This window comes from Daejeonella sp. H1SJ63 (genome assembly GCF_029360775.1).
In the GTDB taxonomy this organism is placed as follows: Bacteria; Bacteroidota; Bacteroidia; order Sphingobacteriales; family Sphingobacteriaceae; genus Daejeonella.
The window spans coordinates 57672-158696 of the sequence record NZ_JARKMZ010000007.1 but is presented as its reverse complement, the minus strand read 5'-3'; the positions used below and the strand labels follow the sequence as shown (position 1 = coordinate 158696).

Annotated in this window: 76 protein-coding genes, 2 tRNA genes and 1 riboswitch (1 of these 79 cut by a window edge); of the genes, 38 read left to right on the top strand and 40 right to left on the bottom strand. The window is 40.7% G+C overall.

Translation table 11 applies throughout. From position 1 onward, the window contains the following. The 7 genes from P2W72_RS03180 to P2W72_RS03150 all read right to left on the bottom strand — a co-directional run. Positions 1 to 441 (bottom strand): methylenetetrahydrofolate reductase (locus P2W72_RS03180; protein ID WP_276359437.1); only part of this gene is annotated, 441 nt, incomplete at its 3' end. A gap of 65 nt (positions 442 to 506) precedes the next feature. Further along, positions 507 to 893, bottom strand: coding sequence for a four helix bundle protein (locus P2W72_RS03175; protein WP_276359436.1), 387 nt, complete (start codon positions 891 to 893; stop codon positions 507 to 509). A gap of 21 nt (positions 894 to 914) precedes the next feature. Beyond that, positions 915 to 4586, bottom strand: a complete 3672-nt coding sequence (gene metH / locus P2W72_RS03170; RefSeq protein WP_276359435.1) for a methionine synthase — start codon at positions 4584 to 4586, stop codon at positions 915 to 917. A 141-nt stretch (positions 4587 to 4727) separates the two neighbouring features. Then, a riboswitch (SAM riboswitch) is annotated at positions 4728 to 4829 on the bottom strand. A gap of 255 nt (positions 4830 to 5084) precedes the next feature. Next, complete coding sequence (locus P2W72_RS03165) at positions 5085 to 5825, bottom strand: Bax inhibitor-1/YccA family protein (protein WP_276359434.1); 741 nt, start codon at positions 5823 to 5825, stop codon at positions 5085 to 5087. Between the two features lie 94 nt (positions 5826 to 5919). Next, positions 5920 to 6486 carry a hypothetical protein gene (locus P2W72_RS03160; protein WP_276359433.1) on the bottom strand — a complete coding sequence of 189 codons (567 nt, stop codon included), beginning with the start codon at positions 6484 to 6486 and terminating at the stop codon, positions 5920 to 5922. Positions 6487 to 6488: 2 nt separating this feature from the next. Then, on the bottom strand, positions 6489 to 7301 hold the full coding sequence (gene murQ, locus P2W72_RS03155; RefSeq protein ID WP_276359432.1) for an N-acetylmuramic acid 6-phosphate etherase: 813 nt from the start codon (positions 7299 to 7301) through the stop codon (positions 6489 to 6491). A 118-nt stretch (positions 7302 to 7419) separates the two neighbouring features. After that, a complete protein-coding gene (locus tag P2W72_RS03150; protein ID WP_276359431.1) occupies positions 7420 to 9627 on the bottom strand; it encodes a TonB-dependent receptor in 2208 nt (735 codons plus the stop codon). 149 nt (positions 9628 to 9776) lie between these two features. Between P2W72_RS03150 and P2W72_RS03145 the strand changes: the two genes are divergently transcribed. Beyond that, entirely contained in the window at positions 9777 to 11402 is a 1626-nt protein-coding gene (locus P2W72_RS03145) for a S41 family peptidase (RefSeq protein WP_276359430.1), read from the top strand. Here P2W72_RS03145 and P2W72_RS03140 read toward each other — a convergent pair. From P2W72_RS03140 to era, 3 genes are all read right to left on the bottom strand, one after another. Then, a complete protein-coding gene (locus P2W72_RS03140; RefSeq protein WP_276359429.1) occupies positions 11399 to 11596 on the bottom strand; it encodes a hypothetical protein in 198 nt (65 codons plus the stop codon). The genes P2W72_RS03145 and P2W72_RS03140 overlap by 4 nt on opposite strands. A gap of 11 nt (positions 11597 to 11607) precedes the next feature. Next, complete coding sequence (gene der / locus P2W72_RS03135) at positions 11608 to 12909, bottom strand: ribosome biogenesis GTPase Der (RefSeq protein ID WP_276359428.1); 1302 nt, start codon at positions 12907 to 12909, stop codon at positions 11608 to 11610. A 161-nt stretch (positions 12910 to 13070) separates the two neighbouring features. Further along, positions 13071 to 13949, bottom strand: a complete 879-nt coding sequence (era, locus tag P2W72_RS03130; RefSeq protein ID WP_276359427.1) for a GTPase Era — start codon at positions 13947 to 13949, stop codon at positions 13071 to 13073. A 107-nt stretch (positions 13950 to 14056) separates the two neighbouring features. Between era and P2W72_RS03125 the strand changes: the two genes are divergently transcribed. The 6 genes from P2W72_RS03125 to P2W72_RS03100 all read left to right on the top strand — a co-directional run bounded on the left by P2W72_RS03125 (position 14057) and on the right by P2W72_RS03100 (position 22100). Continuing rightward, positions 14057 to 14129 (top strand) — tRNA-Met (locus tag P2W72_RS03125). Between the two features lie 111 nt (positions 14130 to 14240). Beyond that, positions 14241 to 14312: transfer RNA gene (locus P2W72_RS03120), tRNA-Glu, on the top strand. A 376-nt stretch (positions 14313 to 14688) separates the two neighbouring features. Beyond that, a complete protein-coding gene (locus P2W72_RS03115; protein ID WP_276359426.1) occupies positions 14689 to 15282 on the top strand; it encodes an RNA polymerase sigma-70 factor in 594 nt (197 codons plus the stop codon). Between the two features lie 235 nt (positions 15283 to 15517). After that, the gene (locus tag P2W72_RS03110; RefSeq protein ID WP_276359425.1) at positions 15518 to 16750 is read left to right on the top strand and encodes a FecR domain-containing protein; all 1233 of its coding nucleotides are present in this window, start codon (positions 15518 to 15520) and stop codon (positions 16748 to 16750) included. A 271-nt stretch (positions 16751 to 17021) separates the two neighbouring features. Continuing rightward, positions 17022 to 20333 (top strand): TonB-dependent receptor, encoded by a 3312-nt coding sequence (locus P2W72_RS03105; protein ID WP_276359424.1) that lies wholly within the window; start codon positions 17022 to 17024, stop codon positions 20331 to 20333. Between the two features lie 54 nt (positions 20334 to 20387). Next, a complete protein-coding gene (locus P2W72_RS03100) occupies positions 20388 to 22100 on the top strand; it encodes a RagB/SusD family nutrient uptake outer membrane protein (protein WP_276359423.1) in 1713 nt (570 codons plus the stop codon). Between the two features lie 421 nt (positions 22101 to 22521). Here the strand turns inward: P2W72_RS03100 and P2W72_RS03095 are convergent, their stop codons facing one another. Beyond that, the gene (locus tag P2W72_RS03095) at positions 22522 to 24033 is read right to left on the bottom strand and encodes a hypothetical protein (protein WP_276359422.1); all 1512 of its coding nucleotides are present in this window, start codon (positions 24031 to 24033) and stop codon (positions 22522 to 22524) included. Between the two features lie 368 nt (positions 24034 to 24401). Between P2W72_RS03095 and P2W72_RS03090 the strand changes: the two genes are divergently transcribed. The 4 genes from P2W72_RS03090 to P2W72_RS03075 all read left to right on the top strand — a co-directional run bounded on the left by P2W72_RS03090 (position 24402) and on the right by P2W72_RS03075 (position 31022). Continuing rightward, positions 24402 to 24947, top strand: a complete 546-nt coding sequence (locus tag P2W72_RS03090) for a glycosyl hydrolase family 28-related protein (RefSeq protein ID WP_276359421.1) — start codon at positions 24402 to 24404, stop codon at positions 24945 to 24947. A 63-nt stretch (positions 24948 to 25010) separates the two neighbouring features. Beyond that, entirely contained in the window at positions 25011 to 28082 is a 3072-nt protein-coding gene (locus P2W72_RS03085) for a c-type cytochrome (RefSeq protein ID WP_276359420.1), read from the top strand. Positions 28083 to 28133: 51 nt separating this feature from the next. Beyond that, the gene (locus P2W72_RS03080; RefSeq protein ID WP_276359419.1) at positions 28134 to 29102 is read left to right on the top strand and encodes a sugar phosphate isomerase/epimerase family protein; all 969 of its coding nucleotides are present in this window, start codon (positions 28134 to 28136) and stop codon (positions 29100 to 29102) included. A 435-nt stretch (positions 29103 to 29537) separates the two neighbouring features. Beyond that, positions 29538 to 31022, top strand: coding sequence for a PAS domain S-box protein (locus P2W72_RS03075; protein ID WP_276359418.1), 1485 nt, complete (start codon positions 29538 to 29540; stop codon positions 31020 to 31022). An 87-nt stretch (positions 31023 to 31109) separates the two neighbouring features. On the opposite strand, the gene P2W72_RS03070 is transcribed toward P2W72_RS03075, so the two are convergent. After that, the gene (locus tag P2W72_RS03070) at positions 31110 to 31301 is read right to left on the bottom strand and encodes a hypothetical protein (protein WP_276359417.1); all 192 of its coding nucleotides are present in this window, start codon (positions 31299 to 31301) and stop codon (positions 31110 to 31112) included. 240 nt (positions 31302 to 31541) lie between these two features. On the opposite strand from P2W72_RS03070, the gene P2W72_RS03065 reads away from it, so the two are divergent. Further along, a complete protein-coding gene (locus P2W72_RS03065) occupies positions 31542 to 33989 on the top strand; it encodes a TonB-dependent receptor family protein (protein ID WP_276359416.1) in 2448 nt (815 codons plus the stop codon). 56 nt (positions 33990 to 34045) lie between these two features. On the opposite strand, the gene P2W72_RS03060 is transcribed toward P2W72_RS03065, so the two are convergent. From P2W72_RS03060 to P2W72_RS03045, 4 genes are all read right to left on the bottom strand, one after another. After that, on the bottom strand, positions 34046 to 34963 hold the full coding sequence (locus tag P2W72_RS03060; protein ID WP_276359415.1) for a hypothetical protein: 918 nt from the start codon (positions 34961 to 34963) through the stop codon (positions 34046 to 34048). Positions 34964 to 35096: 133 nt separating this feature from the next. Continuing rightward, a complete protein-coding gene (locus P2W72_RS03055; RefSeq protein ID WP_276359414.1) occupies positions 35097 to 35393 on the bottom strand; it encodes a Dabb family protein in 297 nt (98 codons plus the stop codon). A gap of 144 nt (positions 35394 to 35537) precedes the next feature. Then, positions 35538 to 36122 (bottom strand): hypothetical protein, encoded by a 585-nt coding sequence (locus P2W72_RS03050; RefSeq protein WP_276359413.1) that lies wholly within the window; start codon positions 36120 to 36122, stop codon positions 35538 to 35540. A 279-nt stretch (positions 36123 to 36401) separates the two neighbouring features. Continuing rightward, positions 36402 to 38300, bottom strand: coding sequence for a PQQ-dependent sugar dehydrogenase (locus P2W72_RS03045; RefSeq protein WP_276359412.1), 1899 nt, complete (start codon positions 38298 to 38300; stop codon positions 36402 to 36404). Between the two features lie 345 nt (positions 38301 to 38645). Here P2W72_RS03045 and P2W72_RS03040 point away from each other — a divergent pair, with 345 nt between their 5' ends. Further along, the gene (locus P2W72_RS03040; protein WP_276359411.1) at positions 38646 to 39950 is read left to right on the top strand and encodes an MFS transporter; all 1305 of its coding nucleotides are present in this window, start codon (positions 38646 to 38648) and stop codon (positions 39948 to 39950) included. Between the two features lie 246 nt (positions 39951 to 40196). Here the strand turns inward: P2W72_RS03040 and P2W72_RS03035 are convergent, their stop codons facing one another. After that, the gene (locus P2W72_RS03035) at positions 40197 to 41444 is read right to left on the bottom strand and encodes a selenocysteine synthase (RefSeq protein ID WP_276359410.1); all 1248 of its coding nucleotides are present in this window, start codon (positions 41442 to 41444) and stop codon (positions 40197 to 40199) included. A 220-nt stretch (positions 41445 to 41664) separates the two neighbouring features. Between P2W72_RS03035 and P2W72_RS03030 the strand changes: the two genes are divergently transcribed. Beyond that, the gene (locus P2W72_RS03030; protein WP_276359409.1) at positions 41665 to 41889 is read left to right on the top strand and encodes a helix-turn-helix transcriptional regulator; all 225 of its coding nucleotides are present in this window, start codon (positions 41665 to 41667) and stop codon (positions 41887 to 41889) included. Beyond that, entirely contained in the window at positions 41886 to 42593 is a 708-nt protein-coding gene (locus tag P2W72_RS03025) for an HNH endonuclease signature motif containing protein (protein WP_276359408.1), read from the top strand. The genes P2W72_RS03030 and P2W72_RS03025 overlap by 4 nt, the downstream gene beginning before the upstream one ends. A 13-nt stretch (positions 42594 to 42606) precedes the next feature. Here P2W72_RS03025 and P2W72_RS03020 read toward each other — a convergent pair whose 3' ends face one another. Both P2W72_RS03020 and P2W72_RS03015 read right to left on the bottom strand, forming a co-directional pair. Continuing rightward, positions 42607 to 43059, bottom strand: a complete 453-nt coding sequence (locus P2W72_RS03020) for a (deoxy)nucleoside triphosphate pyrophosphohydrolase (RefSeq protein ID WP_276359407.1) — start codon at positions 43057 to 43059, stop codon at positions 42607 to 42609. A 191-nt stretch (positions 43060 to 43250) separates the two neighbouring features. Continuing rightward, entirely contained in the window at positions 43251 to 44114 is an 864-nt protein-coding gene (locus tag P2W72_RS03015) for an SMP-30/gluconolactonase/LRE family protein (RefSeq protein ID WP_276359406.1), read from the bottom strand. 238 nt (positions 44115 to 44352) lie between these two features. Between P2W72_RS03015 and proB the strand changes: the two genes are divergently transcribed. The 6 genes from proB to P2W72_RS02985 all read left to right on the top strand — a co-directional run bounded on the left by proB (position 44353) and on the right by P2W72_RS02985 (position 52417). Then, positions 44353 to 45387 carry a glutamate 5-kinase gene (gene proB, locus P2W72_RS03010; protein ID WP_276359405.1) on the top strand — a complete coding sequence of 345 codons (1035 nt, stop codon included), beginning with the start codon at positions 44353 to 44355 and terminating at the stop codon, positions 45385 to 45387. A gap of 9 nt (positions 45388 to 45396) precedes the next feature. Next, a complete protein-coding gene (locus tag P2W72_RS03005; protein WP_276359404.1) occupies positions 45397 to 46644 on the top strand; it encodes a glutamate-5-semialdehyde dehydrogenase in 1248 nt (415 codons plus the stop codon). Positions 46645 to 46689: 45 nt separating this feature from the next. Beyond that, a complete protein-coding gene (locus P2W72_RS03000; RefSeq protein WP_276359403.1) occupies positions 46690 to 48186 on the top strand; it encodes an ATP-binding cassette domain-containing protein in 1497 nt (498 codons plus the stop codon). Between the two features lie 230 nt (positions 48187 to 48416). After that, positions 48417 to 49808, top strand: coding sequence for an MFS transporter (locus P2W72_RS02995; RefSeq protein WP_276359401.1), 1392 nt, complete (start codon positions 48417 to 48419; stop codon positions 49806 to 49808). A gap of 23 nt (positions 49809 to 49831) precedes the next feature. Continuing rightward, entirely contained in the window at positions 49832 to 52195 is a 2364-nt protein-coding gene (locus P2W72_RS02990) for a hypothetical protein (protein WP_276359400.1), read from the top strand. 51 nt (positions 52196 to 52246) lie between these two features. Next, positions 52247 to 52417: a hypothetical protein gene (locus tag P2W72_RS02985; protein WP_276359399.1), complete on the top strand. Its 171-nt coding sequence runs from the start codon at positions 52247 to 52249 to the stop codon at positions 52415 to 52417. Positions 52418 to 52438: 21 nt separating this feature from the next. Here P2W72_RS02985 and P2W72_RS02980 read toward each other — a convergent pair whose 3' ends face one another. Beyond that, complete coding sequence (locus P2W72_RS02980) at positions 52439 to 53548, bottom strand: amidohydrolase family protein (protein WP_276359398.1); 1110 nt, start codon at positions 53546 to 53548, stop codon at positions 52439 to 52441. A 137-nt stretch (positions 53549 to 53685) separates the two neighbouring features. Then, positions 53686 to 54510 (bottom strand): ion transporter, encoded by an 825-nt coding sequence (locus tag P2W72_RS02975; protein ID WP_276359397.1) that lies wholly within the window; start codon positions 54508 to 54510, stop codon positions 53686 to 53688. Positions 54511 to 54896: 386 nt separating this feature from the next. Here P2W72_RS02975 and P2W72_RS02970 point away from each other — a divergent pair, with 386 nt between their 5' ends. Continuing rightward, on the top strand, positions 54897 to 55661 hold the full coding sequence (locus P2W72_RS02970; protein ID WP_276359396.1) for a PPC domain-containing protein: 765 nt from the start codon (positions 54897 to 54899) through the stop codon (positions 55659 to 55661). 73 nt (positions 55662 to 55734) lie between these two features. Here the strand turns inward: P2W72_RS02970 and P2W72_RS02965 are convergent, their stop codons facing one another. The 16 genes from P2W72_RS02965 to P2W72_RS02890 all read right to left on the bottom strand — a co-directional run bounded on the left by P2W72_RS02965 (position 55735) and on the right by P2W72_RS02890 (position 80562). After that, a complete protein-coding gene (locus tag P2W72_RS02965; protein ID WP_276359395.1) occupies positions 55735 to 56973 on the bottom strand; it encodes an amidohydrolase/deacetylase family metallohydrolase in 1239 nt (412 codons plus the stop codon). 57 nt (positions 56974 to 57030) lie between these two features. Next, positions 57031 to 58446, bottom strand: a complete 1416-nt coding sequence (locus tag P2W72_RS02960) for a PQQ-dependent sugar dehydrogenase (RefSeq protein WP_276359394.1) — start codon at positions 58444 to 58446, stop codon at positions 57031 to 57033. A gap of 74 nt (positions 58447 to 58520) precedes the next feature. After that, positions 58521 to 59651: a DUF5009 domain-containing protein gene (locus P2W72_RS02955; RefSeq protein WP_276359393.1), complete on the bottom strand. Its 1131-nt coding sequence runs from the start codon at positions 59649 to 59651 to the stop codon at positions 58521 to 58523. A 265-nt stretch (positions 59652 to 59916) separates the two neighbouring features. Next, a complete protein-coding gene (locus tag P2W72_RS02950) occupies positions 59917 to 62127 on the bottom strand; it encodes a PQQ-binding-like beta-propeller repeat protein (protein WP_276359392.1) in 2211 nt (736 codons plus the stop codon). 53 nt (positions 62128 to 62180) lie between these two features. Beyond that, positions 62181 to 63113, bottom strand: coding sequence for a DUF4380 domain-containing protein (locus tag P2W72_RS02945; RefSeq protein ID WP_276359391.1), 933 nt, complete (start codon positions 63111 to 63113; stop codon positions 62181 to 62183). A 41-nt stretch (positions 63114 to 63154) separates the two neighbouring features. Beyond that, positions 63155 to 65317 carry a PQQ-binding-like beta-propeller repeat protein gene (locus P2W72_RS02940; RefSeq protein WP_276359390.1) on the bottom strand — a complete coding sequence of 721 codons (2163 nt, stop codon included), beginning with the start codon at positions 65315 to 65317 and terminating at the stop codon, positions 63155 to 63157. Between the two features lie 62 nt (positions 65318 to 65379). Beyond that, a complete protein-coding gene (locus P2W72_RS02935; protein ID WP_276359389.1) occupies positions 65380 to 66345 on the bottom strand; it encodes an amidohydrolase family protein in 966 nt (321 codons plus the stop codon). 408 nt (positions 66346 to 66753) lie between these two features. After that, positions 66754 to 67875: a lactonase family protein gene (locus tag P2W72_RS02930; RefSeq protein WP_276359388.1), complete on the bottom strand. Its 1122-nt coding sequence runs from the start codon at positions 67873 to 67875 to the stop codon at positions 66754 to 66756. Positions 67876 to 68088: 213 nt separating this feature from the next. Next, positions 68089 to 69882: a c-type cytochrome gene (locus P2W72_RS02925; protein WP_276359387.1), complete on the bottom strand. Its 1794-nt coding sequence runs from the start codon at positions 69880 to 69882 to the stop codon at positions 68089 to 68091. 375 nt (positions 69883 to 70257) lie between these two features. Next, complete coding sequence (locus tag P2W72_RS02920; protein ID WP_276359386.1) at positions 70258 to 71817, bottom strand: SusD/RagB family nutrient-binding outer membrane lipoprotein; 1560 nt, start codon at positions 71815 to 71817, stop codon at positions 70258 to 70260. 44 nt (positions 71818 to 71861) lie between these two features. Beyond that, entirely contained in the window at positions 71862 to 75143 is a 3282-nt protein-coding gene (locus P2W72_RS02915) for a SusC/RagA family TonB-linked outer membrane protein (protein WP_276359385.1), read from the bottom strand. 359 nt (positions 75144 to 75502) lie between these two features. Beyond that, positions 75503 to 76654, bottom strand: a complete 1152-nt coding sequence (locus P2W72_RS02910) for a FecR family protein (protein WP_276359384.1) — start codon at positions 76652 to 76654, stop codon at positions 75503 to 75505. A 114-nt stretch (positions 76655 to 76768) separates the two neighbouring features. Continuing rightward, positions 76769 to 77320 carry an RNA polymerase sigma-70 factor gene (locus P2W72_RS02905; protein ID WP_276359383.1) on the bottom strand — a complete coding sequence of 184 codons (552 nt, stop codon included), beginning with the start codon at positions 77318 to 77320 and terminating at the stop codon, positions 76769 to 76771. 206 nt (positions 77321 to 77526) lie between these two features. Then, positions 77527 to 79188 (bottom strand): alkaline phosphatase PafA, encoded by a 1662-nt coding sequence (gene pafA, locus P2W72_RS02900; RefSeq protein WP_276359382.1) that lies wholly within the window; start codon positions 79186 to 79188, stop codon positions 77527 to 77529. Positions 79189 to 79329: 141 nt separating this feature from the next. Further along, positions 79330 to 79707, bottom strand: coding sequence for a polymer-forming cytoskeletal protein (locus P2W72_RS02895; RefSeq protein WP_276359381.1), 378 nt, complete (start codon positions 79705 to 79707; stop codon positions 79330 to 79332). A 3-nt stretch (positions 79708 to 79710) separates the two neighbouring features. After that, positions 79711 to 80562 (bottom strand): M23 family metallopeptidase, encoded by an 852-nt coding sequence (locus tag P2W72_RS02890; protein WP_276359380.1) that lies wholly within the window; start codon positions 80560 to 80562, stop codon positions 79711 to 79713. Between the two features lie 275 nt (positions 80563 to 80837). Between P2W72_RS02890 and P2W72_RS02885 the strand changes: the two genes are divergently transcribed. From P2W72_RS02885 to P2W72_RS02870, 4 genes are all read left to right on the top strand, one after another. Further along, on the top strand, positions 80838 to 81854 hold the full coding sequence (locus P2W72_RS02885) for a hypothetical protein (protein ID WP_276359379.1): 1017 nt from the start codon (positions 80838 to 80840) through the stop codon (positions 81852 to 81854). Next, a complete protein-coding gene (locus tag P2W72_RS02880; RefSeq protein ID WP_276359378.1) occupies positions 81851 to 82483 on the top strand; it encodes a polymer-forming cytoskeletal protein in 633 nt (210 codons plus the stop codon). Before P2W72_RS02885 ends, P2W72_RS02880 begins: the two co-directional genes overlap by 4 nt. A gap of 110 nt (positions 82484 to 82593) precedes the next feature. After that, entirely contained in the window at positions 82594 to 83601 is a 1008-nt protein-coding gene (locus tag P2W72_RS02875) for an LLM class flavin-dependent oxidoreductase (protein ID WP_276359377.1), read from the top strand. A 6-nt stretch (positions 83602 to 83607) separates the two neighbouring features. Next, a complete protein-coding gene (locus P2W72_RS02870; RefSeq protein WP_276359376.1) occupies positions 83608 to 84783 on the top strand; it encodes a putative sensor domain DACNV-containing protein in 1176 nt (391 codons plus the stop codon). An 80-nt stretch (positions 84784 to 84863) separates the two neighbouring features. Here P2W72_RS02870 and P2W72_RS02865 read toward each other — a convergent pair whose 3' ends face one another. Genes P2W72_RS02865 through P2W72_RS02855 form a run of 3 tightly spaced genes read right to left on the bottom strand, consistent with a single transcriptional unit; the run spans position 84864 to position 87376 of the window. Then, positions 84864 to 85901, bottom strand: coding sequence for an agmatine deiminase family protein (locus P2W72_RS02865; protein ID WP_276359375.1), 1038 nt, complete (start codon positions 85899 to 85901; stop codon positions 84864 to 84866). 1 nt (position 85902) lies between these two features. After that, positions 85903 to 86790: a carbon-nitrogen hydrolase gene (locus P2W72_RS02860; RefSeq protein ID WP_276359374.1), complete on the bottom strand. Its 888-nt coding sequence runs from the start codon at positions 86788 to 86790 to the stop codon at positions 85903 to 85905. Positions 86791 to 86833: 43 nt separating this feature from the next. After that, the gene (locus P2W72_RS02855; protein ID WP_276359373.1) at positions 86834 to 87376 is read right to left on the bottom strand and encodes a hypothetical protein; all 543 of its coding nucleotides are present in this window, start codon (positions 87374 to 87376) and stop codon (positions 86834 to 86836) included. A 98-nt stretch (positions 87377 to 87474) separates the two neighbouring features. Between P2W72_RS02855 and P2W72_RS02850 the strand changes: the two genes are divergently transcribed. The 12 genes from P2W72_RS02850 to P2W72_RS02795 form a co-directional block, all read left to right on the top strand. Next, positions 87475 to 88296, top strand: a complete 822-nt coding sequence (locus P2W72_RS02850; protein ID WP_276359372.1) for an MBL fold metallo-hydrolase — start codon at positions 87475 to 87477, stop codon at positions 88294 to 88296. 67 nt (positions 88297 to 88363) lie between these two features. Beyond that, positions 88364 to 88738: a transmembrane 220 family protein gene (locus P2W72_RS02845; protein ID WP_276359371.1), complete on the top strand. Its 375-nt coding sequence runs from the start codon at positions 88364 to 88366 to the stop codon at positions 88736 to 88738. Between the two features lie 112 nt (positions 88739 to 88850). Then, complete coding sequence (locus P2W72_RS02840) at positions 88851 to 89720, top strand: EboA domain-containing protein (RefSeq protein WP_276359370.1); 870 nt, start codon at positions 88851 to 88853, stop codon at positions 89718 to 89720. Positions 89721 to 89740: 20 nt separating this feature from the next. After that, positions 89741 to 90724, top strand: a complete 984-nt coding sequence (locus tag P2W72_RS02835; protein ID WP_276359369.1) for a TatD family hydrolase — start codon at positions 89741 to 89743, stop codon at positions 90722 to 90724. Positions 90725 to 90728: 4 nt separating this feature from the next. Next, positions 90729 to 91610, top strand: coding sequence for a UbiA-like protein EboC (gene eboC, locus P2W72_RS02830; RefSeq protein ID WP_276359368.1), 882 nt, complete (start codon positions 90729 to 90731; stop codon positions 91608 to 91610). A gap of 57 nt (positions 91611 to 91667) precedes the next feature. After that, the gene (locus P2W72_RS02825; RefSeq protein ID WP_276359367.1) at positions 91668 to 92798 is read left to right on the top strand and encodes a 3-dehydroquinate synthase; all 1131 of its coding nucleotides are present in this window, start codon (positions 91668 to 91670) and stop codon (positions 92796 to 92798) included. Next, on the top strand, positions 92795 to 94003 hold the full coding sequence (gene eboE / locus P2W72_RS02820; RefSeq protein ID WP_276359366.1) for a metabolite traffic protein EboE: 1209 nt from the start codon (positions 92795 to 92797) through the stop codon (positions 94001 to 94003). The genes P2W72_RS02825 and eboE overlap by 4 nt, the downstream gene beginning before the upstream one ends. Before the next feature lie 8 nt (positions 94004 to 94011). Beyond that, positions 94012 to 95364 carry a nucleotide pyrophosphatase/phosphodiesterase family protein gene (locus P2W72_RS02815; RefSeq protein ID WP_276359365.1) on the top strand — a complete coding sequence of 451 codons (1353 nt, stop codon included), beginning with the start codon at positions 94012 to 94014 and terminating at the stop codon, positions 95362 to 95364. A gap of 82 nt (positions 95365 to 95446) precedes the next feature. Continuing rightward, positions 95447 to 96013 (top strand): RNA polymerase sigma-70 factor, encoded by a 567-nt coding sequence (locus tag P2W72_RS02810; RefSeq protein WP_276359364.1) that lies wholly within the window; start codon positions 95447 to 95449, stop codon positions 96011 to 96013. 92 nt (positions 96014 to 96105) lie between these two features. Further along, on the top strand, positions 96106 to 97158 hold the full coding sequence (locus tag P2W72_RS02805; protein WP_276359363.1) for a FecR domain-containing protein: 1053 nt from the start codon (positions 96106 to 96108) through the stop codon (positions 97156 to 97158). A gap of 98 nt (positions 97159 to 97256) precedes the next feature. After that, positions 97257 to 100592 carry a SusC/RagA family TonB-linked outer membrane protein gene (locus P2W72_RS02800; protein ID WP_276359362.1) on the top strand — a complete coding sequence of 1112 codons (3336 nt, stop codon included), beginning with the start codon at positions 97257 to 97259 and terminating at the stop codon, positions 100590 to 100592. A 30-nt stretch (positions 100593 to 100622) separates the two neighbouring features. Beyond that, on the top strand, positions 100623 to 101025 hold the 5' portion of the coding sequence (locus tag P2W72_RS02795) for a RagB/SusD family nutrient uptake outer membrane protein (protein ID WP_276359361.1). It continues 1142 nt past the right edge of the window; the window shows 403 of its 1545 coding nt (coding positions 1-403); the start codon lies at positions 100623 to 100625; its stop codon lies off the right edge, out of view.

Here is a 101025-nt window from a genome sequence, read left to right as displayed (position 1 = left end):
TTCTGTTGCATAGGCATGACCACCGGGAGTAGGAATGAATCCTGAATCTGCATGACGGGCATCACCTCTCAATACCAGTACATTGTCAATTCCAAGAAACTGAAGATCAATTAAGGCATTTTCGGTTTCTTCTTTCGTAAAACCACCGCAGATCAGATGCGGAACTGCATCAACTTTATATCTGTTCATGATGGATGCGCAGATAGCTACTGTACCGGGGCGTTTGCGATAAGATACTTTTTCAAGTAAGCCACTGTCGTGTTGTTTGTAGATATAGTCCTCACGGTGATAAGTTACATCAATAAAGGGAGGCTTGAATTCCATGAGAGGGTCAATGGCATCGTATATACCCTGAATACTTTGCCCTTTTACCGGTGGCAGCAATTCGAATGAGAACAGTGTTCTGCCCTTTGCGTTTTTTATGTGATCAGTGATTTTCATGTTTCTTTAGTAGTTAGTTGATTAGTAGTTAGTTTGTTTGTTAGAGATGAACTACTAAATGACAACTAGTTCTTTTTATTAAGATCCTTTTTTTCGGTATTGTATCTAATGAAGCCATTTAACAATTTTCCTAAATTTTCTATTTTATTTAGGCACACTATTAGCTGATCTTCTGTAATATATGATAAGTCCTTTGAAATATATGGTTGTGTTTCTAATTCATACAATGAACCTCTGGCAATCGAAAGAAATTGAATAGTTTCTTTTTTATGTTGTCGTCCACAACCTTCTGCAATGTTTGACGGCACAGAAACTACGCATCTTCTTATTTGTGAGACTATCCCAAATTGTTCAGATTGAGGAAAAGAAGAAGTTAACTCATACGTAAATGCAGCCAGTGATCTTGAATGTTTCCAAACATCCAATTCAGTATATTTTTGATAAGTACTCATTACTTTCTAATCACTAACCAACTAATAAGCCAAATTCGGGCTCAGCCAACGTTCTGTTTCTTCAACTGTCATTCCTTTACGCACTGCATAATCTTCAATCTGATCTTTCTGAATCTTGCCTAATCCGAAATAGCGTGCCTGCGGATGTGCGAAATAAAATCCGCTTACCGCTGCGGTTGGATACATCGCGAAACTTTCTGTCAGATAAATTCCTGTTGATTTTTCGGCATCCAGTATCTCAAATAAAGTTGCTTTTTCAGTATGGTCAGGGCAGGCAGGGTAACCCGGTGCCGGACGAATACCTCTGTATTTTTCTTTGATCAGTTCTTCATTACTTAAGGCTTCATCATGAGAATATGCCCAGTATTTTTTTCTTACCAGCTCATGCATACGCTCAGCGAAAGCTTCTGCAAGGCGGTCGGCAAGTGCTTTAACCATGATACTGTTGTAATCGTCAAAACCTTTTTCATATTCTGCAACCAGTTCATCACAGCCAATACCTGTTGTTACAGCAAATCCACCCCAGTAATCAGCAATTCCCGATTCTTTAGGTGCTATGAAATCTGATAAAGCATAATAAGGTTCTCCAGCCGCTTTTTCAGCCTGCTGGCGAAGTGTGTGAATGGTTTTATAAACCTGAGTTCTGCTTTCATCAGTGTAGAGTTCAATGTCATCGCCAACTGAGTTTGCAGGCCAGAAACCAATCACTCCATTTGCTCTCAGTGATTTTTCTTTAATGATTTTATCCAGCAGTGCTCTAGCATCATCGTACAATTTTTTAGCCTCTGTACCTACAAATTCATCCTCAAAAATACGGGGATAACTACCTCTTAACTCCCAGGTATGGAAGAAAGGTGTCCAGTCGATATAAGGAACAAGTTCTTCCAATGAAAAATCAGCAAAGGTTTTTGTTCCCAGAAAGGCCGGTTTGGGAGCAACAGAGCCATTAAGATCGATTACAAATTTGCCTGCTCTTGCTTCCTCAATGCTTTTAAAGCGTTTGTCGGATTTTTTGTTTAAATGAGCCTCTCTCGCTTTGGTGTATTCATTGCGGATAGTTGTAATATACTCTTCTCTGTTATCATCACTCATCAGTGTACTGCAAACAGTTACACTTCTTGAGGCATCCAGAACATGTACTGCCGGCCCTGAATAGTTCGGAGCTACTTTAACTGCGGCATGAATACGTGAAGTTGTTGCTCCTCCGATAATAAGGGGAATAGTAAATCCTTCACGTTCCATCTCCTTTGCAAAATGAACCATTTCATCCAATGAAGGAGTGATCAATCCGCTGAGGCCGATAATATCTACATTCTCGGCTTTTGCGGTCTCAATGATCTTTTGTGCCGGAACCATTACTCCAAGGTCGATCACCTCGAAATTGTTGCAGGCCAGAACCACACCTACAATGTTCTTACCGATATCGTGAACATCGCCTTTTACGGTTGCAAGTAATATCTTGCCTGCATTTTTACGCTGATTACTATCGGCATTATCCAGTTTTTCCTGTTCAATGAAAGGAAGCAGGTAGGCAACAGCTTTTTTCATTACCCTCGCAGATTTTACTACCTGTGGGAGGAACATTTTGCCCTGTCCGAACAAATCTCCCACGATACCCATACCATCCATCAGCGGGCCTTCGATTACCTCCAGAGGTTTTGCATATTTCTGACGGGCTTCTTCCACATCATCATCCAGATAATCAATAATGCCTTTTACCAGAGAATGGGAAAGTCTGGATTCCACACTTTCTTTTCGCCATTCCTCATCCTTAACAATAACTTTTCCTTTGGTTTTAATGGTATCCGCAAATTCAACAAGGCGTTCGGTGGCATCCTGGCGGCGATTCAGTAATACATCTTCAACCAGTTCAAGCAGGTCTTTAGGGATTTCTTCGTAAACTTCAAGCATGCCTGCATTTACAATCCCCATGTCCAGTCCGGCTTTAATAGCGTGATAAAGAAATGCAGAATGCATAGCCTCACGCACAGTATTATTACCCCTGAAAGAGAATGAAATATTACTTACTCCTCCGCTTACCTTGGCAAGCGGCAGATTTTGTTTGATCCATCGGGCAGCCTCTATAAAATCTACGGCATAATTATTATGCTCCTCCAGACCGGTTGCCACGGTCAGGATGTTAGGGTCAAAAATGATGTCCTGAGGAGGGAAGTGAACCTCATTAACCAGAATATCATATGAGCGTTTACAAATCTCGATTCTTCTTTCCAGTGAATCTGCCTGTCCGTTCTCGTCAAAAGCCATTACTACAACTGCAGCACCATATTGTCTGATTTTTGCAGCATACTTTTTAAACGGCTCTTCTCCTTCTTTAAGTGAGATGGAGTTGACGATACCCTTGCCCTGAAGGCATTTTAATCCGGTTTCAATCACACTCCATTTTGAGGAGTCGACCATGATGGGCAGTTTGGCAATATCAGGTTCTGAAGCGATCAGGTTTAAGAATTTAACCATAGCTGCTTCAGAATCAAGCATTCCTTCATCCATGTTCACATCAATGATCTGTGCACCACCTTCTACCTGCTGACGGGCAACAGAAAGGGCTTCTTCAAAATTACCGTTCAGAATAAGTTTTGAGAATTTGGGAGATCCGGTGATATTGGTACGTTCACCAATATTTACAAAATTGGTTTCCGGGGTCAGGGTTACAGGCTCCAGTCCGCTGAGACGCAAGTACGGTTCAGGCACCGGCGGAACTCTTGGCGGAAACTTTGCAGCTTTTTCAGCAATACATTTGATATGCTCAGGAGTTGTCCCGCAACATCCACCCACCACATTCACAAAGCCGCTTTGCATGAAATCTTCTACCAGATGGGCGGTTTCATGAGGCAGTTCATCATAAGCTCCGAATTCATTCGGGAGTCCGGCATTAGGATAGGCAGATATATAGCAACCGGCTTTTTGAGAAAGTTCTTCAATATGCGGACGCATGTCTTTTGCACCTAAAGCACAGTTTAATCCTATACTTAAAAGATCTGCGTGATTGAGCGAATTCAGGAAAGCTTCCACGGTTTGGCCGGATAAAGTTCTTCCGCTGGCATCAGTGATGGTTCCTGAGATCATGATTTCGATCTTGCGGCCGATCTCATTCTCATAGTTTTTAGCTGCAAAAAGTGCCGCTTTAGTAATGAGCGTATCAGTAATGGTTTCGAACAGAAGTAAATCTGCGCCTCCATCTACCAGACCTTTAACCTGCTCGTAATATGCATCAACCAATTCATCAAATGTAACTGCGCGGAAGCCCGGGTCGTTTACATCAGGCGACATGGAAGCCATCTTTGTGGTTGGGCCAAGGGCACCGGCAACAAAACGAGGTTTAGAAGGGTTTTTTGTAGTGTATTCTGCAGCAATCTCTTTGGCAATGCGTGCACCTTCATAGCTCATCTCATAGGAAAGATCTTCCATCTGATAATCAGCCATGGAAATTCGCTGGGTACTGAAAGTATTGGTCTCGATGATATCGGCTCCTGCGTCGAGATACTCGGCGTGAATAGCTTTGATAATATCCGGCCGGGTAATATTCAGCAGGTCATTATTGCCTCTTACATCACATGGGTGATCTTTGAATCGTTCTCCTCTGAAATCAGCTTCAGTAAGCTGATAGCGCTGGATCATGGTGCCCATAGCACCATCAATAACAAGTATTCGTTTTTTAAGTTCTTCTCTTATCATTGAGTATAGCGTAATGCGTATAGTATATTGAGATTAAATCTCAGTAAAGTAAGGTTATATCAATTCTGTACTGCATACACAATACTCAAATCTCATTACTTAAACTGGCTTATCTTCGAAAAGTCGGGTATTATTGACCTTTACTTATCTGTTCCCGCACATGCGGGATAGAATGTAGCACCTTGTCAGCACAGGTTGCTAAGACTTCGCAGGGTCTAATCCCTCCGTCTTTCTTAATAAGCAGTGCAAAGGTGCAAGATAATCAGGTGAAAAGCAAATGTAAATCTGTTAACAGTTGTCTGTTGTCAGTTAGCTGAATGGAATAGGTGATAAAGCGTAAGGAGCAAGAGCGACTTATTTAGTAGTTAGTATGTTAGACTGAAGTCTGCTAAATTTCAAATCATCTGCTTTTACTCTGATCAATTGACCGGAGGGTAAAAAATAAGAATATACTGTTTCCTATTACCGGCTGTATTTAATCAGACAACTGATACCGAACTATTTATCCCTTCCACCGAACAATCTGAGCAGCATCAGGAAAAGATTGATGAAATCGAGGTAAAGTGTTAAAGCGCCCATGATAACCATTTTAGGAGCAGAGGCATCGCCATATTCGATTCCTTCTCCGATACGTTTTAGCCTTTGCATATCATAGGCAGTTAAACCAACAAAAATGGCAACTCCAATGAAGCTGATAATATAATCCAGCTGACTGCTTCCAAGGAAGAAGTTAACAATACTGGCAATGATAATTCCGAATAATCCCATGGTTAGGATAGAACCAAATTTTGTCAGATCCTGTCCGGTGGTATACCCTGCTATAGCCATTACTGCAAAAAGTAAAGAGGCAGAAATGAAACAGCCAATAACTGATGCAGACGAATATACAAGCAAAATATAGCTTAGGCTGATACCTGTTGCAGCTGAATAGAGTACAAAAATTAATGCCAGGGCAGGAAATGAAAGACGATTCATTCCGAACGACATCACCAGAACAAAGGCAAGCGGTGCAAACATGGCTATGGTACCTAAAGTTGTTCTGCTGCCATTAATCGGATCGATCAAAAGGCCCAGTAAGGCTGCATCACTTGAAAAGAAGTAGGCGCAGCCGGCTGATAATCCAAGGGCAATGAACATCCACAAAAATACATTAGGTAAAAAGTTTGCTGAGGTAATTGCACCTTCACGCTGAACGATTGGTTCCTGATTGAATTGGTATGCAGTATCTTTTTCTGACATGATAATTAATTTTTCCGAATTTAATAAAAAGGATTTGTTCGGATGTTATGTAAAAGTACGGGTTTGATTTAGCTTTTACCTTTCTGCTTTTATCTTAATTTAATCTTTTGCTTAATTCCGTTTCAACTTGTTTGAATAATTGCACTGGTTTAAGATTTCGCCAGGCCATATCATCAAGATTACCTCCGAAATTTATATAATAGTCAATATTGTTTCTTCTGAATTCACTGATTACATGTTCTCTGAAGTTTATCCCGGCTATCCAGCCATCTTCAATGTCCTGAAACCATTCTTCATAATAGCAGTCGTCTGATGAATGAAAGTTTAAAACATTCTCACCGATCAGAATGAATTTATTAATCCCCTCTATGACCATCAGATCCAGAATTTCACGTTTCAGGTTCATGATATCATTGCCGATCGCATCATTCCATTCGCCGATAAATTCAATGATTGTATAAGCCCTTTCATAGTCAACAAATAATACTTTGAGATAAAGGGTCTGAGAACCAAAAAAGTCCCATTGGGGATGGATCAGGTAATTGTATATCTGCTTATCGAATTCAAATTCGCTGTACTTAGTTTCATAAAACGGCGAAAGCTGATCCTCAGAAGCGACATAATCATCTCTCCAACGATAATATGGTTCTATTTCATGCATCTTTACTCTCCCTGTGGGGCATTGTCTACAGCCTTGCGTACACTGCCGTACTGGTCAAGGAGCTGCTGGGCTCTGCCTGCATCCAGTCCGGTTGCCTGCATAACCATATTTACAGCCCTTCCAACAAGTTTAATGTTTGTTAACTGCATATCCACCATTTTATTGCCTTTTACCCGGCCAAGTTTAACCATTGTTGAGGTACTGATCATATTTAAAACCAGCTTTTGAGCAGTTCCTGATTTCATTCTTGTAGAGCCTGTTACGAATTCAGGACCAACAACTACTTCAATCGGGTGCTTTGCTTCTGCTGCCACCGGACTTCCGGCATTACAAACGATGCAAGCCGTTTCCAATCCATTTTCATTAGCCGTTTTCAGTCCCCCGATAACATAAGGTGTGGTTCCGGATGCAGCAATTCCAACCAAAACATCTTTATCTGAAATGTTAAATGTCTGCAGGTCTTTCCAGGCCTGTTCGCTGTTATCTTCGGCATTTTCTACCGCTCTTCTGATTGCTGTATCACCCCCGGCAATAATTCCTACTACCATGTCAAATGGTACGCCATAGGTTGGCGGGCATTCTGATGCATCGAGTATTCCGAGACGTCCGCTTGTGCCGGCTCCGATATAAAATAAGCGTCCGCCCTTACTCATTTTGTCAACGATTACATTCACAACCTTTTCAATTGCAGGAATAGCTTTCTCAACGGCAAGAGGTACAGTTTTGTCTTCATTATTTATGCCATGAAGCAATTCTGCAACCGACATCTTATCCAGATTTGTATAATTTGAATCCTGTTCAGTAGTTCTTTTCATTTTTATCTTTTACAATCACAAAAATCGGAATATTATTTTTTAGCTGTTCAATTATTTTGCAATAAAAAACCCGCCCTGAATTTTCAGGACGGGCTTAATTTAAGTTGCTCTTGATTTCTTAAAGAAATATTTCAAATCCGGCTGTAATTAACCTTGGTAGCCCCACTCTGATTCCTTCAGGTCTTCTGCTGCTGATATATCTTTGGTCTGTCAGGTTTTTTACCGACAGGTTCAGGCTTGCGTTGGTTTTAGGAATACGGTAATAAGCATTTGCATCAATGATGTATCTGCTGCTGATTTTTCCGGTCCTTCCGTTTGCAGATGCCGCTTCGCTGTTGATCTCATCTGTAAACTGCGAGCCAATATAATTCCCTGAAACCCTGAACCCAAAGCCATTCTGCAAGTTAATGCCTGCCGCATTCCAGACCATCAGATTGGCTGAGTAAGGCAGTTTGTTTTCTTTCACATTTACAATAGTGCCATTTACTGAAATGAAACGGTCATTGTTGTATTCAGAGCTCTGAACGGTAATGCTGCTTTCAAAAGTATAGGAGTTCTTCAGTCCTGACATTTTTCCGAAATCAATCTGAAAACCTGCTTCAATACCTTTGTGCAGGGTCTGTCCGCCATTAACAACACCACTTGCATTTGAATTTCCGGAAGAATTGGAAACAGGGATAATCTGGTTCTTGAAGTCGAGGACAAAGCCGGTTAATTCGGCATTGAAATAATCTTTTAACTTAATTCTGGCACCCAGTTCATAATTGGTGCTCAGTTCAGCATCCAGATTGTATGGTACACCAGTTGCTGTAATTGCATCTTTAATTCTTGGGGGTGCAAATCCTTTATGTACTCCGGCAAACAGATTGATCTGATCGTTGGCAGAGTAATTGATACCTGCACCCGGAATCAAAGCCATGGTATTGTCTTTTGCCAAAATACTGGTGTCCCTGATTACATTGACACCATTGATGCGGTATCTTCCGCGAAGTATTTCCCTTTCGTAATCAAAATTCTCAAGTCTCAATCCGGCATTTACTGAAAGTTTCTTATTCAGGTCGAACCTGTTTTGAGCATAGGCACTGAATGCATAGCCGGTTCGTACTTCTTTATCTCTTAATGTTCCTTCTGCCGTATTTGCATTGCTGCCTGCGATAAATTGCTCATCGGCCTTTTCATATAAATATCTTGCGCCGGTTTCAAGTACGTTTTTAATATTGAACAAATTGTGTTTAACACTCAATCTGGGTTCTACGCCGGCAACCTCAAACTGTCTGTTACGATTACCGGTTGAATTCAGCATATAAACAGCCCCATTACTTACAGTCGGATCTCCCCAAAATACACCGGTCTGGTTAGCTGCAGTTGAGCTGAATGAGAAATCCTGTCTTTGCCAGTCTCTGGTAGTTGTATATGCAAATGCAGTTGTTTTTAAACTGATATTATCATTGAACTCAAACTGGTGTGTAGCACTTGCAGAAAGACGTTTTATTGGAAGATTATCATAGGGCGACATGCGAACAAAATCCTGGTTGCCCTTGTTATACATGGTTTGTGTTAAGCCAATATAGGTTGAGTTTGATTGCTCATCATAGTATCCAAGTTTAAGCCCGATATTTGATTTTGAATTTAATTCGAATCTGATTTTGGCCGAAAGGTCATTCAGTTTAAAATGTGTCGGACCCAGATTATCTGCTCTTTTATGTAAGTAGGAAATCAAAAATCCGGTTTTGCCGATGGTATTGCCATAGGTTCCAAAGCCTGAGAAAAATCCTCCTTTTGCTCCTGAAATTTTGATCCTGGTGATTTCCTGAGACGGAGGATCAGCAGTGAAGAAATTAACTATTCCTCCAATAGTCTGCGGACCGTAAAGAATCTGTCCGCTGCCTTTCAGAATCTCGACTCCCGACATCTTGTCGATCGGGGGCGAGAAGTACATTTCAGGCTCTCCGTAAGGGCCTAAAGCAATTGGCACACCGTCTTCAAGCATCAGAACATTACGGCTTCTGTCAGGATCAAGTCCGCGGATACTGATATTCAGTCGTAATCCGGCACCCTCTTCATCAACCACATTTACTCCGGTAACCTTGCGCAAAACTTCGTTGGCTGTAAGTGGAGCAGTTAATCTGATCTCACGGGAATTCAGCACAGTTGCTGATCCCGGTACTTTACTGATGAGTCCGTCACGTTTTCCAATGATTACGATTTGCGGCATTTCAATGATTGTGCTGTCGGCAAGTCTCAGCCTTTGATCAGCTTTTTTTATCTGAGCAGAGGCATTCTGCATAAGTATGAGGGTAAGGGATAAGACGAAAATTTGCTTCATGTTATTTAGACTAAATTTAAATTGCGTGCAATATTACAACATGATATTTGAAAAATCAAATTATTTAGAATGATTATTGATAATATTTTTGATGATCAATTACTGTGCAGAAGCCATTTTAAATTGAATAAATTTGATCTCTGAATAATATGAGAGCCAAAACCAGGAGAAATATTTTGATTGCCGCCGGATACTCGGCAGTGCTGGCCGCAGGATTAATGCTGGGGCCTAAACTTGTTCGTGAAAACCAGAATTCAAAAAATGGCTCATTTATTTCTTTTGGTAATTCCGGGCGTTCGGCTAAAGTAGAACAGATTATTCAGATCATTAATGAAAATTATGTTGATTCTGTAAAACTTGATACCGTTCAGGATCTTGCTATACAGGAGATATTAAAACATCTGGATCCACATTCGGCTTATTTAGCACCTGAGGATGCTCAGTTGCTCGCAGAGGATCTTGAAGGGAATTTCAACGGTATTGGTATTGAGTACTATATGCTGAATGATACTCTCCTGATTACTTCTGTTAATCCCGGCGGACCGGCATTCAGGGCCGGCATTCAGCATGGCGACAGGATACTGGCAATTAATAAAAAGTCAATTGCCGGCATTCAGATTAATACCAGGAAAGTGATTGAACAGATCAGGGGCAGGCGTGGTTCTTCTGTTGAGCTGCTGGTAAAGCGCGACAGTATTCAAAAAAGATATCTGGTAAAGCGCGACAGGATTCAGGTGAGCAGTATAGATGCGGCTTATTTAATCGCCGATCAGCATGGCTATATCAAGATCAGCAAGTTTGGTTCCCAGACGGATGAAGATTTTCATAGCAGCTTGCTGAAGCTGAAAAAACAGGGTATGAAAAATCTTATTCTTGATCTTCGGGATAACGGAGGTGGTTATATGAGTTCTGCAACTGCGCTGGCGGATGAATTTCTGAAGGATAAGGAACTGATTGTTTATACTGAAGGACTTCATGAAACCCGGACAGATTATTATGCCGGTCCGGCAGGTGAGTTTGAGCAGGGTAAGCTGGTGGTGCTGATTGATGAAAATACGGCTTCGGCCAGCGAGATTGTTGCGGGAGCTGTGCAGGATCTGGAGCGGGGTACGATCATTGGAAGACGGTCTTTTGGCAAGGGTCTGGTGCAGGAGCAGTTTGATTTTGGGGATGGATCAGCCCTGAATTTAACAATTGCCAGGTATTATACAGCCTCAGGCAGGTCAATTCAGAAGTCTTATAAAAAAGGTAATGATGTTTATTTCAATGAGGTAAGCGAGCGGTATAAAAATGGTGAACTGAGCTCTGAAGCCAGAGAAATCAGTGATTCGGTATTTATTAAGAGTAAGACTTATACCACCCGTTCGGGAAAAGTGCTGTATGGGGGAGGAGGAATTATGCCTGATATTTACATTCCCGTTGACACCAGCGCACATACAGAATTGTTTTTCAGCTTATCAGGCAAGGGGGTATTGAATGATATGCTCTATAATTATCTTGTAAAATCTGATCGTAAATACAATAATGCAGAAGAGCTGATTAAAGGGTTTAGTCTGAATGTTAAGGATATAAACATGCTGCGGAAGTTCGCAACCTCAAAAAAGATCGGTTTGAAAGATAATCAGCTTGAGTTCAGTCTGCCGCTGATCAGAATCCAGCTGAGGGCTTTAATGGCAAGGTACTATTTTGGCGATGAGGGCTTTTATAAAGCCCTGAATGCAGGAGACCGGGCTATAGGCCGGTCGCTGGAGGTATTCAGGGCTTCAGCAAATTAATGTGTTTTATGGCTGGAGTCTGCAGAAGCTGAATCTGTTTTCAGAGTATCGGCTTCCAAAGCAGCATTCAGCATGGAATCAGCTGCAGCAGATTCAGCAATTGAATCCAGTTTTACCTGTTCTGCAGGTTCGGTATTGTTGCAGGCATTCAGGGTAAATACTGCTGCAATCAATATAAAGATTGATCTTCTCATAGTTTAATAAACTATTTCTGTCTGAAATATATTTGAATCGGCACACCGGTAAAATCAAAGTTTTCGCGCAATTTATTCTCGAGGAAGCGTTTGTATGGCTCTTTAATGTACTGAGGCAGGTTACAGAAGAAAGCAAACATTGGCGATGATCCGTTGATTTGAGTAATGTATTTGATCTTTACATACTTTCCTTTTACTGCTGGAGGGGGGAAGTTTTCAATGATCGGAAGCATTACGTCATTCAGTTTGGAAGTAGGGACTTTCTTCAGCTTGTTCTCGTAAACATGAGATGCTGCTTCAAGAGATTTATAGATACGCTGCTTTTCAACAACGGAAGTAAATACGATTGGTACATCGGTAAATGGAGCGATCTTATCGTAGATCTGTTCTTCAAATATTCCGGTGGTTTTAGTGTTTTTCTCGATCAGATCCCATTTGTTCACCAGAATCACTATCCCTTTTTTATTTTTTTCAGCAAGGTGGAAGATATTGATATCCTGAGATTCAATTCCTTCCACAGCATCGATCATCAGAATCACCACATCAGCTTCTTCCAGAGCTTTAATTGTACGCATCACCGAGTAAAACTCAATATTTTCCTTAACCTTGGTCTTTTTACGGAGTCCGGCGGTATCGATCAGCATGAATTCGTGGCCAAACTGATTATAATGAATATGTATTGAGTCGCGGGTAGTGCCCGCAATTGGAGTTACGATATTTCGCTCGCGGCCAATCAGGGCGTTGATCAGGGATGATTTACCTACGTTCGGTCTTCCGATGATTGCGTATTTGGGAAGTTGGTCTTCGTTCTCGTCTTCATCTTCAAAATGTTTGATTACTTCATCCAGAAGTTCGCCGGTACCTGAACCCGACATGGAAGAAATAGGATAGATCTCACCCAATCCGAAGCTGTAGAATATACTCGCATCGTTCAGTCGCTGGTTATTATCCACCTTGTTTACCACTACAAATACCGGTTTCTTACTGCGACGCAGAAGTTTGGCAATATCATCGTCAAGATCAGTTACTCCGGTAACCACATCCACCATGAAAAGTATCACTGTAGCTTCCTCAATAGCAATAACTACCTGTTCGCGTATAGCAGCCTCAAACACGTCGTCAGAGTGCGCCACATAACCGCCGGTATCAATTACTGTAAAATGTTTGTCAGTCCACTCAGCGATCCCGTAATGCCTGTCGCGGGTTACTCCACTGAAGTCGTCAACGATTGCTTTACGGGTTTCGGTTAATCTGTTATATAATGTCGACTTTCCTACGTTCGGGCGGCCTACTATTGCGACTATATTACTCATGCTTGTTAGTATTTAGTAGTTAGTAATTAGTATTTAGTACTGCTTACTAATTACTTGGATTTATAATTTTGGGCACTGATTTATAGAATCGGTGCCAATGGGTGTACTTAAGTTACTATTTCTTGTCTCAATACTCAATACTATGTACTCAATACTCAGTATTAATCTTCGTATCCAAAATTCTTCAGGTAATTCTTACGGTTTCTCCAATCGGGGATTACTTTAACGAACATTTCCAGAAATACTTTTTTCTGAAGGAATTCTTCCATGTCTTTACGGGCATAGGTTCCTACTTTTTTTAACATTTCACCAGCCTTGCCGATGATGATATTTTTCTGAGAATCGCGTTCAACGATAATCTCAGAGCTTATCCGGATAATTTTAGGTTCCTCTTTGAAAGCAGTAATAATTACTTCTGTACTATAGGGAATTTCCTTATCATACAGTTTAAATACTTTTTCCCTGATTATTTCTGATACAAAGAAACGCTCATTTTTATCAGTAAGCGCATCTTTTTCATAATAAGCAGGATGTTCAGGCAGATTGTCTAAAATAAACTGCATTACAGCAGGGACATTATGATCATGAAGTGCTGAAACGGCAAAGATTGCTTTCGGGTTTAATTTATCCTGCCAGTAAACGATCTTCTCTTTTACAAGTTCTTCGTTCGATTTATCAATTTTATTGATGATTACTGCTATCGGCGAATTGGTCTTACTTAATTTTTCGATAACATCAGATTCATCATATTTTTCATTAATATCTGTCACAAATAAGACGATATCTGCATCCACCAACGAGCCGTTTACAAAACTCATCATGGATTCCTGCATTCCGTATACCGGTTTGATAACTCCGGGAGTGTCTGAAAAGACAATCTGATAATCAGGTTCGTTCACAATCCCAAGAATCCGGTGGCGCGTAGTTTGTGCCTTTGGAGTAACTATGGATAGTTTTTCGCCAACTAATGCATTCATTAATGTTGATTTTCCAACATTCGGTTTACCTACCAGGCTAACAAATCCGGCTTTATGAGACATGAAAAAAATATTTTAAAATATATTTGCACCACAAAGAAACGAAATATATCTTTGCAGACCAATTTAAAACAACAGAGATCGTTCTTTAAGACTTTAAATTGTCACAGTGCGGGATGGAGCAGTTGGTAGCTCGTCGGGCTCATAACCCGAAGGTCGTCAGTTCGAGTCTGGCTCCCGCTACCGAGGTAGTATCAAGCTAAAGCAAAAAGCGTAAAGCTGAAAGCCGAAGCACGCAAGAAGCATCTTACGGGAAGCTTTTACCTTTTGCCTGATAAGCTTTTAGCTTAAGAAGGCCCGTTCGTCTAGGGGTGAGGACGCCAGATTTTCATTCTGGAAACAGGGGTTCGATTCCCCTACGGGCTACGATTCTTTACCGAAATCCACGAAATTCTCCGGAAATTCGTGGATTTCTTTTTTTTCTCCATACAAGATTCCATACATCTCCATTCAGACAAACCTTTATGTGTATGATCCTGCCGTCTGAGAAATATCTATGTTGGGTCCCCTTATGTCTTATATGATCCGGAGAGACCGGGGTTTAAGTTTTATTTTTCTGAAGGAATAGGGAATAATCGCGTGTTAACCAGGTAGTTAACATGGTGGATTCAAAAGGCTTTCAAACCTCTTTTCAGGGCTTGCTTTCTATTTATATGGACTACGTGTTTGTTAACAATATGTTGTTTATTTTTTTATATATATAAAAAAAATATCTTTACAAGCAGACTATCTAAAATCGACTATGAGTTTTCCTGAACAGTGTAATAGAATATCGGAAGATTTCGAATCGTTACCTCTGAACAAGGGTTGTGAACAATTATTTAAAGCCTATTATTCAAGACTTTGCTACTTTTCCTTTCAATTGATAAGAGATAAAGTAATTGCTGAGGATATTGTTCAGGAGGCCTTTTTTAAATATTGGAACCATAGGGATGAACTGACTTTGCATAATGCTGATGCAGTTAAAAATTTTCTTTACAGTACAGTCCGCAATGCAAGTCTGAATATGATCAGGCACGAAAAAGTAGTGGCCGGCTATTTGGAACTTCAGGATCCGGAACCAATAGAAGATTTTAATATTATTCACTCCATAATCCGCTCTGAAGTTTTAGCTGAATTACATATGGCACTTGAAACACTGCCGGAAAGGTGCCAGCGAATTTCTAAAATGGGTTATTTAGCAGGAATGAAAAACAGTGAAATAGCCGAAAAGTTGGGTGTATCTGTCAATACCGTTAAAACACAAAAAAAACGCGGATTACAATTGTTACGGCTTGTACTAAAACCAGAAGTGTATACCCTTTTCCTGTTCTTATTGAAGCAGCAGAAATTATAAATAGCAGATACTCCATTTAGCTCTCCGGAATACATTATTCTAATCTTTTTTGATTTCCAGATACCTTCCCTTCGTGTATGTACATTTAATGGCGTCTTATTTATGAAGTATAAACTCTGTTCTCCGGAAGATTTTCAGACAAACTGACCCTTTCAGCTACTTGAATTAAAAATAATTTAAATAAAACTTTACTTCGGCTTCACCCATTTAGTCTGGTCAGGTGTCTTTACTAAACATGGCCGGGAACAATCAATATCAAGGGGTTTTTGAAAATGCAGAACTGATAATCAAGCATCTCAAGGGGGAGCTTAATCAGCAGGAGCAGGAATTGCTGACTAAATGGTTGTCTGAGGATGAAAGAAATATCAGTTTTCTGGAAAGTTTAAGAGATGATGGATCTTTTAGAAACGATTCTCAGTTTTTTTCATCGCTTGATGTAAATTCTGCCTGGCAAAAAGTATCAAAACAGACTCATCAAAAGCAAGACACTAAATTTTGGGAGAAGGCTATTAAATGGAAGCAGGTAGCCATTGTCATATTTTTCTTAACTGCGGGCTTATTATTTTATACAGAGTTCAATAAAGAAAAAGAACCTGCGGTTGCTCTGAAGGTCAACCCTTACAGTAAAGATGATGTTTTACCCGGCGGGGATAAAGCCATGCTTGAATTGGCGGATGGCTCTGTAGTGATTTTGGAAAAGGCAAATAATGGGAGTTTGAAGGAACAGGGCGGGGTAAAGATCGTTAAACAAGACGGTAGATTAGTTTACAATGCTGCTCAGGGAAATCCCACTGATAAAATCTCATACAATAAAATTTCCACACCCAAGGGTGGTCAATATCATGTTATTCTTCCGGATGGAAGTAGAGTATGGCTAAATGCTGAATCTACCCTTCGCTTTCCTACTATGTTCACTGGTAATGAACGTCAGGTTGAATTAACCGGTGAGGCCTACTTTGAAGTTGCAAAGTTGGAAGCTCCTTATTCTTCGGTAGAAACGGGAAAAATGATGCCATTTAAAGTGCAAACTAATGGTGTAAACATAGAAGTGCTTGGTACTCACTTTAATGTGATGGCTTATTCCAATGAAAAATCGGTAAACACCACCCTTTTGGAAGGCTCAGTTCGGGTTTCACATCTTACCAGCAACAATTCGCAACTCTTAAAACCTGGTCAGCAAGCGAAAGTTAACGGAGGTATTAAAATAGTAAATGTGGATACTGAAGAAGTTGTTGCCTGGAAAAATGGTTTTTTCCACTTCAATGGTGCAGGTATACAAACTGTAATGGGACAAATTGAGCGTTGGTATGACGTAGAAGTTGATTATGAAGGTGAAATTACTTCAAAACATTTTACCGGAATTATTTCCAGAAGCATCAATGCGTCAAAAGTGCTCGATATGTTAGAGTTAACCGGAGGTGTGAAATTTGAAATAAAGGGTAAAAAGATCAGTGTTAAAAGCAGGTAATAATAGCTCTGAGGCACTCTGGAAATATTTATCAATAATAATGTAAAACTGATATCAAAATATAATTTGTTGATATGCCTTAATAAAAAACCGAAAACGGTGGAGCGTTTTCGGTCATAATAATAAGGCGTAATATAAAGCTGCAACCTAATAATTGAACCTAATAATTAAACCTTAATGCTGTAAAAGTATGAATCTAATTTTTCCTAACAAAGTAATGCCTGGCCTGATAAATAGCCTTAGGTGTTTCAACTCTTTTTCTACTAAAATTATGAAATTAACTATACTTCTGTTAACGTTCGGCTGCTTGCAGGTCAGTGCTGCAGCTTTTTCACAACGGGTTACGCTATCTTACCGTAATGTTCCGTTGGAAAAAATCTTTAAAGAAGTCAGAAAGCAAACCGGATACCTCTTTTTGTATAATAATGAATTGTTGCAGGACGCCGGAAAAGTGAGTATTCAGGTTACTGACGTTCCTTTAGAAAAAGCACTAAAAATATGTTTTGAAGGCCAGGCGGTAACCTACACGTTGCTAGAAAAAACTATTATAGTAAAACCAGCTGAAAAAATAGAAATCAAAGCTGTTAAGCTTGCAGATGGTAAAATTAAAGGGAAAGTGGTTGATAACAAAGGGGTAACATTGCCCGGTGTGACCATTAAACTTGAGGGAGCCGCAACGCAAACCCAAGCTTCAGATCCTAATGGTAACTATAGCTTTTCCAATTTACCATCCGGCACTTATACTATAAGTTATACTTATTTAGGATTTGCCAGGGCTACCAAACAATTAACATTAACTGATGGGCAGGAAGCCGTTATAGATATTGTTCTGATTGAAGACACCAGTAACTTAGATGAGGTTGTAGTAATAGGTTATGGAACTCAGAAAAAGAGTGATGTAACAGGATCGGCCGTAAGGGTATCGATGGAAGATAAGGAACTTCAGTCAAATACGAATCTTTTGCAGGCATTGTCAGGAGCTTCAGCCGGAATAAATGTTCAGGGAGCTGGTTTAGCAGGTGGCGAACCAAGCATTTCTGTAAGGGGACAAACCTCACTTTCTGCAAACGACAAGCCTTTGGTTGTGCTTGATGGTATTATTTACAATGGCTCAATTTCTGATCTTAATATCAGTGACGTTGAGTCGATAGATATTCTGAAAGATGCCAGTTCTGCTGCAGTTTACGGATCAAGATCTGCTAATGGTGTAATGCTTATTACTACTAAAAAAGGTAAATCAGATAAACCTGTTGTTGCATTTAACATGTATAGTGGCTTTCAGGATATGACAAATAATCCGATGAAAGTTATGAATGCAGATCAGTATGCCATAAGATTGGTAGATTATTATTACCAGCAGGATTTGTATAACTGGTACAAGTCGAAACCAACAAGTTCAACCGGAAAACCTGTCAGACCTAATGTTAATGATCGTAATATCGTTGCCGCCAGACTGAGAACACAGGAAGAGAAGGATAATTATCTTGCCGGAAATCAAATCGACTGGGTTGACCAGGTATTACAAAGCGCTCCAATTCAAAATTATAACTTAAGTGTATCGGGAAAAACCGAAAGAAATAATTATTTCGTTTCGGGATCATATACAGGAGAAGATGGGATTCTTAAGAATGATAATTTCAAAAGACTTACGTTGCGTTCCAATATCGAAAGTAAGGTTACTGACTGGTTTACTTTAGGGCTGAATACAGCTTATTCATATCGCGACTTTTCCGGGTTGGAGGCAAGTCTTGGAGACGCCAGATCAGCTAGTCCCTTAGCTAATAATAAGATAGGCTTACCGAACTATGATATGTTCCTTACCGGAGAATTATATATGCCCTATCCTTTGAATAATTTATACGTTAAAAATAATGATATCAGAAACAATCTGTTCCTTGTAGGAAGTGCCAAGGTAACCGTACCATGGGTTAAAGGATTGGGTTACGAATTAAATTATTCGAATACTTACTCTAATCGTAATAACAATACTTTTTTCCCGGTAACAACGCCAAATGGTTCTACAAATCTGGGCCAGGCTATAAAGAACCCTTTCCAGGATAGAAGCTGGATTATTAACAACATTGTCTCTTATGCAAGAACATTTAACAATCATCAGGTAAATGCTACTTTGCTTTACAGCCGTGAAAAAAATTCTTCAGAAAGCTCTATTCTGAATTCACAGGGATTTGCTAATCCTGTTTTAGGATATAACAACATGAGCCTTGGTACCATTGCAACTGTTGGATCAAATGCATCTGAGTCTAATGGACTTTCTTATATGGCTCGTGCCAACTATTCTTATAAAAATCGCTACTTATTAACAGCAACAATCAGAAAAGATGGATTCTCTGGTTTCGGTGCAAATACGAAATTTGCAACCTTCCCTTCAGTTTCTGTAGGTTGGGTAGCTTCAGATGAGCCATTCCTTCAAAATCTGAATGGGGTGTATTTAAAGATGAGAGCATCCTATGGACAGAACGGTAACCAGGGAATTGGAAGTTATTCAAGTTTTTCAAGGATGGCTACCGATGCCTATGTTTATGGAGCTTCTTCAACCGTTTCTATTTATCCAAGTACATTAGGAAACGATGATCTGGGTTGGGAAAAGACATCATCTTTAAATTTTGGATTAGACTATGGATTTTTAAAGAGAAGGATTTCCGGATCGGTTGATATTTATCGGGCTCAAACGACAGATGTATTGGTTAGCAGAGCAATTCCTCCAACAACCGGATATCCAAGTGTCTGGACGAATATTGGAGCAATTGATAATAAAGGTATCGAATTGGGATTGACAACTATTAATCTTGAAGGTCGTTTCAATTGGAAAACCGATTTTGTTTTTTCTCTTAACAGAGATAAAATAACGAAGCTTTACGGTGGTAAAAATGATAATGATATTGGTAACTCCTGGTTTGTAGGACGTCCAATTAGTGCTATTTATGATTATCAGATGAGTGGAGGCCTATGGTCAGAACAGGAATTGTATAGTGGTAAAACTCTGAATAATTGGTATCCTGGTCAGTTTAAATATGTAGATCAGAATAATGATGGAATCATTGATCCAAATTCAGACAGAGCAATTATTGGAAGACGTACTCCTAATTACAGGCTAAGTTTAAGTAATTCTTTATCCTATAAGAACTTCACATTTTCTTTCTTCCTGAACTCAATACAGGGAGGTAATGGATTTTATATGGAGAATAATGCTTCTAATATTAATGCTGCAAGTGCACCTGCGGGCCGCGAATCGGCGGGAATTATAAGAAATAACCTTACAGCAGTACGGCCTTATTGGACACCTGACAATGGAGTGAACAATTCCAGCGGAATTTATAATGCTCCCCCTGTTTGGAGTGGAATTTATGAAAGCAGGAGTTTTGTAAGGTTACAGGACATTTCATTATCGTATAAATTAAATCCGGCCATTCTTAAAAAATTACATATAGGTAGTGGACAGGTATATGTTTCGGGTAAGAATCTTTATACCTGGACCAAATGGTCAGGCTGGGATCCTGAGACAGGTATCAGTGATTCACCGCTTATGCGAAATTTTATTGCGGGTTTCAGGATTTCTATCTAATTGGTGTGCCCGGATTGGCAGTTTAATAATTACAGATTTTAAAATTAAAAATCAATGAAAATTTATAAATATCTAATTAGCAAAAAGTTATTGCTACTTACCGGAGTTTTGGTTCTGACGTTTTCTTCTTGCCGGAAGGAAGTTCTTGATGAAACTCCTCTTGATTTTCTTGCCCCTGAGAATGCATATAGCACTGTTCCGGGGATTAAACAGGGGATTACCGGCTTATATTCAACTGTGCGACAAAACTGGTATTATGGGCCTAATGATGCTGTAACTCAAATGTATGGTATCGGAACTGATTTGTCTTATTTCGGTGAAGACCCGGCCAGTGCACGATTTTTGACTGATTACTCAACTTTTCTAACACCTTCAAATTCTTATACCAGTATTTTTTGGACATGGAACTACCAGTTAGTGCAAAGAGCCAATGTTCTAATTGAAGCTATCGAGTCATCAAATAATTCTATTTGGACTAGTGATGCTCAGAAAAATGCGTATTTAGCGGAAGCAAAGTTCTTTAGGGCATTTGCCTATCGCATTTTGGTTTCATTTTATGGAGATGTTCCTTTGGTTAAAGAGGTGATCAGATCTGCAAAAACTGATTTTGTAAGAAGCCCTAAGTCTGAGGTCTATAAATTAATGGAAGAAGATCTCACTTTTGCAACTTCAAAATTACCTGTTCCGGGTAAAGAAGAGGCACCTGGAAGGATTAATCAGGGAGCAGCCTGGCATATGCTGAGTGAATTATATCTTACCGATGGTAAATATCAGTTATCTGTTGATGCGGCTTCAAAAGTAATAGACGGGTATGGTTATGCCCTGATGACAAAACGTTTTGGAACAAGACTTGGTAAAGATATTTTGGGATCGGGAGATGCATATTTTGATCTTTTTGGGTATGGCAACCAAAACCTTTCAACAAATACCGAAGCTATCTGGGTGATCCAGGTTGAACCGCTTATCACAGGAGGATTATATGCTGAAGGTGAAAGAGCCTTTGGCCCTGCATATTACAGAATGGGTAATACTCCCGACGGTTTCCCTGCATTTCGTGGTGAGCTGGTTAATGGTAAGTATACCGGAATTTCAGACACATTGGGCAGACCAGTGTCATGGATACGTCCTACTAATTATGTTTCATATGATATATGGAGAAGCGACTGGAAAAATGATATCAGGAACGCAGAACATAATATTAAAAGAAACTTTTATTACGATAGTCCTTCATCTAAATATCATAAGAAAAAGATTGATTTCAGTCTTTATCCTGCAGGATCCAGAGATGCCTTGAGAGATACAACCCAGTATATCTATCCATATTTTATGAAGTTTGTAGATCCGTTAAATCACTTTACTGATCCTGCAAGGTCTGGTGGTGGCCAGAATCATAAAGATCTTTATGCAATACGACTTGCAGTTACATTACTTGTACGTGCTGAAGCTTATGTTCGTTTAAATAATCTGACTGCAGCAGCAGCAGATATTAATAAAATCAGAACCAGAGCTAATGCAACTCCGGTTTTACCTGCTGATGTAAATCTGGATTATATTTTGGACGAAAGGGCGAGGGAGCTTTATGGTGAAGAGTGGAGAGCTATAACCTTGCGCCGGATGGGAAAATTTGTGGAAAGGGTTAAGCGTTATAATAATAACCCTAAAGTTCCGGGTTTGAATGTTAAGGATTACAATACTTTATATCCTATTCCTCAATCTCAGATTGATTTAAATATTGGTGCTGTAATAAAGCAGAATCCTGGTTATTAATCCGGATTCTGCTTTTAAAAAGCCAATCAGTGAAACAGCTTAGTGAATAAATAACTTTCTAATTTGACAGGGTGCGCATCTAAGGCATCTATACGAAGCAGAAGTAAACAGGAAAAATATGCGATTATGACAATCGCATATTTTTTTTTAAGATGTTGTAACTATAGCATCTGGCGCTGACAATAAATGGCAATTTAAATCCTGTTTGTCAGGAAGTTCTTTGGTGTGAGCTTAGGGAACATTTTTGTAATAATCTGATTAAGAGCGATTTTTTGGTTTAAAAAGAATTTTTCTGCACTCTTTTTAAGATGAGTCAAATAATTTACTTGATCGGCTCATGACCTATAACTGGCAGTAAGAAAACCGGCCTGATTTTACCTGCGACCTTAAAAAGTTAGAAGAGAGGTGGTACCTGTTTCCCTTAACGTTCTTCCACCGGAATGTGAATAATAGCAAATGAAGTTAATCCAAAACCTCTTCCCAGTCCCTTTGGACGCGAGGCATCAGGTGGAGAACCATTCAGACCAACATATAATTTAGATCCATCATCACTTATCTTTAATCCGTAGGTGCCTCCCGGAGCATAGCTAAATGCATTTACCATTGGCTCTGATAGAAACGCAATAGCTTTTTGTTTTCCGCTGGCTATTTCATACTGAATGACCGGCGTACCTGAAAATCCTGCAGATCCATGGGCTCCGGGTAAATAATAAATATATTTTTCATCCCTCGACAAATCACATACGGTTATGTATTCTCCGTTTTTTAGAAAATTGCTGCCTAAAATCGTCAGTTCATCCTTAGCCGGCGCATATCTGAACAATTGATTACCCATAGTTGTACCATAAATATATCCGGCTTTACTTTCTCTGGTAGAAGAACGGATTCCACCAATGGAAGTGGATTTTGTTGCCTGTATTGAACGGGTTTCAGGGGAATACTTCCATAATTGTGTGGTAGGAATGTTTTTCAGACGATCCGACTGATCCGGAGGTAACATAGAAGTACTGGTGGTGTCTGCCTTTTTTGCTGCCGGATAGTAAACTCCGCCCCTTAATACCATTTGATCAGAAATTTTATTCTGTTTACCGTTAAAGTAAATGTTCCCCTGCTTATCCATCATCATATCCCGGTGATGACTTACAACACCCGGTTCACTTTGAAATATCCATTTCTTTGTTGTCATATCAAAAGCACCAATGGCAACTCCTTTAGGGTCGCCCTCAATTTCCGCATATAAAATATTTCTGAAGCTGTCGTATTTTGTAGTTGCAGTTACCCTGGCTGCAGGGAAATCTGCATAGACAATGGTCTTGCCGCTTGCAGGATTATATTGAAGTAGTTTTCCGCCTGCAATATTGGGCGTCCATTTACTTAACATTTCATCATGACCGGCTTTTGATCCGTCATCCAGGGTACCGGTGAAGTATATTTTCTTGTCACTGCCTTCAATAATATGGGCATGCACTTTTGAAAAATGTACATCATTTACTTTGGCACCATTGCTTTGATTAAGATCTGAAACCTTCTTTAATACGCGCTTAGCAGGATCCCAGCTATAAATATAACTTTCACCCCTGTCTGTTTTCCAGTGGTTCCCGATTCCGGAATACACTCTTCCATCACTGGCTAAACAGATATCTCCCCAGGATGACCAGCCGGTTCCATTAATGGCTGCGTTATTCAATTCGTTGTGGTATACCAGTTCAACTCTTGGGATATGTTTGGCAATCTCCAGTTTAATTTCAGGATTGGTATTCAAAACCTCTTGAATACTTGCCGGAACTTTTAATAAATCCGGACTTTCTAAAACAGCGACTCCGTTTTTATTTGAATTGGGTAAGGCAGGCGGCCAGGCTATTTGTGCCTGACTGTTCAGCGTCCAGCCTATTCCAAGGAACAGGATTACAAATTTTAAGTTTCTTATTTTCATTTGAATATTTTTTTAAGGTTATAAAGCTTGCATGAGGTCATATTCATTTGTTTGCACAGTAAGCTCATGCAGGTTTCATTAGATATGATTGTTTTTTGTTGGACACAGATTATGCTGATATCCTTAAGATTTATCACAGACTATTTTACCTGTAAACCTCTGTTTCCTTCTAATTTAATTATTATTATTCGAAAACTGAACCTGCAGTTTAACATCCTCAGTGCCGGTTCGAGTTGGAAGCTTGCTTGTTTTCATTCCCACTGTATCAGCATCCTGACTTTTTCGTTTAACCTTTTCCTTTAAGGTTAGAATATTCTGCTTTATTCTTTACAAAAAGTATCTTTAATTATCTGATTAAAAGAGTTTCTATGCTTTACACTAAATCCCCCATCCTTAATTTCATTGCTATTTGTTTTTTGCTGTTTCTGATTCCGGTATTTAGTCTGGCGGTGAATGTAAAGGATTTTGGTGCTAAAGGCGATGGAGTAGCGGATGATACCCGGGCAATTAATGCAGCGATCAGGGGCGCGAACGATGGCCAGGTTGAGTTTCCACGTGGTACCTACAGGATTACGAGTACCATTGAAATACAACTATCTGAAAACGGTACAACAGGTCTTGCAGGGCGTGGAGGCAGTGCCGGCATTGTTATGGCGGGCTCAGGTCCTGCTTTCCGTTTTACCGGTTCACATGATAAAGGTTCTGCTCTTCCTTCATCGGTTAACCCAATTACCTGGCAGAAAGAGCGTATGCCTCTGATCGATGCTCTGGAGATTATTGGGGCACATCCGAATGCAGACGGCATAGAACTCAGAAATACCCTGATGCCGGTTTTGCGCGCTTTACTGATCCGGAATGTAAGGAATGGAATACATCTAAGCTCAAGAAACCGGAATGTATTGATTGATGCCTGACAGTTCTTATTTAATTGATTTTCAGGCTGAAAATTTATACTTTACTCATACATTTCTACAAATATGAGTACTAAAAAGTATCTGCCTTATTATTTGTTTATCTTAATTGCAGGAGTATTTGCCTGCAATATCAACAAGGAAACCACTACGCGAACCATAGAGGATGTAGCTGCCAATGAGGACGTAGCACGTTATATGGGCGCATTCAAAGGGTTGGGAGCTTTAACAGATTCTACCCGGCCAACGCAGCCTCAGAAGGCACTGTCGCGCTTCCGCTATCCCGAAGATCTTAGTCTGGATCTGGTTTTATCTGAACCGGAAGTAGTTCAGCCGGTTGAGCTTAGTTTCGACCACCGTGGGCGTCTTTGGGTGGTACAATACCATCAATATCCGTATCCTCAGGGCTTAAAAGTAACCAGTGTCGATAATTTTCTAAGAGTACAATTTGACAAAACACCTGCAGCTCCCCCAATGGGTTTAAACGGAGCGGATAAGATCACCATTTTTGAAGATACTGACGGTAACGGCAAATTCGATAAATCTACAGATGCAATTAAAGGATTGAATATTGCAACCAGTGTAACCCTTGGAAGAGGTAAAATATGGGTGTTGAATCCCCCTTACCTTCTGGCATTTGATGATCCGGATGGCGACGGAATTCCTAAGGGCGATCCGGTGGTGCATCTCAGCGGCTTTGGTTTGGAGGATACTCATGCAGTTGCCAACAGCCTACGCTGGGGCCCCGATGGATGGCTTTATGGAGCTCAGGGGAGTACCACAACAGCCAATGTCAGTTCGGCAGTTTCCAAGAATGTTGCTTTCTCAGGGCAGGTGATCTGGAGATACAATACCGATACCAAGGTGTTTGAAGTGTTTGCAGAAGGAGGAGGCAATACTTTCAATATTGAGTTTGACAGTAAGGGCAGATTGTATTCAGGTAATAATAACGCAGATCGTGGTCCTCAGTTTAAACAGGGAGGCTATTATCCGAGAAGTCTGGGCAAACATGGTCCCTATACTAATGCCTATACTTTCGGAAATCTGGAAAATATGCAACTGGAAGGCGAAAAAGTTAGGTTTACCCATTCGTTGATCAAATATGAGGGAGGTCATTTACCCGACCGTTTTCAGGGAAAGATGATTGCACTTAATCCCCTGCTGAATTTTGTTCAGATGTCAAGGTTTGAAACTAATGGCTCGACTTTTAAAAATATTGATGAACAAAAGTTAATTGAAACTGACGACCATTGGTTTCGTCCGGTGAATATTGTAGCCGGCCCGGATGGAGCAGTTTATATCGCAGACTGGTATGACAGTCGGCTTTCTCATGTCGATCCCCGTGATACATGGCATAAAAGTTCGGGCAGGGTTTACAGGCTTCGTTCCAAAGGTGCAAGTACACGTATGCCGAAATTTGACCTGAGTAAATACTCAAATGATCAGCTAATTGACCTGCTGGGCAATAAGAATAAATGGTTCAGGCAGCAGGCGCTTCAGCAGTTTGCCAATAGAAAAGACAGGTCTGTTGTTCCGAAATTACTCGCTTTGTTACAGTCAGGAAATGCCGGGCTAAGCCTGGAGGCTCTCTGGGCGATTAATCTGAGTGAGGGATTAAGTGATGTAACTACCTCTATCGCTATGGCCCACCCTGATCCTTATGTAAGAGAATGGGCAGTGCGTTTAAAGGGTGATGCAGGATATGTTTCTCCCTTGCTTTCTGCAGAAATTTCAAAGCTGGCAGTCAGGGAGTCTGATGCCGCAGTAAGAGCGCAGCTTGCTTCATCGGCCAAAAGATTAGCTGCGGCTGATGCAATTCCAATTATCAAAAATCTGCTGAAATATCATGAGGATTCTGATGATCCGGATATTCCTCTATTGATCTGGTGGGCGATTGAATCAAAAGCAGAAACGAATCGGGCTGCTGTTCTTTCCATCTTTGAAGACCGGGAGTTATGGAATAGCAAGCTGGTAAAGGATTATATTTTGAAGCGTTTGATGCAAAGGTATATCATGGCCGGAGGTATGGAGAACTACAGGGCAGCCACAAAACTGATGGGGCTTGCTCCGGGTAGGGATGAGGCTAAAATACTGGTGAGCGGAGTACATGAAGGGCTTCGCGGCCGGGATGTGATCGGTCTCTCGCCTGAGCTGGCCAAAGCAATTCAGCCATACCAGTCAGAACTTTTCGGCGGTCCGCTGGCATTGGCTATCCGTCAGGGGAATACCGCTGCTGTTAAGGAAGCATTGGGGATCATTGCTGATGAGAATGCCGATTTGCAGCATCGTTTGTCTTATATCAGGGTCATGGGACAAACAACACAACCGGAGTCTGTTCCTGTTTTATTAAAAATCGTGGAAAGTGCTAAATCTACCGGAGCAATGAAACAGATTGCCCTGCAGGCTCTGCAGCGTTATAATGTTGATGACATAGGTTTAAGAGTTGTGCGGGCTTATCCGCAATTTCGTGCTGATGAGGGAGTCAGGAATGCCGCTCTTGATTTATTGGCTGGTAGGGCAAAATGGGCATATGAATTGCTGAATGCTATTGAAAAAACTAAAAAGATCAGCAAGGCAGACATCTCTGAGCCCCTTGCCCGCAGGCTGAAGCTTTTAAATGATCAGGGGATTGAAAAGGCTGTCGATAGTTTTTGGCCTAATGTTAAGCTGGCTACATCAACTGAAAAGGATGAAGCAATATCGAGATATGCAAAACTGATTAGTTCAGGTAAAGGTGATATAAACAACGGACGTGTTCTTTATATGAAGAATTGCGGAAGCTGTCACCGCCTTTTCAATGAAGGAGGGAATATCGGTCCTGATCTTACGGGATATGAACGAAGTAATGTCAATTATTTTTTATTGAATATCATAGATCCGAATGCTGATATCAGGGAGGGTTATGTTATTCATCGGGTTATGACTACAGATGGAAGGACCCTGGAGGGTAAAATTGCCGCCAGTAATGGTGATGTTCTGACCTTACAATCACTTTCGGGTGAAGAAACTACATTGTCGGCGGTACAGATTAAAGAGATGAAAGCATTGCAAACTTCGATTATGCCTGAGCGTATTCTGAACCCTTTGAATGATCAGGGGATCCGGGATATCTTTGCTTATATTATGAAGAAAAATTGAGTTTTTATTAAGTTTTAAAGCGGAATGAAGCGTAATTAATTTGAATAATTTATGAATACTGAGAAAAATAAACAATCCAGAAGGAAATTTATTAGAGGTTCTGTAATTGCCGGAACTCTTCTTCCCTTTATGCCGACAGATCTTTATTCAGGAATATTAAGTGCTGATGACACTTCCGGCCCCTTAAAGGTTTCTGTTTTTTCCAAGCATCTCCAGTTTCTAAACTATAAAGATATGGCTGATGCGGCAGCCGGAATCGGTTTTGATGGAGTGGATCTTACTGTTCGGCCCAACGGACATGTCTTACCTGAGCGTGTGGAAGTAGATTTGCCAAAAGCCATAGAGGCCATTCATAAGGTTGGTCTGGCTTCAGCAATGATTACGACAGCTGTTCAGGATGCAAATGATCCTGTCGACAGGAAATTACTGGAGACTGCTTCTGCACTTGGGGTTGAGTACTATCGCATGAACTGGCTTAAGTATCCTCAGGGGAAAAGTATTCCTGAAGCGATTGATCAGTTCAAACAGACCCTTAAAGATTTAAGCTTTCTGAATAAAAAGCTGAATATTACCGGATGTTACCAAAACCATTCGGGGAATCTGGCAGGGGCTTCAATATGGGAGCTTTGGGAAATACTGAAAAATGCAGATCAGCAAAATATGGGAGTTCAATATGATATTCGCCATGCTGTGGTGGAAGGAGGCATGTCGTGGAAAAACGGACTCAGTTTAATTCATCCCCATATTAAAATTCTGGCCATAAAAGATTGTGTCTGGACAAAAAGAAATGGAACCTGGATTGTTGAAAATGTTCCTTTGGGAGAAGGAATGGTCGATTTTAAAGCTTATTTTAAGCTTTTGAAGGAATTCAAAATACAGGTCCCTGTATCCCTGCATTATGAATATCCAATGGGTGGAGCTGAACATGGAGCGAGTAGTATTTCAACCAATAAGCAGATTGTTTTTGCTAACATGAAAAGAGATCTTATAAAATTGCAACAGCTTTGGCAGGAGGCTTAACAAGCTGGCCAGTGTTCAAACCCCTTGTTGATATTGTTATCAATACTTGCCGGTTAATCAGCTCCAATATTTTTAATAGAATTAACCCTTAAAAAGTGCTTGCAGGGTTTATATCCTGATTACAAAGGATACGTTAATATCATGCCTGTTTTTTAATTCCTGTCAAACCGCACGACGGGTTAAATCAGATAAACCGGGCAGGGATGAATAATTGTTATGAAAAATTTACAAATTTAAATCCGGATCTATTGATTATCTTATATGTAACTTTGGTTGGGCCGGATTTTTACTTATAGCAAATCAGTGCTGAAAGAATTTCGCAGATATGTTGTGAATGGTTGAAAATTTGACATCATTCAACAAATGAAAAATTAAAACTTAGGATCGATAATGACTCTTCGTGAAAATAGGATAATGCATAGAAATTAACTTAAAATGACTTTGGATTCGAAAATTTATCTTAATGCATTTGAGTGCTCCCCTGATGGCATAATTATTTGTGACCTTAACGCTAAAATTATTCTGACGAATAAAGCGGCATTTTTAATGTTTGGGTATGAATCTGGCGAACTTGAAGGGAAATCCATACAAGATTTAATTCCTCCGCACCTTAGGGATAAACACAAGTTTCATTTCCGAAGTTTTGTTTCTCATCCTTCAGCCAGATCAATGTCTAACAATATGAAGCTGATTGGGTACAGGAAAGATGCATCAAATGTTTCTATAAGCATTGCCCTGAATATTATTCAAAATGATTCTGGCGAAGAATTGATTCTTGCAGTAATCAGGGAAATAACAGAGTTCGTTAGAAAAACCGAAGAGCTTGAGAGGGTATCCATTCAATTAAAGGAAGCTCTTCAATTGAGTGGATTGGGGCACTGGGAGTTTGATATTGCCAATAACAACGTCTTATGGTCGCCTGAAGTGTATGAAATATTTGAACTTGAACAGGGGGCATTCAGCTCAACTAATGAAGGTTTTGAAATGCTGGTGCATGAGGAGGATAGAGAGTTTGTAAAACAATCATACCAAAATTCAATTATAAACCAAATCCCATATAACATTGTTCACAGGTATATTACACCCAAAGGTTCATTGAAATTTTTAAGGGAAAGAGGGAGGCATATTTACGATTCGGAGGGTTTGGTTGTAAAAACAGTTGGAACTGTACAGGATGTTACTGAAGTACAAAAACAAAGACTTTTATTAAACGATTATATTTTAAAATTAGAAGCAAAGAATAAAGAACTTGAGGATTATACTCACATTGCAACCCATGATCTTCAGGAACCGGTAAATAATATCAGAGGAATCATAAGCCTTATGAGGGAGGAGTTAGACAATAATTCACCTACCAGAGAAGAAACTATTTATTTCATTGATCTAATAAAAAAAGCATCAGAAAGATTGTCAACCCTTATCAAAGGGTTAATGGAGACAGCCAGGTTAGGTCAGGTTAATCCTATTTCTGAGGTCGATTGTAATGAGTTACTCCTTGAGGTAATTGAAGGGCTTCAGTTTCAACTTGATCATAATTCTGCTCAAATTATCTATCCTACATTACCCGTATTAAAAGGTTATAGATTTGAGCTGGGGCTTCTTTTTCAAAATTTAATTTCAAATGGTTTGAAATATAGTAAGAAGGGAGTTGCGCCGATAATCAAAATCGACTGCCATAATCAGGGGGCGGATTGGCTATTTACAGTTGAAGACAATGGCATTGGCATAGACCCAATTCATAAGGATAAATTATTCAAAATGTTTCGCAGGTTACATGCACAGGAGGATATTGAAGGTACCGGTATTGGTTTAGTGCAATGTAAGAAAATTGTGGAGCAGCATAATGGGGCGATATGGTTTGAGTCAGAACCCGGAAAAGGGACAGTTTTCTATTTCACTTTACGGAAAAACAAAAGTTAACCTGAGTGCGATGTTTCTTATCTCCTGAAGGTAAGACCAATTACCCGGCATCGGCCAGATTCATTTTGTCGCTATTGTTACCAATATTTAATCCATCAACAATTGCCTGACCGTAAACAGTTCCTTTGATTTTGGATCAACGCTAATCCGAACCGAGTCCATATCTGCATCTCCGAATACCCGCAGACTGGTAAAGTTTAAAATTGTTGACCGTTTATCAGGATTGAGCAATGGCTTGTCGACAATAAAACGATGGGAATCGCCATTGATCCAAAGCACCGGCTTGCCGTATTTTCTGCTTAATTCTGAGAGTTTATTACAGATTTTCTGAAATACAGGGGCAATTTTCCCCCATTGAACATATCTGCCTGTGTAAAGAATACCAAACCTTTTTTGTCTGCAGCACGGCGGTAAACCTATTAAGAATTAAGTTATGGAAATATGGTGGTAACAATGCCGCTATGATTATTAGAGGGTCTTATTATTACTTAATTTCGCAGGCTTAACCAGAACTAAAAAATGAAGAAAAGCTTATTCCTGCTTCTGTTTGTTGTTTCCACTAAATTGTTCGCGCAAAACTCTGTTATTGAGGGAGTTGCTTTTGACAAGGCAGCTGCCGCTCCACTTGAATTTGCCAGTGTTTCCTTGTTTAAATCTGCTGATTCAGTATTGCTTAACGGGCAGATGGCAGATGCATCCGGAAAATTTAAGTTCGAAAAGCTGCAGGCTGGTACTTATTTTATCAAAGTTCAGTTTGTAGGATATACCACTTTGAAATCTTCATTAATTAATCTTTCTGCCGGGCAGAGGTTAAATATCGGCCGTTTGGAGCTTGGTTTAAATCAACAGTTTTTGTCAGAAGTAAAGGTTACCGGTCAGCAATTGCAGAGTCTGAATAAGATCGACAAGCAGGTTTATAAAGCAGCCCAGTTCGAATCAGCAAAGGGTGGGACAGCAATCGATGTAATTAAAAATATGCCATCCATATCGGTTGATGGGATGGGAGAAATCTCTGTCAGGGGATCCAAAGGATTTTTAGTATTAATCAATGGAAAGCCTGTACAAACTGATGCATCGACTATTCTAAGCCAGTTGCCGGCCAACTCAGTAGAAAATATAGAACTGATTACCGCACCTTCTGCCAAATATGATCCGGATGGTAAAGGAGGTATTATCAATATTACCACTAAAAGTGGTGCGGACAACAGCACAGTTTTTGTCAATAATATTCAGGGAGGACTCCCGTCGGTTAGGACTTACGGCAATGCCGAAAAGCAACAGCGATATGGTGCTGACCTGAGTTTTAACTATAAAAAAGATGCATGGGATTTTTCGGCAAGCGCCAATTACCTGCGAAATGATAATGCCGGATTTCGCGACGGAGATGTTTACACCATCATTGGCAATAAGAAAACAAGTTTTCCGTCGAAGGGAGAGCGTAGTTTCGATAAATACAATTATGGAGGACGTTTTAGTCTTACCTTCACTCCATCAGAAAAGCATCAGTTTTCCATTGGTTTTTTTGCCGGACACAAATATCAGGACAGGGTAGCCGATATTTATTATTCAAACCAGAATACTGTGATCAGTACCGGGCAGGTGATTGGCCGCTCTGATTATTTCAATCCCAATCTGCAAAATAAGCAGGGTAATTTCATGCTTGGGAATATTGATTATACCCGTACTTTTTCGAAGAAATCTGCCTTGAACTTTTCTGCTTTATTTGAACATGCCGGTCTTGAGGGCTCAACAAAAAACAGAAATATTGAGATGAATCAGCTTGTGCAGAATACGCTGAGTACTTATAAAAACCCCCTAAATGGATTTAGAAGTAAAATTGATTATAGTATAGCTTTGGGTAAAGGCAAGCTGGAGAGTGGTTATCAGTATCGGTTGGATCAGCAGGACGGACAGTTTATTTATTCGGTTCAGGAAAAAGGCAACACCGGCCTTGTTGTTGCACCGCAGTTTTCAGGTGATGTGAAGGCAAAGAATCAGATTCACTCACTTTATACTCAATATTCAGGTAAAGCTGATCGAATCGAATATGCCGGAGGTTTGAGGTATGAGTATGCCAACCGTGATCTGAATGTGAAGTCGGTAAGCAGTAATGACTATCTTCTGGAGCTTAATAATTTGTTCCCTTCGGTCAATATGCTTTATAGTTTTGAGAAGGAATGGAAATTCAAAGCCGGACTGAGCAGGAGAGTTCAGCGTACTAATAATTTTGAGTTAAATCCTATTCCTGAGCGTGAGCATTCTGAGACTCTTGAAAGAGGAGATGCGAGTCTTTTGCCTGAGTTTATCTATCTGGCTGAAGCCGGATTTACAAAGAGTTTCAGTCAGGGCTCTTTATTTTCAACCTTGTATTATCAGGATATCAAAAATCCTATTCAGCGGGTAAACAGTGTTTATGCCGATACGATCTTAAACCGGGTTTATACGAATGCTGATAAGGCCAGCAGACTGGGGATAGAGATTGGTGCGAACTACAGCCCGGCGAAATGGTCACAACTATATTTGGGAGCCAATATTTACAGAAGTACAATCAGTGGTTCAGTGCTGAATTATACAAATTACCTGAAAAACTCTGATTGGGTATATTCCATCAATGCTAATGTAAACTTTAACCTGGGTTCAGGATTTAGTGTCCAGGGAAATGTGAACTATCTTTCTGCCAGACCTACTGTGCAGGGTAAAGATTCAGGGTTCTTATCTCCGAACAGTTCAGTGAAAAAAACTTTTATGAAAGGCAGAATGACCGCATTGCTTCAATGGCAGAATATGGATCTGGGATTACTGAAAAGTAATGAACAGCGAATCTCTACCTGGGCTCCTGATTTTTATACCACTACGAATTATATTTATGAAGTAGATGTGTTCATGCTGAACCTAAGCTATAACCTGAATAAGATGGCTAAAAAACTTAAGTTGCCGGGAAGTGAGTTTGGAGAGAAGGAGTTTTAAACTCAGCACTTATATCGGCATCGGCCAGATTCATTTTGTCGCTATTGTTACCAATATTAATCCATCAATAATTGCCTGACCGTAAACAGTTCCTTTGATTTTGGGTCAACGCTAATCCGAACCGAGGCCATATCTGCATCTCCGAATACCTGAAGACGGGTAAAGTTTAAAATTGTTGACCGTTTATCAGGATTGAGCAAGGGCTTGTCGACAATAAAACGATGAGAATCGCCATTGACCCAAAGCACCGGCTTGTCGTATTTTCTGCTTAATTCTGAGAGTTTATTACAGATTTCCTGAAATACAGGGGCAATTTTCCCCCCATTGAACATATCTGCCTGTGTAAAGAATACCAAACCTTTTTTGTCTGCAGCACGACGGTAAACCTCATCAATCCAGGCCAGATTGGCCTTCTCGCGTCCCAGAAACTCAGTATTATCACCTCCAGGCCTGAAGTTATTATTGCTGCCTACCAGATGAATAGTTGCAAACTGAACACCTCCATATTCCCAGGAAAGATTTTCAACGTATTCTGAAAATGCAGGGTCTTCAGCTTGCGTATTCAATTCCATTTTTTTCTTACCAAAGCTTTTTGTGTTTGAAAAAAAGAGTTTACGCAGGGTGCTGAGGCGTTCCAGGGGATTATAACTTCCCGCGGCCTCCCGGTTACAGTCGGTCCATTCATTATCTCCAGGAGTGTAGATCAAAGGTTGTGAGAATGTCTCAAAATAGCCATGTATTTTGTTGAAGTACTCGTCGCTGCACAGGGTAGAGCCTGATTTGAAATCGCCAACATGAACGCTGAACGCAGGTTTTTCTTTGTTTACCTGTTTGATCAGGGTCTCAAACCGGGTATAATCAGCAGGTAAACGATAGGGCATATCCCCAAAGGCAATGAATTCAAATTTTTTATTTTGTGCTGATAGGCTTATACTCAGTATTGAGAAAAGCAGAAAGAGGCTGATAATTCTCATGAATCTATTTTATGAAGACTAAAAGTAAAGAGAATTTATGGAGACATTATTATGAAGACCGGTCTTAAAATACAAAAGCCTGCAAAATTACTTGCAGGCTTTTGCAGCGGATGAACCGCATACTTCTTAAATATTAATGAGCATCGTAAATGGTTACCTTATCAAAAAAAGCACGGAACTCATCCAGGAAAGCTTTGTGCAGAGGGTGAACCTGATATACATCATGAGCCGCCAGATCTTCGAAAACCAGCAATAAACTAAATGTATAGCTGGTGTCAACAACTGCGCGTTCAATCGGAGCAGGTGTACCTACATGAAAAAACTTAACAACATCTATAAATTGAAGAGTATCCAAACTTTTGCGGAATGCAGTTTTCTGTTCTTCGGTCATGTCGGCTTTCAGCCAGAATAAAACGTGGTGTGCTATCATTTTTTTATTTTTTTTCAAATATATAAAATGACAGGGCCCGATGGTATAAATTCAATAAATTCAGATGCATGAAAAGAAAAACCGGCTTTGAATGGTGTTTTTAAAAGATTTTAAGCTGTATGTTAAGGAAGTTATCCTGAATCTTTAAAAGATGATCGTACCTTTACCTGTGTATTCATAATTAACAGGTGTATTTACTGTGTACAATAAGGTCATATTCCCTGTTGCTTCAGTAAATCTTCCTGTGCCACCTGTGAAGATATATTCCTGGTACATAAATCCGCTTGCAGCGTCAATTCCTGCACCAGCAAGAGTATAGTAAAGCTTATCTCCATTGGCGGCAGTTCCTACCCCGCCTATAGAACCAATTACTTGTCCCGTAGCCGGATTAATACAAAATGTAGTCACCTGTTTCTGAAGCCCGAGTGCAGTTGAATTTCCTGTTCCCTCTGATCTGAACTGAAGAGTTCCATCTCCGCAACCATTTGGAATGTAGCTGATGCTGCCTGACCCGGTACTTGTAAGCGGACGGCTTACTTTTTTGCCCTTTGTCTGATCAGGTACAGACATCTGCAGGCTTGCTGCATCTTTCGCTTTTAAAAGTAAAGCACCTTGCGCCATTTCAGCATATTTTTTTTGATCATTCTGATTTGCAGTTTCTGAGATCATCTCCTTTTTGCAGGAACCTAATAACACAACCGCTGCCGCGATAATTAAAATTTTTTTCATCCGTTTATTTTTTTGGTTTTTAATGGTGATGAACCTACCTGCGGTAGGCAGGCCTGCCTGCCGCAGGCAGGGCGACCATGGTTTAATAATCATACCCCCTGCGGGTTTTAGCAAAATCATGACGGGTTCATAATTGGAGCTTTGAGAGTATTTATTTGTCAAAAATACTAATTTTTAATTTAAACTATTTTATTTTTCGATAAGAGAAAAATTCAAAAAGAAAAGCCAGTACATGATGCACCGGCTTTTCTTTGTTTATAAATTTTGAGAAAATACTTTCTATTTCTTAACTGTTAGTTTTCTAACATCTGCTACTTCTTTTTCAGTAACAGGCCCTGAATTATTCCCGAAACTTTTCCTTACATACGTCAGTATCTCAGATACCTCTTTATTGTTGAGGAACGAGGCATGTGCAGGCATGGTATCGTTAAAGTTCTGTCCTTTAACCTGAATATTGCCCGTCAGTCCGTTGAGCACCACATTGATCAGAACCGTTTTATCACTGTTCACCCATTCAGATCCGGCAAGTGGAGGGAAGCGGTTTCCATCCCCATTACCATCAGTCTGGTGACAGCCGCGGCAATAAATATTGTATAAAAGTTCGGCATGTACCGGTTTCCCCTTTCTGTCGAGGTTATCGTTCATCTCATCCGGTGTTTTCAGGTAAGAAACAGTATTCTTACGTTTTTCCATCGCGGCAAGCTGTTTGCTGCCGAATGATTTTTTATCACCCTTATACATAATACGCCAGATTTTACCCTTTTCGGTATCGCCAACATATAAGGAACCATCCGGGCCTTCTGCAAGCCCCATTGGTCTGTACTTTGCATCATTTGCTATTGCAACGGTATCTACGCCGGCAAAGCCATCAGCAAATACCTCCCATGGACCAGTAACTTTACCGTTTTTCATCGGAACAAACAGCACCACAAAACCCACCTGAGGGTATGGGATACGGTTGGTAGATCCATGCATGGCGACAAATGCACCATCTTTATAGCGTTCAGGGAATTGATCGCCTTTGTAGAATAATATTTCATTAGGTGCGAAGTGCCCCGGAAAACCAATGACAGGTTTCGGAAGTTTGGCGCCATCACCTTCTTTAATGCCATCGCCGCCATATTCAGGACTGAGGATTTTCTTTTCAAGCATCTGGTCGTAATAATAGTACGGGAATCCGCCATCCATGCCTTCGGTAACTTTGAAAAGTTCATCAGCCGGAAGCATGGCGCTTTTCCACGGACTGTAAAATTCAGGCCATAGCAAACGGAAATCATCCCTGCCATGGTGAACAGCATAAAGAGCGTTTGTTTTCTTATCCCATTCCATGCCAACAATACTTCTCATCCCCGTTGCATACCTTTTACCGTCGCTTTGCTTTTGATTCAGTTTATTTTCATCGAATTTCCAGATCCCTCCGTGATCATCCATATCGGGGCATGGCACTTTACCGGGAGAACCCGGACGCCTGTTTTCAGTCTGGCATGAGTTGGTTCCGATACCCCATGAAACGAACATATTTCCTCTGCCATCAAAAGCAAGAGCCTTTGCCTGATGTTCATGATATGGTGGGGTATCCATTACAACGGTATCCATCTTACTATCCGGCACCAATTGTCCATCTTTCAGCTTATTGCGATAAACCATCATCTCAGAGCTGTAGTAGAGATAGCCATTATGGATCTTCATAGCAGTCCCCCTGTTCCGGTTTTCGTATTTACCCCAGATTTTCATCGTATCCGCTTTGCCATCGCCGTTTAAATCTCTCAGGGCGGCATTGCCATAACCGTCAACTGTCGGAGATCTGAGTTTGACATAAATGTCGCCATTGCTGTTTACTGCAATATGTCTGGCTCCTACATAATTGCCTTTTGGAGCATTGTTTGGGCGGCTCAGCTGGGTGCTTTTTGGAGCGCCCTTGATCTCTGGCGGTGGTGGCTGATAGTAAGCCGTTTTAGGAAGCTGACTGATCTTTAGTGCAACGACCTTGCCTCCGCCAATGCTGTCGGTCACAACCAAAGCTTCAAATCCCCCGGGAAGGATCAGTCCGCCATTATCTTTGTCAGACGGGGGTAGTACATTGTTCCCTGTTTTACATCCGATTCCCGCAAATGTGGCAAGCAAAAAAAAGCAGAATGAAGATATTTTTAAGGTTTTCGATAGGTGATGATTTTTCATGGAATTAAAATAATCTATTATTTTGATTTTTTAAACAGGAAACAGAAAGATTACAGGCGGTAAGGATTTGTCAATGAGGTGATTTGTTAATTATTAAACATTTACAAATGCCCTTGCCTGCTCGATTGCGAGAATGAGCAAATGAGAATTCTGCATTTCATTTTGAGTTATGTCGGCGGGTAAAATCTGTTTTGAAATTATTGTGATCATTGCATGATGAGAGATCTATGGCGAATGAAGGAATCATCCTAAGCTGGTGCATGCGCATCGTCTGTGTCTGAGCTTATTAATTTATGAATTCGTTTTCCCCGAATAAACTCCTATTATTATGAAAAATAAATCGGCTTGCAAACAAGTTTATTAGCTTCAGAAAAGATCTCCCACCGAAGGCTGAAAGCCATATTTGGAGGCTCTATAGGTAATTTGGTAGAGTGGTACGACTGGTATGCATATTCGGCATTCGCACTTTATTTTTCGGCCTCCTTCTTCCCGGAAGGTAATAAAACGGCCCAGCTTCTTAATACTGCAGGCATTTTTGCCCTTGGATTTCTGATGCGCCCCATTGGAGGCTGGATATTTGGAAGGATTGCAGATAAGGTTGGCCGTAAGCAGAGCATGACCCTTTCGGTACTGCTTATGTCGTTCGGTTCCCTGCTCATTGCATTTATTCCGAATTATCAGGCAATTGGTATTATTGCTCCTTTGGTGCTGCTTTTGGCGCGGTTACTCCAGGGACTCAGTGTTGGTGGTGAATATGGGGTATCGGCGACTTATCTGAGCGAAATGGCCAGTAAGAACCGGCGGGGTTTCTATTCCAGTTTTCAGTATGTGACACTTATCGGCGGACAATTATTCGCGCTCGGGATCCAGCTTGTTCTTCAGAAGGTACTTACTGATGCTGAACTGCACGAATGGGGCTGGCGTATCCCTTTTATCATAGGTGCTATTCTTTCTTTAGTTGCGCTATACCTGCGCAGCACGCTGTATGAGACCAGGGCTTTCGAAATACATAAAAATATATCAGATGAGCGTAAAGGTACGATCAGGGAACTGCTAAAACATCCCAAAGCACTGCTGACAGTGGTCGGTTTAACCCTTGGCGGAACCCTTGCCTTTTATACTTATACCACCTATATGCAAAAGTTCCTGGTTAATACGGTGAACCTCAGCAAGGCTGAATCTACCCTGATCTCATTTATCAGCATGCTCATATTTGCTTTGATACAACCCGTTTTCGGGGCACTTTCAGACCGGATAGGCAGAAGGCCTTTGTTAATTGGTTTTGGTGTTCTGGGAACTATCTGTACGGTTCCTCTTCTGACTATCCTGAGCCATACCACTTCACAGTACACTGCTTTTTTCCTGCTGCTTGCCGGATTGTTCATTGTGAGCGGCTATACCAGTATCAATGCCATTGTGAAGGCAGAACTTTTCCCCGCAGAGGTACGCGCACTTGGGGTTGGTCTGCCATACGCCCTGACCGTTGCCATCTTTGGCGGAACAGCGGAATATGTGGCGCTATACCTGAAAGATATTGGCCATGAGTCTTATTTTTACTGGTATATCAGCGGATGTATATTTTTATCGCTGCTGGTGTATGCGGGGATGAGGGATACGAAGGAGACTTCGCTGCTGGAGAAGGATGGGTAGGGATTTGGCTATGAGACGATTTGTCGATTTGTCGATGGGGAGGAGAATTAGTAACCCGATACGGGTTTAGCAAATGGGACTCCGGCCATTAATAGTCCATCATCTCGACGAGCAAAATAATTGTTATTTATGATGAATTTCCGCGAGGAGAGACCTGTTGCAAAGGAGAGGAGGGAAGAGAATTAGCAAATTGGGTATCCCTTTCGTCTGAACTAAAATTTCAGCTTTAACCTTTCAGCTTTCTGCTTAAGAAAGCGCTTTCCCAAACTCCTCTTTCAACCTCCTGGCAACAATTTTATCTTCACCCGGCTGCATCATCCATACAGTAATGGAAACAGAATTGCCTCCTTTTGCACCGGGTTTGGGTGGTGTTGCCTGACCTTTGAATATAGGTAATCCTGAAAATCCGGCTTCAATGGATGGGTTGCCGTTTCGCAGGTTTTCGCGCAGTTCATGGCCTGTTAGTTTGATCCTGGTATCATCCCAGGTGATGCGCAGGGATGGGGTATGATTTCCCAGCGGGTTAACAGTAATAGTTGTGCTGATCCCATCAATTGATTTCACTGCATTTTCGATCAGCGCAATACCTGCTTCCCATTTTTTCCATTCTTTGTTATGATCCATCGCGATCATGTTTTTGATAGCTACATAAGCTCCCAGGATCTCCTCTTTGTTCACTTTATGCCCGCGGCCAATAGTTACTGCCCTTGGAGGTGCACTCAGTCGTGCTGCTTCAATCAGATGCTTTCGGCCCATTAAATAACCGGTGCTCTGAGGCGCCCTGACTGCTTTTCCTCCCGAAAGGAAGACCAGGTCAAAGCCCATATCGTTAAATTTCCAGAGGTTTTCTACCGGTGGTACATCCGCTGCAATATCAATTGAAGTAGGGATATTGTATTTCTTACCCACCTCAATCCACTCTTCATGTTTGATCTTACCGCCATTAACCGCAATGTTTAAGAAGTGCATCATGGCCGTTTTTTCATTGATGGCCTTCTCCAGTTCTTCACGGGTTTCTACAGTAATGATCTTGCAGCCGGTCAGTAAGAAAGCCTGCGTATAGGCATCTTTATGTGCTTTCTGGCAGATTACTTCAGATTTCATGCCATCCAGATTTGGCAGTTGCCCGATTTTTTTCATGTCCGTTCCGGTGAGGACACCTGCCAGCCCCAATGTCATAGCCGAAAACGCACCACTGGTTACCGTAGCGGCTTCAGCATGAGTCATTTTGGCGATTTGTTCACCCACCTTATCCTGCAGTTCATCCAGCATACAAAACTTACCAACCGAACTGTTGATCGCTTTCAAAACCTGATCCTGCATAATACTGCCGGTCATATAGGTTAATGTACCAGCCGCATTAATAAAAGTGCGGATACCCAGTTCCTTATACAGATCTTCTGCCGGGGCAGGTTCTGCCTGTGTTGAAAAGTTACTGATTCCTCCGGCAAGGGGCAGAAGGCTGAGGGATTTGAGGAGTTGGCGGCGTTTCATGGGGGGAGTTGTAGTATTCTATTATGAATATGTTTTTATAGGGGAAAGTTAGGAATTGATTTGGAGATTTAGGAAGATATTAGAATATTTTCTTGAGTGTTATTCTGTTGATTTTAGTTCATTTGAATTGAGTGCCAGTAAAATCTAAAGTCCATTTTGAGAGTTCAAATGACACGTAAAGTCCGTTGACTTAAAGTCTACAATATTACATCTTGCCATAATGAATATTAAGGCGAAAGTAGGTCATCGAATAAAGCAGGTTCGTGCGGAACTTGGACTCACTCAAGAAGCATTAGCTAATAAGGCGGATTTAGATCGTACTTATGTCACTGATGTTGAGAATGGTCGAAGGAATATTTCAATAGTGAATTTAGAAAAGCTCATTCACGCTTTAAATATTAGCATTTCTGATTTTTTTAATTCTTCAACTTTTCTTGATTTATGATTTCTATTCATCCAGGCGATGTCATTTCTCATTCAACAATGGGAGTTGTTGAGGGAGTTAGCCTACAAAAGGGTATGAATTTTAAAATTAAGGGTGGACAATCAATAATTTTAATGTCACAAAGAAAGGGTGCTCCATATGTTGATAAGGTCGAAAATGATGGGCAGATATTAGTTTATGAGGGACATGATGTACCTAAGAATCTGGCAACATATCCAAAGCTGATTGATCAACCTTTAAAATCACCGAAGGGAACTTTAACAGAAAATGGAAAATTCTTTAATGCTGCTCAGAGATATAAAGATGGTGAAGCCTATCCAGAATTAGTAAAGGTTTATGAAAAGATAAAGGATGGCATATGGGTATATAATGGTGTTTTTGAGCTCGTTGATGCTTGGGAAGAGATTGTAGGTAATAGAAAAGTCTTTAAATTTAAACTTCATATAACAGACTTGACAATTGACCAAAAGGAACAAAGGCAACAAGAAGCCAATGATCTAGATCATAATCGAATGATTCCAACAGCTATCAAATTAGAGGTTTGGAAAAGAGATAATGGGAAGTGTGTTACATGTGGAAGTTCTGATAATCTTCATTTTGATCATATATTGCCATTTTCGAAGGGTGGCACTTCTCTAAGTGCGGAGAATATTCAATTGTTATGTGCTAGACATAATTTGCAAAAAAGTGCTAAAATTCAGTAATCGTAAAAAAGCTCTAACAACAGGAGTTCTTATTTGTGAAAGCTATCCTCAAATACTCCTCCACCACCCCCACATCCGCCTCCGCCCAATCCAAATCTAACAAATCCTTAGCATCCAGCCATTTATATTCAGCATGTTCTTTTAAAGCCAGCTCTCCGCCAGTCTGCCGGCAGATAAATGGTATCAGACGGATCAGTTTATCCGGGTATTGATGATCATTCGGACTTAAGCTTCTGGTAATTTCTATCGCAATACTCAGCTCCTCCTTAATCTCCCGGATCAGACACTCTTCAGCTGTTTCGCCATCTTCTATTTTGCCGCCAGGGAACTCCCATTTTAAAGGAAGAGGCATGGTGGCGCTGCGCTGGGTAACGAGGACTTGCTTTCGAACGTTAACGATGATGGCGCAGGTAACATTTATCATTAGTTGACAGTTGATAGTTGACAATTGGGTTGGGTGGTTCATTTGGAATTTTTGAGTTATCTGTTGCCGATTATCAGTGATTTACATATTCATATACAAATTTGTTCTTCAGATTAGTTGTTCATGAATATGGATTGGTTTAGATCAATACCACTTTAGAAGATAAAAAAATGACAATGAACAACGATTTTTCATCATTGTCCATTGTCAACTATCAACTGTCAATTTTCTTACTACTTTACCTCATAAGCAACAACCGTATTCTTAAAGAACGTAGGCACGTAAACGGTTTTTGTAGCCGGATCAAAACCAATATCTGCAGTACTTCTTTTTTCTTTGCGGGTATCCATCAGCAAATGCTTGGTACCATCGGTATTAACATGCCATAAAGCGCCTTCCCAGCAGGAAACAATGAAGTTATTGCCTTCGATGTTCTCAATTCCGTCGATTCCGCCTTCCATTCCATCTGCAATTTTAGCCAGCGATTTATCGGCATTTACCCTGAACATTCCGGTTCCGTCAAGCAGAAACAGTTCATTATTATGGAAAAGAACCCCGTTTGGCTGTGTCAGGTTCTCTGCAATCAGTTCTGCCTTTTCGTTCTCAACCTTGTATAATTTCTTTGCCAGATACTCAGTAACATAAATAACCCCGTTCGGGTCAATACTGATATCATTGAGTCCTGTTGCTCCCTCAATCGGAATAGTCTTTTCAATTTTACCGCCCGCGATATCAATTACCGCAATATTGCCCAGGTCAGCAGCATACAATTTCCCATTGTACAAGCCCATTCCTTTTGGCGCATTCAGTCCGCTTACCCACTCAGCCGCGATCACCTTTCCATCCAGTCCGACTTTGCCAATAGAGCCTTTCCCATCAGCTTCCCATGGATTAGTACCATCCACATTACTCACATATAAAATCTGACCGGCTTTGTCGAACAATACCGATTCAGGGACTTTTAGGCTGCTGTCGCTTTCCCATTTAAGAACCAGTTCAGGGGCCTTTGCAGTATCTGCCTGTTCTGTAGTTTTTTTATCGCTTGATGAATTACATGCTGCCAGAAAAATTGCAGCTATAAAAAGTGCCTGTTTCATGTTTTTTTCAGTTGATTTAGGTTAAAGATATGAAATTCGTATAATTTGAGAACAGAATTTGGAGCTGTAAATAAAAAGGAAATCAGAGCTAATTGACAACTTAAGCCTTCTGATAATGTAGAAACGGCAACCAATTTGATTGCCGTCAGTATAAACAGGTCAAAGTATATCGTAATTCTTACACACTGTCATTCTCACCGGAAAAACTTTTCTTAAATTCGCCGTATATACATTTACTGTGGCTAAACCTATTCTTGTACTGAAATTTGGAACAGCATCAATCACTACACCAAAAGGTGAACTTGATGAGCTTGTAATTCAGGATATTGCCCGTCAGGTGGCATTGATCCATGATTCATATAATCTGGTGATCGTTTCTTCGGGAGCAGTTGCTGCCGGAAAGAGATTTCTGAAAAATTATGGGGCTACGCTGAATGAGAAGAAGGCTGCGGCATCTATTGGGAATCCTTTATTATTAAATACATACGCTAAATATTTTTCTGCTTACGGAATTTCAATTGCGCAAAGTCTGTGTGAGCGTCATCATTTTTCAAATCGTGATCAGTTTCTGCAGCTGAAGCGTACTTATGAAGAGCTCTGGAAAAGTAATATTATTCCAATTGCAAATGAAAATGATGTGGTGAGTAATCTGGAGCTTAAGTTTTCAGATAATGATGAGCTTGCCACACTCATTGCTGTAGGTTTTGGTGCTTCCCAGGTATTGTTCAGTACTTCAGTCCCCGGAGTTCTTGACAGTGAGGGTAAAGTAATTCCCGAGCTGGATACAACTGATAAGAAAGTACTTCAGCTTGCAAATAAGGAGAAGTCGGCTTCCGGCCTGGGGGGAATGACATCCAAGCTTAACTTTGCCCGACTGGCGAACCAGATGGGTATCCGGGTGGTGATTTTTGGTATTCGATCTGAAAATGGCATTATGAATGCACTTGACGGCAAGACCGGAACGCTTTGCCATCCCCAGGAAAGTAATCTTCCAGCCCGTAAGAAATGGCTTGCCAGCGGAAGTTTGGTACGCGGACGTATTCATGTTGATGCAGGTGCCGTCAAAGCACTCCTTAACCGGCATAGTTTGCTTGCCGTAGGAATCAGCAATGTGATGTCTCCCTTTGAGAACGGGGAAATTATAGAGATACTTGATGAGGAAAATAACGTGATCGCAGTTGCAGAAGCGAAAATCGATTCCTCTGTATTAAAAAGTGGTGCAAGTCTGAAGAATCTGGAAGTAGCACATGCTGATCATATAGTTTTATTGTAATTTATTATCATGGAATCGATACAAACCCTGCTTGAACAGGCATCACAGGCAACAACAGCAGTTAAACTGCTTAGCGATGGCGAAAAGCAGGCCCTGTTAAAGGCCCTGGCTGCAAAGCTCAGAGCAAACTCTGAAGCAATCATTATTGAAAATAAGAAAGACCTCGACCGGATGCCGGATACAGATCCGAAGAAGGACAGGCTCCTGCTTAATGCTGCACGTATTGAAGACCTGGCTAAAAGTGTGGAGGATATTGTTGCGCTTCCTGATCCGACGAATCAGCTGCTTTCAGAGAAAACTTTGGCAAACGGACTCCTGGTCAGGAAAATTACTGTTCCTCTGGGTGTTGTAGGTGTGATCTATGAATCGCGTCCAAATGTGACTGTTGATGTGGCTGCATTGTGCATTCGTTCAGGAAATGTTTGCCTGCTGAGGGGTGGTACAGATGCATTTTATACCAATTCTGTTTTAGTGTCATTGATACAGGATGTGCTTGCTTCGTTTGATCTGGATATCAATATTGTTCAGCTTCTTCCGGCAGACCGTAAGTTCATGCCAGAATTGCTGACAGCAACAAAATACGTTGACATTTTGATTCCACGTGGTTCGCAGCAGCTGATCGATTATGTGCGCGAACATGCCTCTGTGCCTGTTATTGAAACCGGCGCAGGAGTTTGCCATACTTATGTGGAGCAGACGGCTGATCTGGACAGTGCTGCAAATATTGTAACTAATGCCAAAGTTTCACGTCCTTCGGTATGCAATTCACTGGATACAGTTCTGGCTGACAGGGCAGTTGTTGCACCTCTGCTGAAGTTGCTTGCTCCAAAACTGGAGGCCTATCATGTTGAAATCTTTGCAGATCCCGAGGCCTATAAAATTTTGAAGGATCTGAAGTATCCTTATCTGCAACAGGCAGTGGAAGCAGATTTTGGGCGGGAATTTTTGGATTTTAAATGTTCGGTAAAAACCGTTGAGAATCTTGATGAAGCCCTGAAACATATCCGCAAATTTTCATCCAAACACTCAGAAGCAATTGTTTCTCAAAATGATGAACTCTGTGAGCGCTTTTTAAATGAGGTTGATGCTGCAGCGGTCTTTACCAATGCTTCCACCCGCTTTACGGATGGGGGAGTCTTCGGGCTTGGAGCAGAGATCGGTATTTCGACCCAGAAGCTTCATGCCCGCGGGCCATTTGCTTTGGAGAAGCTGGTTACTGAGAAGTGGATTGTAAGGGGGCAGGGGCAGACGAGATAACTGAGGCCTGCGAATGAAGCTAGTGAACCGATAATTGCCAGATCTTTGAATAATCTTCTCCTGTCATTTAGTAACGTAAGTATTCGCCAGTATAATACCCTGGTTTTCGAGGGGCTTAATTTCAGCCTCGAAAAAGGTCAGAACTGGGCTCTGGTAGGTAAAAGCGGTTCCGGAAAGAGTACTTTTCTGGATTTTATCATGGGTAAGGCCTCCATGGCCAGAGGAGAAGCCAGTTATCCCTATTTTGATGATCATATTCGTGAACACCATCAGGATGATCCTTTTTTTAACAGGTATAAACTGATGACGCAGGTGTCAGCCCGTCACGAATTCAGGAACCTTTCAAATACATCCGATTTCTATTATCAGCAGCGCTTTAACTCCTGTGATTCTGAAGATGCTGAAACTGTGGAACATTACCTGTCGGCAGTAAAAGTTGTCAGACCTTCTGAAATATGGACTTCTGAAAGGGTAGTTGATCGCCTCAATCTGAGGCCGTTACTTAATAAGGAGCTGATCAAATTGTCTAATGGCGAAACCAAAAGACTGATGCTCGCCGCTGCATTGATCAAAAACCCGGTATTGCTTCTGCTCGATAATCCATTGAACGGACTGGATGTAGCTTCGCGTCGGGATTTTAATGATCTGTTTACTGAAATTGCCGGATCAGGCATCAGCATCCTCATGGCAAGTCCGCCAAATGAAATTCCGGATGCAATTACACATATTGCTATTCTTGATAATGGCAAAATGCTCAGAAAGATTCCCTCGCAGGAGTTTGACCCCGACAGTGTTTTTTTAACAGATTCTAAAGAAATGAACAGGGAGGAGCTAAAACAATTGCTTTCGGTAACCCAAAGGCCTGATTATGATCTTATTGTGGGGATGGAAAATGTCAGGATCAAATATGGCGATAAACTGATTCTTGATCAGGTAAACTGGAAGTTGAAGCGAGGTGAACGCTGGATGCTTTTAGGGCATAATGGTGCCGGCAAGTCTACCCTTCTGAGTCTGATCAATGGAGATAATCCTCAGGCTTTTGCCAATAAGATCATTCTCTTCGACCAGCGTAAAGGAAGCGGTGAGAGCATCTGGGAGATCAAAAAGAAGATCGGGTATGTATCGCCGGAATTGTTTCAGTATTTTCCTTCAGGAAATACCTGTATGCAGGTTATCGAATCCGGTTTTGATGATACATTGGGGCTGTTCCGTGCTTCGGGCCAAAGGCATGCTGAGATATGCATGCGCTGGATGAAGCTTCTTGAGATTGAAGAATATGCCGGAACCATGTTCCGCAATGTACCTGTGAGTGTTCAGCGGATTGTGATGCTCGCAAGGGCTATGGTTAAAAATCCGGTCTTGCTGATTTTGGATGAGCCCTGCCTCGGACTCGATTTTGCACAGCAGGAGCAATTCAAAAGACTTATTGATGAGATCTGTTCAATGAGTAATATGAGTCTGATTTATGTCAGCCATTATCAGCATGAAATGCCATCCTGTGTTAAGCATACCCTGAAACTGGAGCAAGGAAGAGTGGTCTGATTGTCAGTTAACTGTTGTCTGTTTGTCTATGCCTGAATAGCCTTGACCGATTTCAAATATAGCAGTCATTAGTCTCAATGCTATAATCTGCAAGATTATTTTACCGCATTAATCATCACAATAAGTGTATAGGAATGTTCAGGTATCCGATAAATTACTTGCCTGATTTAAGCATAGTATCCAAAAAATTTATAATTTAAGTTAAAATTAAAAGAACTGTAAAAATATAAATGGATTCTCACACTCCCCCAAATGAACTGGCTGCTGCAGAAAGTATTGCGCCGGGAAAAAAGAATAATATTCGGTTAGTAATTATAGCCTCTTCTGTAGGTACACTCATCGAATGGTATGATCTTTTGCTGGCTGTGATCATGGCTAATATACTATCCATGCAGTTATTCCCTGCCGGGGGTAATAATTTCATTGAAACATTAGGAATAGTTGCTACAACCTATCTGATCAGACCTTTCGGATCACTTTTGTTTGGAAATTTCGGGGATAAGATCGGTCGTAAATATACCTTCCTTGTTTCACTCTTATTGATGGGTGGAGCCACATTTTTAATCGGTTGTATTCCAACATTTGAACAGGCTGGATGGGTATCACCAATATTATTTCTGATACTCAGATTAATGCAGGGTTTGGCAATCAGCGGCGAATATTCAGGAGCAGTTATTTACGTTGCTGAACATGCGCCTCAGAATAAGAGAGGTTTTTATACCGGATTCATACAAACAACATCTTCAATTGCTTTGATTCTGGGTCTGGTTGTTGTTTTTTCAACCAAAAGCATCATGAGCGAGGAAAGTTTCAACTCTTTCGGTTGGAGGATTCCTTTCCTTTTCAGTGCGATTTTGGTAATCGCCAGTTATTATATCCGTCGCAGGCTTCATGAAAGTCCGGTTTTTGCCCAGCTGAAAAGTGAAGGTAAGACGAGCAAGGCACCCGTGAAAGAAACATTCAAAACCAAAAAGAATATCGGCCTGATCCTGGGCGCTATCTTTGGAGGTAATGCTGCCCAAAGTGCCATCATGCAAACCAATCAGTTTATTACGCTGTTCTTTCTTCAGCGGACTGTTAAGCTGCCTGATACTACAGCTCTTCTGATCATGGCAACAGGAATTCTTCTTGCCGGGCCATTTTTCCAGATATTCGGGGCACTGAGTGATAAAATAGGCCGTAAAAAAGTGATACTTCCGGGAATGATTCTGGGACTTATTATCATTCCGATTATGTTCTACTTATTCCTTGAATTGGGGAATCCGCAGCGTTTGGATACTATCCAGCATATCGATACACCTACCACCCTGATTTTTATTGGATTGGTATTTATACTAACCATTTCCGGAACCATGGTTTATGGTCCGATGGGTGCTTTCCTGATGGAAATGTTCCCAACGAAGATCAGATACACCAGCATGGGTTTTGTGTACAATGTTGGTAACGGGGCGATTGGGGGATCAACACCGGTCATGACTGAACTCATTCGCGCAAGTGTAGTTATTGGATTCGCTGCCTCTCCGTTTGTTGGTCTGGCTTATCCGCTGGCTCTTATTCTTATCGGAATTGTTGTTAACATTTTCTTTGTGCCGGAGACGTATAAGAATAATCTTTCCGACTAACATCAAACCTATTAAACATATTTATGGAAAAGAAATTAAGCAGGCGTAAGATAATAAGCGGCTTTGGCCTGACCGGTCTTGGTTTGCTTGCGTCTAATGCGCAGGCAGGTCTTACACAATCTGCGACGCTGCTGAAGGAAGGCGAAAGCATACAATTTTATTCAAGTCTTACTGAATTAAAGTCAAGCAGTTCGCTTAAAGCCGGCAATGTGGTTCAAACCGGAGGATATTATCAATCCGGCGACGGTGGGCAGGGCACCTATCTGATCAGAACAGCTGCTGCTGATTTAAGTGCAGACGGAGGTAGTGTAATTACTTTGCAAAAGGGACTTATTGCAGAACTAATTAATATAAGTGTTGTTAATTATAAACTTTTTGGTGCTGTTGGCGATAAGAAAAACGACGATGGGGTTCAGATTAAGGCAGCGCATAATTATGCCAATACCCGGCGTATTCCTGTAATTAACCTGAGTGGTGAATACTGGTTCAGGGAAACAACAGCAATTATAATCAAAACGAATGTTGACTGGGGGCAAAGTGTTTTCCATTTCGATGAGAAATTTAATGGTAAGGAACCCCGGTTTAAGGTTTTAAGTGATGTTGCTCCTTATCCGATAGAGTTGAATGAGTCAGCCCGGCGTTCTTTGATCAGTCAGCTGAAGCCCGGTGCCCAGGTAATTCCGGAGCTTGCACCCTATAAAAATTGTTTAGTTATTGTTGCCGATTCCAATGATATGATTGGTCTAAGAAATCAGAGCACGGGAATCAGTAAGGGTTGGGCCAGGGAAGAGCTTTTCTATGTAGAGGAGCATGGGCGTATTGTTGGAGAAATGGCCTGGACTTTTAAAGATTATACCAGTCTGATGGCTTATCCGGCCAGTGATAGTTACTTAAATATTACCGGCGGAACTTTTTATCTCTCGGGAGATAATGAGGGGAACTATCTGGAAAACGGGATCCGTATTGAGCGCAGCCGTACTCTCTTGTCCAATCAGTGGGTTGGCCTGGAGCCCGGTAAGCAGGATGTGGCTAAAATTCAGCGCAGCGGCTTCTATTCCCTGAAAATGGTTTATGATTTGGTGGTTGAAAATATCAGACTGATCCCATGGGAAAAGGACAGGCCGGGTGTACCAATGGTGCCCCAGGGAACATATGGAATCTCAGGCAATCGCTGGATGAACGTGACCTTCAGGAATATTACAGCAGAGGGTAGTCCGGTGCACTGGGGTGTGTTCGGTACCAATCTTACCAAGAATTTCCGCATTGAGAATTGTATGCTGAACCGTGTTGATGTGCATTTCCATTGCTGGAATCTGTATATCAAAGACAGTAAGGTAGGGCAGCGCGGACTAACACTGACCGGTGGAGGAGATCTTTTTGTTGAGAATACTTTGGTCAATACCAATGCATTCATCTCATTCAGGGCAGATTATGGGGCTAAATGGGATGGTGACATTCGCATAAAGAACTGCAGATTAGTGCCACGTACAGGTGCAACACAGGTTTCGGTATTGCAGTTTGTTACTGCAGATTTTGATTTTAAATATCCTATTGGTTACGGCCGTACACTCAGTGTGCAGGATATGGTGGTTGATTTTATCGGGCAGGAGCAAAGCAAGGCAGTTTGCTGGCTTATGAAGACTTCAGAATGGGTTAATAATGCCGATAAGGTAAAATTGTTCTTCCCTCAGCAAATGGATATCAGCAATGTCAGTGTCCGCGGGCGCAAGCAGGGGCTGCGTTTATTCCAGCTTTACGACTGTTCTAAATATTATATGCAGAAGGAAGGTTCTTATGATGGAGTTAGAATGGAAAGCAATAGCCGCATTCTGGTTCGCAATGTGGACTTGGAAAAATTGAATGCGATTCCGCTTAGCGCTGCAAAAGATAATGTTCACTTCTACATCAATGACTCATCGGGCAGTAAGCGCCCGGATGCATTGTATCCTGATATCAGATTTGAAGGCTGCCGGAACCTGGATATTTATGCCGGAAGAGGAACTGCAAATCTTCGATTTGATAATTGCTCTATAAGCAGAATTGTAAAAGATGCAGCGCCATTTACAGGTCGTTTTGGATTTATGAATACGGAGTTTGTTCCTGAGGTGGATGAAACTCTGAAGCGTATTTATGACCTGGATGCAGAACTGGGTGTTAGCTTTAGCGACTGTACGGTTTATATGCCGGAAAAGGCCGGGGATAGAATGCCTGAATGGCTGACTAAAATCGGTTTTATTCAGATCAATAAGCAGGTTCGCTTCAATCACTCAAATACCCGTCTGGGTAATGATATTATTCAGTATTGCAAGAGTAAATCGATAAAAATCAATCCGGAATTTGTTGGGATGCTGAAAGGACATCATGAACTGGAGCCTGAGAATATCTGAAAAGCAGGATGGCAGATAACAGCTTTTCCAGAAGGAATCTTATCTCAAAAAATGCACTGCCCTGATTTTGCCTTCCGGACTTTCGGCGGAGGAAGAAAAGTTTCACCTCCTGCTACCAAAGTGCTGGAACATTATCATATGCCTCGTTATCTGATGCGGAATATGCTCGCTCTGCAGCGAATTGTTAAAAGAAAAGGTAATCTATCCGGACTGATCGTTTAGAAGATCCGGATAGATTTAATATTAATCTGGAAATTGTGTTTTATCAATTCCCGGAATCAGCCTGATTGCATTTTTATAATATATTTTCTTCAGAACATCATCACTCAGGCCTATACCATACATTTTCCAGTAAGCATGATACTTTTTATGGTATGGAAAATATTCATCTTCTGTTTCCAGCACCCTGAAGTAAGTGCTGTATTCTGAAGGTACCCAGCTATCTTTTCCAAACAGAATCCGGTCCTGATATTTTTCGAAAAATAGTTTCGCTCTTCTTGGCTGCCTTCCCAGCTCAGCTATAATGGCTCCGAATTCAACATTCATATTCGGATAGGTATTGAGTAGTTTTCCCAGCTGATCCAGATTATTGGCATACCAGCCAAAGTGGGCAATGATGAAGTTTGTCTCCGGATGTTTTCTGATCAGATTATGTTGCTGCTGAATAAGCTCCTCCCATGAAAATCCATCCGATTTGCTGCGTTTTCTTCCTGGCTGGGTTAAAAGTTCAAGCCAGCGCTCGTTTTGTTCATTTGCTTCATCCCAGAATTGTTTTGGATCAGCAGTATGGATCAGTACAGGGATTTTTAATTGGGCACATTTTGCCCATACCGGGTCGAGTGCAGGATCATCTACCCTGATCAAATTTCCGGCATTGTCTTTAACAGAAAAGCCCAGATTCTTAAATATTTTTAAGCCCTGAGCACCTGATTTTACATCTTCTTCCAATTGTTGTGCTGCTTTTTGTCCCCAGCCGGTTTCTCCGATTCCTGAAAAAGTCAGGTTTGCAAATACAATTAATCTGTTTGGATCAGCTTGTTTTGCATTTTTTACAGCAAGGGTCAGAAAATCACCGCTTCTTCCGCTCAGGTTGACCATAGTCCTCATATTCAGCTTATCCATCTCTGATAACAGGGCCTTAAGATTTTGTGAAGGCATATTGCCCTGATGGTTGTGAACATCAATGAATGGGAATTTGGCTCTTGTTAAAACATGCTCCGGTACAACCAGTGATGAAGGTGGATTGTAGGTTTCGAAATCAATTCTGCCTTTATCATTTTGCGCCATACTGCACTGACTGAAAAGTAACAGTGCAGCAATATATACGGGTTTGAAGTTTGAAATATTCATCATTTTAATTTCTGTTATGAAAATAGGATAATCCTGTCATAATTTCGAATCAGGAGTTTGATTAGAAACAAATTGTCGATTTTAGCCAATTCCAATTTAAAGCCAAACCTGTTCATGCAGGAAGAAGTTTTTTATGGATGCTAATTGGGGTCATGCAAGAATTTCATGCCACAATGAGCGCAGAAATTTGCGTTCTTTGGGTAGACCGGCGATTGGCATGCAGGGCATTTTTTGCGCGCCTCATCATTGGCCCGGGCCATTTCCACGGTAACAATTCCCGTTGGAACAGCAATGATGCCATATCCGATAATCATCAGAATGCTTGCGAGAAATTGTCCGAGTGGACTTTGCGGAGAAATATCTCCATATCCAACTGTAGTGATTGTTACAATTGCCCAGTAGATACTGACAGGGATATTGGAGAAACCGCTTTCTTCCCCTTCAATAATGTACATCAGAGTGCCAATAATTGTTACTACGGTTATTACACTGGCAATAAAAACAATGATTTTGTGAGAACTTGCCTTCAGTGCATTTTTTAAAATATTCCCCTGATCGAGATAGCGGCTCAGCTTTAAAATTCTGAATATTCTTAACAATCGGAATGCCCGGATAACCATCAGGTATTGTACACCGGCAAAGAAAAAACTGAGATAATTCGGAATAAAGGATATCAGGTCAATTAAGCCATAAAAACTGAAAATGTATTTTAACGGCTTATAACTGCTGTAGACTCTTAATATGTATTCAATGGTAAATAATATGGTAAATATCCATTCAGCAAGGTGTATTTGATTAATGTATTTTTCGCGAAAGCCCGCCACACTTTCCATGAATACAGAAAGTATGCTGAATAGGATGAGCCAGAGAAGGATAAGGTCAAAAAGCCTTCCGGCCCGGGTATCTGATTCGAAGACAATTCGATATACCCTGTTCCTGAATGCATTATTGGTTCTATGAGGCATTGGCTGTATCTTATGTTTAACCTAAGATACTAAACAATTTAATGAGTTAACCGGGGAGCTATTGGAGAGTTGAACCAAATGATTGAGTTTAACTTATGGATTAGTAGCAGCCCGGATTTTGAGGCGGTAATTGTAGATTTCTTGCGATTTGTTTCTTCTATTTATCTGATGATCAAGGTTATATTATGGAGGCTATAATTCTGAATTTGCAAAATACTTGCTTTTTAACCTCCCGGCAAGGCAGCTTAATATTTACTGTAACAGGCTCAGCAGAGTTATTGGAGTACCCAATATAAACTTTCAATATACCAATATCTGAGTATTTTATTTCAGGAACTCCCGTAATAGTTTTGAGTAAAAAAAACATGAAAAATAGATTCTGCTTTATGAATAAGCTTGCAACTTTGATGTTGGCAATTGCTTTAACTACGACTTTTTCGGGATGTAAAAAAGTGTCTGATGCGATTGAAGAAGCATGGGAAGGGTATTGGGCAGGAGTTTTTGATCTGGGTGATGGATGGCAGGTTGAACTAAGCGGAGAGCGGGCTACTTTTGTCACTGCCGGAAGCAGTAAAACCGGAATAAATTCAGGAGATCCATTTGCAATTGGAATGGCTCTTACAGGCAATAATAAATGGAGGGGATATGTGCGTAATAATAACGGATTCGGTTTTTTGGTTTGGGGGAATGCAGAAATTATTGATAATAAACTTAAAATTACGCCTGACGGTTCAGCTTCATATACCATAAATAAAGGGGTTAAAAATACCGGAGGGAGTACTGGAACCGGGGGGGGGGTAGGAAGTAATGCTGAGGTTTTATTTGATCAGAAAGTAAGCGGTGAAAGAGGAGATAAGAAGATATTTAAGATTACGGTGCCTACTGGAGTAAAACAGATGGAAATAAGAACTACAGAATTGGCAGGATCTTATTATTATAATATGGCAGATATGTTTGTCAGGAAAGGAAGTGACCCAGTGGTAGTACTCACTCCAACTTACTCATGGACAGCTGATTGCGGCAGTGTGGAATCGAACAGGGCAGACGAAGCTTGTACATTCACAAATCCGGCCTCCGGGGTGTACCATATTATGCTATACGGGTATAATAGTTCTTTCACCTCCCAGTTGATTGTTAAGATTGTTAAATAACACGCTCTTAAAATTCATTCTGCAATGGCAAACAAAGCAGAATGAATTTTTAAGAGTGGGATTCAGGGTTAAATTAATGATTCTGCCGGCCTCCGTTAAGTACCACAGGATCTGAAATTCCATTCAGATTGTAAACAATTTTACCGGCTCTTATGGTCAATTCACATTCAAGTTTTTTGCTGGCATTGATTTTATATCCGGTATAATCAAACAAGCCGAATTTACCTTCTCTCATGTTGAAGACAGAAATGTCGGCAACAGAGCCTACAGAAAGTGTTCCAAGATCCTCTCTATTTATCTCTTTAGCAGGATTTAAAGTGGTAGCCTTTATTACGGCCGGCAAATCCATTCCCATCGCAATAAATCTCGACATTACTGTTAATAAGTCTTTCATCGCCCCGTTAATAGCCCCCTTGTTCATATCTGTGCTGATAGAGTTTGGAAAAAATCCCTGTTGCAGGGCTGGAATAGCCTGAGAGTAAGCAAAGCTTATGCCGCCAAAGCCTACATCGAATACAATCCCTCTTTTTTGAGCTTCAAAAACAAAAGGTCTTACTTTCTTTGTTTTTGGATCAACAATAGACTCCCTCGACGCACCAAGTTCTGCAAAACAATGAGTGAAGATATCTCCCGGGCGGAGGTGCTTAAAAAAGAGTTCTTCTATGGAATGTGCCGGCGTTGTGCCCCCGAAATCGACCATGACCGGAATATCACCGGCCAGTTTACCTGCCTCAACAGCCCGGTCAACCGGGGTCCATTCAGGTCCGTTATAGTGCGAAGTCTTAACTCCTATGATGTGATCTTTATATCTGCGGGCTACAATCGAAGTTAGTTTTGCATCCATATCGCCAAGATTTTGCTCGTATGCACCTCCTTTGTAACCTTCACCTACTATATTGAGCCAGGCAAGTACACGGGTTTCTGATTTGTCGATAACCTCTTCTTTGAAAGTCTCAAATGATTTCCATCCCGAACTTCCGGCATCAACTGTAGTTGTTATTCCGCTGCGAAATGTAAAGCCGTCAGCCACAGGATCTCCAGGTCTCATGCTGTGAAAATTGTGAGAGTGAATATCGACTAACCCGGGTGTTACATATAAACCTGATGCATTTACTATCTGCTTCGCTGTTTTGGGATCGATGTTCTTTGCAACCTGTACAATCTTATCTCCATTAATGGCAATATCCATTGGCTCATTGATATTATTCTTAGGGTCAATTACATGACCGCCCTTAATCAGAATAGTGTAATTCTGTGCCCGGCTTGAGAAAGTTGTAATGATTAAAAAGAATAACAGGAATATTTTTTTCATTTTTCAGGTATTTGCTTAAATGTAATATGTTAAATCTAATTCTATGCAGTAAAGGATTTATTTCGGCAGACTAATCTTCCATATATTACCGCCTGTAACTCCATATTCAATAACTAATATGTTATTTTTTATCATCACGGCATCGGTTGCTGCATTAAATCCTTCCACTATTCTGGTTGTTTTTACAAAATAATTATCAGTGGTTTTATCGTACGACAAATCCAGATGCAGAAGGTCAGCTCCCTGATCTGTAAATGGCTTCATCAATGCTGATCGGGCACCCAATGAATACCTGATCGTAAAACCATCGGCTCTGAAATCTTTTGAAAGAACTTTTTTTCTGTCAAAAAATAAAGCAAGTGGAGAGCTATGCGGAGTGAAGGTGCTTACAGTTACACCGGTAAGGTCGCCATCCAGTACTTTTCCTGAATGCCCTCTGTACTCATTAGCATCGGGGCCTAAATTTTGTATACCGGGAGAAAATTTAACTCCGGTCGGAATTTTCGGGAAATCAGGATCGTTTCTGAAGTATCTTACAGCCCATGCGTGAGCACTTCTTGGAATGAATGGATCAGTATCAGGATCCGGCTGCCAGTCTGGATATTGCTGAGGATTTTCAATCCCGCCAATTATCCATGGGAATCCATAATGATGACCCTCTCTGACCCAAAACATATCCTCATTATGGTCATAATCAGATGAATTAGATACTGCAAAGAGATTCCCGGCGGCATCAAATGCAAGATCGTAGGCATTGCGGATACCTTCGGCATAAATGTAGCCATCAGCTTTTAACTTTGCTTCATCATCAGGTAATACAAGATCTTTCGAGTCGAATGGAAAACGAAAAATCCGTGAAGTCAATGCTCCGTTTCTGGCATTTGGCCATGCTCCGTTATTGTCCTGTACTTCTCCGTGGTCAGTACGTGCTCCGCTGTTTACATAAATATATTTTCCATCCGGGCTGATCTCCAGTGCATTCCATCCATGATCAAATACTGTGCGGTTAGTGCCATATTCAACCGTATTGAATACCACAGACATCCGGGGTTTTTCATTTGGGTTAAGATCATAGCGAACCATTCTTCCTTTATTCCCCAGTCCGTTATTTACCTTGGTATTGCCTGTCAGGAAAAGTGTATTCTTATAAATTGCCGCTCCCTGCAGACGTGGAATGGCATGGTCTTCAACAGACAGGATTTTTACTGCAACAGGATTTTTATCCTGAATGTTTTTTACCTGATAAACCTCTCCGTCATAACAGGTGAAAAATACATTTCCTGTTGATTCATCGTATAATATCCGGACACTTTTAGGTGCTACGCCCATAACATGCTCCACTTTAATATCAGGCCTCAGAGCTTTTGGCGGAACCAGCGCTTTAGGAGCCCGGGTGTTCTGTGCATACATACCTGAAGCTGACAATAACAAGGCAAGGAGACATATCTTGCCTGAAAAAGAAGGATTAATCATACTGAAAAAATTAAAAATATATACCCAAAAAAAAGGAATACTACTCAAAGCGGATTTTTCTGCCCTTTTATAGTTTAAACCCTTAGAAATACTTTCTTCTTATAAAGAAAATATAAGAAGCCCCATTGTACAAGTACAAAAAATACAGCCTTTACCACCGCATCATACGGTTCACCGGTAAGTTGAAACAGCCAGGTGAAGAAGCCATTATTGGCGTACTCCCAATCAATAAATCGTCCCGAAATATAGATTAAGATTGAATTCATGCCAATTACTTTAAAGAAGAACGCCCAATTTTTATAACCCAGAACATCAATGATATAATAGAATAAGGACAGCAGGATCAGACTGATTCCGCCAACAAGCATCACAAAAGAACTTGACCACAGATTTTTATTTATTGGGAAATCCTGATTCCATATCAGAGCAAAAATAATAAAGATTATACCCGTAGCAGCCATGTAAAGCACTTTTTCTTTCTTGGGTTTAGCACTTTTTTTGAGTAAGCTACCTGTCAGGATACCCAGAAGGGCAGTACTGATGGATGGGATAAGAGATAGCAGTCCTTCAGGATCATGTATTTTGAGGTAAAGTCTGCCTGGAAGAACTGAACGATCAATATACGAAGCAAAATTACCTTCCATGCTCAGATCGCCGGGGGCGAATCCGGGTGCGGAATTAAATTTCAAAAGTAGCCAGTAAGCAATCAGCAGAGCTGAAAACCAGATAATCTGTGCTGTTTGTCTGCTGTACAGGTAAATGATATTTGCAAACATGTAGGCAAGTCCGATGCGGGCTAATACACTGCAAAAGCGGTAATCATCAATACTCCCGCGAATACTCAAACCATTATTGTAAACTATTCCAAGCAATACAAGTACCAGCCCTCTTCTGATTACTCTAAACAGTAATTGTTTACGGGTTTTGCCATTTTCCAGATCACGCCCTACAGAATAGGGCGTTGCAACTCCCGCTAAAAAAAGAAAAAGCGGAAAGATAAGATCGTAAAAATGAAATCCATTCCAGTCGGGGTGAGTAAGTTGTTGTGCCATGCTTACCCACAGCGGAAAGCCTGTGATTTTTGCAAGACTATGGAATATTTCTTCTGCTCCCATGATCCAGAACATATCAAAACCCCGTAAGGCATCCAATGAATAAAGGCGGGAGCCGGGTGCGCTGAAAGCAATTTCTTCTGTTTTTTTCATCCGTTTATTTTTTTGTTTTTTAAAGGCGATGAACCTACCTGCCGGTAGGCAGGCCTGCCTGCGGTAGGCAGGGCGATCATGATTTAATAATCATACCCCTGCGGGTTTTGGCAAAATCATGATGGGTTCATCAGTATATAATTTGTTTTTTCGGATTTGCCATCCAAAGGTAGCTTATTACACATTTATGATCCGCTGCCTCGGGAGTACAAATCCCGATGAGCGTATTCATTTTCCAATTAATTATTCACTTTCCAATTAAAGTTTATTTCCCCGGTAAAGCAAAAGCTATCATATAGCCGGCAGGATTAGCTGCATCGCCGCTTACCGAAACAGCAATATATTGTTTTCCTTTACTCCAGTAAGTGGATGGGTTTGCATTTGCAATACCCGGAAGAGTTGTTTCCCATAGCTTCTTACCTGTTTTTTGGTCGAATGCACGGAACTTCCTGTCGCGGGTACTTCCAATAAATACAAGGCCGCCCTTTGTGATCAATGGTCCTGCCGAACCACTTGCTCCTGTTTCCGGAGCCCCCGGTAATTGCCCTTCGGCCTGATTACCCAAAGTGATCGACCATTCATATTCTCCGGTATTCAGGTTAATCGCATGCAGCTGGCCCCATGGTGGTTTAATACCCGGCCTGCGTTGATTATCCAGAAATTGCCCGTAAGCGGTAAGGTTCAGGTATTTATCTTCCTTAGGAGTACTTAGTCCGGCTTTATTTGCAGATTCATTCTCCTGAATTTCTTTCAGGAAACTCTGCTCTCTTGAAGGTCGTTCAGCACTTGATTCCTTGTCGAAGAGATAAGAAATAATTGCTTCTTCCTTGCCGGCAATAACACTGGCAAAAGAAGGCATTTTACCACCACCACGCTTGACTTTATTCAGAGCATCTTCACGGCTTAGCCGGGTTTCTATTGCCAGAAGTGAAGGATTTCCCTGCTCATCGCCATTTTTATCTGCCATGTGACAACTTATGCAAAATGTGTTGTAAAGAGCCTTTCCCTGATTATAAACCGAAAGGTTTGATGTTTCATTCTCAACAACTTTTTTCATAGTTGCTATCTCAGGAGAGTCATTTGATTTTACGTAAATAATTCCTTTGTTCGGATCTACTGATCCACCTCCCCAGCTTGATCCACCGCGGCTACCCGGAAGCATGAAGGTACCCTGCACTGAAGGCGGAGTGAATGGACCCTCGTAGCGAAATGCATTGAATCTCATCATCAGGGTATCATAAGAGCCTTTTGAGTAATTCATGATATCGTTTTTTGTTACCATTTGTCTTGCATAAGGTGCAGGTTTGGTTGGGAAAGGCTGTGTTGGCCAGGCCTGCTCTCCGGGGATATCAGAAGCCGGAACCGGACGTTCTTCGATCGGGAAGAGCGGTTCACCTGTATCGCGGTTAAAGGTATAGATATATCCAAGTTTGGAAGTCTGGGCAACAGCATCAATTTTTTTGCCATTATGAACCACGGTGATCAGGTTTGGCGGAGCAGGAAGATCATAATCCCAAAGATCATGATGTACGGTCTGAAAATGCCATTTGTACTTTCCTGTTTTAGCATCAAGCGCTACTACTGAATTGCCAAATAAATTCTCACCGATGCGGTCTTTGCCATAATAATCGTAGGTAGGGGAGCCGGTAGCGAAAAATACCATGCCGCGCTTTTCGTCCAGACTCATACCACCCCAATTATTGGCACCTCCAACATATTTCCAGGCATCTTTTGGCCAGGTTTCATATCCGAACTGTCCGGGCTTGGGGACAGTATGGAAGGTCCATTCAAGTTTACCGCTTTTAATACTGTAAGCACGTATATATCCTGGTTCTGCACCATATAATTCAGAAACCTCATTGCCGATAATCAATAAATCCTGAAATACAATTCCGGGAGATGTTGGAATTACAGATATCTTATCCGGATCGCCGCGCATACCAATATTCATGCTTACCCAGCCATCGTTACCAAATGATTTAATTAATTTCCCTGTTTCAGCATTCAGAGCAAATAATTTATCGCCACCCGTAAACAGGACACGTTTATCGGTGCCATCTTCCCAATAGGTAACTCCGCGGCCTATACCTCCACCTGCAGCACCATTGAAAGGGTCGAATGCCCAGATTTCCTCGCCGGTGCTTGCATTTAGTGCATAAACCCTGTGCCTACCCGACATGGTATACATTACTCCATCGATAATGATCGGATTGCTTTCGCTGTTTGCGCCGCGTGAACCTTCCGGTGCATCATTGAATTTATGAGTCCAGGCAGGTTCAATCTCAATCACATTTTTTGTATTGATCTGATCAAGTATAGAATATCCTGTACTTGCTGCATCTGCCTTATATACAGACCAGGTACGCTCCAGGTTAAGATTCTTTTCAAAAGCAGGATATACTTTGCAGCCGGTATAGATCAGAATACTAATGAAGGAGAGTAGAATTGATATTTTCTTCGCACTAAATTTGACCATGTGATGATGTAATTAAAAGTTTAAAATACATTAATATTCAATTAAGCAGGTGTTTACTTTACAATTGTTCGAACATAATTAACTAAAATCGAATTGCCTTCCTCCTGCTTTATATTTGATGGTAGTTTCCGAAGAAACCATTCAACCTGCCAGTTAACAGATTCTCCTGGCTTTAGTTCTTCATAAGCTCCTTGGTGTTCAATTTCTACATAGCTTTTCCCCTGAACCACCGGACTTGCATACCATTCAATTTCGCCTTCATTTGGTGCATTTTTCTCAAAGGGGATATCCTGAAATTTTTTAATCAGGATCATATCTCCATTTACCTCTGCCAGCCAGCCTTCTGCACCATCTGAATATAATTGCCGGTCACCTTTTGCGGGTACCTGATGCGCCCGATATTGATACCAGCTGATCCCGTCTTTTTCGGTAGTATATGGGATCAATCCTCCTCTGCGCTCTCCTTTACCAAACGGGAAAAAAGCGAGTCCGTTAATATGTACACGGGTTACTTCCCAGGGTGCAATTTTTTGAGATCGATCAGATAGGTTGCTCAGAATATATTGTAATTTGTATGAATCTGTTTTTTTATTTGCTGAAAATATCTTTTTAACCACAATACCTGTTTTGGGATCCTTCGGACTTATCATAATCAGCTGATCCTTATTTACCTTCGCTGTATAAGCCTTGTTGTCAATTTCTGCGGAGGGGGGCCAGCTCCAATCGCTTTGCGGACTTAGCCAGAAAGTAGATCCCCAATTGAAATTATTTACAGTGCTGTCTGTCAGAAAATCCTTTCCATCGAGTTTTAATGATTTGATACGGCCGCCTGAATATGGGTCAACTTCCATTATCTGCTTGTTTAAACTGATGTTGTATAAGCCATGTTCAAGCTTAGGCAGGGGCTTATTTATTTTATTCATCGTATCGCATCCCGACAGGATAAACGCCGATATAAATATGTGCTTAATTGATTTAACTTTCATGAAAAAATATTAATCGTATATATTTAAGCCAGTAATTTTAATCACTTATCAGGCAAAGTAAATGCAACATAAGTATCTGAAGATTTAGTTCTCATTTTACCACCTCCGCATGCAATAACCACATATTGTTTCCCTTTGATGCTATAAATCGCAGGTGTGGCATAACCTCCTGCAGGAAGTTTGGTTTCAAATAATAATTTTCCTGTTTTTTTGTGGTAAGCTCTGAACATTTCATCACTGGTGGCGGCAATAAAAACAAGTCCGCCTGCAGTCACTGCCGATCCTCCCCAGTTCTCCGTGCCTGAATGTATGCCTTTGGCCTTCATGTCGGGATGATCTCCGAGAGGCTCCTTCCACACAACTTTACCATTATTAAGATCAATGGCCTGAAGGGTACCCCATGGCGGACTTACGGCCGGATATCCTTCTAAAGTTAAAAACTGCCTGATGCCACCAAGCCGGTATGGTGCTTCATAGAAAGGATGCTTTTTCTTAATCTCCGGGATGTATTCATCCTTTTGTTTGGGTTCAATTTTCAGAAGATAGGAGGCAACAGCATTTTTATCGGCTTCGCTGAGATTTTTAAAGGAAGGCATCATTCTTCTCCCTGAAGTAATCAGATTTTTAAAGGCTGTTTCTTTATAGCGTTTGTGCAGGTCTGTCAGAGCCGGGAAGTTACCCGAGCCTTTCAGATCGGTACCATGGCAGCCACTGCAATTTTTGGTATACAATGCTATACCAGCCTCCAGATTAGTTTGTTTCTTTTTTACAGGTTGTTTTATACGGGTATCCTGCATTGTTACAATCCAGGGTAATTCATTCGCATTGATATACATAATTCCACTTTCCGGATCTACCGACGGGCCACCCCATTCCCCACCGCCGGTAAGTCCGGGGAATACCAGGGTGCCTTCTAAACTTGGCGGAGTAAACATGGGGCCACTTTTATAGCTGCGAAATCGTTTCAAAAGTTCCTGATAAGAAGAATCGGGGATATTTTTATTAAGATCAGCCTCAGAAATGCCCTGTCTCGCAAATGCCGGAATGACTGTCGGGATGGGTTGTACAGGTGAGGGTTGCTCACCATCCAGATCAGAATGAGCAGGTACCGGAGTTTCTACAATCGGGTAGACAGGTTTTCCGGTAACACGATCCAGTAAATAAATATACCCCTGTTTACTGGTTTGTACCAGGGCATCAATCGACTGACCATCCTTCTTTATAGTTAGGAGTGCTGGAGCTGTTGGGAAGTCCCAATCCCATAAATCGTGATGGATTGCCTGAAAATGCCAGATATATTTCCCTGTTTCCGCATTCAGTGCCAGAATACTATTGCCAAAAAGATTATTACCCTTTCGTTTACCCCCATAGTAATCTGCATTTGCAGTACCCGTAGAAGCGTATAAAATTCCTCTTTTTTCATCTAAACTAAAACCACCCCATGCGTTGGCACTTCCTACATACTTGTAAGCTTCGGGATCCTCCCAGGTTTCATAACCCTTTTCTCCCGGGGCGGGAATAGTTCTGAAAAGCCATTTCATTTTTCCGGTGTAGACATCATATGCCCTGATATGCCCGGGAGCTGCCTCTTCCTCTTCAGAAAGACTGCTTCCCATGATGATCAGATCTTTGTAAATCATGCCGGCTGAAGTAGAGGTGACTCTCAGGTTGCTGATATCCCTGTTCATTTCCAGATTGTCATGTAAAGAAACCCGTCCATCTTTTCCAAAGCTGCTAACAGGTTTTCCTGTTGCACTGTTAATACTGTATAGGGATGATCCTGCGGTATAAAAAATCCGGTGTTCATTGTTTTTTCCTTTATGAATAGCAATTCCGCGGCAAACATTAAGACCATAACTTTGCTTTCCGGCGTTGTCTATAAGCATGCTTGACGCCGGATCAAAGACCCATTTTTCTTTACCTGTTGCAGCATCAGCTGCAAATAGCTTCAATTGAGGTGAGGTGCCGTATAAAACACCATCAATGATTAATGGATTGGTTTGGATCTGGCTTGATTTATCAGCGTCTTTGGTATGATAAACCCATGCTACCTTTAAATTTTTGACATTGTTGGTATCAATCTGGCTAAGCGGGGAATAAGCCTGTCGCTCCTTGCCTCCGGCATAAACTTCCCATTCTTTGTTTGCAAGGTTATTCCGGCAGGAATTAAATGCAATGGACGCCAATAAGCAGACTGTCAGCAATAGGATATTTTGTTTCGGGGAGGGTGAAAATAGCATAAAACAGATGAGGTTATACGAGCTTCTTAAATATTATAGAATTTAACAGCATTATCATAGAACAGTTTTTTTTGTTCTTTATAAGGTCTGTCTTTTACAATCTCTTTCAAAATATTAACCCAGTTTTCAAGTTCACTGCCTTTTAAGCACCATGGCCAGTCGCTGGCGAACATCACACGGTCCGGACCAAAAATATTCAGACAATGATTGATACCCGGTCCGAGTGTTTCTGCAGATTTCGGATATCCCGGGCTGATGGAGATGATTCCGGAAATTTTACAAACCACATTTTTATTCTGAGCCACATTTTTCATTGTGGCTATCCATTCACTGGCGTCATGGTTGGGTTTGCCGCCTGCAGCGACAGGATCCATGAAAGCTCTGGGGTCAGCATTTCCGCAATGATTGACAAGAAAACGGGTATTTGGACATTCTTTGATCAGATTTGAGATGGAAGGCAGCCATGACGGCGATATGGTAAAATCCAGACTCATGTTGAGGTCGCCAAGTATTTTGGTGTTTTTGATCACTTGATGATCCTGCATTTCCGATGTAGAGCGGAAACCATGTCTGATTCCTTTAATGTATGGAGAACCTTTGAATTGAACCATATAAGATTCGAAATCAGGACTTCGCAGATCAGAATTTATTACAGCTCCAACGGTTGGATTAGATTTGTCTTTGCACATTTCAATAGCGTAAAGTGCCTCTTCATGTCTTCTGGCCACAGGTACGGCTACTTCCATGTAAACAGCCTTCACCATATTGATATTGTGCGTTGCATTCATATAAGCCTTCATGTCATAATTACCTGGAACCGGGGGGGATGTCCAGTCTTTGCCAAAGCGAACGATATCAGCCAGGTGTTGATGGGTGTCAACGATGGGCAGAAGTTTGGCAGATTCAGGCATCACAGCACTCATTAATGAGTTTTTCTTAATCGATGCTATCGCAATTACAGAGGCTGCAGCTATGAATTTTTTTCTATTCATTGTTTTTAATGATAAAGGTCATTAATGCAATTGCAGGAGATGTATCGCAAAACTGTTTGTATAAGCAAATCCTGTGTATTTCTAAGTGCGATTGTTAGCTTCGGAAATTTCCGTTAAGCTCTTAGTTCCATCACAAATTGAAACTTTAATTTACAAATATTCTCCTAATACACTGTTGTATGTCAATGAGTGTAATGGGAAGAGATGTTCATGAGTACATGATTTAGTGATTTTTAGAAGTGCCGGTAATTATAATGTGCTATTAATTATGCTATTATGGTCAATCTGCAATTTTTGATGAATATAGGGGCTGTTAAATTGTTTATGTTTCATACTTTAAACCATATCAGCATCCCGGGAGAAGACTATGGAGATGCTATGACTCTTTATACTTGATTTGAAACTATTTTAATCCATCTTAACAAATTTCAGGCAAACCGGTTTCTCTACCGGTATTTTTTGACCGCTTGGATTAATCAACCCGGACTTCTTATTCCGATTAAAAACAATTATCTCATTACTGCCACTGTTGGCAACTAAGAGATATTTTCCACTGGGATCAATTGCAAAATTCCGGGGAGTATTAATAAGGGCGGTCTGGCGGCCTGCATATTTTAAAATTCCATTTTTGGCTATGGAGTAGATTACGATTTCGTTTGCATCAGCACGGTTTGAACCGTACAAAAATTTTCCATCAGCAGAAATATGAATATCAGCAGCCTCAACCTTCCCTTTAAAATCGGGGGCAAGCATTGATATAGTCTGTTTAGTCTTCAATTTGCCATCTTTATAATCAAATCCAACGATTGCTGCGCCCATCTCTAAGATCAGATAAGCAAATTTTCCGTTTGGGTGAAATGTCAGGTGTCTTGGTCCGCCACCCTTACTCACATTGATAAAAGGTGTCTTAGCAGGCGATAATATTGGTGAAGATTGTGAATTTACTTTGTAAATATTCACCCTGTCAGTGCCCAGATCTGATGCAAGAAGATAGCGTTCATCAGGTGTTAATACTACTGAATGAACATGGGGTAGCACTTTGTTATCAGTGCTACCCTCATGTTGTATTTTTTGTATATCCGGATTTAAAGATCCGTTGCCTTCGACTCGTATTGCTGCCAGGCTTCCTGAATCATAATTGGCAGCAAATACCAGATTTTTATTGTTATTAACTGATACATAGCAGGGGCCATCACCACCTGCATCTGCACTATTTATGAATTTAAGTTCTCCGGTATGAGCATTAAATGAAAATGCCTGGATAGTTCCCTTGTCAACTTCACTAACTGAATACACATTTTTTGCATCCTTACTGATGGCCAGATAGGACGGATTTTTTATGCCAACTATTTTTGAACGAAAACTGGATTGGCCAGTTTGAGTATCAAAACGATAAACGTGGATACCATTGGTGTTTTCTTTATTAGTATAGGTGCCGACTACAAGATTGTACGTTCTTTCTGTATTTGATTGCGCACTTGCCGTATAATTAAAGTGTACAAGAAAGATGAATAAAATTGCAGTTCTCATAAATCCGGGTTCTGTTTTTGATATTTTAATTCTTTCCTCATAATCAAGGGGCCATTTCTTTACTTTTTATATCGGGGTTATATATTGATAATGGTTTATAGATTTTACCGGAGTAATTCACAGGAATCTATAAACCAACTCATACTAAACCGATAATATATTGCTCATCTTAAGCTTTCTTATTATTTAACTGATTGCGGTAGTTCTGTTAAATTATTTTGAGGTGTTTCTAACCTTGTTTACTTCCATACTGGTCACAGCATCAGCTTTGTTCCCAAAGTTCTGGCGGATATATGTTGCGATTGACGCAATTGCATGGTCATCCAAAAAACCACCATGAGCAGGCATTAATCCATCCCATGTTTGCCCGTTTACCTTAATTTCTCCCTGCAGTCCGTTTAATATTGCTCCAAGAAGTCTCTTTTTATCTCCGGTTACCCAATCTGAACCGGCCAGAGGAGGGAAGCGATTGTTATCACCTTTTCCATTTTGCTGATGGCAGCTTGCACAATACGTATTATACAATATGCCACCTGCCAGCATATCACCTCTGTGGAGATTATCTTTGATTACGTCAGGTTCTTTAATATAAGATCTGGTCTTACGCTTTTCCATTTCTGCTAATTGAGCCTCCCCAAACTTTTTCTTGTCGCCTTTGTACATAATGCGCCAGATTTTTCCTTTGTTTGATTCTGAAATGTATAAAGATCCATCCGGGCCGGTAGATAAGCCCATTGGTCTGTATACAGCATCGCTGGTATTAACAACTGTATCCACTCCGGTAAAGCCATCTGCGAAAATTTCTATATCCCCTTTTGCTTTTCCATTTTCAAATGGAACAAAGCAAACAATGTATCCAGCCTGAGGATAAGGCGAGCGATCTGTTGAGCCATGAAGAGCAACGAAGGCTCCCTGTTTATACCTGTCAGGAAATTGATTACCCTGGTAAAACAGGATATCCATTGGTGCCCAATGACCAGGAAAACCGATAACCGGGAGATCAAATTCAGCAGCCCGGCCAATTATTTTACCGTCGCCCCCATAGCCCGGCTGTAAAATGTTCTTTTTTTGTATATGGTCATAATAGGCGTATGGCCATCCAAAATCAGATCCTTCAGTTACTTTCAAAAGCGGCTCTGAGGGAAGAACAGCACCCTGCCAGGCAGTATAAAGTTCGGGGTAGATGGTATGGAAATTATCAATACCATTCATTACAGCATACAGGTTATCGTCAAGCGGACTCCAGGTCATGCCTACAACACTCCTGATACCGGTAGCAAATTTATAGCCATCCTTTTGTGTCTGATTTAGTTTGTTTGCATCAAAACGCCATATACCGGCATGATTTACACGCTCCGGAGATGGATCTAACCCCTTTCCACCGGGTATGCCGATAGGCCCGTATTTTGTGATATCCTGGCCTGCATCAGACGGGGATCCGAATGGGACATACATATATCCTTTTTTGTCAAATGCCAGAGGTTTGGTAGTATGCCAGTTCTTTGCCACATTTTGATCCAGATCGGTAAGAATCACTTCTGTCTTGCTCTTCGGAACTAATTCGCCGGGGGTTAATTTATTTCTGAGTACTTGATTTACCGTGCTTGTGTACAGGTAGCCATTATGTATAGTTACACCAACGGCAGATCCGCCTACGTCCTGATAATCACCGAAATAGATAATTGAATCAGCTTTGCCATCATTGTTGGTATCACGAAGTCCGACTGTTCCACCATACCTGTTCATTTTTGGGTTAAAAGTTAATTTAACGTAAATGTCTCCGTTATCATTAACTACCAGATGCCGGGCTCTGCCAATGCTATCAACCACAGTTACTGCTTCAAAATCACCCGGCAAAAATAGACCTCCATTATCAGTATCTGAATGAGGGAGCTTGTTGGAGACTTTACATCCATAAAATATAATAATGCTCAAAGTAATAAAGCTACCTATTAAAAGAGCAGTGGGGAATTCAATTCTCCTGAATGGATATTTTGATAATTTCATCAGATTATTTTTCTTGGTTTTAATCCCGCACGTGCGGGATGGAGCCTTTGATGATTAAAATAATCATTGCCCTGTGTGCTTAATGATTATTTTAATCATGTTGGGTTCATTTTTTATTTTAAAAATAATTAATTCTGGGAGTATATTTTGCCAGATTAAGTATCAATAGATTAACTGAAATACACTATAACACATTTTATAAGTACCGAAAAAATCGTTTTATTCAATACTATTATCCGGAACCAGTTGTTCAATTGCCGGATATGTTTATAGCAATTGAATATTTCTATCCTGAGTAATTATCTATAGTTGCTCAGGATAGAAATATTGATTGTTTGTTTAGGCTCTTTCTGTAATAAATTTCTGACTTTGAAATTATTTCACATCCCACCAAAGTCTTGTGCTGGCATTGTCAGGGCCGCCTAATAAAGCCTCAGCAGCTTTTACTGCAGCACCATTTCTGTCTCTGTCATAGTTTAAGAATGGTATTCTGCGAATAACCATGGTAGCAGGTACATCAGGGTTATCTGAATGGATTAGTGGATATAGCTTTGGATAGCCGGAGCGCCGGATAGAAGCCCAGGCCTCATGACCTTCCGGAAATAATGCGATCCATTTCTGAGTAAGAATCTGCTCACGCTGTTTTTCAGTATCGGAGGCAAATTTAACCGGGATGTCAGTTAAGGCCGGAGTATTAAAATATCCACCCGGAGCCTTAGGTAAGGCTGTTCTGTTTATGTAATCATTGATAAGCGCATCATCAGAAATCCCCCATGTCTTAAGAGACATTTCTATTCCTTTTTCATAAAATGTTTTGGCAGTTCCTCCCATATTCCATCCGTTTAATGCACCTTCAGCACGAAGAAAATATGCTTCTGCAGTATACATTACAGTTGAAGGTGTTTTGAACATGCTCGACGGAAGCAGCGCGGCGCTTGGACCTGATGTATTATCCGGATCATTAGCAGGGGCTACAATTTCTGCGACATTCATTCCATTTCTTACTCCTGCATATTTACCTGTATTAACAGACGGAGCCCAAAATTTACTAAGTCTGGGATCATCGTAGCCTCCTAAAATACTCTCCATCGTTGAACTCATTCTGAACTCGTTCCATCCTGACTGTCTGTTATATCCGTTATAGTTTACACCGCCAACTTTCAGATATGCATCATCGCTTAATTCAGTCATGGTTCCACCTGCTACAGCAGCTTCAGCTTCCACCTTTGCCATTGCCGGTTCTACGTCAGAAATTCTTAATGCTAATCTTAAGCGCAGTGTATTAGCAAATTTTACCCATTTTCTGTTATCTCCATTGAAAATAACATCCTTATCTCCATAAGAAGGCTGTGAAATATTAGCATTAAGTACATCAGTAGCTTCCTTTAGCTCCTTAAAAAGATCCATATAAATACTTTTCTGGGAATCATAAGATATTGCAGTACTGTCTGATCCGATTTTTGAGTAAGGGATCGGGCCATAATAATCTGTTGCACGGTGCATTACGAATACTTTCCAGATTCTTGCAATGGAATTGAGCGCTTTGGTCTCAGGAGTTTTTGTTTCCTTTAAAATAGACATAAGCGGAGGTAAGGATTTAGTATAAGTTGCAATCCATTGCTCCTGAATCCACTCCTGGGCAATATTGTATCTGTCGGTGGGGTCAAATGTTGCAGTAATTGCTGAATATTGAGCAAATAAATCAGCAAAGAAGCCCTGTGCATATTGATATTCTGCAGATGACCTTCCGGAATACATAGCCATATATTCTGCATTAGTAAATAGACCCTTTACGTCTCCCGAGTTTAACGTTGTTAATCGGGTTGGGTCAGTATTTAATTCCGAGTAGTTTTTTGTGCATCCTGAGCTAATAGCCAGAATTGCTATACCCAAATAAAGGTATACTCTAATATTATTTAATATTTGATGTTTCATTTCGTGCGTTTTTAATAATTTTTTATCAAAAAAAGAGTCTGATATCAAAATGATACTTTCAGATTAAGGCCAAAATTTCGGGTAGAAGGCAATGCTGCATACTCTAATCCTCCGCCATTTATCCCTCTGGTCACTTCCGGATCTATTGGTGCATCTTTTTTGAAGAAGAAAAGATTTCTTCCAACCAGCGACAATTTTGCACTTTTTATAAGTGGATATTTACTTAATAATTTATCTCCAAGTTCATAGCCTAATGTAAACTCACGTAAACGGGTATTAGTTGATGAATAACTGTAAAATCCTGCAGAAGGGTACCGGCCTCCAATCAAACCAAAATATTTCTGCGAAGAAATAGATTGAGCATTTTTTTGTCCGTCTTGTCTGTAACCATCCAGAATTATTCCACCTTCACGGCCCCAAAGAGAGTTCTTTGAATGTCCATAAGCATCAATAAGTGCCTGAGTACCACCAATTACTGCACCTCCCTGTCTGTGGTCAATTAAAAAGCTCATAGAGAAGTTTTTAAATGAAAATTCATTCGAAAAACCAAGCATGTAATCAGGGTTATAATTTCCAACAAACTGATCCAGGCCGTCTGTCAAAATTGGAGTTCCGTCATCCTCTACCAAATTTCGTCCCTGTGCATCCTTTTTCCAGCCTCTTACATACATGTCGCCATAGCTGCTGCCTTCGTCAACTTTAATCAGGTAGACGTTATCGCCTTCTCCAATTACAATAGATTTAATTGTTTCAGTGAGTCGCTTAACCTTGTTAATATTTTTAGAATAATTTAGAGCTGCATCCCATCTGAAATTTTTTCCTGCAACAGGAGAAACATTAGCTACCAGCTCAATTCCATGATTTTGAATTAATCCGGCATTAATGTATTTCTGGTCAAATAATGAAGCCGGAGGTAACCCGATTAATAAGAGCTGATTTTTGGTCTGTGTATTATAGTAAGTGAAATTTAAACCTAAGCGGTTTTTCAGGAATTTCCAGTCTAATCCGGCTTCATAAGAAGTTGTTAATTCTGGCTTATATGAACCCAACGACTGAATATTCGGGGTTATAATTGCACCTCCAATACCGACAGAGTAGTAATTGCGATCCAGATACTGAGTTCCTCCATATCCTGAATTAGCCATTGTCAGGCTTGCCTTTCCATATGAAATCCAGGATGGCAGTTTTATCATATCTGAAACAATTGCTGATAAACCTACTGATGGATAAAAGTAAGATTGACTTTGTTCAGGAAGTGCTGATGACCAATCATTTCTGGCCGTTATATCCAAATAGAGGTATTTATTATATGCGATAGTTGCTGTCCCGTAAAGAGATTGAACGCGGGGAGTTCTGCCATTGGCAGTTGTAAAGAATGGAGACTTAGCATTGTGCATGTAGAAGAAATTTGGTTTATTCAAACCATTTGCACTTCCTGAAATGCTTTCATATTTGCTTTCCTGTAAAGAAGCTCCCAGATTTCCGGTTATATCGAATTTCTTTCCAATGTTTCGCTGAAATGATAATAATGCATCGACATTAATTCCCTGATTTCTATTTGTACCATAATCATAATTTGATCCTACCTGACTGAAATATGAATCGGCGTATACTTTTCTTGTATTGTTCTGGATTGTTTTATCTATACTTCCACGTACCTGCAAGTTGAGCCATTTGTTAAACTCATACTTTGCAGAAACTAAGCCAAGAATACGGTCCCGTTTCTGGTAATAGTTAATTCTGTTTAATGCCCAGTATGGGTTCACAAGTACAGAGGAACCGGGTAACCAATAGCTTTGTCTTTCAGTTCCTGTATTGTCCTGATATGAATATTTTTTCATTTCATCGAGGGGTATCGATGTTGGTGAACTAAATATTGATGGCAGAACATAGTTACCACTGCCACCGGGAACAGGGCGATTATCGACGTCCTCAAATATATAGCTCATCTTGGTAGATATCGAAAGCTTTGAAGATATCGTATTGTCAGTTTTGAGGTCAACATTATGTCTGGTCAGGTCGTTGTTTGTTAAAATACCCTGAGCCATTGTATTACCATAAGAGAAATAGGTTTGCATCTTTTCGCCACCACCGCTAATGCTCAATGTATTGTTTAGTGTTTGCGCTGTCCTGAAAAAGTTTTTTAAATTATCAGACTGACCGACTAAAGGGACGTTACTTCCATTCCATAAAGTTACCGCTTGTCCTGTGGCCTTAGGCCCCCAGCTGCGTTCAGAATTTGCGTTATAAATACCGGCATCTCCCTGGCCATATTCGTACTGTAACTCAGGTAGCACTGCCGCCTGGTCTAAACCAAGTCCGCTAATGAAGTTAATTGTTGTTTGATTTGCTTTTCCTCTTTTTGTTGTAATGATGATTGCTCCGTTCTGTCCCTGACTACCATATAATGCAGCCGCGGAGGCTCCTTTCAGAATAGTCATGCTTTCCACTTCATCTGAATTTAACATGCCTACGTTGCCGCTCAGCGGTACTCCATCTATAACGTATAAAGGTTGATTGCTATTTGTGATGGAACGGTTTCCACGAATCAAAACTTTAGAATCTCCACCCGGACCGGTTGCATCTTTTGTAATAGTGACACCGGCAACCTTTCCCTGAAGTGCATTAATTAAATTAGTCTCTTTAGCTTCATTTAATTTATCTCCTTTGATATTTTGAACTGCATAGGTTAATGATTTCGACTCTCTTGAAATACCCAGAGCAGTTACAACGATCTCATTTAATGCGGTATTAGCCTCAGTAAGTGTTACATTGAGGGTTTGTCTGCCGTTTAGAGGAATAACCTGTGCAATGAAACCTATGTAAGAAAACTCCAGAACCGTATTATCATCAGGGACATTGATGGTGTAACTTCCATTAATGCCGGTTGTAGTACCTGTGGTTGTGCCCTTTATTCGTACACTTACCCCGGGCAATGTTTCACCTTTAGAATCGGTTACAACACCACTTATTTCTTTGGGAGGGTTCTCCTTTATTATTAATTCTTCAGTTTTTGTGACCGGACCGGGCTTTTTACTTTTAGATAAAATAATTGTTCGGTCAACAATAGAATAGGATAAAGGCTGGTCAAGGAAACAAATCTCAAGTACTGTTTCTATTGAAGCATCTTTGACATCAATGCTTATTGTATTAATCTCTTCGAGCCAATTCTGGTTATAAAAAAACAAATATCCTGTTTGCTTCTTTATTTCCTTAAATACCTGTTCAATTGGTACATTCTTCTTTGACATTGAAATCTTTTGCGCATAACCCGATGCACTAACCTGCAGGCAGGCGATAAATAAAATAATTACAGTCAATTTCATTTTGAGAATAATTTGCTCTATTCCTTTGGGGTATTTGGTATTTAGTATTAGCTTTTCAAAGGATAAGTATTCTTGTTTTGAGACTGAATCCTCAGATATTGTTGTTGATTCAGATCTCTTGCTGATAACTTTTTTAAGTTGCGTTATCAGTGATAAGCATAACCTGTTCATCTTTGAAATAGGTTGAGCTTTGCAAAACGCAGTAATTTGCATAACTTTACATGGTTTATGGTTAATGAAATAATACTTAGCAGTAGTTTTTATGACCCCATATTCTGGTCCGGTTACGGTGCAACGTTTCCGGATTTTTTTTTGAGGCCCTTAGGAATGTAAATTCTTTATGGATCCATAGGCAGTTTTTAAGGTAGAACAATAATTTTCTTTTCTTCTATACGACATTTAACTCCGCTTAGTTCAAGCATTTTTAACACCTGGGACAGCTTCGAGTCGCGCGAGATATAACCCCCGAAACGCTTTCCGGAAGAATCGCCTTCGTATTCTACAGTAACATCATACCAGCGACTGATTTGATTCATCACAGTTGCTATATCTGTATTATTAAACTGGAACAATCCATTTTTCCAGGCAATCGTTTCTTCAATGTCAGCATCCCTTTTGCTTAATCCGATTGTTTGATTGCCAACAACCTGCTCTCCCGGTTTTAAAATTATCTTTTGAGATGGACTGCTAACCTGTACAGAACCCTGAACTAATGTTGTGGAAGTGAATTTGTCTTCACTGTAAGCCATAATATTGAACTCTGTACCGGTAACAAAAACACTCATATCCTTGGTTTTTACAATAAAAGGCATGTTAATGTTTTTAGCTACCTCAAAATAAGCTTCTCCGGTAAGCTCAACATTTCGTTCCTGACCTATGAACCTGGCAGGAAATCGTAAAGTTGATTCAGAGTTTAACCAGATTTTTGATTTGTCAGGCAGGATAATCTGGAACTTACCGCCTTTGGGGGTTGTTATAAAATTATAAGGTACAACATCAGACTCATTATTATTGCCAAGAAGTGATTCAGGCATAGAATAGATAATCGAGCCGTCAGGCGATTTGCTGATTTTAATACCTTGCTGATCAGCTATATAGCCGCTTCTGGCATCGTCAAGGATGATTTTAGAGCCATCTGAGAGAGTTAATACAGCTTTGTTTCTTGCGGGTGATTTGTCAAAAACTGCGGGCTTCTCCTTTTTGGCAAGGAGCTTATCTGCAGAGTTAAAGATAAATGGTTCTGACAGGCTGAATACAAAAATTAAAACGGCCGCAACAGAAGCAGTCCAAAGCAGAATCGATTTAATTTTACTATTTGATTTAAAACTTCTATCCTGAGTGATTTTGTCCCAAATTTCAAATTTTAATTCCTGTATATCATTGGTATCAAAGTCTGAACTCTGCTTAAAAGACTCTGAAAGATACCAATGCTCAACCATCGCTTTCTCCTGTGGGCTGCACTTGCCATCAGCATATCGTTGTAAGAGCTCTTTAACTTCTTCTTTTGTCATTAAATTAAATTGTTATTTAACTTAAAACAACTGAGAGCAGAACAGGTAGTAGAGAATTGAAAATTATTTTTTGAAAGGAAATTCTTAATAAGCTTAATTGGGGGGTATCAGGCATTAATAAGGTAACGCAGAGCTAAGCAGGATTAATGTTGGTAAGATATTCAGGCGTAATTTTAAAATCCTGATCGCATTGTTTATCTGTTTTTTAACAGTTTTGTCAGATATATCCAGTACATCGGCGATTTCTTTATGAGAAAGGAATTTTTTCCTGCTTAGTTCAAAAATTTCTCTCATTTTTACCGGGAGATTCTGGATTTCTTTCTCAATGACAAAATTCAGATTTTTTGCACTCAGTTCTTCGAGGGCTGAGTTTCTGGGTTCAGATACAAAATTTGCCAAAGAAGATAAATAATCTGTCTTAATCTGGTTATGTCTTATCAGATTCAATATTTTGTTTCTTGTTGATATATAAAGAAAGCCGGCAATATTAGTATTGGGGTCAATCTGATCAATTTTAATCCAAAGTGTAACGAATACATCCTGAACAAGATCTTTTGCTTCATCATTGTCCTTCAGCATTTTTAGGGCATGATGGAGGATTAATGTCCAATACCTCTCATAAATTTCAGCGAATGCATTAGCATCTCCTGATTTTATAAGTTCCAATAATTGAAAATCATTTAGGGACTTGTAGCTGTTCATTTTTGCCAGGCATTAATCGAATATATTAACTCTGAATTTAATAAACAAACAACATCAGATTATTAGATAATCAGATATTTGATTTATGATAAATAAAATACCCTCATCTTCCTATAGAAGGTGAGGGTATTTTGCCCGGGAAACCGGAATTGAATATAATAAAAGAGTCTCTATTTCAATGCTTCATTCACCGCTTTTCCGATATTGCCATTCGGTTCCTGAATGCGCAGCAAACCACTGATAGTTGGAGCAATATCAGTCATGTTGTATGAGTTGTTGGTTTTCCCCTGTTTGATACCCCAGCCCATAAATACCATTGGAATATGAGTGTCGGCAGGATTCATGGTTCCATGTGTGGCACCGGTTGAACGGGCTGATGATCCTGAGTACCATGCCGGTTCAAGTATGATTTGTATAACTCCGCTTCGTTCCGGGTGATATCCATTGATAATCTTTTCTTTGTAAATATCAGGAACTGTAGCACTTCCTGCATTTGCAATATCAACAACGAAAGCTACACCTTCCTGTTTTTTCAGAAACTCAATTGCACTGTTTTTAATTAAATTTTCATCCAGCTTGTTTGCTGCAATAACGGTATTGTTCAGGCTTACAGCATAGTTGCTGAAGCTAAGCGCGATTTCTTTAACCTTAAATTCGGATTCAAGCTTTGCATTCAATTCCTTTAAAACAGCAGAAGTGGGGAATACGCCGGCATGAATTTTATTGTCATTCATAAAGCCTGCATTATGCTGAACGGCATGATCTGCAGTAAGGAATACGGTATAGTTTCCTTTTCCAACTTTGGTATCAAGGTGGTTGAACAAAGCAGCCAGATCGCGGTCAAGTCTTAAATAGGTATCTTCAACCTCGATTGAATTTGGTCCGAACTGATGACCAACATAATCAGGTGAAGAGACGCTGATAGCCAGAAAATCAGTAATGGCATCTGCACCAAGTTCTTCATTGTCTATTGCCGCTTTTGCCAGATCCAGTGTGAGGGAACTTCCGTATGGGGTACTGGTTAACAATCCCATACCGCGACCAAGCATTTCTGATGTTTTAACCGGGAATGTTGGTGTTTCTGTGCCCGGGAATTTTCCTTCATAAGGTGCATTGTCCTTGCTGCTTTGAATATAGGTTTCTATAGGATAAAGTGTATTCCAGTCTTGTTTCAGGTATTTTTCAGGCAGTTTTTGCTCATTGAACTTAGTGAGCCATGCAGGAAGCTGATTCATATAATAGGTACTTGTAATCCAGTTTCCTGATTTACCGTCGTACCAGTATGCAGCATTTGCAGTATGCCCGCCGGGTAGTATGGCTCCGCGGTCTTTTGAGGCAATTGCAATAACTTTTGATCTGAAGTTTGTAGCCAGTCTGAGCTCATCGGTCATACTGGTTACCAGCATATTTTTAGGCGACATTTTTCCGGCATCTTCGGTGCTGCTGCCTACGGTCTTTACGGATGAATCTTCTGTACAATACATGTTTTTACCCGTAGCCTGAATAATCCAGTCATTGCCCGTAATACCATGGATAGCCGGAACTGAACCGGTATAAACGGTTGAGTGCCCGATACCGGTTACACTTGGAACATAGTTAATATATGCGTTCTCACAGGAAAAACCGTCCTGAAGCATTCTTTTAAATCCGCCATTTCCGTAACGTTCAAAAAAACGGTAAAGGTAGTCCCATCTCATCTGATCTACCATTATCCCTACAACCAGTTTGGGACGAGGAACGCCGGTGCTTTTTACCGGTGTTTTGGTCTGCTGAGCATTCAGTGAAAGAGTGAAGCAGCAAAGAAGTGTGATAAATAGAGTTTTAATTCTCATTGGCTTGGTTATAATCTAAATAATTGCCTAAAAATAGGAATTATTGGCAATTGAAATGCAGATAAACCAATTTTGTAAATATCTGTTAAAAGAATGAGTTAAAATTTTTTGCCGGATTTTTTTAACAGTACAGATAGGATTTTATACCTGCAGAGGGGACTTTGATAAGATAAGCGGTTTGGTATCCATGACCACTTTGCCGATATAAACAGCACCTTTTTCAACCTGAAGACTTCCTGTATGAATTTCTCCGGTGATTTTTCCCGAACTTTTAATATCTATTGAGTCTGCTTTGACTATGCCGTTCACTGTACCATAAACAACAATTTCAGGGGTATTTACATTACCTTCAATAAGGCCGTTTTCTCCAACTATCAGGCCTTCGCCAATAGTGACATCACCTTTGATATTACCATCAATCCGGACGAATACTTCAGACTCAATTTTTCCCTGGATCATGCATCCCTTGCTGATCAGGGTTGGAGTAGATGATCCTTGTCCGTTTTTCTGATTTTTCATTTATTAATGGATGTTCAGATATGTTTTTGGGTTAACAGGCTTCCCGTTTTTTCGAACCTCATAATGCAGATGGTTTCCAGTCGAGTATCCTGTAGATCCGACATTTCCGATAACCTGTCCGGTACTAACGATCTGACCAGCTTTTACATTGATTTTTGACAGATGTCCGTATAAGGTTTCAAGATTGTTTTTATGTCTTATTCTGATGCATTTTCCATATCCCTGATACCAGCCTGCCATGATTACTTTGCCGTCTGCAGTGCTTTTTACAAGATCACCTCTTCTGCCTTTAAAATCAAGACCGGCATGAAATTCAACCCTTCCTTTTCTGACAGGATCACCCCGGTAGCCAAAGGTTGAATTTACAATATAGTTTGAAGGGTAGCCCATTGGGGTAAATGCAACACCTACCAGAATTTCTTTGAGTCTTTCATCGTACATGGCATAGGTTTCTTCCGGACTAAACCTGATTTCCGACTGATCATTACCTCCTATACCATCAATGTTAAAACCCTTTATACCCCTTTTTATAAGGTATTGATTGATTTTTTTAAGTTTATCCTCTATCCGCTGTATGTAGTTTATAGCCTCCAGAGTATCTTTCGGTGCAGGTATTTGCTTTTTTAGCCGGGCAATTTCCCGGTTATAAGCCATTTTTTCCTGTTCAATACGATTGTTTTCCATAGAAAGGAAAATGATGGCACCGGTAAGCCCAATAATCGTAATGATTAAGAATGCGGCGTAATGTTTTAATCTGTTAAGATGTTTGGTCTTAATGCGCAGAGATTTAGCATCTCCCTGATTAGAACCAACGATTAAAACCGTACTTACGTCTGACTTTGACTTCTTTATCATGCGAAATAATGGTTTAAACTCAGTTTAGGCCGAATCTGAACAACAAAGCTATGATACATTATTTTTATTGTTTTTTTTAACAATTTCTCAATTTAATGCTATGTTTAGATATGTTTACTCAAATGGATAAAAAAAACTAACTTAGAATCTATATGTTTAAGCGTTTTATTTAGGGTTCTGGTATTACTCAGAACTTGATATCTTCTGCTGCACTTAGCGGGTGGCAAAAATAAAGAATTAAATTAATGTATATATAAACCCAAAATAAATACAGCATGTTTGCAATCCAGTCGTTTTCCAGTCTTATTGAAAACAGTAATGCTAACCTAAGCAACACATCCAAAGATCTTTTAAATGGTCTTAAAATTTTCCATGAAAATCAATGGTATATCTGTGGTAATTTAGCTCTTAATGAGGGTCAGCTTCCTCATAAGTTTATTAATTCAGCGCCAACTGATCTGGATTATCAATTGCTTGTCAAGGCGGCATTACTTCTTGTTGCAGATTCAGTAGAGCAGCCAATAACATTAACCACAGGATTTCCTTATTCGACCTACAGAATCTATAAGGATATGGCTACAGACTTCCTGAAGAAGACCCATATCATTGAGTATGATGCATCAACATTCAGTAATGCAGGCAAAAAAACAGTCATTCTTGACGTGCAGAATGTTGAGGTAATTCCTGAGATTGTTGGTTGTACCATTGCTTTGAGAAAAGGCGAGCAGCAGGCTGACGGCAATTTTTTTGTGCTTAGTTGCGGATTTGGCACTTTTGAATCAGTTCTTAGTATGGAATCGGGTATTGTAGAGCAGACCATGGTAAGTACACACGGACTGAAATATGCAGTAAATATGATGATGAGTGAATTGGAGAAAACGCATTATCTGGGTTTCAGAAACGCACATCTGATGGATGATGCATTCCAGAAAGGTCACATTATTCTGAACAGGAAGAATGTAGATCTGAAGGATCTCAGAAGATCTGTTTTGAGGGCATATTATAATGAAGTAATTTCTCCAAACCTTCGGAATGTGATCACTGACGCAAATTTGATGAAGACCAATAAAGTATATCTGTGCGGTGGTGGTATGTATTATCAGGATCTTGTGGATTGCTTCAAAAATGAATTTGGCGATATTGCTCAGCTGGAATTTGTTGCTGATCCTGCAAACCTTGCAAGTAAGGGCTATGCATTGAATTCGATGCGTGTATCCGGTGGTAAAAAGCAGTCTTCGGTTGGTTTGGATATTGGTAATGCATTATCAGTTGTAAGCAGATTGTCAGAATGATTGCCGGTGCTGTAAATTTTGCAAAGAATTTTTTCAGTAAAAAGAATGGTCAGAAGGAGAAAGTCGCTGATTTTCATACTACTATAATCCGTGTCGATAATAATTTTATTTCCTCCAGCTCCATAAAACTTGATGAGAGACTGATCGGAAATATCTATTCTCTTAATGAGGTTATTGTTGATCCGGGTGCTGAAATTTCAGGTAATATTACCTCTCATCTTTGCAACATCAGCGGGAAAGTAATTGGGGATATAATTGCTATCGATTATGTTGAAGTAAAAAATACCGCGGTTATTGAGGGAAATATCCGGGCAAAATCTATGTGCATTCAACCGGGCGCTGTTATTAACGGATTGATTCGTATTGAAGGTGATATTGATGATCGGGATCTGATTGAAAAGATTGAGAACAGATTGCCTCCGCGTACTCAAAAGGAGCCTTTTGAGCTTCCTTATATTCTTCAGGAGGAAATTCCTGCTGAAAATGAAAAGGCTGCAGTTCCAATTACTAAACAGTCCAGACCTTCTGAAACACTGAAACGTAATCTTGTTAATTCATTGAAACCAAAAGTTACCAAGCCCGCGGATATTGAAGAGAGCCATCATGAATCCAGTAACAGCTGGTATTAACTGAGTTCTTCCTGATAATCTAATTGAACAGTCAAATTCTGTACTTCCTGTACTTTCTGAATGCTTAAATTTTAATTTTACCGGTATTATTAATTATATCCGGTAAAATTATGAATAAACTCAAGGGGAAAAATATTCCATTATCCATACTGGATCTTGTTCCTGTACTTTCGGGGAAAACTCCTTCAGATTCATTCAAAAATAGCCTCGATCTGGCACTTATGGCCGAGCGCACAGGGTATACGCGCTACTGGATGGCCGAACATCATAATATGGAGGGAATAGCCAGTTCAGCCACTTCTGTGCTGATTTCGCATATTGCTGCCGGCACAAGATCGATCAGAGTTGGTTCGGGAGGAATTATGCTTCCAAATCATTCTCCCCTGGTTATTGCCGAACAATTTGGAACACTGGAGTCACTTTTCCCCGGACGTATTGATCTGGGTCTTGGCCGTGCTCCGGGTACAGATCCATTGACGGCAATGGCGCTTCGCAGAAGTACGGATCCGGCAGGTGAGGATTTTGCAAAAAGTTTGGATGAATTAAGGACTTACCTGTCTGCAGAGAACGCTGATTCAGCAGTCAGGGCCATTCCCGGTGAGGGTCTTAACATCCCAATATGGCTTCTTGGCTCAAGTACATACAGTGCCCAGCTTGCCGGAATTCTGGGGCTGCCTTTTGCTTTTGCCAGCCATTTTGCTCCGAATATGCTTTATCAGGCATTGCAGGTTTACCGTGATAGTTTCAGGCCCTCCGGACATTTAAAAGCACCTTATGTTTTGGCCTGTGTCAACGCAATTGCTGCAGATACCGATGAGGAGGCAGAGTTTCTGGCTACATCTCTGTATCTAAGCTTTCTAAGTGTAATTAATGGAAGGCGAACAAAGATGCAGCCTCCGGTGAAAAGCATGGATGGAATATGGTCTGAGGCCGAAAAGTATGCAGTTCTGCAAATGCTGACTTGTTCATTTATTGGTTCAGGCGAAAATGTGGGCGCTAAACTTCAGCAGTTTATTACAACTACAGGGGTAAACGAAGTGATGATAAGTACACATATTTATGATCATCAGGCAAGAAAGCGTTCTTATGAAATAATTTCAGAATTATGCCTGGAGTAGAATAGGATGTATATTAGAGAAAAAAACAGCGGATATTCTACCATGCTTACCGAATCAACATATAAGGCGGCCTCTGCAGTGGCTTCTATTGCGGAAAGACATTTTTCTTCCCATCTGGAAGAAGCCATGCAAAGCGGTGAAAAGGATCTTGCGGCTGCACCAACTGCAGGGCAAATTGAAATGATGCTGGACACAGCTTTTTGGGCCAGTTTAAGGAGGGAAGAGGGAAATTCACCCAAGATATCTCTGGCCTTTCTTTCACCTGAACAGGCGGGATATCCTCTTTGTTTTGAGAACAGACTTGCATTTAATGCAGGAGTATTGACAAAGCTTGGTCCGGGAGTAGAACGCCCCGGCATTCACCTTGGTGTGTGGTTTGATGATAATGGCATGTATGTCTGGGGAACAACCCATAAGATACCCAACTACTGTTTTGTGCTGGACGTTTCAGAACCCGGCTTGCTTGTGATTAAACATCGCAGAATGAATGGATTCGGTAAATTCACCAATATTGTCGTTCTCATAGGAGATCAGATCAAGGTTGTGGATGAAAGCAGTCGAAACCTGCCGGATTGCCCGGTCTTGCTCTCTTCATTACTCGGATTTGCTTCTGCATCTGAAGATAATTCTGTGAATGTTCTGATTCAGCTGGCTGCCTCCATGCGTGCTCACAAGCATGGGGGAACTTTGCTTGTGGTGCCTTCAGGAGCCGATCATTGGCGGAAATCTATACTCCGGCCTGTAAAATACTCCGTCTCTCCTCCATATACTGGTTTAACGGATCTTATGAAAGAAGATCAGAGTAAATGGAATTCAACTGTATGGCTTGGGGATCTTAATCGAGAAATTGAAAGCATAGCCGGATTAACGGCAATAGACGGGGCCACTGTAATCAGCGAGAAGCATGAAGTCCTTGCTTTTGGTGCTAAAATTGGCCATATAGATGGTAATCCGCGGGTTGAACAGATTCTCCTCACTGAGCCTATTATCGGCGGTGAAGGACGATTGGTTAATCCTGCCGGAAGTGGTGGTACACGGCATACTTCGGCTGCACAATTTGTTCATGATCAGAGAGATGCCATTGCTCTGGTTGCATCTCAGGACGGAGGGTTTACAATTTTTACCTGGTCTCCATGTGATAGTATAGTGCATGCACACAGGATTGATAGTCTGCTGCTGTAAGAACAGGGTACCGTATAAATTTAACCTGAGGCCAATGTTATGAGGAACTGCAAATAAGCTCAGAATTTTCTGATGACCGTTTATTCAGGTATTTGCTGACTTAAGCAATGCAGTGTTCCGAATCCCCAGATCAGGTCGATTGCGCTGATTGGAATGATGGTTCTGTCAGGAAAACATTCTGCGATAATATTCAGGGCTTCACGGTCACGCGGATCATTAAATACAGGCACAAGTACAGATTTGTTCATAATCAGGAAATTGGCATAGCTTGCCGGCAATCGTAATCCTTCAAATTCAAGTGCCCCGGGCATTGGCAGGCACACAATCTTTGGAGTTTTTCCGTTCTCTAATCTGGAACTCTGTAAACGTTTCAGATTTTCCTGCAGTGCTTTATAGTTGCTGTCCTCGGGGTCAGATTCAACAACTGTGATGATTGTGTCTTCATTGACAAAACGGGCAAGATCATCAATATGTCCGTGGGTATCATCACCTGTAATTCCATCGCCAAGCCAGATCACATTGCTCACTCCCAGATATTCTTTGAAGATTGCTTCATAGTCAGTTTTGCTGAGTCCCGGGTTTCTTACCTGGGTTTTCTGATCCATCAGACATTCTTCGGATGTAAGAAGGGTTCCCTTACCGTTCACATCTATTGCACCACCCTCAAGGATCACCGGTTTTCCTTTATAGCTTACCTGACTAAGAGGTACGTTCAGGAATGATGCGACCTTAGCAGGAACATTCCTGTCAAGTTTATAATTCTTATATTTTGCCCATCCGTTAAAGTTGAAGTTCAGAGCCTCTCTTTTCGAACCATTCCTAACGATGATCGGACCGGAGTCGCGCATCCAGCTGCGGTTGGTTTTTTGAATGATAAAGGAAACTTTTTCGAGCTTAACATGAGCCATTTCAAGCATTTCCCTGACGCTGAGTTTCTGCTTTTCATCCCTGACCAGCAAAAATACCTCTTCAAAAATACTTACCTTTTTAATAAACTCGGTAAAAGCCCATTGTATGGCTCCGAATTTACCCGGCCAGTCCTTACCATTATGAGGGAAACAAAGTAAAATACCCTGTTGATTCTCCCACTCTGCAGGAAATCTTCTTGTTGTACTCATCTTAAAGGATTGCTCTTTTTGTGATATCTCCAAAAGCATCTATTCTGCGGTCTCTGAAGAAAGGCCAGTTCTGACGTACATCTTCCTGTAATTGCAGGTCAACTTCTGCAATCAGTATTTCCTCCCGGTCATGCGAAGCCTGGGCCAGGATCTCTCCCTGCGGTCCGGCAATAAAGGAAGAACCCCAGAACTGAATGCCGGCAGTCCCCGGAATATACTGCTCCAGGCCGATGCGGTTTGCTGCAGCCACATAAACACCATTAGCTACTGCGTGGCCTTTCATAACTGTCATCCAGGCATTATGCTGCTTCTCTCCGTACCGGGCTTTCTCCAGCGGATGCCAGCCTATGGCAGTTGGGTAGAAAAGTACTTCTGCACCCTGCATTGCTGTTAATCTTGCAGCTTCCGGATACCATTGATCCCAGCAGATCAGCGTTCCGATTTTCCCTATTTTTGTAGGGAAGGTTTTGAAGCCTATATCTCCGGGAGTGAAATAAAATTTTTCGTAAAAATGAGGATCATCCGGAATATGCATCTTACGGTATAATCCTGCTTCAGTACCATCGGTATCAATAATATACGCACTGTTATGATAAATACCAGCCATCCTTCTTTCGAAGAAAGGGACAATGATTACTACACCCAATTCTTTTGCAAGAGCACTGAAAGCGGTAAATGATGTGCTGTACAGGGGTTCTGCAAGTGAAAAGTTTGCCGTATCCTCTGACTGGCAGAAGTAGTGACTGCTGTAAAGCTCGGGAAGTGAAATTACTTCTGCTCCTTTTGCCGCAGCGTCACGAACCCAGCTGATACATTTTTTTAAATTGTTTTCAGGTTTATCGTTCAGATTCAGCTGCAGAACAGCGATGGAATACTTGCTTTTTGACATGTTCAATAAGATTGGTCCCGTAAAGGCCGCAAAATTACTGAATTTATTTAAAAGTTATCCCCAGACCAAGGCGAATAGAACTGATGTCAAAACTGCTGCCGAGCACAAAACCCATGGGATAGTCTATCTTCTGATAATTATAGCCGGTTTGAATTCCGAGATTGAGTCCGGAATTTACCGGGAATGAATAAGACAATCCTGCACCGGCTGTTAGTCCCTTACTCAGATTATTAAACAGTTTTACAGCATAACCGCCGTATAAATCTGCCTTAAGTCCGCTTAATTCAGGATTGAAAAAATAGGATGCATTCAGGGTTAGTGGCAGGGTATTATAGGTTTTGCCACCTGCATTTTTGAAATTATCTGTTCCAAGGGCAAAGCCAAATCCGAAATTTTCACCGATCAATCTTGATACTCCGGTTCTTGTTCTGAATCCGTTAAGTTCAGAATTGTCTGTTAACGATGTGCTGCCATGGATTAAGGCACTTATTTCAGTATAGTTGATCACTTTTTTTCTTTGGGCAATTACATCTGTAAAGCCTAAGCATAATATGGCAGATAAAAATATGTAGCCTTTTAGTTTCATTGTTTAGTTAATTGATGAATTAAACGAATATAGACCATTATGAATACTCTTTAATCTTTTTCTGTAATTTTAGAGCTACAGAAAATAGTTCATTCTTCATGGCTTTATCCTTTGCATCATTGAATTCGGGCAGTAATGGCAATTGCTATTATCTTGCCAATGAGAAAGATGCTATTTTTGTTGATGCAGGCCTGAGTTGCAAAGAAACGGAGAGGCGTATGGCACGTATGGGTCTTTCAATGGAAAAAGTAAGGGCTATATTTGTCTCTCATGAGCATTCTGATCATATCCGGGGGATTCCGGTTTTGTCAAAAAAATACAGATTGCCTGTTTATATCACTCAAAGAACGTTAAAAAGCACCGGATTTGAACTTGATGAGCAGCTGGTCAGGCACTTTAATGCAAATGAAGAAATTTTAATCGGAGAGCTCTCTGTTCTTGGATTTCCCAAATTTCATGATGCCGCTGATCCGCATAGTTTTACTGTCAGCTGCAGAGGCGTAAGAGTTGGTGTTTTTACAGATATCGGAACTCCCTGCGATCATTTGATACATCATCTTTCAGGGTGCCATGCTGCATTTCTGGAAGCAAATTATGATGAGGATATGCTGGATAAAGGTACCTATCCCTACCATCTGAAAGCAAGAATCAGGGGAGGCAACGGACATTTGTCAAACAGACAGGCATTTGAGATCTTTCAGGAAATGGGGACTCAAATGAGTCATTTGCTGCTTTCGCATTTAAGCAGGGATAATAATAAACCTGAACTTGTGCTGGATTTGTTCGGGGAAATTGCAGGCAATACAGAAATTGTAGTGGCATCCCGGTATTGTGAATCTAAAGTTTATCATATAGGGAAAAATGATAAAAAGCTTATGTCTGGAATGATGAGGCCGGTACAATATTCGCTTTTTGATTAGATTCATGATCCAGATCATTTTACATATCCATTTTATGGAATACATTAGCTCCAAATCAATATAAATTATGTTACTGCTCATCCTGAATATTATCTTTTGCCTGTCATTCCTTGTTTTTGCATGGTTTAATCTGAATGACAGCGATTTTTGGCTTTGGGTACCTATCTATATGGCTGCTTCCATACTTTGCGGACTGGCCGGATTCGGAATGTATTATCCAATGACCTATTTGTTTCTGATTGCATTTTATCTGATTTATGCCATTATTCTGTTTTTTACGAAAGACGGAGTTCGCGACTGGATTCTGAAATATAAACAACCAAGTATTACTGAAAGTATGCAGGCTACAAAGCCTTATATTGAGAATACCCGCGAATTTTTCGGTCTGTTAATTATTGCAGCAGCATTGGCTTTGAATTATTTTGTGTCGGGGGGAATTTAAGCAGCTATTCAGCGTAATTATTAAATAAGGCAAATGCAGAATCTGTCTGATTTTTTTTAAATTTCGCTGCAAATAATTGCTATTTGAGTAATTTATAAATCAATTTTGGGCTATGTTTGACTACGATGCAGAAAGATTAAGACTAATCCTTACTGAACTTACCCGTTCAACCCTGAACTCTGATGCCTGGATTTGGTTAAATGAAAAAATCAATTCCGGAAAAATTGCAGATTTTAATACCGCATTTGTCCTGATGCCGCGTAAGACCGGAAAATCAGTAGTACATGTTAGTGATGAACTCTCAGAGGAGATTAATAGCATCAAGCCGGGCTTAACCTTTAAAAATTGGACTGCTGATCGTCTTGGACGTATTTATCTGATCTTTAACCTGGATGCTACCGATCATGCAGTATACGTAAAGACAGTTGAAAATCTTTTTCTCACAGCCGAAGTTTCTGAGCTGGTAGCTCTGTACTCATCACTTCCGGTATTAGCCTGGGCAGATGCATGGAAGTTGAGATGTGCCGAAGGTATTCGCAGTAATATTGGTTCTGTTCTTGAAGCAATTATGTATGATAATCCTTATCCTTCTGATTATCTGGATGAAAATGCCTGGAATCAACTGGTGATGAAGGCTTTCTTTACGGATAAGGATGTTAACAGGATTATCGGTCTGGATGAACGCGCCAATGCCGATCTGAAGGCTACTATTTCTGACTATACAGCTGAGCGGAAAGCTGCGGGCAGGAAGATTAACCCCTTCCTTTGGCGACTTACTGCTAAATTTATGGATGCAGAATTGCTGAATGATCTTGGAGAGCTAATTAAGCATGGAAGTAAAAGAGAAAAGCAGGCGGCTGCCCTTACCCTGTATTATTCAGATTTTCAACCTGCAGCGGATCTGCTGGATGAACATCCTGAGTTTTTGGCAGCAATTAAAAATAAAGAGCTTAACTGGGATACACTGAATCCTGAAGATTGAACTATATAAACTGAGAAGAAATGTGTTGTAGCCATTCATTTGAAGACAAGCGGCCTTTGGCCCCGATAGAAAAGATGGATCTTGAGATCATTAAAGGGATGAAATTTTTTGATCCCCATGTTCATATGAGCTCGCGTACCACTGATGATTACCAGGCAATGGCCGATGCAGGAGTTGTTGCATTGATTGAACCGGCATTCTGGTTGGGACAGCCACGTACCGGAATTGACAGTTTTCGTGATTATTACAGTAGTCTTGTAGGTTGGGAAAGATTCCGTTCCTCTCAGTTTGGAATTAAACATTATTGCACGATAGGTCTGAACTCGCGCGAAGCGAACAATGAAGGGCTGGCTGAAGAAGTAATGGAAATTCTACCGCTCTTTGTTTATAAAGAAGGTGTGGTGGGAGTAGGCGAGATAGGATTTGATGATCAGACTGCTGCTGAAGAAAAATATTACAGATTACAGCTGGAGCTTGCCAAAGAGGCAGGCCTTCCGGTTCAGATACATACTCCTCACCGTGATAAAAAGCGCGGAACACAACGTAGTATGGATATTGCCATAGAGCATGGTCTTGACCCATATATGGTCATTGTTGATCATAATAATGAAGAAACAGTTAAGGAAGTGCTTGATCGCGGATTTTGGGCTGCATTTACGATATACCCGTTTACCAAAATGGGGAATGAAAGGATGGTAGAGCTGACCAGGCAATATGGCTCAGAGCGGATCATGATCAACTCGGCTGCCGATTGGGGGATAAGCGATCCTTTGGCAGTGCCTAAAACTGCTGCCCTAATGAAGTTAAGAGGCATCAGTGATGAGGATATCCGTAAGATCACATATTCAAATGCAATCACTGCTTTTGCACAAAGCGGGCAGATTGATGAAAATGATTTTATCGGCCCTCAGCAGATCGATCAGACCGAAAGATTTGAAGGCAATACTGTTCTTAGAGGCGGACAAGTACCGCGTACCGATAAGTCATCAATCATAATTTCTTAATTGAATGACCAAGGCCGGAGTATATCTGCGACTGATGCGCCCTGCAAATATTGTGACTTCAGTTGCAGATGTATTGGCGGGTATTTCTGTTTCAGGATATTTTTTGACTGAAAATCCTCAAATAATCCCGGTACTTTTACTTTGCCTGTCAACTATTGGATTGTATGGGGGAGGGATTGTTTTCAACGATGTTTTTGATGCAGACCTCGATAGGATAGAAAGGCCCGAACGGGCAATTCCGCGAGGTGAAGTAAGTTTATCAGAAGCAATAGTATTTGGAATTGTTTTATTGATGATTGGGGTTTTTGCTGCCTTTGCATTATCTGTACTGTCTGGAGTTATTGCATTTTTGATTGCCGTATTTGCCCTTATTTATGATAAATTCGGAAAGCATCATGCCTTTTTAGGTCCGCTGAACATGGGTATCTGCAGAGGTTTGAATCTTTTGCTTGGAATCAGCATCATTAGCCTGTCTCTTCAGAGTTTTTACTTTTTAGGCCTGATACCTCTGATCTATATCTTCTCAATAACCATGATCAGTCAGGGCGAGGTACACGGATCAAACAGGAATAAACTCTATCTGGGCGCTTTTCTGTATTTGCTTGTAATCAGTGCTGTTTTGTATCATTCATGGGTGCAGGGAGAGTTAATACTATCAGGTTTGTTTATTATTTTGTTCGCGTATATGATTTACAAACCATTATTTGCAGCAATTCGGGAGCCGCTTGGGAAAAATATTGGCAAAGCAGTCAAAGCCGGGGTTATTTCTCTGATCCTGATGGATGCGGCATGGGCAGCAGCCTCGGGGTTTCTGGTTGGTGCATGTTTCATAGCAGCTCTGCTCCCCTTGTCATTACTGCTTGCGAAACGTTTTGCCGTTACTTAAAGAAAACTATATTTACTTAAAAAACTATCTCATTCGCTTCGGAATGAGTCTTATTCTATGAAATATCTGCAACAATCCTTTTCTGTTAAGTTTGAATACAAAGTATATTTTACATCCGGACTCTTTGATCTTTCAAATCCGCTCTTCAATGATTTTTTCAAATCAGATGACAGTTCAAAGAAAATTTTCTTTGTTGTGGATGAGGGTGTTGGCAGGGTGGTTTCTGATCAGATAAATGCTTATTTCAATTTATATAAGGCTTTAAATCTTGTTCCTGAGATCTTGTTTGTTCCGGGAGGAGAGCAGGTTAAGAATGATACTAAATATTTCGATCAAATTCTGGAGGCTGTAAATACACATAAGATCGACAGGCATTCTTATATTGCAGCTATTGGCGGAGGTTCAGTGCTCGACCTTGTGGGTTATGCTGCGGCAGTATCGCACAGAGGGATCAGGCATATCCGTATACCAACAACGGTTCTTTCGCAGAACGACTCGGGGATCGGAGTAAAGAATGGTATTAATTATTTCGGTAAGAAAAATTTCCTTGGAACCTTTGCTCCGCCGTTTGCAGTATTTAATGATGAACTTTTTTTAAATACTCTTGGAGAACGCGACTGGAGGTCGGGTATTTCTGAGGCAGTAAAAGTTGCTTTGATTAAAGACCCTGTATTTTTTGAGTGGATTGAGACTAATGCAGGTTTGCTTGCTGCCCGCGACAGGGAAACGATGAATTATCTGATCATCAGATGTGCTGAGCTTCATATGCAGCATATTGCCGGCAAAGATCCGTTTGAATCGGGATCTTCCCGTCCGCTGGACTTTGGTCACTGGAGCGCCCATAAACTGGAGCAGCTTACTGATTTTAAGGTGCTTCATGGTGAAGCTGTAGCTATGGGAATGGCTTTGGATACGGTATATTCTAATCTTTCGGGTTATTTATCAGATCATGATTGCTCAAGAATATTAAGCCTGTTGCAGCAATTAGGATTTGAGCTTACCCACCCGTTGATGGAAACGGGAAGCGATAATTCTAAGATTTTGCTTGGCCTGGAAGAGTTTCGTGAGCACCTTGGTGGCGAATTGACCATTATGCTGCTTGAAAAGATAGGCTCAGGAATAGAAGTGCATAAGATGGATGCGGAGATACTGAAAAAGGCTGAATTGGTTTTAATAGGAAAGCAATGAAACTTGTACACGGACATTTAAGCTATTGTACAAATATACATGCCGGGGAGAGCTGGGCTGAGCATTTTGCTGCTTTAAAAAAGCACATTCCCGTTATTAAAAAGGGAGTTTCCCCTGATCAGGCTATGGGTATAGGTCTAAGACTTTCAAATTCTGCAAGCCGGGATATTTTGAAGGCTGATCAGTTGCAGATTTTCAAGAAATGGCTTTCAGAAAATGATGCCTATGTTTTCACCATGAATGGATTTCCGTATGGTGATTTTCATCATGCCCTTGTGAAAGACCAGGTACATGCTCCAGACTGGACCAGTAACGAAAGACTGGAGTATACCCTTCGCCTGTTTGATATACTTGCTGAATTGCTACCTGAAGGTCTTGAAGGCGGTATTTCCACATCCCCGCTAAGTTATAAATATTGGTTTCCAACCAGGCAGCTGGCAGAGAAAGCCATGCTGAATGCCACTCATCATATTGTTTCAGTAGCTGAACATCTTTACCGGATAAAAGAAAAAAAAGGTATCGGTTTACATCTGGATATTGAACCTGAACCAGATGGGTTGCTTGAAACCGGACCAGAGTTTATTCACTGGTTTGAAAATTACATGCTCCCTGTGGCAAAGGCTGTGCTTCCGTCCCGGTTACAGATTACTGAAGCAGAAGCAATATCCTGTATCAAAGAACACATCTGTTTATGTTATGATGTTTGCCACTTTGCAATCGGATATGAGCCTATGAACGATATCCTTGCAGATCTGTCGGCCAGAGGGATCCGTGTCGGAAAAATTCAGATCAGTGCAGCCTTGAAAGCCGGGATGTCTGCTGATGCTGATCTGAGAAAAGATACGGCGGAAGCTTTTTCAAAATATATGGAACCTACCTATTTGCATCAGGTAATTGCCCGTAAATCAGATCGTTCACTGATCCGTTACCGTGATCTTCCCGATGCTCTGAAGGATGCTGAAAATTTGGATGTGGAAGAATGGAGAGCTCATTTTCATGTTCCCGTATTTGCAGAGAATCTTGGTCTGCTTCGCTCTACCCGTTCTGATATCGTTGAAATTTTACACAGGTACAAAAGCAATCCTTTTACAGATCATCTGGAAGTAGAAACGTATACATGGGAAGTATTACCGGAGACATTAAAGTTACCAATCGATCAAAGCATTATCAGGGAACTCAACTGGGTTAAGGCTGAATTGAAATAATCAACCACATGAATAAAACCGTCGTTATCGATATTGTCGGGCTCTCAACTTCTGTCATTGGAGAGTATATGCCTTTTTTGAGCGACTATGTGAAGCGCAAAAACCTGATAAGGCTTAAGCCTATGCTACCTGCAGTGACCACTTCAGTTCAATCCACCTATCTGACCGGAAAATGGCCTGCAGAAACAGGGATTGTTGGCAATGGCTGGTACGACAGGATAGATTGTGAGATCAAATTCTGGAAGCAATCGAATAAGCTTGTAAACGGCGAGAAAATTTGGGAGGCAGCAAGGAAGGAAGATCCTTCATTTACCTGTTCAAAAATGTTCTGGTGGTATAATATGTATTCATCTGCAGATTACGCGGTTACTCCCCGTCCGAATTACCTGGCAGACGGACGAAAAATGCCGGATTGTTATTCTCATCCGGCCGGACTGAGAGATATATTACAGGAAAAACTTGGACAGTTCCCATTATTTCAATTCTGGGGGCCCGGAGCTAATATTAAATCTACAGAGTGGATTGCAGACGCAAGTATGATTACGGATGATTTGTATAATCCGACATTAACACTGATCTATCTTCCCCATCTGGATTATTGTCTTCAGAAATTCGGCCCGGATTTTACGAAAATCAGTAAGGAGCTGACAGAGATTGACGAAGTGCTCAGAAAACTTGTTGATTTTTATGAGAAAAAATCAGCTAAAGTTATTCTGCTTTCAGAATATGGGATAGCTCCGGTTAAACATCCATTGCATCTGAACCGTTTATTCAGAGAACATGGATTGTTGGGTATCCGCGAGGAAAGAGGTCTCGAACTGTTGGATCCGGGTGCTTCCAAAGCTTTTGTGGTAGCTGACCATCAGGTTGCTCATGTATATATCAATGATCCATCAGTGAAAAACCAGGTAATTTCATTGCTGCAAGAGGTGAAGGGGGTAGAATTGATTCTGGATAAAGAGCAACAGGCTGAGCATCATATAAATCATGAACGTTCAGGAGATCTGGTACTTATGGCTGATGAAGACAGCTGGTTTACTTATTATTTCTGGCTCGACGATGAGAAAGCACCTGATTATGCACGGTGTGTGGATATTCATAAAAAACCAGGCTATGATCCGGTTGAGATGTTTATGAGTTCCAAACTTCGTGCAGGGTATAAGCTCCTTAAGAAAAAGGCAGGGTTCAGATATGTGATGGATGTTATTCCTTTGGATGCATCTCTGATTAAAGGTTCGCATGGCAGAACCGGGGCCCTTCCCGAATATCAGCCTGTATTGATTTCTGATTATAAACATACGGTAGATTCAATCCCTGCAACAAAGGTTTATGATGTGATCATGTCTGCACTCAGGGGATAATTTTCAGAAATTATCCTGTAGTGAATTATTTTTTGCATTTGTTAAATTTCTGTTACCTTAGGTTAGGAGAACTTTAATGCTTGTGAAAAATCAGTTTAATCAGCTTCCTGAAATAGTAAGCCGTTTGGCATTGTCAGGCTGTGAACAGGCTTATCGTGAGCTGTTTAATTTACTGTACCTTCCTTCTAAAAAGTTTTCATTTTGCATACTTAAATCTAATGAAGAGGCAGAAGAGGTGGCTGAAGATGTCATGATCACACTCTGGAAGCAAAGGGATTCATTGCCGCAGATCAATAACATACATGTCTATGCACTTGTTATTGCCAAGAACTTATCTTTAAACATACTTCGTAAAAATTCAAAGAATAAAACTGCATCTATTGACGATGTGGATATAAATTTTTTCTTCGACAGCTCGAGTCCTGAGCAAATCATTATTGACAACGAGTTAAAACAGAGACTTGAACGTGCAATTCAGAGCTTGCCTCCTAAGTGCCAGCTGGTGTTCAAGCTTGCCAAGGAAAATAATCTGAGTTATAAAGAAATAGCAGAAGTACTTTCCATATCAGTTAAAACTGTTGATGCCCATCTGGTAGCAGCCACGCAGAAACTTGCACTCATTTTTAAGGCAGAGTTTCAAATTAAATAATTCCCTTCCGGAAAATATTTTCAATCAGACTAGGGAGTTTTTCTTTTTTCGTTGTCCTTCAAATAAAACCACAATAAAGAGTCTGAATGGTCATGCACGAAAAGCGCATAGTTGAATTGTTAACCCGCAAAATTGCCGGGGAAGCTACTCCGGAAGAACTGGGGGAACTTTCTTATTTATTGTCTAAATATCCCGATGCGGTTTACTATGAGGCTTTGCTTGATCAGGTATGGGATTTGGGAAAAAGAGATGAAAGTGAAGATGTGCAGCAAGCTTTTGAGAAGCATAAGCTGAAATATAAAACGGAGCTTGAGTTTGTTGAGGTAAGGGAGGAGCGGTCTTTATTTTCTATCCTTAAAAAACCCATTATAGCTTATGCTATGCTAATCTGCATATTGATATCTGCATCGCTTTACTTCTTTAATTTTCGCCAGTTTAAACAAAAAGACGTAAGAGTAGACATCATTGCAGGAAAGGGTATTCGCAAGGAAGTAAAATTACCTGATGGAACTCTGGTTCGCCTTAACAGTGACAGTAAACTTTCATACGACCTTGATATGCAAAGCCAGGAGCAGCGAAATGTTGTGCTGACCGGTGAGGCATTCTTTAAGGTGGCTCATGATAAGAAGCGCCCTTTTATAGTTAAGACCAATGAAGTTGCGATTAAGGTTCTGGGTACAGAGTTTAACGTTAGAGACTATCCCGGCGATAAGGAATCTGAAACTACTTTAATGCAGGGCTCAATTGAGCTGACCATTAACGGACGTACTGAACAAAAATTTATTCTTAAGCCTTCAGAAAAGCTTGCATTGGTCAAAGATGATTCAAAGAAAGTAGATGTGAATCATAGCTCGGTTTTGATGATCGACAATATTTCTCCTTTAAAATTGGGTAATGAGGAATACATTGAGGAAATATCCTGGACAGAGAACAAGTTTGTGTTTCAGAATGAAACGATGGAAGACCTGATCCCGAGGCTTGAACGCTGGTATAATGTTAAAATAGTGCTGAATGATCCTTTGATCAGATCTTTTCGTTTTACCGGGGTCTTTGTAGATGAAAATATTTTACAGGCTTTAGAGGCCATGCAATTAATCAAATCCTTTAACTATGAACAGAAAGAAAATGAAATAAGAATCTACTAAACAAAAAAGCAGGAAATGCGCCAACATTCCCTGCCTTAATTTTCCAATCGTAGCGCAAACTACATAATCAGATTATTAACCTTGTAATTCACAAAAGTATGAAAAAACGAGAACTATTATGCAAAACAGTTCTGTTACCTGATTCTACAAAAAAAAAACTCTTATTAATGCTAAACTGGACAATCACTCTTACTTTCCTGCTTGTCTTGAAGGTATCAGCGAGCAGTTATTCACAGAACTTAAAAGTTGATCTGGATTTCCAAAACGTGAAATTTAAGCGGGTCCTTTCTATTATTGAGCAAAAAGGTAATATTCGCTTGTTATACAGCGAACAAAATCTGCCTGCAGACAGATCAATTACCTTGTCAGTTAAAGACACACCGGTAATGGATGTTCTGGGTATGATCTTAAAGGATACAAAACTTGGATTTCGTGTTCTGGAAAATGGATTGGTGGTTATTTCTCCCCAAAATGGCGAAGTTAGAGACATCAAAGTTAGCGGTACCGTTACCGATGCCAAAGGTGAAACACTTCCCGGGGTAAGCGTTAAACTTAAAGGAACCACAATTGGAGCTACCACTGATCTGGATGGAAGGTACACCATCAATGTTGCAGATAACAACAGCATTCTTGTCTTTACTTACGTCGGGTTTACCACACAGGAAGTTCCCATTAATGGACGTAGTACTATCAACGTAAAACTTGAAGCAGAATCAACGGCATTGACTGAAGTGGTGGTGGTAGGGTATGGTACGCAGAAGAAAGCCGATCTCACGGGTGCTATTAGTACAGTATCAGGTGCGGTTCTTGCAAAACGTCCTGCTACGAATACTGCATTGGCATTGCAAGGGATGAGTCCGGGATTAACTATTCTAAATGGAGGAGGAGAACCCGGACGAGAAAACGTTGGGGTACGAATTCGGGGAGTTGGTACCTTGGGCAATTCCAACCCATTAGTTTTAGTGGATGGCATTGAGCAGTCACTTTCAACTGTTGAACCCAGTAACATAGAATCACTTACCGTTTTAAAGGACGCTGCGTCCGCTGCAATTTATGGTTCGCGGGCAGCAAACGGTGTTATTCTAATTAAAACCAAGCGGGGTGCCGAAAGTGGCATTTCGGTATCTTATAACAATAATATAGGGTGGAAGAATCAAACTATTTTTCCTGAAAAAGCCGATCCTGTCAGCTGGTTGAGACTGGAAAATGAAGCACAGGTAAATGCTGGTGGTGCTCCTGCATTTAGCGAGAAGTATATTGAAAATGTTGCGGCTGGCACCAATCCTTTAGAATTTCCTTTCGCCAATTGGGAAGATGGAATATTTAATTACAATGCTCCCGATCAGCGTCATTCCGTCACCATATCAAGTGGTGGAGCGAATGGGAAAATGTTTGCTTCAGCAGACTATTTTGATTCGGATGGTATTCTCCAGAATTTTAATAATAAACAGATAAGTTTACGTCTTAATTCTGACCTGTACGTATCTAAAAAACTAACTCTCAATACGAATCTAATGTACAGAAATAGAGATTTCAGTGGACCTGGATTTACAGGTCAACAAATAGTCCAGGGTCTTCTGCACACAAATAGGAGTATTGTAAGTGAATATCCTGATGGAACGTATGACTTGGTAAGTGGTCAATGGAATCCACGTGCAATGGTAAGTCTGGGTGAGACCAGTAGTGTTAGTGATGATATTATTGGTCAGGTGGGCTTTACTTACGCTATTCACAAAGTCCTTTCACTTGAGGGAAATGTTTCCATTAATTCAAGAGGGACCAGCGGATTTGTATTCAACGACGGGCTTGCTGGTATGAGAAATTATTTGACCGGCAACCTGGTTCCGGTAGGCGGATGGTTTGCCACGAACACCTTACGTGAAACTCAACTTAATCAAAAGGAACTAAGCCAAAGGGCATACCTGAATTATAATGATACTTTTGATAAGCACAAAGTTCAGGCAATGTCCGGATATGAAGAAATAGGCAACTATCTTAAACAGACAGCTGCATCCAGGGATAACTTTTTTAGCAATGATCTCCGGAATTTAAGTGCAGGAGCCGTAAAAAATCAGACTACTGGCGGTTCTATAGAGGAATGGCGACTTCGTTCTTTTTTTGGCAGAATAAATTATTCGTTTGACGATAAATATTTATTTCAGGCTAACATAAGATATGATGGATCTTCTAGATTTAGAGAGGGTAATAGATGGGGGCTATTCCCTTCATTTTCTGCAGGATGGCGCATCTCCGAAGAAAAATTCTTAAAAGACAGCAAAATAATTAATACTCTGAAACTCAGAGGGTCCTGGGGACAATTAGGGAATCAAAACATTGGCCTTTATAGGTTTCAAAATAATTACAACCTCAGTCAGAGTTATCAATTTGGCGGTGTTGTGGTTCCTGCTGCTGCTGTTACAAACGCCGGAAACCCGGACATCACATGGGAAACCTCAACCATGACAAATATAGGTCTGGATATGGGGTTTCTGAATGATAGACTTGAGGTGGTTACCGAATATTTTTGGAAATACACAGACGATATTTTACTTAATTTACCCATTCCTAGCACCATAGGTGTAGCTGCTCCTTTACAAAATGCGGCAGCAGTATCTAATAAAGGTTGGGAAGTGGCCGTAAATTACAGTAGTGCTCCCAGAACGGACAAGGGGTTTCAATATTCAGTAGGTGTCAACTTTTCGAATGTGGTTAACAAAATAGAAGATTTGAAAGGAGCTGGTCCATTTTTCCCTGATAAATTCACTGTATGGACAGAAGGCGAATCTATTAATTCATTACGGGGTTTGAAATCGCCAGGTCTTTACCGCACAGATGCTGATCTGAAAAAATATCCTGCAACTCTCAATCCTAAGGTAAAAATTGGAGATATTATTTATGAAGATTTGAATGGAGATGGTGTAATCTCCCAGTCTATGTTTCCGGCAGGTGATCAATATATTATGGCAAATGAAGATCCCAAATATGAATTTGGTATCAGATCCAATGCTTCATATCGTGGTTTCGACATTGCAATGTTCTGGCAAGGTGTTTTACAACAGGAGCATACTATGGATGGAGCGCTGATAGAAGGGCCTAACTGGCAAAATTTTATTTCTGCAGAAATGGCCAGAGAAACGTATCACCCGGTAAGAAACCCTGTTGGATCCTGGCCGCTGGTAACAGCTGGTAATACCTGGAATCTTAATTTGTCTGATTTTTGGCTTCAGGATACAAGATATCTCAGGTTGAAAAATTTACAAATTGGATATACAATCCCTCAGAAGCAGGTGGCAAGTTTACGTGTCCATGTATCGGGTGAAAATATGTTAACCTTTACCCCCACAAAGTTTTTTGATCCTGAAACTCCCAGAGGAAGGAGTCAGTTCTCCCCGCACACTAAAATAGTTAGTGTAGGTGTGAATGTTAGGTTTTAATATTAAAAATATATAAACAAGAAAGTTATCATGAAAAAAGTTAATATAAGTATATTGCTATGTATTTTCGTTTTTTGGGGGTGCGAGGATGATTTGAATTTAATCTCTCCTGGCGAAGCCTCTCAAACGATTTATTGGCAACAGGAAAGAGATGCACTATTGGCGGTAAACGCTGTTTACAGTGAATTAGATGGCCCACAGATGGTTCAAGAGTTAGACGCAGTTACAGATATAGGATTTCGAGCTTCATCAGGTCCCGGAACATTCCATGATGTAGGTGCGGGTACAATAGACCCGGTAAATGATGCGATAACATCTCAGTGGAATCGATATTATAGAGGTGTTCGAAAAGCAAATGATGTGATTACCAATATTGATCGCATTAAACTTGGTGATGCTAAAGTGCTGGCAAGATTGAAAGCCGAAGCCAGAT

Bases quoted from the DNA above. Each gene is read 5' to 3' on its own strand.
- P2W72_RS03175 (WP_276359436.1), bottom strand. From the start codon at position 893: ATGAGTACTTATCAAAAATATACTGAATTGGATGTTTGGAAACATTCA.
- metH (WP_276359435.1), bottom strand. From the start codon at position 4,586: ATGATAAGAGAAGAACTTAAAAAACGAATACTTGTTATTGATGGTGCT.
- P2W72_RS03165 (WP_276359434.1), bottom strand. From the start codon at position 5,825: ATGTCAGAAAAAGATACTGCATACCAATTCAATCAGGAACCAATCGTT.
- P2W72_RS03160 (WP_276359433.1), bottom strand. From the start codon at position 6,486: ATGCATGAAATAGAACCATATTATCGTTGGAGAGATGATTATGTCGCT.
- murQ (WP_276359432.1), bottom strand. From the start codon at position 7,301: ATGAAAAGAACTACTGAACAGGATTCAAATTATACAAATCTGGATAAG.
- P2W72_RS03150 (WP_276359431.1), bottom strand. From the start codon at position 9,627: ATGAAGCAAATTTTCGTCTTATCCCTTACCCTCATACTTATGCAGAAT.
- P2W72_RS03145 (WP_276359430.1), top strand. From the start codon at position 9,777: ATGAGAGCCAAAACCAGGAGAAATATTTTGATTGCCGCCGGATACTCG.
- P2W72_RS03140 (WP_276359429.1), bottom strand. From the start codon at position 11,596: ATGAGAAGATCAATCTTTATATTGATTGCAGCAGTATTTACCCTGAAT.
- der (WP_276359428.1), bottom strand. From the start codon at position 12,909: ATGAGTAATATAGTCGCAATAGTAGGCCGCCCGAACGTAGGAAAGTCG.
- era (WP_276359427.1), bottom strand. From the start codon at position 13,949: ATGTCTCATAAAGCCGGATTTGTTAGCCTGGTAGGTAAACCGAATGTT.
- P2W72_RS03115 (WP_276359426.1), top strand. From the start codon at position 14,689: ATGAGTTTTCCTGAACAGTGTAATAGAATATCGGAAGATTTCGAATCG.
- P2W72_RS03110 (WP_276359425.1), top strand. From the start codon at position 15,518: ATGGCCGGGAACAATCAATATCAAGGGGTTTTTGAAAATGCAGAACTG.
- P2W72_RS03105 (WP_276359424.1), top strand. From the start codon at position 17,022: ATGAAATTAACTATACTTCTGTTAACGTTCGGCTGCTTGCAGGTCAGT.
- P2W72_RS03100 (WP_276359423.1), top strand. From the start codon at position 20,388: ATGAAAATTTATAAATATCTAATTAGCAAAAAGTTATTGCTACTTACC.
- P2W72_RS03095 (WP_276359422.1), bottom strand. From the start codon at position 24,033: ATGAAAATAAGAAACTTAAAATTTGTAATCCTGTTCCTTGGAATAGGC.
- P2W72_RS03090 (WP_276359421.1), top strand. From the start codon at position 24,402: ATGCTTTACACTAAATCCCCCATCCTTAATTTCATTGCTATTTGTTTT.
- P2W72_RS03085 (WP_276359420.1), top strand. From the start codon at position 25,011: ATGAGTACTAAAAAGTATCTGCCTTATTATTTGTTTATCTTAATTGCA.
- P2W72_RS03080 (WP_276359419.1), top strand. From the start codon at position 28,134: ATGAATACTGAGAAAAATAAACAATCCAGAAGGAAATTTATTAGAGGT.
- P2W72_RS03075 (WP_276359418.1), top strand. From the start codon at position 29,538: ATGACTTTGGATTCGAAAATTTATCTTAATGCATTTGAGTGCTCCCCT.
- P2W72_RS03065 (WP_276359416.1), top strand. From the start codon at position 31,542: ATGAAGAAAAGCTTATTCCTGCTTCTGTTTGTTGTTTCCACTAAATTG.
- P2W72_RS03060 (WP_276359415.1), bottom strand. From the start codon at position 34,963: ATGAGAATTATCAGCCTCTTTCTGCTTTTCTCAATACTGAGTATAAGC.
- P2W72_RS03055 (WP_276359414.1), bottom strand. From the start codon at position 35,393: ATGATAGCACACCACGTTTTATTCTGGCTGAAAGCCGACATGACCGAA.
- P2W72_RS03050 (WP_276359413.1), bottom strand. From the start codon at position 36,122: ATGAAAAAAATTTTAATTATCGCGGCAGCGGTTGTGTTATTAGGTTCC.
- P2W72_RS03045 (WP_276359412.1), bottom strand. From the start codon at position 38,300: ATGAAAAATCATCACCTATCGAAAACCTTAAAAATATCTTCATTCTGC.
- P2W72_RS03035 (WP_276359410.1), bottom strand. From the start codon at position 41,444: ATGAAACGCCGCCAACTCCTCAAATCCCTCAGCCTTCTGCCCCTTGCC.
- P2W72_RS03030 (WP_276359409.1), top strand. From the start codon at position 41,665: ATGAATATTAAGGCGAAAGTAGGTCATCGAATAAAGCAGGTTCGTGCG.
- P2W72_RS03025 (WP_276359408.1), top strand. From the start codon at position 41,886: ATGATTTCTATTCATCCAGGCGATGTCATTTCTCATTCAACAATGGGA.
- P2W72_RS03020 (WP_276359407.1), bottom strand. From the start codon at position 43,059: ATGAACCACCCAACCCAATTGTCAACTATCAACTGTCAACTAATGATA.
- P2W72_RS03015 (WP_276359406.1), bottom strand. From the start codon at position 44,114: ATGAAACAGGCACTTTTTATAGCTGCAATTTTTCTGGCAGCATGTAAT.
- P2W72_RS03005 (WP_276359404.1), top strand. From the start codon at position 45,397: ATGGAATCGATACAAACCCTGCTTGAACAGGCATCACAGGCAACAACA.
- P2W72_RS02995 (WP_276359401.1), top strand. From the start codon at position 48,417: ATGGATTCTCACACTCCCCCAAATGAACTGGCTGCTGCAGAAAGTATT.
- P2W72_RS02990 (WP_276359400.1), top strand. From the start codon at position 49,832: ATGGAAAAGAAATTAAGCAGGCGTAAGATAATAAGCGGCTTTGGCCTG.
- P2W72_RS02985 (WP_276359399.1), top strand. From the start codon at position 52,247: ATGCACTGCCCTGATTTTGCCTTCCGGACTTTCGGCGGAGGAAGAAAA.
- P2W72_RS02980 (WP_276359398.1), bottom strand. From the start codon at position 53,548: ATGATGAATATTTCAAACTTCAAACCCGTATATATTGCTGCACTGTTA.
- P2W72_RS02975 (WP_276359397.1), bottom strand. From the start codon at position 54,510: ATGCCTCATAGAACCAATAATGCATTCAGGAACAGGGTATATCGAATT.
- P2W72_RS02970 (WP_276359396.1), top strand. From the start codon at position 54,897: ATGAATAAGCTTGCAACTTTGATGTTGGCAATTGCTTTAACTACGACT.
- P2W72_RS02965 (WP_276359395.1), bottom strand. From the start codon at position 56,973: ATGAAAAAAATATTCCTGTTATTCTTTTTAATCATTACAACTTTCTCA.
- P2W72_RS02960 (WP_276359394.1), bottom strand. From the start codon at position 58,446: ATGATTAATCCTTCTTTTTCAGGCAAGATATGTCTCCTTGCCTTGTTA.
- P2W72_RS02955 (WP_276359393.1), bottom strand. From the start codon at position 59,651: ATGAAAAAAACAGAAGAAATTGCTTTCAGCGCACCCGGCTCCCGCCTT.
- P2W72_RS02950 (WP_276359392.1), bottom strand. From the start codon at position 62,127: ATGGTCAAATTTAGTGCGAAGAAAATATCAATTCTACTCTCCTTCATT.
- P2W72_RS02945 (WP_276359391.1), bottom strand. From the start codon at position 63,113: ATGAAAGTTAAATCAATTAAGCACATATTTATATCGGCGTTTATCCTG.
- P2W72_RS02935 (WP_276359389.1), bottom strand. From the start codon at position 66,345: ATGAATAGAAAAAAATTCATAGCTGCAGCCTCTGTAATTGCGATAGCA.
- P2W72_RS02930 (WP_276359388.1), bottom strand. From the start codon at position 67,875: ATGAGAACTGCAATTTTATTCATCTTTCTTGTACACTTTAATTATACG.
- P2W72_RS02925 (WP_276359387.1), bottom strand. From the start codon at position 69,882: ATGAAATTATCAAAATATCCATTCAGGAGAATTGAATTCCCCACTGCT.
- P2W72_RS02920 (WP_276359386.1), bottom strand. From the start codon at position 71,817: ATGAAACATCAAATATTAAATAATATTAGAGTATACCTTTATTTGGGT.
- P2W72_RS02915 (WP_276359385.1), bottom strand. From the start codon at position 75,143: ATGAAATTGACTGTAATTATTTTATTTATCGCCTGCCTGCAGGTTAGT.
- P2W72_RS02910 (WP_276359384.1), bottom strand. From the start codon at position 76,654: ATGACAAAAGAAGAAGTTAAAGAGCTCTTACAACGATATGCTGATGGC.
- pafA (WP_276359382.1), bottom strand. From the start codon at position 79,188: ATGAGAATTAAAACTCTATTTATCACACTTCTTTGCTGCTTCACTCTT.
- P2W72_RS02895 (WP_276359381.1), bottom strand. From the start codon at position 79,707: ATGAAAAATCAGAAAAACGGACAAGGATCATCTACTCCAACCCTGATC.
- P2W72_RS02890 (WP_276359380.1), bottom strand. From the start codon at position 80,562: ATGATAAAGAAGTCAAAGTCAGACGTAAGTACGGTTTTAATCGTTGGT.
- P2W72_RS02885 (WP_276359379.1), top strand. From the start codon at position 80,838: ATGTTTGCAATCCAGTCGTTTTCCAGTCTTATTGAAAACAGTAATGCT.
- P2W72_RS02880 (WP_276359378.1), top strand. From the start codon at position 81,851: ATGATTGCCGGTGCTGTAAATTTTGCAAAGAATTTTTTCAGTAAAAAG.
- P2W72_RS02875 (WP_276359377.1), top strand. From the start codon at position 82,594: ATGAATAAACTCAAGGGGAAAAATATTCCATTATCCATACTGGATCTT.
- P2W72_RS02870 (WP_276359376.1), top strand. From the start codon at position 83,608: ATGTATATTAGAGAAAAAAACAGCGGATATTCTACCATGCTTACCGAA.
- P2W72_RS02865 (WP_276359375.1), bottom strand. From the start codon at position 85,901: ATGAGTACAACAAGAAGATTTCCTGCAGAGTGGGAGAATCAACAGGGT.
- P2W72_RS02860 (WP_276359374.1), bottom strand. From the start codon at position 86,790: ATGTCAAAAAGCAAGTATTCCATCGCTGTTCTGCAGCTGAATCTGAAC.
- P2W72_RS02855 (WP_276359373.1), bottom strand. From the start codon at position 87,376: ATGAAACTAAAAGGCTACATATTTTTATCTGCCATATTATGCTTAGGC.
- P2W72_RS02850 (WP_276359372.1), top strand. From the start codon at position 87,475: ATGGCTTTATCCTTTGCATCATTGAATTCGGGCAGTAATGGCAATTGC.
- P2W72_RS02845 (WP_276359371.1), top strand. From the start codon at position 88,364: ATGTTACTGCTCATCCTGAATATTATCTTTTGCCTGTCATTCCTTGTT.
- P2W72_RS02840 (WP_276359370.1), top strand. From the start codon at position 88,851: ATGTTTGACTACGATGCAGAAAGATTAAGACTAATCCTTACTGAACTT.
- P2W72_RS02835 (WP_276359369.1), top strand. From the start codon at position 89,741: ATGTGTTGTAGCCATTCATTTGAAGACAAGCGGCCTTTGGCCCCGATA.
- eboC (WP_276359368.1), top strand. From the start codon at position 90,729: ATGACCAAGGCCGGAGTATATCTGCGACTGATGCGCCCTGCAAATATT.
- P2W72_RS02825 (WP_276359367.1), top strand. From the start codon at position 91,668: ATGAAATATCTGCAACAATCCTTTTCTGTTAAGTTTGAATACAAAGTA.
- eboE (WP_276359366.1), top strand. From the start codon at position 92,795: ATGAAACTTGTACACGGACATTTAAGCTATTGTACAAATATACATGCC.
- P2W72_RS02815 (WP_276359365.1), top strand. From the start codon at position 94,012: ATGAATAAAACCGTCGTTATCGATATTGTCGGGCTCTCAACTTCTGTC.
- P2W72_RS02805 (WP_276359363.1), top strand. From the start codon at position 96,106: ATGCACGAAAAGCGCATAGTTGAATTGTTAACCCGCAAAATTGCCGGG.
- P2W72_RS02800 (WP_276359362.1), top strand. From the start codon at position 97,257: ATGAAAAAACGAGAACTATTATGCAAAACAGTTCTGTTACCTGATTCT.